This is a genomic window from Psychroserpens luteolus, from assembly GCF_021032705.1.
GTDB lineage: Bacteria > Bacteroidota > Bacteroidia > Flavobacteriales > Flavobacteriaceae > Psychroserpens > Psychroserpens luteolus.
The window spans coordinates 1-115,343 of sequence record NZ_JAHVXI010000004.1; the positions used below are offsets into that span (position 1 = coordinate 1).

Consider the following 115,343-nt stretch of genomic DNA (forward strand, 5'->3'; position numbering starts at 1 on the left):
TACCATTCCGAACAGAGAAGTTAAGCCCATTTGCGCCGATGGTACTGCAATCGTGGGAGAGTAGGTCGTCGCCTTTTTTGAAACCCCGTTCTTATTATAAGAACGGGGTTTTTGTTTTTTGTGTACTCCAGCGGCTTATTTGTCTAGATTTAGCTTACGATTAAATCCTAGTGACTATTTTTATTTTTTATCTTCGAAAATAAATATGGAATTATTAAATGATTGTAAATAAGGAATTAGATTTAGTGTGGGATTTTGTCAATTATACCGATAGAAATGTATTTCTAACAGGTAAGGCAGGAACAGGGAAAACGACTTTTCTTCATAAATTAAAAATGAAGTCTTTAAAGAGAATGGTTGTTGTTGCACCAACTGGTGTGGCAGCCATTAATGCTAAAGGAATTACAATACATTCATTTTTTCAAGTCCCATTTGGACCACTTCTTCCTGATGATGATTTAAATAACTCTTCTAACTTTAATCGAAAATTCAATAAAACGAAAATTAATATAATCAAGTCTCTAGATTTATTAATCATAGATGAGATTAGTATGGTACGTGCGGACTTACTTGATGCAATTGATAAAACATTAAGACGTTTTAGAAGTCGAAATAAAGTTTTTGGCGGTGTTCAATTATTAATGATTGGAGATGTACAACAATTGTCTCCAGTGATAAAAGACCATGAGTGGCAATTGCTTAAACCGTATTATAAAAATATTTATTTTTTTAGCAGTTTAGCTTATCAGCATTGTAATGCGATAACTATAGAGTTGAAGCATATTTATAGGCAAGATAACCCGAAGTTTATTGAAATTTTAAATGAGATAAGAAATAATAAATTATCTCAATCTTCTATTATAGAACTGAATAAGCGATTTAAACCTGATTTTGTTCCTGCAGAAGATGAAGGTTATATTTCGTTAACCACCCATAATAATAAAGCTGAACATACCAATAAATTAGAACTTGAAAAGCTAAACGGAAGGCATAAAACATATAAAGCTATTATTGAAGGAAAGTTCCCTGAATATTCTTACCCTAATAAGGAAGAATTGGTTTTAAAAGTTGGAGCTCAAGTTATGTTTGTTAAGAACGACAGTTCAATAGAAAAACGATATTTCAATGGTAAGATTGGTAAAGTTATTTTTTTAGATAAGGACGAGATTATAGTAAAATGTCCCGACGATGATTTTAATATTATTACGACTCCAGAAGTTTGGGAAAATATTAATTACACAATCAATCCTGAAACTAAGGTTATTACCGAAAATAAAGTAGGGGCTTACACTCAAATGCCTTTGCGGCTTGCTTGGTCAATAACAATTCATAAAAGTCAAGGATTAACATTTGAAAAGGCCATTATAGATGCTCAAGGTGCATTTGCTCATGGACAAACCTATGTTGCATTAAGTAGATGTAAGAGTTTAGATGGATTGGTACTTAAAAGTAAGATAAATGAAAACCACGTTATCAGCGATTCAAATATCAAGTCTTTTACTAGGGCATTAGAAGACAATGAACCCGATACTAATATCTTAGAAAAATCTAAAATTGAATTTCAATTAAATTTAATTTCTGAGTTATTCGACTACTACAAATTTTTATATCCTGTTAATCGTATTCTAGATATTTATTTTAAAAATAGAGGTAGTATAGAAGGACATGTTGAAATACCGTTGAATGCCATTAAAGTAACTATTACAGATTTATTAAAAGTGGCTAACGGATTTAGAGCTCAACTTTTAGAAATGTCAATTGAGAATCAATTGCCAGAGTTTAATGAGTTATTACAAAAGCGTTTTAAAAAAGCACTAGATTATTTTAATCATCAAACCCAGACTAATATTATAGAACCTTATAAGAGTTTTAACTTTACAACAGATAATAAAGCTTTAGACAAAGATATCACAAAGCAATTGGATACTTTTGAAGAATTAATAGCCGCCAAACTACTGTATGTAAATGAACTCACCAATGGTTTTAAAGTGTCTGCCTTTTTAGAATTGAGAGCCAAGTCTGTTTTTCTTACCAAAGAAAAACCTAAGAAACCGAGAAAAACTGCCATCGAAGGTACGACAAACCTAGAACTTTTCGAATTACTTCGCGAATTAAGAAATACAATTGCGCAACGTGAAGATCTAATACATTACCAAATATTTACTCAAAAAGCATTGTATGAAATGTGTGAAACATTGCCTACCAATAAGAAAGAGCTAAAAACTGTTAATGGTATGGGAAAAGTGCGTGTTGAGAAATATGGAAACGACATATTAGCAGTAATTAGAGGTTATTGTGATGAGAATAATATTGAAATATCTTCAGATATCGAGATTTTTGAAAAACCTAAACTTAAACGTAAGAAAGGGGATACAAAAAAAGAATCTCTGAGCTTATTTAAATCTGGAAAATCTATTGAAGATATTGCTAATGAGCGAGAATTAAATATAAATACAATTGTTGGGCACTTAGCCAGTTTTATATCTTCAGGCGAAGTGAAAATTACTGATTTGGTTTCAGAAGAACACTACAAAGAATTGAAGAACATAATCCCTAAACATACATTTGAAAACCTATCAGATTTAAAACATCAAATAGACGATAAGTATTCCTATGCTGAGCTAAGATTAGTTTTAGAGGATTTATCAAAATAAAAAAGCTTCAAAAAAATTGAAGCTTTTCATTTATCTTGTTTTAAATATTACCCTTTAATAACACCTCTTGAGATTACAATTTTTTGAATTTCCGAAGTGCCTTCATAAATTTGAGTAATCTTAGCATCACGCATTAAACGCTCAACATGGTATTCTTTTACAAACCCATTTCCTCCATGTATTTGAACCGCTTCAACAGATTGTTCCATAGCTACTTTAGAAGCATATAACTTCGCCATAGCACTAGACATATCATAGTTGTTGCCTTGATCTTTATCCCAAGCTGCTTTCATGACTAACATACGAGCTGCCTCAACTTCAGTATACATATCTGCCAATTTAAAAGCAATGGCTTGGTGGTTGCAAATTTCAGTACCAAAAGCTTTACGTTCTTTAGAATATTTCAGTGCAAGTTCATAGGCTCCAGAAGCAATTCCTAAAGCTTGAGCAGCAATACCTATACGACCACCCGATAGTGTCTTCATGGCAAACTTAAAGCCAAATCCATCTTCACCAATTCTATTTTCTTTTGGAACTTTTACATCATTAAATTGTAAGGTGTGTGTATCACTTCCTCTAATTCCTAACTTATCTTCTTTTGGTCCAATATCGAATCCTTCCATGCCTTTTTCAACAATAAAGGCATTAATTCCTCTATGACCTTTTTCTCTATCTGTTTGAGCAATGACTAAGTATACATCACTTCGACCACCATTGGTAATCCAGTTTTTGGTTCCATTAATAACGTAATGATCCCCTTTATCTATAGCAGTAGTAGCTTGCGATGTCGCATCACTACCTGCTTCTGGTTCACTTAAACAAAATGCTCCAATAAACTCTCCAGTAGCTAATTTTGTTAGGTATTTTTGCTTTTGCTCTTCTGTTCCAAAAGCTTCTAACCCATAACACACTAATGAGTTATTTACAGAAACCATAACCGAAGCAGAGGCATCAATTTTAGAAAGTTCTTCCATAATTAAGACATATGAAATCGCATCCATTCCACTTCCGCCATATTTTGGGTCAACCATAATTCCCATAAAGCCTAAATCGCCCATCTTTTTAACAAGCTCTTGAGGAAATTGCTGTTTCTCATCTCTCTCTATAACTCCAGGTAATAATTCGGTTTGTGCAAAATCACGAGCTGCGTCGCGAATCATAATATGTTCTTCGGTTAAACTAAAATCCATAGTCTTAATAAATTATTGAATTGATAAAAAGTGAGTGCAAAGATAAGTCTTTATTAGTATATTTTCAATAAGGATTACTATTTTTACTGAATATGATAAAATCTAAGTACAATGTTATTGGAGTGATGTCTGGAACATCTTTAGATGGAATTGATCTAGCTTATATTACATTTGAGTATAACTCGAACTGGATATTTCATATTCATGCTGCTGAAACAACTTCATATCCAGATTTTTGGAAACAAAAATTAGCTCATCTTGTGAACTTCAATATAGAAGGGCTTAAGGAAATTGATAAGGATTATACATTATATTTATCTCAAGTAATTAATGATTTTATTAAGAAACATCAACTAAACGATATTGATGCTATTTGTTCTCACGGTCATACAGCCTTACATCAACCAGATAAAGGATTTACGTATCAAATAGGAAACCATCCCAGATTAGCCAAACTTATAGAACAACGTCTTGTTTGTGATTTCCGAGTACAGGATGTAGCACTTGGAGGTCAAGGCGCTCCTTTAGTACCTATTGGTGATCGATTATTGTTTTCGGAGTACGATTACTGTATCAACTTAGGAGGTTTTGCAAATATTTCTTCTGAAATTGATAACAAACGAATAGCATATGATATTTGTCCTGTTAATATTGTTATGAACCGCTATGCCAAAGCTCTCGGTTATGATTATGATGATAAAGGTATGATTGCTAAAACAGGTGTGCTAAATCTGAAGTTATTAAATAATTTAAACCAAATCGATTTTTATAAAGAACAACCTCCGAAGTCATTAGGTTTAGAGTGGGTAGATAATTACATAAGCCCAATATTAGAAACAAGTACCCTCTCAGAAGCTAATATCTTGAGAACTTTTGTTGAGCATATAGCTATACAAATTGCAAATTCTATAGATATGAATGCCAGAGTTCTTTTTACAGGAGGTGGCACCTATAATGATTTTCTGCTTGAACGAATTGTTAACCATAAGCAATTTGAATTGATAAGACCTTCATACGATATTATAGAGTATAAAGAGGCTCTAATATTTGGGTTACTTGGTGTACTTAAATTAAGAGGTGAAATCAATTGTTTATCAACGGTTACAGGTGCAAATAATGATCACTCTTCAGGAGAAATATTTTATCCATAAAATTATTGTAAATTTCTAATCTAGCGATTTTTAGTTTTTTATATTTGTTATAGAATAACTAACTAATGACACAAGTGAATTCAGAACTTATTTTGATATAATTTTTGAAAACGCGAGTTGCATCTAAACCAACTGAAAACTAAGAACTCTTAGATGAAAGAACTACTCCAAAAGTACGAAGATAAAGACCCTGAAATCATTTTTAATTGGAAAGACCCAGAAACAGAAGCTGAAGGCTGGACTGTTATCAATTCCCTTCGTGGTGGTGCTGCTGGAGGCGGAACAAGAATGCGCAAAGGACTTGATATGAATGAGGTACTATCACTTGCAAAAACAATGGAAGTGAAATTTACAGTATCTGGACCTGGGATTGGAGGGGCTAAATCTGGGATAAATTTTGATCCTAAGGATCCTAGAAAAAAGGGAGTTTTAGAACGTTGGTACAAAGCTGTCGCTCCACTATTGAAAAGTTATTATGGAACAGGAGGAGATCTCAATGTTGATGAGATCCATGAAGTTATTCCAATTACCGAAGAAAGTGGTGTTTGGCATCCTCAAGAAGGTGTTTTTGAAGGACATTTCAAACCAACCCAAGCAGATAAAATTAATCGTATTGGTCAATTGCGTTATGGTGTAATCAAAGTAATAGAAAACCCTAAATACACACCTAGTGTAGCAAAAAAGTATACTGTTGCCGATATGATCACAGGTTTTGGTGTTGCAGAAGCTGCTAAGCATTTTTATGATGTTCAAGGCGATTCTATAAAAGGAAAGCGCGCAATTGTACAAGGTTTTGGTAACGTAGGAGCAGCAGCGGCTTTTTATTTGTCTCAAATGGGAGCAAAAGTTGTTGGTATTATAGATATCGTTGGAGGTTTGATAAATGAAGATGGATTCTCTTTTGAAGATATTACCGAACTATATTTGACTAAGTCTGGAAACACTTTGGTAAGCGAGAACCTCATTCCTTTTTCTGAAATGAATGAAAAGATATGGTCACTCAAGACCGAAATTTTCGCACCATGTGCAGCTTCAAGACTAATAACTCAAGATCAAATCGATCAAATGATTGATACTGGTTTAGAAGTTATTTCATGTGGCGCTAATGTTCCTTTTGCTGATAAAGAAATTTTCTTTGGAAGTATTATGGAACATACAGATAATAAAGTAAGCTTAATTCCAGATTTTATTTCCAATTGTGGTATGGCTAGAGTTTTTGCATACTTTATGGAACGTAAAGTTAAAATGACAGATGAGGCGATTTTTAATGATACTTCTGAAATCATAAAAAAAGCTATTGAAAGAGTTTATGATAAAAATCAAACTAAAACAGGTATTAGTGCTACTGCATTTGAAATAGCCTTAACTCAATTAATATAATCCAATCACTATGGAAAGCATAATTATAATCGTATTTGTATTAGGTTATTTAGCCATTACAGTAGAACACAGTATTAAAATTGATAAGCTAATCCCTGCCTTAGTTATGATGGCAATAAGCTGGGCGTTGATTTCGTTAGGCATTGATTCTTTTTCACAATGGTTTGATTCATCTAGCCATGGATTGGTAGATGGTTTTGATACTTTGGGACATGAAGACAAAATGCACTGGATGGAAGAAACATTACTTCATCATTTAGGGAAAACTGCTGAAATCTTAGTGTTCTTACTTGGAGCAATGACCATTGTGGAAATTATAGATTATTTTGATGGATTTTCAACAATAAAAGGATTTATCAAAACGAAAAGTAAAAAAAGAATCCTTTGGATTTTTGGATTTTTGGCCTTTTTTCTCTCGGCAATTATCGACAACTTAACTGCAACAATTGTTTTAATATCTATACTACAAAAACTAATTTCTGATAGAAGCGTTCGCATATGGTATGCTGGTTTAATAATTATAGCAGCCAATGCTGGAGGAGCTTGGTCACCTATTGGAGATGTTACAACTACAATGTTATGGATTGGTAAAAAAGTGACCACAGGCTATCTATTTGGATACCTGTTTATCCCTTCTCTTTTATGTATGCTTGTTCCGTTTTTAGTGGCCTCTTTTATGAAACCCTTTCAGGGACAATTAGAAAATGATATAGATGAAGACTCTAATAAACCCAAAAGTAAATTTAGCTCAACAATGCTTTATCTTGGGCTAGGAGGTATTGTATCTGTGCCAATCTTCAAGACTGTTACACATTTACCGCCTTATGTAGGAATGATGCTGGCACTTGGTGTCGTAGCAATTTTTGCCGAAATATATAGTAATTCTAAATTTAGTATCTCAAGTCATGATTCTGAAGAAAGCGATGCTCATGCTCACCATAGTCCAGTGCATCACTCTTTATCCAAAATTGAGTTACCTAGTATTCTGTTTTTTCTCGGAATTTTAATGGCTGTAGCCGCATTAGAATCATTGGGAATTTTGTTTGGATTTGCAAATTCATTACAAGAGACTATGCCGATGTTAACAACCGAAATGGATGGAACAAGAGTCTCCGATTTAGTGGTTGTATTACTTGGTGTAGGGTCTGCTGTAATTGATAATGTGCCACTAGTTGCTGCTAGTTTGGGAATGTTCTCAGAAGCTATAGACGACCAATTATGGCACTTTATAGCATATTCAGCAGGTACAGGTGGAAGTATGCTAATTATTGGTTCTGCAGCAGGTGTCGTTGCTATGGGAATGGAGAAAATAGACTTTTTCTGGTATCTTAAAAAAATCTCATGGTTAGCCCTAATTGGCTTTTTAGCTGGAGCTGTAGCATTCTTATTTACAAGAACATTATTTTAAGAATATACTTTAGCAAGAAAACAATCGTTATTACAATAGTTAAAATTAATTTTCAATTTTATTAATATGATAATTCAAGAGGGAGCAGAAGTAATTACTGATGCAGAATCAACCGAAAAAACATTATCCATCATAGAGCTCATAAGTAGTGGTGGTACAGCTGGGCAAATTATAATTGCCTTGTTATTCGTTCTATTAATTGCCGCAATTTATATTTATTTTGAACGCCTTTTTGCTATCAAATCAGCATCTAAGGTTGATTCAAATTTTATGAATCAAATCAAAGACCATGTAAGTAATGGAAAGATTGATTCGGCTCAAATGTTATGTGCTCAAGTTAATTCACCTGTTTCGAGGTTAATAAATAAAGGAATTACTAGAGTTGGAAAACCTCTCGAAGACATCAATACGGCTATTGAAAATGCAGGACGATTAGAAATTTACAGTCTTGAAAAGAACGTTAGTATTTTGGCTACAGTTTCAGGAGTAGCACCTATGATTGGATTTTTAGGAACAGTAATAGGTATGATTTTATCCATTTTTGAAATTGCTAATTCTGGAGGCCAAATAGATATCAAACAACTATCTGATGGCTTGTATACAGCTATGACAACAACCGTTGCTGGTCTTATTGTTGGTATTGTTGCATACATGGCTTATAATCATTTAGTAGTAAAGACCGATAAGGTAGTTTATCAAATGGAAGCGAATTCATTAGAATTTTTAGATCACTTAAACGAACCTATTTAATGAATTTAAGAGGAAGAAATAAAGTAACACCAGAATTCAATATGTCTTCAATGACAGATATTGTATTCTTGTTATTGATCTTTTTTATGCTAGCCTCTACTTTGGTTACTACAAACGCTATTGATATTTTATTACCAAAAGCTAGTGGTAAAACCGAAAACAAAAGATCGGTAGCTGTTAGTATAAAAAAGGATTTGACATATTATATAGACCAAAAGCGTGTTGGTGAAAGTGTTCTGGAACGAGAATTAATTTCAGCTCTATCAAGTCAGGACGAACCAACTGTGGTCTTACGTGCCGAAAAATCGGTGCCTGTTGAGAATGTTGTGAAAGTGATGGATATTGCTAATAGAAATAAATTCAAGGTAATTTTAGCGGTTAAACCAAATAATTAATGTGAAACGAAATTTAAAACCTTTCATCTATATTGGATTAGGAATCGTTTTATGCGTAACACTTTATTATTTTAAAACCATTACTGATAAAGTAGAACATCGTACTGGCATTGATATTTTGATGCCTCTATCTACAACAAATGATTCTATTCAACATAAGAATAGTGTTGTTGTAAAAATAAAGAAGGACTTAAATGTCTACATTGATGATATTCAACACAATATAATAGATATAGAAAGAGTTTTATTGGACAAGGCTGTAAATGATAGCCTGATAGTAATTTTACAAGCAGAAAAATCGGTTCCGGTTGCACATATGATTGATGTGATGGAAATTGCTAATACACATAAATTCAAAGTTATAATGGCAGTAAAACCTGTCGATGAATAGCTTAAAGCAAAAGTTTGGAACGAATGTTGTAATTTACTCCATGACTATAATTAAATAAGAAGGTTAAAATGAAATATTTTGAAACCATACACGAGAGAAATTCAGCAAAAGTCACAACGTTGATTGTGGTAATTTTGTTATTACTATTGTTTGTGGTTAAAGGATGTGCACATCCAGATCCACCTATAGAATATGGTGTAGCCGTTAATTTCGGGAATTCTCCTGTGGGAACTGGAAACATTCAACCAACAAAACCTATCAAGTCACAACCAGTAGAAAAGGTTGTTAAAGAAGAAACTCAGACAGAGGAAACTCAACCTGAAAAACCTTCGGAGGCAAATAGTAAATCTGAAGATGTACTTACCAATGATTCTGCTGAAGCAATAGCAATCAAAAAGGCTAAAGAGGCTGAAGCAAAAGCGAAAGCCGAGGCAGAGCGTCAAGAGCAAATTAGAAAAGCTAAAGAAGAACAAAAACGAAAAGAGGAGCAAGCCAAAAAAGACAAATTAGATGCACTTATTGGCGGCGTTAAAAATTCTGAAGGCTCTGAAACTGGAGGCGAAGGTCCAGGAGATGGCCCAGGAGATAAAGGTCAGTTAGATGGAGACCCATATGCTCCAAGTTATTTTGGAAGACCAGGAGATGGATCAGGAGGAACAGGTTACGGGCTCAATGGTAGAGGGAATGCAACCTATTCTAAAGTGCTTCCAGATTGTGAAGAGGAGGGTCGCGTTGTTGTGGAAATTCATGTGAATCGATCAGGTAAAGTGGTGAAAGCTATACCAGGTAAACGAGGAACTACAGGAGGTTCATGCTTATATGAAGCAGCCCGTAAAACAGCTCTTACTCATAAATGGCCTGCAGATTCTAAAGCACCAACTACACAAATTGGATGGGTTAAAATAGACTTTAGCCTAGGAAATTAAATGAACTATCTCGATACAGTCAACTGGATGTTTAAGCAGTTACCTATGTATCAAAATCAAGGTAAATCAGCGTATAAAACAGATCTATCCAATACGTTACGCCTTGCAGATCATTTAAATCACCCACAGCACAAATTTAAAAGTATTCATGTCGCTGGAACCAATGGTAAAGGCTCTACGAGTCATATGCTAGCCTCAGTATTACAAGAAGCTGGTTATAAAGTTGGTTTGTATACTTCACCGCATTTAAAAGATTTTAGAGAACGCATAAAAATTGATGGTAAACAAATTAGTAAGCAATTTGTCATTGGTTTTATTGAGCGTAACTTCTCCTTTTTTGAATCTAACAAGCTATCCTTTTTTGAAATGACTGTTGGTATGGCCTTCGACTATTTTGCTAGGAAAAAAGTAGATATTGCTGTCATAGAAGTTGGACTTGGTGGACGACTGGATTCGACCAATATAGTAACTCCAGAAATTTCCGTTATTACAAACATAGGCTTTGATCATATGCAGTTTTTAGGCGATACTTATGACGCTATTGCCAGAGAAAAAGCAGGAATTATTAAACCAAAAATTCCTGTTGTTATTGGTGAAACACAAATAGAGACAGAGAACGTATTCTTAAATATTGCTAGCCTAAATAACTCTGAAATTTATTTTGCAGATCAATGTAACTTACCATTATACAAAAGTGATCTTAAAGGAAATTATCAAAGACATAATATTAAAACAACAGTGAAGACATTGGCATTGCTCAACGAAAGTAAATTTCATGTTTCAGATCAGCATATAAAAAACGGATTGCAAAATGTAGTTAAAAATACAGGCCTTAATGGTCGTTGGCAAGTATTGCAAGATTATCCAAAAATTATTTGTGATACGGCTCATAATAAAGAAGGATTATCTTATGTCATCAGTCAACTAAAGGAAGAACACTATAATAAATTGCACATCGTTTTTGGAGTGGTAAGCGATAAAAATTTAGATACGATTATATCAATACTTCCCAAGAATGCCATCTACTATTTTTGCAAACCAAATGTAATTCGTGGTCTTGAGGCCGAAATTTTGCAATCCTATTTTGTAACAAAAGGGTATAATGGACATACATATCCAAATGTAATGGATGCTTTGGATGCTGCAAAAAGAGCAGCTTCAATGGAAGATTTGATATATGTTGGTGGTAGTACTTTTGTTGTAGCTGAAGTCGTATAAACTGCAAAAAATTGTATCTTTCAAATTCAATTCAATTTTTTAAAATGACAGAAATTATTAATCAAATATTTGCACTAGATTTAAAAATGAAAAAGGACAGTAATGAGAGTGCAAATCGATATTTGGATCGTATTTATCACGAGTTTGAGACTATGGGATTTCAAATTGTTAACCCAATTGGGAAATCTTATCGTAATGAAATGACAGATGTTGATGCGAATATAATAGGAGATTTAAATAGACACTCTAAAATTACTAAGGTGTTGAAGCCTGTAATTTATCAAGTTGAGAATAATGAAACTATACTGCTTCAAAAAGGAATCGTAATTGTAGAATAGCCTCGAATGAAAACAATAAACTTTGCTATAGATTTAGGGACAACTAACAGTCTCATTGCTAAATATGATGATGGAAACATCAAGATTTATAATAATCCTTTAGGATTAAAACAAACCTTGCCATCATGTATAGCTTTTCGCGGAAATAGAACCGTTATTGGCGATAAAGCGCTTGACTATTTAGAAAAAGATGCTGAGAATATTTGTATGCTCTTTAAACGAAAAATGGGAACACAAGATACTTATTTTGTGCCTTCAATCAACAAAGAGATGTCTCCTATAGAATTATCTTCGTTAATACTGAAAGAGCTCAAAAATTTTGTAAACGACGAAGACACCCTAAATTCTGTGGTCATCACAATTCCCGCATCATTTGATACGATACAATCCAATGCTACAAAAAAAGCAGGGTATATGGCAGGTTTTAAAGAAGTTGTCTTATTACAGGAGCCTATTGCGGCATGTCTTGCATTTGCCAATACATCAACCGTTGAAGTGACCAATAAACAAAACTGGATTGTTTATGATTTTGGAGGTGGAACATTTGATGTCGCCTTAGTTGAGGTTAATGATAGAGAACTAAAGGTTACTGATAACCTTGGAGACAACTATCTTGGAGGTGCAGATTTTGACAATCTTATAGTTGAGCATATCATTGTTCCATTTATTGAAGACAAGCTAGGGCTTACAAACCTCTGGAAAGACCTTAAATCTAAAGAAACTAATTATAAAGGTCTCTATTTTGAATTGCTTAAAATTGCTGAGGAAGCAAAAAAAGAACTGTCGCATTACGAAGAAACCGAAATTGAACTTGATATTGATATTATTGATGATAATTTCTATGAGCAGTTTGTTATAAAGCGAGAGCAATTTGAAAGCTTAATTTCTCCGAAAGTTGAACAAACAATAACATTTATTCAAGATGTTATAAAAAACAACCAATTACTTAACTCTCAAATAGAGCGCGTGATATTAATTGGTGGTAGTACATATGTGCCATTAATAAAAAAGAGAATAGCTGAAGCCATTGGCGTTGAAGTAAACTCTAGTATAGATCCAACATCAGCAGTAGTTCATGGCGCTGCCTACTATGCAGGTTCAAAACCAGCTTCAGTATCTGAAGTAGAAATTGAAAAAGAAATCATTGAAGACAACGCGCCAGAAGTAAAACTCTTTTATGAGCAAAATACGAGAGATTTAGAAGAACTTATTACCGGAAAGATCAATTCTGATGTAGCAAATAGTTTCAGAATTATGAGAAAGGATGGTGGTTACGATTCTGGTGTTAAGACATTAGAAGATGGCAGCTTTTCTGAGTTTGTTCCGTTGCTTGAAGGGAGACTAAATCAATTTAAGATTCAGTTGTTAAATGCTGCTCTTGATGTTATTAGGACACTAGATTCTGTGGCCATAAACCAAGGAAGCTATAATGTTCAGGGGCAACCTTTGCCTAATGATATCTGTATGGAAGTTGATGATTTAGATGCTTCAGCAACACGACTCGAAAAGGTGTTTGCTAAGGGTAGTATTTTACCACTCAAAAAGAGAATATATAAAACAGCATCTAAAACGATATTGCAACAATCAAAGTCGAATTTGATAATTAATATTATTGAAGGAAAGTCTAAAGGATTACCAAGTTCTGGTTTAAGTATTGGTTACATAGAAATATCAGGGAAAGATCTAGAAGAAGATTTGATTAAAGGAACAGATATTGAAATAGAGATTGAAGTGACAGAATCCCGTGATTTGAAGATTAACGTGTTTTTGCAGTCTTGTGATCAAGAATTTAAGAATGTGTTTAGTGAGTCTGAAAGAGCCATAAGTATTGGTAAGATCAATATGGAAATAAATACAGTTTTAGGTGACGTCGAAGACTTAATAAAATCTAATAATTCTGATGAAAACTTTGAGTATTCTCAGCAGTTAGAAACAATAAGAGTAGGGCTAATTGAAACACAAATAGCCGCGTCGTTAATAGATGATAATGATGTTTCTGATACTAAATTTCAGCTTGATGATAAAAAGAGAAAGCTCATTCAGGATTTTGACGATTTAACTCGTAATAAAGTTATTGCCAATGAAATTGAAGAGTATCGAGATACAAAGTCAAGCTTGGAATACCATTTAAACAAGGAAGAGAATGAGCGTTTCCAAGAAAAATATGCTCGAATTATAAAAAACGAACGAGAAGTCATCAACTCAGGAAATAAATATTTAATCCGATCAAAAATCAAAGAGTTAGACGAATTGTATGATGCCATTGTCCAATCAAGTGATGAAAACTTTATTTCGTATTTCTTAAATCTTAAATTTTGTACAGATTTTTCTAATCAGCGAAAGGCAGATCGACTATTCAAGCAAGGTGACCAAGCTATGGAAAAACAAGATTACAAATCCTTGCGCCACATCGTATATGGATTGTCTGCTTTACTACCAGATTACGAAAAGGAAAAGCAGAAAAACTTCAAGGATGATAGTAGAACAGGCCTTAGTTAGAGCGTATGGCGTCCATAAAGGCTTTGTTTCGTGCAGCGAGAAGTCCAATCTTCTTATAGAAAACATTTTTTGAATATATAGAATCCACTTTTTGTGTAATAACTTCAGTGCCTTCCAGAGTTACTTTTGTGTTCTCAGGGAAGATATCTATAAAGTGTTCTTTAGTAAACTGGATGCTGTCAATGATTAAAAGGTTACTCATATGTGCATCAGATTTAAAAAATCGCGATGACTTTGAAAAATTTACGAAGTCGTTTCCAGAATAGAATACTATAGTATCTCGTGCACTAATTTGTAATGGTGCTTGTTCTCCCTTTGGAATATAAATAGACTTGTCATTATTCTTGTATAGCATGAACATAATGAGATCTTTGTCAGTTTTATTGGTAACATAAGTATCAAATTTTGAAATATCTTCTTCAGACTTTGGAGGGTAGAACTTATGAAATTTTGGGTGATAAGGATTGTCATAGAGTTTATGATATAAAGGTACCGTAGGTTTGTCCTTACTTATTCTAGGATATACCGATAAGATATTATTTAGCTCAATAATATTATTTTTGCCTAGATCAGACATCCAACTAATACCATTACTTGAGGATGGATAACTACTAATAGTAGGACGATTACTATCTCTAGCTACCCAAAAAATAATTCTAAGCACAATCATAATAATTACAAATACACTCCAAGCGCCATATCCAGATCCAGTTTTTCGGCTTGACCTCGAAGGATATGAGTATTCTCTGGCAATACTGGCATTAGAATTTAAGGTTTCTTCTAGAAATATATTTGAAGTGTCCAGTATAGAAAAAGCTACCATGGCTTTTGCAGCGAACCTAAATTCTTTATTGTCTATGTTTCTACGTTTTGAATTGTAAACATCAATAACTTCCGAATTGAGTTCTTGTATTTCGTCATTAAAACAATCGGGATACTCATTAAGACAATTAATGAATACTTTATTTGTTATAAAACTTATTGGATATTCTTTGTCTTTTAAACGATTTTCTCTTAAATAAACGGCTGCATAATTAAGTCGTGCCTTAAAGAAATTAATTACCAATTGATTATTTTCTTCAGAAAAGAGATGGTTTTCAATGAGAACTTTCAGCATAAGCACATATTTGCCTTTACTGAGTGATTCAGATAAAAACACTTTCAAATTTTCTTTTAAGAAAGGAGCAAGGAAATACTTTAGGTCATCTAAATTGTTAATTAGAGATGTATCAACAGCAATTTCACTTTGTTTGATAGACTTATAATCTCCAGAAATAAGCTGTTTCAACCAGATGTGCTTTTCAACAAAAATATGATGTTGTCTAATAGTTTCATTTTTCAGCTTTTCAATAAGGTTAGCAACTTCACCTAAATTATTGGCATCGCCAAGCATTGCTTTTGCTTTAAGCTGTTTTTGAAGTTTAATAATTCCATTAGAATCGATATGAGATAGAGCCTCAATATCTATATCTAATTGGTCAATAAATGAGATGTATTTCAAATTGAATTTTTATAAGACTTAAAAATATCAAAATAAATTAGAACAGTATTATTAAGGCTATTTTTTTGGTATTTAATTGCTTAAAAAAATTATTTCATTTTTTTTCAAAAAAGCTTTTGGTAATTAAAAATCTAGACTATATTTGCAGTCCAATATTTAGGGCGCGTAGCTCAGTTGGTTCAGAGCACTTGGTTTACACCCAAGGGGTCAGGGGTTCGAATCCCTTCGCGCCCACATCACGCAGAAAATCCATACGAAAGTATGGATTTTTTTATTTCAACAAACTTAAATTCGAAATTTGAATGTTTGTAGAAATAAAAAAAGAAATACACTCGCATTTAGATTTTCTATTTGCAAAAGGGAAAGAATTAGGTATATGCAATCCCTTCGCGCCCACATCACGCAGAAAATCCATACTTCCATATGGACTTTTTTGTTTTATAAATTAACCATTTTGTCTGCAGCTTTAGAGTAAGTCTAAAACACGCTCCAAAGCCATGCCTCTTGAACCTTTTATTAAAAACATATTGCTTTTAAATTGAAACATTCCAAAGGCGCTTTTTAATGCTTCAAATGATTTAAAATACGAGGTGTTATTAGCTTTTGAATCTATAGCATAGAAATTTTCACCAACTAAGACGACATGTTTTAAATCGAGTTGATTTGCATAATCGGCAATAGTTTGATGCTCAATTTTGGCATCTTTACCTAATTCGAACATATCACCTAAAATAGCGACTTTGTTAACACCATCAAGTTGATTAAAATTGCTTAAAGCGGCAGTCATACTACTTGGATTTGCATTATAAGCGTCTAATATAATGTGATGACCATTTTTTTCAATGATTTGTGATCGATTATTATTTGGGATATACTGCTCAATTGCGGCTACTATATGCTCATCTGAAACTTTAAAATACTGGCCTATAGCTATAGCTGCACATACATTATTATAATTGTAAGCACCTGTGAGATATGTTTTAACAATATGGTTCTTAAATTTTAAGTTCACATAAGGCTGAGATTCCTGTAACTTGGTATCTGAACCAAATAATACTACTTTTTCATAGTCTCCAGCTTGTTTGACCTGTAAGGCGTCATCTTTATTGACAAAAATGGTTTTACGATGCGTTTTTAAATGATCGTATAATTCAGACTTCCCTTTAATCACACCTTGAATGCCTCCAAAACCTTCGAGATGAGCTTTTCCAAAGTTAGTTATAAGGCCATAGTCAGGTAGTGCAATATTTGTAAGAAATTCAATTTCTTTTTGATGATTTGCCCCCATTTCAACTATGCCTATTTCAGTTACATTAGTCATAGAGAGCAATGTTAATGGTACGCCTATATGGTTGTTCAAATTTCCAATCGTTGCTGTAGTATGGTATTTTTTTGAAAGGACACTATTTATAAGCTCTTTAGTTGTTGTTTTACCATTGCTTCCTGTAAGAGAAATAATAGGAATGTTTAAAGTTTTTCTATGTAGGGTTGCTATGTCCTGTAATGTCTTTAAAACATCATCTACTAATATATACTGATTGCCAAATTGAAATTCTTCCTCGTCAATAACTGCAAATAATGCTCCATTTTTGATAGCATTTTTAGCAAAGGTGTTACCGTTGAAATTATCACCTTTAAGAGCAAAAAACATGCAGCCTTTAGTAATTTTCCTCGTGTCTGTGCTAACAGTATTGCACTTTAAAAAATGCTGATAGATGGTGTCTATTGTCATAAAATAAATGTAATAAAAAAGTCCTAATCTTTACGACTAGGACTTTATTTTTATATCTAAAAAAATAATTAGTTTCTTTTCTTCTTTCCTTGAGATTTTGAACCAACTCTAGACATTGCACATCTAAATCCGATATAGTCGGTTGCCATATCTTGTGGGAAATATCTACGTTGAGCAGGATCAATCCAGTAAGCTCTATCTCTCCAAGAACCACCTTTGTAAACTCTAACTTCATCATTAATTAATGATGTTCTATCGTTAGATGTATCATATTCTTTAATAATAGCACCTGTAGAATCTTTTTCAACGTTGTGTCTTGGAGAATTATACATTTTTCGTGTATTATTCTCATCTGCTCCTTCGCCTTCTTCTTCGTCAAAACTATCAGCATATTGACGTGAAGATCTTACATCACCATCTCTAAAGTTTCTGTTATCACTCTTATCGAAGTTAGTTCTTAAGTATGTTTCATTTTCATCAACTGGAACCAAAGCAATTTCACCTGGAAGGTTTCTTGCAACAATTCTACCATTACTCAATGTATCGTAAACAATCTCTTCAGGAGTAATAATCTTAACAGTACCATCTTCGTTGATTGCATTCTTGTAATATACATTTCCTCTGGTATAGTTAAAGTCGTTAAATTCATCATCGACAATTGGTCGGTATACATCAGCTACCCATTCAGCAACATTTCCAGCCATATCGTATAAACCATAATCATTAGGTTGGTAAGACATTACTTGTGCTGTAATATCTGCACCATCATCAGACCATCCAGCAATTCCACCGTAATCTCCTTTTCCTTGTTTGAAATTGGCCATTTGATCACCTCTGGTTTTTCTTTTACCAGAACGTGTATATTGTCCATCCCAAGGGTATTTTTTACGACCTCGGTAAACATTATAACTTCTTAATTCACTTAAGCCTAATGCGGCATATTCCCATTCAGCCTCTGTAGGTAACCTGTAATCAGGTGAGAAAATACCAGACTCTCTACGAGCATATGTGTTAATAGTATCACCAGCAGCTGTAGTTTGTACTCTACGTCTAGATTTTTCTGGGTTAATGATTGAATCATTACCACCATATGTTTTGGTAGGAGCATTAATGTAAGTATCTACATTAAAATTACTTTCAGCAGAAGACGTTAAGTGCGAATCTCTTTCAAGATACCCAGCATTTTGTAAATCCATTTCTGCAACTCTATCTGTTCTCCAGCTAGCAAATTCAACTGCTTGAATCCAGCTAACACCTACAACTGGGTACTCTCCATAACCTGGATGACGTAAATAGTTTTCTGTCATCATTTCGGCGTAACCTAAACGGTTTCTCCATACTAGTGTATCTGGAAGTGCACCTTCGTATATAAGTCTATAGTTTTCTTCTTCTGGTGGGTAAGTTCTTTTTATCCAATCAAGGTATTCAGTATACATTTTGTTTGTTACCTCACTTTCATCCATATAAAAAGATTGAACGTGTTGTTGGTTTGGAGAATTGTTCCAATCATGCATAACATCATCTTGAACTTTTCCCATGGTAAAGGTACCACCTTCAATAAAAACTAATCCAGGACCAGTTTCTTGCTCTTCGAATTTGTCATTATATTGAAAACCACCATTTTTATCGTTGATTTTCCATCCCGTCGCTCTAGAAGTGTTCTTTGAAGTGTTTCTACTACAGCTAACAATTGTTAAGGATAGTACTAGGGCTAATAGTATCCTTAGATTTAAGACGTTTTTCATATCCATACTTTTTAAGTAAGCTAATTAAATTTTAGAGACGCAATATAGTAATTAAAGGTAAACTAACAACATTTTTTGCGAAAATCCTGCAAAAAAAGTTGCATTTCATCCTCTTTTTTGTACACAATAACGGATTTTTGGTCAGTTTATCGATGTATTTTGTCTTTAATAACGGTTGAATAAATCAATTATTGTTGTAATTTTGAATAAAAAATTGAGACTCTATAATATAGCGAGTTTATAGACGTTATTTGACTATGAAAAAATATTTACTTTTACTTTTAATATTAGCTTCATTTTTTGGTTATTCTCAACAAAAGCAATTTGATATCTCTTGGAATGAACCAATTACTTTAGAAACTGAAAATTCATCAATTGTAATTCCTAGTTTTGACAAAAAGCATTTAAGCTTTCTTAGAGATAGCGGCCTTGTGTTTTACGCTCAATGGGAAGAAACTTCTTATGTTAACAAAAATTCTGTTGAATTAAGTCAAGTTTCATATCAAAATATAAACGTTACAGAACTTAGAGATTTACCTTTATCTACAATACCAAGTAGTCCAAAGGTATCATTATATAATGCTGTAGATAGAAATAAGGTTTCGGCATATTTGGAAATAACACCAATAATTAACGATCGAGGCGTTTACAAAAAAATAACATCGTTTACTGTCACTTACCAATATGAAGCTTTAAATAGAAATGGTTTAAATAATCAAGAGATTACTAATTCTGTACTTAGCTCTGGCTCATGGCATAAGTTTTATGTTGATAAATCAGGTGTTTTTAGATTAACTAAGGGGTTTTTGAATTCGATAGGAGTTAATACAAATGTCGATCCTAGAACTATAAAGGTCTATGGAAACGGAGGAGCAATGTTACCTTTTCTAAATAGTGAGTTCTATCCTCTTGATCTAACTGAAAATGCCATAAGGTTTGTTGGTGAAGAAGATGGCGTATTTAATAACGACGATTATATTTTGTTTTATGCCGAAGGGCCCACAGAGTATAGTGAAGAAAGTGATACTAATATCAACGCATATACTGATCGATCTTATTATTTTATAAATACTGACGGTGCTTCTGGAAAACGCATTCAAGTATTAAATCAACCAGAAGATGAGCCAACTATTGAAGTCAATACGTTTCAAGACTATCAGTTTCATGAACTAGATGAAAATAGTATAGCTAAAATTGGTCGTCGCTGGTTTGGAGAGCGTTTTGATGTTGAAAATGAAAGAACGTTCAATTTTACGTTTCCAAATCTTGTAACTACCGAGCCTGCTAAAGTAAGGATTTTAACTGCTGGTGTTAGTGAAAATATACCTACTAATATGCAAATCGTATTAAATGGTAACTTAATAAGTACTCAGGGATTCAATCCTATTGATGACCCTGTACTGGCTTCTGGAAGTACTTTTGATGAAGATGTAAGTTTGACATCACAGGATGTTACTATAGACTTGATTTTTAACAATAATGGAAATCCTTCTGCAACGGCCTATTTAGATTATATTTCAATTGAAGCTACCCGAGGCCTTAACTTCGAGGGGACACAACTAATATTTAAAAATAATGAAGTGACTGTAAATCCTGGGATTGCTCAATATACATTGAGTAATGCAGGCAATGTTCAAGAAATTTGGGACATTACCGATAAATTTAATGTTCAAACTATTGTAAATTCAGATTCAAATCAAAACTTGAGCTTTAAAGATGTAGCGGGTTCAAGTAAAAAATATGTTACAGTTACGAATTTGGATTACTTTGAACCACTAAGAGATGCTAATACGTCGGTTAACAATCAAAATATTAAAGGAACTATTTTTCAGAATGCTCAAGGTGAATTTGAAGATATAGATTATATAATTGTTGCCAGAGCCAACTATCTTAATCAAGCAGAACGCTTAGCTCAAATTAATAGAGATCAATATAACTTAACTGTAAAAGTAGTTGAACTTGAAGCAATATTCACTGAGTTTAGTTCTGGAAATCAAGATATCGCTGCCATTAGAAATATGGTAAGATATGTCTACGAAAATGCAAGTAGCCCAAATAAAAGATTAAGGTATTTGTGTCTTTTTGGTGATGCATCTTATGATTACAAGGATAGAGTTTCAAATAATACTAACATTATACCTATCTGGAGTTCTTATCAAAGTTTTAATTTGACATCGTCATTTATTTCTGATGATTTCTTCGGAATGATGGATGAAGATGAAGGCGATTTGAATAGTGGTGATCGACTGGATATAGCGGTTGGGAGAATGCTTGCTGATACGCCTCAGCGTGCAAAAGAACTTGTTGATAAAGTAGAAGCCTATTATGCTGAAGAGGCTTTTGGAAGTTGGAGAAATAATTTTGTAACCATATCTGATGATGTTAATCTATCATGGGAGAAGATTTTACAGAATACTACTGATGAAATTGGAGATGAAGTAACTCAAGAAAAACCATTTATGAACGTTGTTAAAGTGCATACAGATGCATTTCAACAACAATCTACCGCTAGTGGAGAACGTTACCCTGAAGTTAATAAAACAATAAAAGATGCATTAGAAGTTGGTGCATTAGTTGTTAATTATTTTGGTCATGGTGGTGAAGACGGTTTGGCTGGAGAACGTATCTTTACTAAGGTTGACGCTCAAGACATAAAAAATGTATGCAAGTTTACTCTTTTTGTTACTGTAACCTGTGAATATACCAAATTTGACAACCCTCAAAGAGCAACTGCTGGAGAATTTACATATTGGAATAAAGAAGGAGGTGCTATCGCATTGATAACAACAACTCGACAGATTTTTGTGACAGCTGGTGTTGGTTATAATGTTGTTTTAGGTGAATATTTATTTAATTATGGTTCAAACGACTATCCAACAATGGCCGAAGCATTGCGACTTACAAAAAATGACCCAGCCTTAGCCGGGAATCCACAAAAAACTTTGGTATTCTATATTGGAGATCCCGCTATGAAATTAGCTTTTGCTAGACCTGAAGTAAGGTTAACACAAATAAATGATACACCTTTAGATCAATTTAACGAACCATTAAAGGCTTTAGATCGCGTAAAAATGTCTGGCGAGGTTTATGATACTGCTGGTAATTTTTTATCAAATTACAATGGTGTTTTAACGGCTACTGTTTTAGATAAACTAATCGACAGACAAACGTTAGGTAATGATGGTACTACTGATAATGGTCAACTCATCATATTAAATTTCAAAACCTTGGGCGAAACTATTTTTAAAGGTCAAGCAACAGTAACAGAAGGTCGATTTGATTTCGAATTTGTTGTGCCTAGAGATATTGGTATCCCTGTTGGCCCTGGGAAAGTAAGTTTTTATTCTAAACAGGATAATATTTTAGATGACAAGTCAGGATATAATTTTGACTTTGAAGTTGGAGGTATTAATGAGAATGCCGAAGAAGATAATATAGGTCCAGTAATCAATCTCTTTATGAATGATGAAAATTTTGTTTCTGGTGGAATTACTAATGAACAACCAACATTACTCGCTAAACTGCAAGATGATAACGGTATAAATACAGCTAGTGGTATTGGTCACGATATTACTGCAATAATTGATGGAGATGAAACCAATCCATTCGTGTTAAACGACTATTATCAAGCCGATGTTGATGACTATCAGCGTGGTACATTAAGTTATCCGTTTAGAGATTTAGAACCTGGATTACATACGCTCACATTAAAAGCTTGGGATGTGTATAACAATTCTTCTACAGCTGAAATAGAATTTTTAGTAAGAGATAAAGATGAAGAGCTAGTGATTAGTAACGTTTTAAATTACCCTAATCCGTTTATAGATTATACCGAATTTTGGTTCAATCACAATAGTTCAGATGTTCTAGACGTTTCAGTACAGATATTTACCGTGTCGGGAAAACTGGTAAGAACTCTAAATGGCCAAACAGCCGGAGGAAGTAAAGTAACCAGTTCTCTTTCAAAGGATATTGTATGGGACGGAAGAGACGATTTTGGTGATAAAATCGGAAAAGGTGTCTACGTATATAAACTAAAAGTGAGATCTAACCGTTTAAATAAACAAGTTGAAAAAATCGAAAAACTTGTCATACTATAATAAAGATTTATATTTGCCTAATATATTCAATGTAGAAATGCATTGATATGAACATGAAATTACAGATGAAAAAATACATTTTAGCCCTTATTACATTGTCGGTGTTTAACCTATCAAATGCCCAAGAAACGATTACATTTCCTAACCAGTCTACAGTAATTACGACTGGTGTTCCATTTATGCTCATTGCGCCAGATGCGCGTTCAGCAGGTATGGGAGATATAGGAGTCGCGACTTCGGTAGATGCATATTCACAACAATGGAATGCAGCGAAATACACATTTTCTGAAGCAAAATCAGGAATTGCAGTAAGTTATACACCTTACTTAAGTAAGTTAGTTAACGATATTTCTATCGCTTACCTTACCTATTTCAATAGAATTGATGATAGAAGCTCTTTTGGGTTCAGTTTTAAATACTTTGGTTTGGGTGAAATTGAAATTCGTCCAGACGAATTTTCTGAACCATTAATAGAAAAACCTAATGAGTTTACTGTAGACGCGTCTTACTCGTTGCGTCTAGCAGATCAGTTTGCAATGTCTGTTGCGTTACGATATTTACGATCAGATTTAAGAATTCAAGCTGTAGATGCTAATGCACAAGCTGCAGGATCATTTGGAGTAGATATCTCTGGATTCTATCAAAGTGAAGAAGAGGCTTACAATAACTTTAATGGTAGAACTCGTTTAGGTTTTGCTATTCAAAATTTAGGTCCGAAAATTAAGTATGATGATGGCGGAAGAGAAAATTTCTTACCAACCAACCTACGAATTGGAGCTGGTTTTGATTTTATCTTTGACGAGTATAATAAATTAGGAATTACTGCCGAAGTGACTAAACTTTTAGTACCAACACCACCTTTATTTGGTTTTGTAGATACTAACGGTGACGGTGAACAAACGTCGGATGATGCTTCTACTCCTGATGTTGATGAAAGCGAACCAACAATTATTACTGGAGGACAATCTAATGATGTGAGTTTCTTATCTGGAGTGTTCCAATCGTTTGGAGATGCACCAGGAGGGTTTAGTGAAGAGCTTAAAGAATTTACTTGGGCTTTAGGAGCAGAATACTTATATCAAGAGTCCTTTGCTTTTAGAGCAGGTTACTTTAATGAAAGTGACGAAAAAGGAGCGAGAAAATTCTTTGCACTAGGTGCAGGATTTAAATACACAACAATTAATATCGACTTATCTTATTTGTTCTCTGCATCGAAAGTACAGAGCCCACTAGAGAATACTCTACGTTTTTCTCTAACATTTAATTTTGGAGATGGAACATATGACGAATATTAGTCGATGATATAATTCGAATTTAAAACTATTGTTTCTCAAAAAGCAATAGTTTTTTTGTCTAATACTGTTTGTAATGAAAGAAGTAAAAATAGAGTCTACGTTGACAGTTTTTGAAAGTTTTGATGAATTGCCAAAAGATGTTGTTAGCTTAATGAACAAAGCATCAGAAGCAAGACTCAAAGCCTATGCGCCTTATTCAAAATTTTTAGTAGGCGCAGCTATTTTATTAGACAATGGAGAAGTGATTACTGGTAATAATCAAGAAAATGCGTCATATCCTTCTGGCTTATGTGCCGAACGTACTGCAATATACTATGCTGGAGCTCAATTTCCTGAAGCCAAAATTGTGAAGATGGCACTTACGGCTGGCTCGCAAATGCAGCAAACAGTATCGCCTATACCTCCCTGTGGAGCTTGTAGACAAGCTATTGCCGAATATGAGGTGAAGCAAGAAGCACCTATTGAGATCTACTTTATGGGTGAAACAGGAAAGATTGTAAAATCTACATCACTAGCTAATTTATTACCACTCGGATTCGATAGAAGTTTTCTATAACGTTTTCGTAATAAATTTACGATTTTCGGTTTTTTCATTACTAACTAAAGTGTTACTTTTGTTATTCGTTTAAATAATTAACGCCAACAATGCAAAAAATCACAAAAGAAGTTTACCTTAAATGGTATGAGGATATGTTGTTCTGGAGAAAGTTTGAAGACAAACTTGCTGCAGTTTATATTCAACAAAAAGTAAGAGGATTTCTTCACCTATATAATGGTCAGGAAGCAGTACTAGCAGGTGCGCTTCATGCAATGGATCTGACTAAAGATAAAATGATTACTGCATACAGAAATCACGTACAGCCTATTGGTATGGGAGTTGATCCCAAACGTGTTATGGCTGAGCTATACGGTAAAGCTACAGGAACATCAAATGGATTAGGTGGTTCTATGCATATTTTTTCTAAAGAACATCGATTTTATGGTGGTCATGGTATTGTTGGTGGTCAAATTCCTTTAGGAGCAGGAATTGCATTTGGGGATAAATATCACGATGTTGACGCTGTTACCATTTGTTGCTTTGGAGATGGAGCTGCAAGACAGGGATCTCTTCATGAAACATTTAATTTAGCTATGCTATGGAATTTGCCTGTTGTTTTCGTTTGTGAAAATAATGGTTATGCTATGGGAACTTCTGTTGAGCGTACTGCAAATCACACCGATATCTGGAAGTTAGGTCTTGGTTATGAAATGCCTTCTGGGCCAGTTGATGGCATGAACCCAATTAAGGTTGCTGAGGCTTTTGATGAAGCTATTACAAGAGCAAGAACAGGTGGAGGCCCAACATTTTTAGAAGTGAAAACGTATCGCTATAGAGGGCATTCAATGTCTGATGCACAACACTACAGAACGAAAGAAGAAGTCGAAGAATACAAGAAAATAGATCCAATTACTCAGGTAAAAGATATTATTCTAGATAAAAAATACGCAACAGAGGATGAGATAAAAGTTATCGATAAGCGTGTTAAAGATTTGGTGAAAGAATGTGAGACATTTGCTGAAGAATCGCCATATCCTGAAAAGAACGTCATGTATGACGCTGTCTACGAACAAGAAGATTATCCATTTATACAACACAAATTATAAGCTATGGCAGAAGTAATTAACATGCCTCGTTTGAGCGACACCATGGAAGAAGGAACTGTCGCTGCTTGGTTGAAAAAAGTAGGAGACAAGGTTGAAGAAGGTGATATTTTAGCTGAAATTGAAACCGATAAGGCAACCATGGAGTTTGAGTCATTCAATGAAGGAACGTTATTGCATATTGGAATTCAAGAAGGTGAAACCGCTAAAGTAGATACGCTTTTAGCTATTATTGGAGATGAAGGTGAAGATATCTCTGGACTGTTAAATGGAAAAACACCCGAAACTCCTGAATTGGAAGCTTCCGAAGAAACAAAAGCATTACCAGAAATTAAAGCGGAAACAAAAGAAGTTGCTTCTGAAACTCAAGACATACCTGAAGGTGTGATTGTGGTTACTATGCCTCGTTTGAGTGATACTATGGAAGAGGGGACTGTTGCAACGTGGTTGAAAAAAGTTGGAGAAGAGGTTGAAGAAGGAGATATTCTTGCTGAAATTGAAACTGATAAAGCTACTATGGAGTTTGAATCATTTCAGTCTGGTACCTTATTACATATTGGCTTAGAAGAAGGAGAGTCTGCAAAAGTAGATGCTTTATTAGCTATAATTGGACCTGCAGGAACAGACGTTTCTAGTGTAGCTAAAAACTTTAAAGTTGTAGGAGCCACTTCCGAAGCAAAACAAGAAGAAACGCCTAAAAAGGAATCCAAACCTGCGGAAGCTTTAAAATCAGAACCCCAAAAAGAAACACCTAGAACGACTACTAATAGTAGTTCACCAAATGGTAGAGTGTTTGTGTCGCCATTAGCTAAGAAAATGGCTGAAGAAAAAGGAATCAACTTATCTCAAGTTAATGGTACTGGAGAAAATGGTAGAATCATAAAACGTGATATTGAGAACTTCACACCAGCAGCGCAAGGAGCTATGGTAGGTAAATTTGTACCAACTGGTCAAGAAGATTTTGATGAGGTACCAAATTCTAATATGCGTAAAGCTATTGCTAAAAACTTAGCGAAATCTAAATTCTCTGCACCACATTACTACTTAAATGTGGAGTTTGATATGGAAAATGCTATAGCATTCCGAGCTCAGTACAATTCATTACCTGATACCAAAATATCATATAATGATATGATCGTTAAAGCTTGCGCTTTAGCTTTAAAACAGCATCCTCAAGTTAATTCACAATGGTTTGATGATAGAATGCAATTAAATAATCATGTACATATTGGTGTAGCTGTTGCAGTACCAGATGGATTAGTAGTGCCTGTAGTGCGTTTTGCAAATGAACAAAGCTTACCACAAATTGGAGCAGCTGTGAAAGATTATGCTGGTAGAGCTAGAAATAAGAAATTAACTCTAGATGAAATGGAAGGTAGTACCTTTACGATTTCTAACTTAGGAATGTTTGGTATTGAAAGTTTTACATCTATTATTAATCAACCAAATTCAGCTATTTTATCAGTAGGAGCTATAGTATCTAAACCTGTGGTTAAAAACGGACAAGTAGTTGCTGGAAATACAATGAAATTAACCATGGCTTGTGATCACAGAACTGTAGATGGCGCCACTGGAGCACAATTCTTACAAACATTAAAAGGTTATATCGAGAACCCAATAACAATGTTAGTATAATTGCATGTTTGTAATATATAATATAAAAGCCTGTTTCATTTTTTTGAATCAGGTTTTTTTTATCTTTAAACCTCACTTAAAATATATCAAATGAATAAAATTATTACATCTTTAGTCGCATGTTTGTTTTTGCTTTCGTGCAGTGCAAAATTAAAAGGTAGAGATGGTCAATCTGGAAAAGATGGACAAACACCTGAGATAATTACAATATCTAAAGATGATGTAAAAAAGAGTATGGAGTATTTAGCTTCAGATGAACTAGGTGGTAGAGCAACAGGAAGTGAAGGTAGCGAGAAAGCTGCCACTTTTATCGAAAATTTCTTCAAGAAGAATGGTATACAACCTTATTTTGAATCGTATCGTGATTCATTTCAACTTGGGAATGTTACAGGATACAATGTCGTTGGAATGATTGAAGGAAATGACCCAAATTTGAAAGATGAATTTATCATATTGGGAGGCCATTACGATCATATAGGTAAAGGTAAAGTTGTTGATGGTGATAGTATAGCTAATGGAGCTAATGATGATGCTTCAGGTACCATTGCTGCTATGGAATTTGGTCGTTATTTTTCAAAATCTAAAAGTAATAAGCGTAGCATTTTAATTACATTATATGATGCAGAAGAAATGGGTCTAAAAGGCTCGGCACACCTAGCAAAGCGTTTGAAAGAAAATGGAATGAAAGCCTATACAATGATAAATTTTGAAATGATTGGTGTTCCAAGAGAAGATGGAAAGTCTATGTCGTATATGAGCGGTTATGATCGTTCTAACTTTGCACCAACTTTAAATAAATATGCAGGTGAAGAGATTGTAGGCTTTTTTCCGAAGGCAAAAGACTTTAATTTATTTATGAGATCAGACAATTTTCCGTTTTTTAAAGAATTAAATATGCCTGCACATGCCATTTCTACATTTGATTTTACAAATTTTGATTATTATCACCACGTAGATGATGAGGCTGATAAAATGGATTACGAGCATATGGCTAACTTCATAAATAAAATGATTCCTGCTCTTGAAGGCATGATGAATGCACCAACTAAAGAAGTCCTTTTAAACGATGAGTAAAAATATAATCATTACGGGAACAAGTCGTGGTATTGGCTTTGAATTGGTCCATTTGTTTGCAAACCAAGGGCATAATGTGTTAGCATTATCTAGAAATGCACAACCCGTAAATAATCTACATTTTGATAATATTTCGTCTTTTGCTTTTGATTTATGTGAAGCAGATGATTACCAAAAAGTAGAGCAATTTATTGTCAATGAGTTTAAACATGTGGATATACTCATTAACAATGCTGGAATGTTGCTCAATAAGCCATTTGCTGAAACGACGTTTAAAGATTTTTCGAAGGTCTATGAAACAAATGTATTTGGTGTTTCTGAGCTCACGCGAATTGTATTACCCTACATGAAAACGGATGGACACATTGTTACAATCAGTAGTATGGGAGGCATTCAGGGAAGTATGAAGTTCCCAGGACTAGCAGCCTATAGTTCTAGTAAAGGAGCAGTGATTACCTTAACAGAGTTATTGGCCGAAGAATACAAAGAAACTGGTCCTCAATTTAATGTGTTGGCTTTAGGTGCTGTGCAAACCGAAATGCTAAAAGAAGCTTTCCCAGATTATCAGGCACCAACCACAGCTTTAGAAATGGCTGAGTATATTTACGACTTTGCACTCAACGGAAATAAATACTACAACGGGAAGGTGTTACAGGTGTCTAATTCGACGCCTTGATTGATTTTTCTAATTACTATTAAATTTCAAAAACGTGACCTTTTTTATTATCACAGCCTCTGCGTATTGCGTATAGTCTGACCTGCTGCTTACTCTGGTTAGAACCGAATCTTTAAAAGTTACTGTATTTGTATGAACTGTAAAGCCTAAAGTAAATAACTCTAAGCTATCTCCTTCAATTCTAGTACCTCCAATTTGATGTATATCTGAAATGGTAAATGCTCTAGGATAGTTAGATAAAGTTAAACTATCTGAAGTGAAACTTAAGAGTTGAGCATTAATCTCGCTTTCAAATTCAGGGTGTTCTTGTTTAAGTTTAATGAGTTCGACATATTCATTTAATTTCTGCGTACTTATTCTCAATAAAGATTCTGGTGCAACTTCAAGTTCAATGTCAGCGGTAGCCTCCATTTCTTTGCCTGCAAACATTTGATTATCATTTTTACATGATATAATCAAGGCCAAGAACACTATGTATATTATCTTTTTCAATCTATTATAAAATGTAATGTTATGATTTGATTTTTATCGTAATCAAAATCTTTATTCAATATTCTTATTCGGTCTAATGATGAAGTAGGTATTGTTAAAAGTCTAACAAATTCTTTCTTTGAATAAATCTCTACTCCCATATTCTTATGATAATGTCTATAAATTCTTGCATCATCATGAATGATATGTTCTATCTTTTGCTTATGACTTGACCAGTCTTTTACATTTCCACTGGTATAATACTTTAAAATTAACGCATAATTATCACTTTTAAGTTTTATCCTGTAATGCTCATTTCTGTCAATAGATCTAATGATAGTATCTGTTTTATAATATGGAGAAGATACGACAAATGTAATCTTATCTTTTTCGGTTTTGTAATTAAAACATCCAACACTATCCGTTTTAAAATATAAAGGCGATTGATTATCCTGAAGTATTTTGATATCCAATTCAGACACAATTTTTGTATTTAGATCATCTTGAAAGCAAAACGTAAATTCATTTTTCGAATTCATGGTCACTATAAATATAATCGCTATTGGAATGAAAATAGCTGGCCATGGAAATATTCGCTTCTTTTTATTTTTTTCTTCGGAACTATGAGCAGATTTAAACGCGTTCCAATTGTCATAACCAACATAACTACTCAGTAAATTGAGCATGTCAATTCGTGGCAATTTTGATGCTTCATTTTTAAAATAAGTGTAAAACCATTTTTCACTCACTTTAGCTTTTACTTCTGAAAACAAATCCTCCTGAAACAATCCAATATCATCACCATTCCATTGCTTAACATCTGAAGATGCACTATGACGTTCTAAAAATTTAGAGATTACTGCCGATTTCAGCTTATTGAATTGATATGTGTCTTTAGAATTCAAATAGATGTAGTTGTCTTATTTTTAAGTGTTTGTAAATTGTAAATTAATTTACAAATGGTTTACAAGAGCTTTACAAGCTTCAAGTGTTCTCGCACACTAGATTTGTTTCATAATCATTAAAAATATAAAATTATGAATGTAATCTTAGTGAAATCAAAAATTAAATTTCTTATTCTTTTTGTGCTACTGTTTTTTTGTGTGGCTTGCTCTATGGATAGCCAATATAAAGAGAGTGTACCAGTAACTACAGCTGATATTGATGAAGATTATGAAGCCGTTTATGACGACAATGACAAGGCGCTAAAATCTGAAGTTGGAATGAATCAGGTGCCAGCCGATCTAAAAATCATCAAATCGGCAAATGCACGATATAAAGTAGAGGATGTTAAAATAACAACAAGAAAAATAAAGCGCATCGCTCAAAAATATGGTGCTTATATTTCCGATTTGCGGTTTGAGAATAATCTGTATCAAAAAGAAAATAGGTTCACCATTAAAATTCCACAACAACATTTTGATGCTATGATGGATTCTATCGGTTTTATGGTAGAATTTGTAGAGTACGAAAACATCACTACAAAAGATGTAACCGAAGAATATATAGATATTCAAACGCGATTAGAAACCAAAAAAGAGGTGAAATCACGCTATGAATCAATTTTGAGAGAAAGTGCCATTACTGTTGAAGATATTCTAGCCACAGAAGATAAACTGCGTATCATTCAAGAAGAAATCGAATCGGCTCAAGGACGCTTAAAGTATTTAACAAATAAGGTATCCTATAGTACGATTCAAATTGATTTGTATGAAACCGTCGAATATACTGAAGAACCAGAAAGCTACTCTAAAACCTTTTTTGCTAAAGGAAAAGAAGGTTTGAGCAATGGTTGGACTATTATAGAAAGTTTTATTCTTGGATTAATCTATGTATGGCCATTGGTAATTATTGGTGTGATTGTGTATTTTGTAGTTAAGAAGAAAATTAAAAATAGAAAAGCTTAATATATTTAATTACTCACAAATATTGGTTTTCTCAACCCAAGGGTTAACAAATAAACGTTCTTGACCTAAGATGGTCGTTTTATATGGTTCTGGAAAAACTAAATAAAACTGGCCATCTTTTTGAGTATATCTAAATTTTAATTGTGTACAATATGTCCCTTTTCCGTGATTTATAAGCATCGTAATACTATCATCTTTTATGGTAATATTCTTAGCAGATTGAACCAAAAAGAAATTAATTTCAATATCTGAAGAAATAGGCCTGTCACTATACTTGTCTAAATCATTTAATTCTACCATGTCGTTTACAACGGCCTTAATCCAGTTGTCTAAATTTTGTTCTTGCTTGACTTGAAAACTTGAGATGGTAATAAGACATAAAGTGATGAGGTGTTTCATTGGCTTAGGCTTTAAAATTAGTTGTCAATTGTTACTGATATTAATGACTTATATCAAGTGTTAAACGAAGGTCGTCTATTTTTTTAATAAATCCAATACTGAGATTAAGTATATCTTGTTCATAGTCAGTGATTTTGACTGTTAATAATTAAACCCTATAACTATACAACAATAACTATTTAAATTTTGTAAATTTGCCTGCGTTTAACAACGCAACATGACAACTACTACGAAATACATCTTTGTAACTGGAGGCGTTACCTCTTCACTAGGTAAAGGTATTATTGCTGCATCCTTGGCAAAACTACTCCAAGCACAAGGTTATCGAACCACGATTCAAAAACTAGACCCTTACATTAACGTAGATCCCGGAACTTTAAATCCTTATGAGCATGGTGAATGTTATGTCACAGACGATGGTGCCGAAACGGACCTTGATCTTGGACATTATGAGCGTTTTTTAAATGTACCAACAAGTCAGTCTAATAATGTCACAACTGGTCGTATCTATCAAAGTGTGATCGAAAAGGAACGTCGTGGAGAATTTCTTGGAAAAACAGTTCAGGTGATTCCGCATATCACTGATGAAATTAAACATCGTGTACAAATTTTAGGAAAATCTGGCGATTATGATATCGTTATTACCGAAATAGGTGGAACTGTTGGTGATATTGAGTCACTACCTTATGTAGAAGCTGTACGTCAATTAAAGTGGGAGCTAGGTGAGAATAACGCGATTGTGATTCATTTAACTTTAGTGCCTTATTTGTCTGCTGCAGGTGAATTAAAAACAAAGCCAACACAACACAGTGTAAAAACCTTAATGGAAAGTGGAGTGATGGCCGATGTCTTGGTATGTCGAACAGAACACGAACTACCAACAGATTTGCGTCACAAACTTGCTAAATTTTGCAACGTACGTCCAGAAGCGGTGATTCAATCTATAGATGCTTCAACTATTTACGACGTGCCTAATTTGATGCTAGACGAAGGTTTGGATAAAGTAGTGCTTAAAAAACTAGCATTAGATAGTTCACTACCAGACCTTACGCAATGGAATCAGTTTTTAATTCGTCACAAAAACCCAATAGGAGAAGTCACTATCGGACTTATAGGAAAGTATGTAGAACTCCAAGATTCGTATAAATCTATATTGGAAGCCTTTATTCATGCAGGTGCTGAAAATGAGGTGAAAGTAAAAATAGAATCGATACACTCTGAACATTTAACAGCAGACAATGCTGCCGATAAACTTAAACACCTTCATGGTGTACTTGTTGCTCCTGGTTTTGGAGAGCGAGGAATCGAAGGGAAAATAGATGCCGTAAAATATGTGAGAGAACATAATATTCCGTTTTTAGGAATTTGTTTAGGTATGCAAATGGCAGTTATTGAATATTCTAGAAATGTACTCGGATTAGACGATGCAAATTCTACTGAAATGAATGAAGACACATCTAATCCAGTCATTGATTTGATGGAATCACAAAAAACAATCACAGACAAAGGTGGAACCATGCGTTTAGGTGCATGGGATTGTGAGTTGTTGGATGGTAGTATTTCAAAAGACATATACCAAACCAATGCAATTAAAGAACGCCACAGACATCGTTACGAATTTAATAACGATTATAAAGCGCAAATTGAAGCTGCAGGAATGAAAGCAACAGGACTAAATCCTGAAACGGGATTAGTTGAGATTGTTGAAATTCCATCACATAACTGGTTTGTTGGTGTACAATACCATCCAGAATATAAAAGTACAGTTGCTAATCCGCACCCACTGTTTGTGGCTTTTGTAAAAGCAGCTTTAAATTTCAAAACAAATAATAATAGTGTCAGTATGGCACAAAACTAATACTTGGATAGCTTTTTGATATTGAGGAAGCATCCTCTCCCTAACCAATCGGAGAAACTAAATTATACTCATGGAAGAAAAAAAATTTGATCTCAACTCCATTATAGGATTCGTTCTTATCTTCGGAATTTTACTCTATATGATGTGGCAACAAAAGCCCACTCCTGAAGAATTAGAAGAACAAGAGAAACAAGCACAAATTGAAGCTGATAAAAAAGAGGACGTTGAAACAGCTAAAGATTCAACTAAAGTAACTACTGCTGAAGATTTTTCAGCTGTACAACCAGGAGACTCTACACGACTAGCCGATTTAAAAAATAAATTAGGCGCTTTTGCTTATTCATCAACTTTACCATCAGCAACAGATGCGTATACAACGGTTCAAACTGATGTGCTGGATTTAAAGTTTAGTAACAAAGGAGGATTTCTTTCCGAAGTTGTATTAAAAGAGTTTGTAGATTATGACTCTATTCCAATCGCGTTAATTCAAGACGGAAATACATCCTTCAATATCAATTTCCAAACATCTGATAATAGAATCTTAAATACTGAAGATAAATATTTTCAACCTACAGTAACCAAGAATGGTGAAAATACAGTAGTCTCTATGAGATTTAAAGCGTCTGAATCTCAATTTCTAGAGTATCGCTATGAGTTAAAGCCTGATAACTATATGATCGATTTTTCAATTCGTTCTGAAGGATTGAGTAATGTGATTAATAGTTCTCAAGAGATTAATTTAGATTGGTCTTTAAAGGCGTTTCGTCATGACCAGAGTATTACGTATGAAAATCGTTACACGCGATTAACATATATGCATGAAGAGGATAAAATTGATAAATTAGCCCAAATGAGTGATGATGAAGAACTCATTACAGATGCACGTTGGTTATCGTATAGACAGCACTTCTTTAGTTCTATTCTTGTTACTGATAAACCTTTTAAAAATGCAACTATTGCGACTAAAGATCTTGTGCAAGATGAAGAAGTTGATACTGTATTTACAAAGGAGTTTTCATCCAAACTGCCATTAACATTTACAAATGGTGATGCAAATAACAACTTTCAATTATACTTTGGACCTACAGATAGTAAGGTGTTAAAACAATATGATTATGATCTGGAAGAAAGTATACCATTTGGTTGGGGAATTTTTGGATGGATCAATAAAGCATTGTTCATTCCATTATTTGCATTCTTAAGTGGTTTCTTACCTTATGGTATAGCTATTATTGTTATGACTGTTCTCATTAAATTAATGATGTCATTTGTACAGTACAAGCAATTCTTATCACAAGCTAAAATGAAGGTATTAAAACCCGAATTGGATGCGATTAGAGCAAAGTATAAGGATAACAAAATGAAGGCGCAACAAGAGACAATGGCACTTCAAAACAAGGCAGGTGCAAGTCCGTTAGCTGGATGTTTACCAGGTTTGATTCAATTACCAGTGTTTTATGCCTTATTCATGTTTTTCCCAACAGCGTTTGATTTACGTCAAAAAAGCTTCCTTTGGGCAGATGATTTATCATCTTATGATGCGATAGCTGAACTACCTTTTAATATACCATTCTATGGAGATCATGTGAGTTTGTTTCCAATTTTAGCAGCAATCGCCATTTTCTTTTATATGAAGATGACTACTGGTCAGCAAATGGCATCTCAACCTACGCAAGAAGGTATGCCAGATATGAGTAAGATGATGAAGTATATGATTTATTTTTCACCAATATTAATGTTGGTGTTCTTTAACCAGTATGCTTCTGGATTAAGTTTGTATTATTTTATTTCTAACTTAATTAGTATCGGAATTATGCTAGTGATCAAAAACTACATTTTAGATGAGGATAAGATCCATGCACAAATTCAAGTGAATAAAGCGAAACCTAAAAAGCAGAATAAATTTCAGAAGCGAATGGCAGATATGATGGAACAGGCAGAGCAGCAAAAGCAGGCGCAACAGAAAAGGAAGAAAAAGTAATTAATTAGACACTATATTTTATAAATAAAAAGAGCCTTTAGATTATTCTAAAGGCTCTTTTCGCTAAGTTCATATAAATTACATTATGCTATTAATCAATTCCCAATGAACTTATCTTTTATGTGAATTATTCATCTGCAGGTAACATTACTTTATTTAGTACATGAATGACACCATTTCCGGCTTGAACATCAACGGCTACAATTCCAATATCAGAATTTCCAGCACCATCGGTAACATCTGCAATATTATCTCCCGTTCCTGGCAAGTTTATCGTAATGGCTTGACCATTTAACATTGATGGAGAAATACCATCAGTTAAATCACCCGACTGTACATTAGCATCTCCTAATACGTGGTGTAGTAATACTTGCGTTAATACATCTTCTGCTGGAATAGCAGCTAAGGCATCGAAAGCATCGTTAGTTGGTGCAAATACTGTAAAAGGCGCAGGGCTTGTTCCATTTGCCGTAGATAAGGTAGCTACAAAATCTGTTGCAGGTGTTAATGTTGTTAATGCAGTCACTAATGTTGAAAAATTCGGATCTGCAGTTGCTAAAGTCACTATCGAAGGAATATCAATTACAGCATCTACAGCGTGAATGATTCCATTTGTTCCAATAACATCTGCTTGAGCAACAGAAGACACACCATTAAATCTTACACCATCACTAGTATTGTAGTATAAACTTAAGTTATTATCATTTGGCCCTGTTGCGTTTGTATTTGCATAACCTGCTCCACCAGCTATTAATGTGCTTGAAGCTACATTTCCTGTAACCACATGGTTTAATAATATATTAGCTAAAGCATCGGTTGGTACATCTCCAAGAGGTGTTCCGTCTAAAAACGTAGCAAATGCTGCGTCATCTGGAGCCAATACAGTAAAAGGTCCAGCGCCACTTAAAACATCAACTAGGTTCCCATCTGCAGCTCCTAAAGCAGCAACTAGATTGCTAAACCCTGGATTAGCTAAGGCGTGATCTACAATACTTGGTAAGCCTATTACAGCATCTACAATGTGAATTGTTCCATTTGAAGCATCAATATCTGCACCATCTGCAGTTACTGAAGAAACTCCATTAAATTCTACACCACTAGAGGTGTTAAAATAGATACTCATATTTCGTCCATCTGCGCCTAGAGCATTCGTACTTGTATATCCAGCGCCTAATCCAACAAGGTCAGAAGCAGTTAAATCCGCAGAAATTACATGATTCAATAAAATTTGAGATAATACGTCTGTTGGTACATCACTTAATTGAGAAAACCCGTTAGCGCTCAAAAAAGTTGCAAAAGCGTCATTTGTAGGAGCTAAAACTGTAAATGGACCACTACCACTTAATACGTTTACTAAATCTCCATCTGCCACTTGTAAAGCTGCTACTAAACTTGTTAAGTCAGAATTTCCAAGGGCAATTTCCACAATGTTCATCGGTTGTGGCGTCATTATTGTATTGTCATCGTCATCACTGCATGATGTGAATACCAAAGCCAATAAAAATAAAGGTAAAATTTTGAATGTTTTTGAAATAATTTTCATTTTTTTGAGTTTTTGTTGTTCAACATTACTGATAATAAATAATTTTGTTCAACAAATTTATGAAATGATTAAACAAAATAATAAAATGCGACATTTTTTTATATATATTTTAACAGTTGTTTGTTTAAGTTCTTATGCTCAAGATTCTGTAAATCAATTTGATAGCAACGGAAAAAGGCATGGTGTTTGGAAAAAGTACTTTGATAAGACTAAACAATTGCGTTATGAAGGTCAGTTTAATCATGGTAAGGAAGTTGGTACGTTTAAGTTCTATACACTTAATAAAGGTAAAAGCGTTTTGAGCGCTACAAAAGAGTTTAATGACGCTGATAATAAGGCTGTTGTGAAGTTTATGTCGTCAAAGGGAAAGCTCATTAGCGAAGGACAAATGAATGGTAAGCTTTACATCGGTAAATGGATGTATTATCATAATAAAACCGATGGAATTCTATCTACTGAGTTTTATAATAATAGAGGAGAACTTGAAGGCGAAAAAATGGTGTATTATCCAAATGGAAAATTAGCCGAGCACTCCTACTACTCTAATGGTAAACTTGAAGGTACATCAACTTGGTATGCGGAAAACGGAAAACCTTTAAAAATATTTGAGTATCAAAATGATGAACTCAATGGTGTGTCAAAGTATTATGATGCTGATGGAAATATCAAAGCAGAAGGAACCTACAGGAACGGACTTAAGCATGGGGTTTGGAATTATTATGAAAAAGGAAAACTCGTAAATAGTAAAGACCATACAAAACGAAGTAAAAACCCTAAAAAACAATAGTCAAAGTCAATACATTATATAGTTAATTATAATAGCAACAGATATCATGTTGCTATTATAATTTATTAATTTTGCAGTATGAAAAGAGTAATAGTCGGACTTTCAGGAGGTGTTGATTCAAGCGTTGCAGCTTATATATTAAAAGAGCAAGGTTATGAAGTAATTGGCTTATTTATGAAAAATTGGCATGATGATTCTGTTACGATTTCAGATGAATGTCCATGGTTAGACGATAGTAACGATGCGATGTTAGTCGCTGATAAGCTAGGTATTCCCTTTCAAACTGTAGACTTAAGTGAACAATATAAAGAGCGTATTGTTGATTATATGTTTGATGAATATCAAAAAGGACGAACGCCTAATCCTGATGTTCTTTGTAATAGAGAAATCAAGTTTGATGTTTTTATGAAAATTGCTTTAGAACTTGGTGCAGATTATGTTGCTACAGGTCATTATTGTAGAAAAGGAACGATAGAAAAAGACGGAAAACAAATCTATCAACTACTTGCAGGTGTTGATACTAATAAAGATCAATCATATTTTTTATGCCAATTATCGCAAGAGCAATTATCAAAAGCCTTGTTTCCTATTGGAGAATTGACTAAACCTCAAGTACGCGATATTGCAGCTAAATTAGATTTGGTGACTGCAGATAAAAAGGACTCTCAAGGACTGTGTTTTATAGGGAAAGTGAGATTGCCAGAATTTCTTCAGCAAAAATTAAAGCCTAAAGAAGGGGTTATTGTTGAGATACCTAAGGAAAAAGAGCTCTATAGTTTAGATATGCCAGTATTTGATTCTAAAGAAAAAGAACTTCAATATCTAACAAAAAAGATTGATTATGCTATTGCAGATGGCACTATTGTAGGGAAGCATCAAGGCGCGCATTACTTTACCAAAGGGCAACGAAAAGGCTTAGCTGTTGGTGGGACCGTAGAACCATTGTTTGTTATAGAGACTGATGTTGATGAAAATGTAATTTATACTGGTCAAGGGAAACAACACCCTGGATTATTGAAAAGAGCATTGTTTGTTAGTAATGATGAACTCCATTGGATTCGTGAGGATTTAGCCTTAGATATGGATGAGACCATGCTGGTAAATGCGAGAATCAGATATCGACAACCCTTAGAAAAAGCTACATTGTATAAAGTTGATAATGGTCTTTTTGTAGAATTTGAAAATGCGCAATCTGCCATTACAGAAGGGCAGTTTGTGGCTTGGTACCTTGATGACGAATTAGTAGGTTCGGGAGTAATTTCTTAAATTGCAAGAAAGAAATCTTAATCATTGCCTTTAAAAACGACAGTGTTTTTAAATGAAATATTAATTACTATGAAAAAAGTCCTACTCCTTTGTATTGTGCTATGCCAGTACAATGTCTTTGCACAACAAGATGCCTGGGTATTTTTTAATGCCAAAGAAAATGTTCAAGCGTCGTTAGATAATCCAATTTCAATTTTAACACAACAAGCTATTGATCGCAAAAATGCACATGGTATTGCGATTGATGAACGCGATGTTCCTGTGAATGAATCTTACATTTCTATGTTGAAAGCACCAGAAACAGGAGTTACTGTTTTTGCAAAGTCTAAATGGTTTAATGCGGTTTATGTTCGTGGTAGCGAAGTCAATATTAATGCTTTAGTTGATGATTTTGACTTTGTGGACTATGTTGATTTTGCTGATAACAGTTTAGATGCGTCTACAAGATTTGCTGCGGTTAACGATAAATTTTTAGTAGAAAATAATACGGTTACTTTTAATTATGGTGATGCTCAAAATCAGGTTGAAATGATTAATGCACATACGTTGCATCTCGATGATTTTACGGGAGAAGGTATTATTATAGCAGTTTTAGATTCAGGATTCTCCAATGTAGATACTATGGGAGCTTTTCAACGATTAAGAGATAATGGCGATTTGCTTGGAGGATATGATTTTGTGGATAGAAATGATAACGTCTACGAATTTACAACAAGTGATCACGGAACAAGAGTACTGAGCGATATGGCAGGATTTGTGCAGGATCAATTTGTTGGCACAGCACCTGATGCATCATATTATTTATTTAGAACCGAAGACGTTGGTAGTGAAACACCAGTAGAGGAAGCCTATTGGGTAGAAGCAGCTGAACGTTCTGATAGTCTTGGTGTACATATGATTAATAGTTCATTGGGCTACAAAACCTATCAAAATGCCAACTACAGTTATGCAAATGAAGATTTAGATGGCCTTACTGCATTTGTAACTAGAGGCGCTAATATTGCTAATGAAAAAGGAATTTTAGTAGTGACATCTGCTGGGAATTCTGGTGCTAGTGGAGTAGGAGCACCTGCAGATGCTGCCGGTGTTTTAAGTATTGGAGCTGTGGATGATAATGGAAATTATGCCATCTTTAGTTCTCAGGGAAGTGGTATACAACCTACACAAAAACCCGATGTTGTTGCACAAGGAAGCGGAAGTTTTGTTGTTGCAGATACTAATACAATAATAAGCAATAATGGAACCTCTTTTAGCTCACCAATCATGGCAGGTGGTATTGCATCGCTTTGGCAAGCCCTACCAAATGCATCCCATGAAGAGATTAAACAATATGTGAGATTATCGGCTTCTCAATATACCACACCAGATTATTTTTTAGGTTACGGGATACCAGATCTTCAATTAGCATTAGATATTGGTCTGTCTGTACAGGAAGAAGAATTATTTGAATTCAAGGTGTTTCCTAATCCGGCTATAGATGTATTGAACATTCAAGTACCTTCAGCAAATGATGTCACAACACTTCGAATTTATGATATTCTTGGAAAAACAGTTTTAGAACAACAAATCATACAATCAAGACATCAATTAGATGTGTCTTCAATGTCTGCAGGAGTTTACATCATGTCATTTCAATCAGGAGACGCCTCAAAAACAATCAAACTCATAAAATCTTAAATGGCAAATAAAATTACCGAACTCTTCAATATAAAATATCCAATTATTCAAGCTGGAATGATTTGGAATAGCGGTTGGAGATTAGCCTCTGCAGCCAGTAATGCAGGTGCTTTAGGTTTAATTGGAGCAGGCTCTATGTATCCTGATGTCCTTCGCGAACATATTCAGAAATGTAAGAAAGCAACACATAAACCATTTGGTGTTAATGTGCCAATGCTATATCCCAACATTGAAGACATTATGAATATCATTGTTGAAGAAGGTGTCAAAATTGTATTTACGTCTGCAGGAAACCCAAAAACTTGGACCAATTGGCTCAAAGAAAAGGGAATAACAGTTGTACATGTTGTGAGCAGTGTGAAATTTGCATTAAAAGCACAAGAAGCTGGAGTAGATGCTGTAGTCGCCGAAGGCTTTGAAGCTGGTGGGCACAATGGAAGAGAGGAAACAACAACCTTAACATTAATACCTATGGTGAAAGAGCAATTAGATATTCCTCTAATTGCGGCTGGAGGAATTGCCAATGGACAAATAATGTTAGCTGTCATGATACTAGGCGCAGATGCAGTTCAAGTTGGAAGTCGTTTTGTTGCTAGTGAAGAATCTTCAGCACATCAAGCTTTTAAAGAGGTTGTAGTCAATGCAAAAGAAGGAGATACACAATTAACATTAAAAGAATTAGCACCAGTTAGATTGATAAAAAATAAGTTCTATAATGAAGTGCAAGCACTCTATAAATCTGGACCTACAGTTGAAGAATTAAAAGAACTTTTAGGAAGGGCCAGAGCTAAAAGAGGAATGTTTGAAGGTGATTTAGAAGATGGTGAATTAGAAATAGGCCAGATTGCTGGATTAATACATGATATCAAACCTGCTGCTCAGATTGTTGACGATATGATTACCGAGTTTAAAGAAGCTCAAAAGATGACTCAGAAGATTAAACTTTAAAAAAATAGTATATTTAGTGCTATTAATAATGACCCTTATTAATTAATGAGTTCTAAATTGAACGTTCTAATTCCAGACGGCAATAGTACTTGGGCGCTGTCTGTTATACAGTGCTTATCTCATATAGACAATTACAAACTGTTTGTTTTATCTAACGAGAAAAGAACAGCTACAAAATTTTCAAAATATACAGTCTACTATACATTTTTTAAGCGACCAAATGATGAGTCTTGGTTAAGAATTATCAATTCTGAAATAGAAAAAAATGCGATTGATGTTATACTTCCTGTTGCCGAAGTCGAGACTTTGTTTTTTATTAATTATAAGGATAGAATATCTCAGCAAGCAAAGGTAATTCCTTTACCCAATCTGAAAGATTTTGAAATAGCAACGAATAAACATAAGCTTAGTGATTTTTCAAATAGTCATACTATTGCGCATCCAAAGTCTTTTTTTGTGTCTTCAGAAAAAGAAAAGCAAGAACTATTGGCCGATATTCGGTTTCCAATTTTAATAAAGCCTTTGAGTCAGAAGGGTGGTGACGGTATACTAAAAGTAAGTTCAAAGTCTAATTTCCCTATGCATTTAGACGTTAAGAATTCACCTTTATTTATTCAAGAGTTTATTGAAGGTTATGATATAGATTGCAGTGTGCTGTGCCTTAACGGTAAAGTTTTAGCATATACCATTCAAAAGGGGAATTTAAAAGGGCATAATGACTTTGCGCCACAGCTAGGTTTTGATTTTTTAAAGAACGAAGCAGTGCTAACCGTTGCTAAAAATACTATGGCTTTACTCAATTGGTCTGGTGTTGCACACTTAGATCTCAGATTTGACAATGCCACTCATACATTTAAACTTATAGAAATTAATGCGCGTTTTTGGGGAAGCGTAGATGCCTCGCGTGTTGCAGGAATAAACTTTCCGCATTTATCAATTCAGCTAGCTTTAAATAAAGCCATTAGTACCAATACATTTGATGAAATTAATTATATGCGTCTAAAAGGTGTTCTTAAATCCATTAAGCGACGCCCTTGGTTTATTTTCAAAAGAAAATTTATTTTAAATAATACTGAAGTTAAGATGTTTTTAAAAGATCCACTTCCTACTGCATACAAGTTTAAAGAATGGTTAGATAGGCAATTTTAAAAAGGTCTATAAACGGCAAAAAGAGGACGAATCCTCTTTTTGCGTGAAACGTTTTTTAACAAAAAAATTTTTAAATCCCTCTAAAATAATAGCTAAAAAAGTTTCTACCCCAAATACCTAACCTACTACAATAAGATATTTGTCGGGAATAAAAATAAGTGTTTAAGCCAATTATCTCATTAATTTCCTAGTCAACTTATTAACAATTTAAGTTTATAACTTTATAGAAATCAAACAATTGAATTTTATATTACTAAAATTACCAGAGCTTAGACTATAGCCAATTCAAATGCATTAACTTTGGCACTTTAAAAATAATCACTTGGTTTTATCACAGTACACAAAAGAATTCAACTATAATTTTAAGTTAGCAGCTCCTGTTATTCTTGGAATGCTTGGTCATACTTTTGTTAGCTTTATTGATAACATCATGGTAGGGCAATTGGGAACTGCCGAGTTGGCAGCAGTTTCTTTAGGAAACAGCTTTATGTTTATAGCAATGTCTATAGGTATTGGTTTTTCTACAGCAATCACACCTTTAGTAGCCGAAGCTGATGCAGCAGACCATTTTTCAGAAGGAAAATCTTCATTTAAGCATGGATTATTTCTATGTACTGTTCTAGGCGTTGTATTGTTTCTATCTGTATTTGTTGCAAAGCCATTACTGTACTTTATGAAGCAACCTGTTGAAGTGGTTGAGTTAGCGTTACCGTATTTAAATTTAGTTGCTTTTTCGCTTATCCCACTTATTGTATTTCAGGCATTTAAACAGTTTAGTGATGGATTATCGATGACGCGATATCCTATGTATGCAACTATTATAGCAAATATTGTCAATGTTATTTTAAATTATGTGTTGATATTTGGAAAATTTGGTTTTCCAGAGCTTGGTATTGTTGGAGCTGCTTATGGTACTTTAGCTTCAAGGTTTATTATGGTGATATACCTTTGGTGGTTATTGACAAAAAAAGAAAAATCAAAAGCCTTTGTGACCAATATTAAGTTTTTTGTTTTAGAGAAATTAATGCTTCGGAAAATTATCAATTTAGGTTTACCTAGTGCGATGCAGATGTTTTTTGAGGTAGCCATTTTCACAGCTGCTATTTGGTTAAGTGGTTTACTGGGAAAAAACCCTCAAGCTGCTAATCAAATAGCACTTAACTTATCTTCAATGACCTTTATGGTGGCAATGGGGTTGAGTGTTGCATCTATGATTAGAGTTGGAAACCAAAAAGGATTGCATAAGTATTTTGAACTGAGACGAATTGCATTTTCTATTTTCTTATTAGCCACACTATTAGCTGTGTGTTTTGGGGCTGTTTTCTTCTTATTTCATGACGAACTCCCAAAATTATATGTAGATTTTGACGATAGTGAGAATTTATTAGATAATACAGAAGTAGTCTCAATAGCTGCAAAATTGATGATCGCTGCTGCTATATTTCAGATAAGTGATGGTATTCAGGTGGTGGTTTTAGGTGCGTTAAGAGGCTTGCAAGATGTAAAGATACCTACCATTATCACGTTTATTTCTTATTGGCTAGTTGGGTTTCCTATTAGTTATTTCCTCGGAAAAGAAGAGGCGTATGGAAGCTTTGGGATTTGGTTAGGTTTATTGGCAGGTTTAACAACTGCTGCAATATTATTATTTATTAGATTCAATTATCTCACGAAAAAGTTAATTTTGTCAAATACTAACGACTCAGAATAACATGGAACTACCAAAATTCATATTAGGCGATAATACAGACCATCCGAATGCAATCTATGTCATTCATACCGAATTTCCTAGATTTATCATAAACCTCGAAGATGATGATGTGGAATGGTTTGAGGAGTTTGACGAACAGGATCAAAGGGAAATTGAAAGTGAGGCCGAAAATTTAATTCAGGCAGCAACAGATTTCTATGACAGAGAAGTAGCACGATACGACGAGTAATGATAGAAGAATTAGCAAGACTAGATACCGAATTATTCATCTACCTTAATAACCTTGGGACAGAAGCGTGGGACGGATTTTGGATGTTTTATACGACCAAATTCAATTGGATTCCATTTTATGCCGTCTTGGCGTATTTAATGTATAAACGCCTTAATACCAAGATGTTTTTACTCACTTTATTGGTCATTGCATTAATGATTACATTCACAGATCAAATGACTAATCTGTTTAAAAAAGTGCTGGTAATGAGATTAAGGCCTTGTCATAATGAAGATATTGATGGGCTCTTCAGGCTCGTGAAAAGTTATTGTGGTGGTCAATATGGCTATTTTTCTGGTCATGCCTCTAACTCTATGGCTGTAGCAGTATTTACTAGCTTTATGCTAAAATCTAAATATAGGTTTTTGCCATACATTATGATAATCTGGGCAATAGCAATGGGGTATAGTCGTATTTATATTGGCGTACATTATCCATTAGATGTACTTAGTGGAATGTTATTTGGCGTGTTCTCAGGATTCCTGTTTTATAAGTTGGATAAATATTTACAAACGAAATATCAGCTGAAATAACTTTAAAAGCTTTTCTTTTTAATCGTATAATCTATAGTTTTTCTTTTCATCCAAAGATAGGCAAAGCAATCAGTCAAAGGAGATAGTAATCGTTTGCGTAAGCCAAATTTGGAAGTACCTGCTAGTCTGGGAAAATGGTTAACAGGGACTTGTTTTACTGTACCTTTTTGAAGTAAAATCATAGCAGGTAAAAAACGATGTAAACCCTTAAACATTGGAATTCGTTTGGCATAATCTGTTCTAATCACCTTTAGTGGACAGCCTGTATCTTGCATGCCATCATTTGTAAATACTCTTCGAATGCGGTTGGCTATTTTTGAGGATAGTTTTTTTATCAAACGATCTTGTCTATCTACTCTAACTCCTGTGACAAGGTCATAATCTTCGATATGTTCAAGCAGTAAATTAAAATCGTCTGGCGATGTTTGTAAATCGGCATCAATATACCCAATTAAAGGTGTATCAATATGATCAAAACCAGCTTTTAGTGCAGCACTTAAGCCTTTGTTTTCAGAAAACAGAATATAATCAAAAGCAACGTTTGTATTGCAAATAGATTCTATCATGGACTGGCTGTTATCGGTAGAGCAATCATTTACAAAAAGCACCTTGGTCTTTAACGAAGCATTGTTTAGATAGGATAGCAGCTCTTTTTCTAAACGAATAAGATTGGCTTCCTCATTAAACACAGGAACAATTATGGTAAATGTATAATCCATTACTAAAAGTTAGTCTTACAAAAATATTCTTTTTAATCTGCTTGCTGTTGATTTGGTTTGATATAAAAATTGTTATTTTGTGACTTCAATTCGTATCAATGAAAATACTCGTTACTGGAGCAGTTGGTTTTATAGGTTCTCATACAGCAGAACGTTTGCAAAGTCTTGGACATGATGTTATTGGTTTAGACAATTTTAGTAACTATTACAGTTTAGAACTAAAGCAGCTCAATGCCGAAGCCTTGACCCAAAAAGGAATTACGATCTTAAAGAAAGATTTACGTGACGATGATTTAGCTAGTGTTTTACCAAAAGACATTGACTATATTTTTCATTTTGCGGCACAACCAGGGATTTCACAATCCTCTACTTTTGAAGATTATTTTAGCAATAATATTATTGCAACAAAACATTTGATCGATTTTGCAGAACGATGTAAAGACCTGAAATTATTTGTCAATATAGGGACCTCTTCCATTTATGGACTTGAGGCGACGTTTCCCGAAGACTATGTGCCTAAACCAGCATCGCATTATGGTGTCACTAAATTAGCAGCCGAGCAATTAGTACTTCAAAAAAGCCGAGAGAAAAAGTTACCAGCGTGCTCATTGCGTTTATATTCGGTAATAGGTCCTCGTGAACGCCCAGAAAAAATGTATACAAAATTAATTGCCTTAGGTTTAAAAGATGAGGCCTTTCCTCTATTTGAAGGTAGCGACAAACATCTACGAAGTTTTACCTATGTAGACGATATTGTTGATGGTGTGGTAAGTGTGATCGATAATGAAATAAAAGTTGAGGGTGAGATCATTAATTTAGGGACTGAAGTAGAGCATACCACTAAAGAAGGCATCGAAACTGTAGAAACTGTTTTAGGAAAGCCTATAGCAATTAATGTCATTCCTAAACGTCCAGGTGATCAATCACGTACAAAGGCTAATATTGATAAAGCAAAGCGATTATTAGATTACAATCCGCAAACAACATTGTTAGAAGCTGTAAAGAAGCAAGTAGAATGGTATAAGGCTAACTTTTAAGAGAGAATAAATAGTCTGCAGCAACAAACGGGGTTGTTTTTCCCTCTTCAATTAATTGTAATTGAGCCTTGAGTTCTTTTTTTATGGTTGACTGATTGAAAAAATCAGATTTTAAACGCTCCTCAATAGTTTGAAGCAACCAAAACTTATTTTGCTCTGTTCTGTTGTGTTCAAAAAAACCATTAGACTTTGTATGTGTTATATATTCTGAAATCAACGTCCATAAGTCATCAATACCTTCACGTTGTAAAGCACTACAAAGCGTTACCTTAGGTTGCCATTCAGACTCTTTTTGCGGATAGAGATGCAAAGCCCTGTTAAATTCAACTTTGGCAAGTTTAGCTGCCTTTAAATTTTCACCATCTGCTTTGTTGATAGCAATAGCATCTGCCATTTCAATAATACCGCGTTTGATACCTTGAAGCTCATCTCCCGCACCAGCAATTTTGAGCAATAAAAAGAAATCAACCATACTATGAACAGCGGTTTCGCTTTGTCCAACACCAACTGTTTCTATAATAATCGTATCAAAACCTGCAGCTTCACAAAGAATAATAGTCTCACGCGTTTTACGAGCCACACCACCAAGCGATGTGCCAGAAGGTGAAGGTCTAATAAAGGCGTTGTCATTTTTTACAAGATCTTCCATACGTGTTTTGTCACCCAAAATACTGCCTTTGCTCAAACTACTACTTGGGTCAACGGCCAATACAGCCACTTTTTTACCAATAGCTGTAAGATGCATACCTAAGGCTTCAATAAATGTGCTTTTTCCAACACCTGGAACACCAGTGATTCCAATACGAACCGATGTGTTGGCATATGGTAAACAGTGCGTTATAATATCATGTGCCTTTTCTAAATGCTTTGGGTTAGCACTTTCAACTAAAGTAATCGCTCTACTAAGCGAAGTGATATTTCCGTTTAAAATTTCAGAAACTAAATCTTGAGTGCTAGGTTGAAGGCGTCTTTTCTTCTGAATTGTTTTTATAGAAGAAGCATTGGTGATATCAGATTGCGAAACACCATCCTTTTCATGTAAAGCAGACGATTTAGATTTTTTTGACAAACTTCGTTTATTTTTTGTCTTTTAATACACTTAAAGGTACTGCTATTTTTGTATTATCCCAAGCCATAGTAAGTTTGAGATTATCTGTTGAGTTGTCAAAGGCGATAGTAAACTGTTCAACTGTGGTGTCTAATTTTTCTACAGGAACGTCAATTTCTAAAATGTCATAGTTAGGGTCCCACATCACTTGCATTTCTTCATCAACTCCCCACGGATACTGTTTTTTATTAAAAATGACATTCCAAACAGAATCCTTAGGAACCGTCCATAAGGTATACTTTCCTTTAGGTAAATAGATGCCTTGTATCATCAAGTCTTTATTCGTTTCAAAAGTGGTGGCTTCATTTGCTCCAGTTCGCCAAACTTTGTTGTATGGCACTAGAGCACCAAAAATTTCACGACCTTTTTTAGAGGGTCTATTATAGAATACTTCTAGTTTTAAATCGTTATTGAGTTTAAACTCGACAGTGTCTTTCGGACTCAAACGATTAGAAAAAATATCCTCAACAAAATAAGAATATAAAAAGAGACCAACGGCGACTATAGATAATGTAACAAGTAGGCGTTTTAAAAAGGTATTCATAGCAAAAACAAGATTGAAACTAAAATAAGTATCAAAGATAAATTAAATTGAAATCTTAAGTAACTACTTAACGCGAAATTGTATAAATTTCTTATTATTTTTAAAAAAATCACGCAAATTTTGCAACACTCACTTTTTTGTGTCGTCTTTAAAGTGAACTCAACCAAACCAAAAGAGATTTGAATACATTTCAAGTTGACATCATTGAGCAATGCAAGCAGAATAATCGAACTGCGCAATTAAAACTATACAATCAATATTGTGATGGTATGTACACAGTTGCCATGCGATTTGTAAAGGATTCTATGGAAGCTGAAGATATCGTACAAGAAGCCTTTATTAAAGCATTTGCAAAATTGAATCAGTATAAAGCTGAAGTGACTTTTGGAGCTTGGTTAAAACGTATCGTAGTTAATAAGAGTATCGACTGTTTGAAATCCAAGAAACAGCATTTGCAAGAATTGGATGAGGTGCACCTAAAAGTAGTCGACTCGAGTTATGAAAACGAATGGTTAGTAGATGATACAATGACTTTAGATGAGATTAAAGAGGCTATTCAAAAGTTACCAGACAAATATCGCTATGTAGTGACATTATATCTGGTCGAAGGATACGATCATCAAGAGATTTCTGAAATTTTAAACATCACAGAAATTGCATCTCGTACACAACTATCTAGGGGAAAATCGAAATTAAAAGAACTGTTAATACCTATTAAAAATGGCACAAGATCTTAGAAATTTATTTAAAGAAGAGCAGAAGCAGTCGCGATTAAAAATGAGCGAAGGTCATGAAGCACGCTTTCTTAAAAAATTAGATGAGGCATTACCGCAAAAACAAACGATCAAAAAACGTTTCAGTATGCTACAAATTGCTGCGAGTATTGTCATTCTAATTGGATTAGCGTTTGGAGCTTATAAGTTTTTTAATCAACCACAGTCTATTGAAAATACGGTTGTAAGCAATGACGATCCTGCAAAAGAGGAGCAGCTTAAATCTTTAGGTGATATTTCACCCGATTTAAAAAAGGTGGAAGATTACTATTTAGCTAACATTAATTTAGAGTTATCTAAAGTGAAACAAACACCTGAGAACAAAGAATTGTTTGATGGTTATGTTGTAAGACTTGCCGAGTTAAATCAGGAGTACAAACGTTTATCGGTTGAATTGACCAATAACGGTCCTAATGAATTAACAGTAAGCGCATTGATAGATAATTTAAAGTTACGTCTTAATTTATTGTATCGCTTAAAAGAACAATTACATGATTTAAATACTTCGGAAGGAGTTATAAAAACCTAATACTCTGAACTGTTAATCACAAGGTGTCAAAAGCATCCTATTTCAGAATTAAAAATAATACAATGAAACATCTAACAGATAAGTTTGTTCTAAAAATGATAAATAGAAAAGCTTAGATGTAGCATGTGACAAATTAAAAAAATATAATAATCTCATGAAAACAAAATTTAAACTACTATTACTAATGTTTTTCTGTTTCACGATAAGTGTTTCAGCACAACAGAAGTTAACGAAAGTGTCGAAGAAAATTGATGTTACCAAAGATGTAACCATTGACTTAAACACCAGCTATGTACAAATAGAGATTGATACATGGAATAAGAACACACTAGAAATTGAAGCCTATATTGAAGGAGAGAAATTATCTAAAGAAGAACTACAAGAAGCACTTGAAGACTGGAATTTAAAGGTAGAAGGTTCTGGAAGTAATGTGAAGATTACATCTCACGGATCACATGGATCATGGGACCGTTTAGGAGATTTGCGTATTAATTTAGAAGAACTTGAGGCACTGGAGGTTTTAGGTGACCTAAACTTAGGAGACTTGCCAGAAATGCCAGAAATGCCTGAATTACCAGAAATGCCAGAATTGGCAAATATTGAAATTCCTGAAATGCCTGAGCTACCAGAATTGCCAGAGTTACCAGAAGGGGTTAACAATATCAGTTTTGATACCGAAGCTTATAAAAAAGATGGTGAAGCTTATTTAGAAAAATGGAGTCAAGAGTATCCAGCTCAAGATCGTGAGAAAATGAAAGCGTGGGGAAGAAAAATGGCGAAAGTTGATTTTTCTTCTTATGAAAAACGTATGGAAGAATGGGGAGAGAAGTTTGGAAAAAAGTTTGGTAAGGACTACGCCAAGAAAATGGAAGCTTGGGGCGAAGAATTTGAAAAGAAATTTGATAAAGAATGGTCTAAGAAAATGGAAGTATGGGGAGAGAAGTATGGAAAAGAAATGGAAATGAGAAGTAAGGAGATTGAAAAACGTATGGCCAAACGTGAAAAGGAGATGGAGAAGCGTAGAGAAAAACTAGCGAAACGTCATGAGGAGCGTCACGAGGCACGTCAAGAAGCCCATGAAGCACGCAGAGAAGCGCATGAAGCACGTCGTGAGAGCTTAGCAAGACGATTAGAAATGAGAAGCGATAAGGTAAAAAGAACGATCAAAATCAAAATGCCTAAAGATGCTAAATTGGATTTAAATGTAAGACATGGAGAGTTAAAAATGTCTTCGGTAATACACAACCTAAAAGCAGATATATCACACGCTACACTAGTAGCAAATCACATTGATGGAAGCGAGACTTCCATCAGTGTGTCTTATTCTCCAGTCGACGTAGTGACTTGGAGTAATGGAGAACTCAACTTAAAATATGTTGAAGATGCACATTTAAATACAGTTGGTATTTTGAGACTCAATAGCAACTCATCAGATTTACATATTAATGATCTTACTGGTAATGCTATTATTGATGGAAGTTTCGGAGACCTGTCTATTTCTAATATTACAGACTCGTTTAGTAACCTTAATGTGGTTTTAGAGAATAGTGAGGCCGTCATCAAATTACCAAGAACAGATTATAGCGTGTATTTTAAAGGCAATCGTTCGCGATTAAATAATGAAATGGCTACTCAAAGAACCATTGAAACTGGTAATGGGTCTAAAGCCATCGTACTCAACGCTAAATTTAGTGATGTGGTATTGAAGCAATAAATATATAGATACGTTTCCCGATGTGAGGCGGAAATTAAAAATAGCCTTTCAAATCGTCTTCATTTCATGTATTTTTGAGAAAAATAATACGCATGTCTTCTAAAGCGTTTTCTCAAATCTTATCTCAATTAGGTCAACAAGCTCATTACGTTTTAGATCCTTCTATTTCAAAATCGGACTATGTGGCTTTAGATTTATCAATTACTAACGAAGCATTAAAAACCGTCGATGTCTCTTCTTCGGAAACTTTAGGTGCTTATATCAATACTCATATTAAAGAACATAAGGGCCAAGTGGCTTATGGTGGTTATTTGGAAACCCGAAATATCTATAGTCGTAGCACGTTTTTTAATGCTGACAATCTTGATACCGAACGCAATATTCACCTAGGACTCGATTTATGGATTGCTGCAGACACGCCAATCTATGCGCCTCTGGAAGCCGAAGTACATAGCTTTCAAAACAATACCAATTTTGGCGATTATGGTCCTACAATACTATTAAAGCATAACGTGAGAGATGTAGAGTTTTACACGCTTTACGGACATTTAAGTTTGGCCTCTATCCAAAACCTAAAAGTCGGACAACAATTCAAACAAGGCGAACAACTAGCAACGCTAGGCGATGCTAATGTGAATGGTGATTATCCGCCGCATTTACACTTTCAGATTATTAAAGATTTACAAGGACACAAAGGGGATTATCCTGGTGTGTGCTCTAGGCAGGATTTGGAGTTTTATAAAGAGAATTGTTCAGATCCTGGGTTGGTTTTGGGATTGTAATAGGTTTTAATCGATGCTATTAGTTAATAAAATGTTAAATAATAACCGAACGTTTGGTAAAATACTAAATAGTTCTACATTTGCACTATGAGACCACAAAAAGTACAAGATGCACAAATGTTAAACGGACTAATGTCTGTTATGAGATCTAAAGGTTATGATGGTGCTAGTCTTAAAGAGTTATCTGAAGCGACAGGATTAAAAAAGGCAAGTCTTTATCACAGGTTTGAAGGAGGAAAAAAGGATATGGCCTCTGCAGTACTCGCGCACTTAGAAGGCATGGTAGAACGAAGTATTTATAAAGTACTTGTGGATGAGAATATATCACATAGCGAACGACTTGATACAGTGCTTTCTAGTATAAATGATATGTATAATGGAGGTCTTGAAACTTGTATGTATCGATCACTTTCCCTTGATTCTGGAATTTCTTTGTTTGGAGATCAAATAAAACAAGGGATAGATCTTTGGATCAATGGTTTTATAAGGTTTGGTGTGGACAAAGGCATGAATAAAAAAGAAGCCACACAAAAAGCAAATCAAACGTTTATTGATATTCAAGGTAGTCTTGTACTGTCTAAATCGATTGGATCAACAGAGCCTTTTATGAATATCCTGGATAACATAAGAAACAGGTATCATTAAAAAAATTTAAATATAAATTTTACCGAATGTTCGGTAATTAAATATAATCACAATTACTAAAAACAATGAAAACAATGAAAACTTATGCAATGATTTTTATTTTGACCCTAAGTACAATCTTAGTTCAAGGTCAATCAAACAAAGAGAACAACTCTAAGACAACCTATCCTACCAGCTTTAATACTGTGAAAGTTGATGGCTTGGATATTTTTTATCGAGAAGCTGGCCCTAAAAATGCACCTACTTTAGTCTTATTACATGGCTATCCAACATCATCTCACATGTTCCGTAATTTAATGAAGGATCTGTCATCAGAGTATCATTTAATTGCACCAGATTACCCTGGATATGGGAGAAGTTCGCAACCTGCTATGAAAGATTTTGACTATACTTTTGAAAATATGTCTATCATCATAGAAAAATTTTTAGGGAAACTTAACGTTGACACTTACAGTTTGTATTTAATGGATTATGGAGCACCTATAGGATACCGAATTTTTGAAAGACATCCTGAACGCGTCGAAGCTTTTATAGTGCAAAATGGGAATGCTTATAAAGAAGGATTAACAGAGTTTTGGAATCCTTTAAGAGCTTATTGGAACGATTATACTGTAGCTAATGGAAAGGCACTTGAAGGGTTTCATTCATTAGAAGGTTTAAAATGGCAGTATACTCATGGCGTGCAAGATATCTCTAAAGTGAGTCCTGACAATTGGCATATCGATTTGCAACACCTCAGTAGACCTGAGAATAATGAAATTCAATTAGCCATGTTTTATGACTATCGTACTAATGTAAGCTTATACCCAAAGTGGCAAAAACTATTTAGAAAGTACCAACCACCAACATTAATTGTTTGGGGAAAGAATGATATTATTTTTCCGTCTGAAGGTGCTTATCCTTATAAGAGAGACTTGAAAAATGTAGAGTTTCATTTATTAGATACTGGGCATTTTGCTTTAGAGGAAAAAGGTGACGAAATTGCTAATTATATTTCTAAATTCTTACAGAAGAATTTAAAATAGAACCAATTAAAAAAACCTGATAGATTACTATCAGGTTTTTTTAGTTTATAATTACCGAAAGGACATAGTGTTCTAGGGTGTTTTCGGATTATTTAATTTTTCCCTTCCCATTAAAACCCATCTGGCATTGGAATGTTTTGCCAATGATTCATGCTATCCAAAATTCCACCCATTAGTGCCAAGGTAATCATCCAATAGAGAATATTAATAAGCATATGTTTCCATTTTCTGCGTCCGAAAAAACCTTGGACTACAATAACAGGAGCAACTGTTGTCACAGCAATGAATGTCCCATGCCAAGCACCATGCGCAAAGGTGTCAAAATCACCTTCCTGATTAATCCCAGAGTTATTAAAATTCAAAAGAAAAAACGACAGAAAGAAAGACAATAGAATAGCAACGATAAGTGTCACTATGTTATTTGGTTTTTTTGTTTGATTCTCTCTGGTACTTATAGTATCTAACCATACATTACCAAACACATTTTTGTGGTAATAGAGAAATCCGATTAGTATTGGCATTAGCGTTGCTAAAACCATTGAAAGCCAGCTGATGTCATCCATGATTAAAGATCTATTTTGATTAACCTTATGAAGATACTATTATTTATCCAAAGCCACCAAATGTGCTTTCCATTCACTTGGAATATCGGTTAGTGCATACACTTTTAATCCGTCCATTTCAATGCCAGCTGTAGATTGTGTTAAGGTGGCGTTTATAAATTCTGTATCCAATTTGTACATGGCTCCAGATGCTGGATCGATTATGAGCATTCCTAACAATCCACCAATAAGAATGTTCCCAAAATACCATCCGTCTAGTTTGAACTCAACAGGAACAATTTTAACATCATAGCCTTCTTTTTCAAATTTTACCTCATATCTGGCCTTAGAAAAATAACCGTTTCCCGCTTTTAGTTTTAATGTTGCTGGTGTATTACCAGTATAAACGTCATTACCTTTTTTGTCAGTAATCGTAATTTTTGCTCCAGAAGGAGAACTGTCAATGGAAATAGGATACTTTGATTTACTAACAATACTAGCGCAACTGGTTGATAATAAAATGATGCTTGCTAAAAAAAGGGCTGTGATTTTTCGTGTCATGTACTAATGAATTTTGATTGGTTTGTAATTTGATTTTTTATTTTATTATGTGTTGGATAAGACCATGATTAATAGTCTCGGTATTTAACTTGATATAATTATAGGAGCTAACTTCTGCATCTTTAAGCGTTAGAATCAAAACCTTATTTTTGTGCGCATACACCATGTGGTTATCTACCATAAGATATGCCTTACCAAATTCCGATTCGAGTTCCGCTTTTGAGCGTCCGACAAGATTCGCTTGTTTGAGATTATCATCGCTATTAAAGATTCGCAGTTCAATTAAGATTTCAGTGTCATCATCATAAGTATGTTTCTTCTTGCCATGTTTAAAGACGATGATTTGGTCAATGCGCTTAACATCGGTAAAGTTCTCGGTAGGATAATTATACAAATAGAAAATGGAGTCTTTAATGTTCGGCTGAAAATAATAAGACTTACCATTAGTAACACCTGTCGTGGTATAATTAATGTCTTTTGAGTTTTTAAAATCGTGTAAGTCGATAGGATGTTCAAGAAACTCAGCTAGTTTTAAGTTTGGTGTTGTTTGTGGTTTGACTTCTACCACCAATTCTGAAGTTTCATTAAAAGGTTTATTATAGCTACGCTGAACGTCATACAAGGTATAAAACACAAAGCCAATCGTAAAAATGACGAAAAAGGCAAATACGAAAATTAGTATGTCTTTGGTTGTTTGTCTCAAATGGTTTAAGCGTTATTCTATCTTGTGTTTAATTGGTTAGAACTAAAATAGCAAATAAAAGCATAATGTAGGAAAATGCGTAAGGTTTTTAATTTCCAAACGGACTTTTAGCAGTCGCGAACGGACTTTCAAATGGTTTCCACGCTGTTGTTGTTAGCGATTTTCCATCTATGTTCATTGGTGTAAATCTCACTTTATACTTGCCTTTTCCATTAAACCGAAACGCTCCCGAGCACATGCCGTGTCCGATATACAATTGGTCCTCTCTTCCTATTAAGTAAAACGTCGTACTTGTATTAGTGCTAATTTCTATGACTTCTGTTTTAAACCAAACTTCAGATTCTGGCATGTTCTTAATTTTAAAGATCGCGTATGCTGATGGTCCACAGCCATAGTAAGCCACTTCAGAGGTTTTAAATTCAAGTGTTAGGTTAGAATGGAGCGGCGTACTTGATGTATTACCAGTCGTCGTCCAATAGACTTTTTCTCTTTTCTTTTTTTTACGATTGTATTTCATCATTTCTGCGCCTTCACTGTTGGTTTGGTCTGTGTATTTAAGGACGTAGGTTGTATTGGGTTTTAATTCGGAAACAGGGCAAAAAATAGCTTGTGTTAATTGCATTTGTCCTTTTAAAATATCTTGAAGGTGTAGTTCAATTAATTCACCATGCTCACTTTCCAGATAAATAGTGCGCTCTTTAAAACCGTTTATTGTTTTTTGACTAAAGGCATAACCTTGAATAATAAACATTGAATTTAAGCTAATCTCTCTGGTATCGGGAAAGAAATACATGCCTTTGGATGTGCAATCTGCAGTGACCGAGTTGAAGCTCAAGCTCAAGAGTAGAAGAATGATAAATTTTTTCATGATGTGAGTTTCCTAAGTCGCATCAAATATCATTCCGTTGCTAGTTGGGTTGGTGTGTTTATTACTAATGAACACATAAGATGGAGCAATTAGTTGTATCTTGTAGTTATTCTATTAAGTTGAAAATTAAATTAAAGATCAATGATGTGGAAATACCTACTCGCTTGGATTCCTATGGTGTTTATCGCTATTTTAAACGGATTGTTTCGTGAGAAAGTTTTAGCAAATCGTTTTAAAGAATTGAGTGCACATCAATTATCTACAGTGACGCTCATTGTTTTGTTTGGATTATACATTTGGATCCTCCTGCGCTTTTTAAAACTTGAATCTGCTAAAGACGCCTTACAATTAGGTGTGTTTTGGTTAGGTTGTACCGTTGTTTTTGAGTTTCTATTTGGACACTATATTGCAGGTCATTCTTGGAGCAAATTATTTAACGATTATAATATTCTCGAAGGACGCGTATGGATATTTGTTCTTATTTGGACAATGATAGGGCCTTATGTGGTTTATAGGATGCAGGGTTGGTAGTTGGTTATACGATTTGTGATAAACGTTATTTTAAGTCTATAGGAGGAAGTGGAGGAGGCGGAGGAACAAAGTCAAATTTTTCATAAACTTTTTTAGTTTCTGAGAGATAGTCCTTGCATTGGGACAACCACCAAGTGTTTATGTCTTCTGAAGTTGTATAAACTTTTGAATCATAAAAACTCACCACTGTACTTTCAGGATTTATGTTTACCGTTGATTTAATCACAAAATAATAGTTACCTCGATTAAAGTCTTCATTCTCTTTTTTTATAATTTCAAAACAGATGATAACCATTTTAAAGGTATTCGAACGTTCGGTTAAGTAGAAATGAGGTAGCGTATATATAGATGTATTTGGTATTGCATTTTTAATTTGCGCTTTCAATGTTTCACTTTCTGAGTCGCTTAGTTTTAAATCATCAACATTGGATTTTTCAATATGCTTAATTATAGAAAACGTAGCTCCTGTTACAGTCTTGAAATCTTCCTTCGTTATAGTTTGACCATAGCTATGGATTGTTGTCAATAGGCATACTATTAAAGTGCTCGTTTTTATAAGTTTTATCAAGGTGATCATGTATGGCTTGTGACGAAGTTAGTGAAAGGAAATGAATCGGAGGAAAATTTGTAGGGTTTTGCTAACGCCAGCTCGCTTTGCTCGTATCCGAGCACACAAAGTAAACAATGGGTTATACACGTTGTTAGGTGTAGTTTAAGAACTAACGAATACTTTTAAATGATACATCATTGAGCCAATCTTTTAAAAAACCGTTAAAAATCTTCTCTTTTAATAATACTAAAAAAATATCCTTCCAAGCCTCAATCGAATTAGTATCAAATGGAATTCTTGAGCCATCAGGTTGGGTAGTAACTCTTGATTGAAATTCTAACGTAACATCTATGGTAGACCAATTTTGATTAGATGGAGCCATAATATCTAACCATGTTAGCCATATGATATTAGATATGTTCTGTTTTCCAGATACTTTTATGTCCGTCCTGCCTCTTGAATCGAAGCCAACTTTACTTATTGGGCTAGATTTACTTCCAATTGCTGGAATAATTCTTTCCATAAGTTCATAATTTGGAATTTGCTTTCTTTGTGTTTTATTTGTTGGTTTAAAATTTTCTAATTGAAACTGAAAATTATAATGACAACTATAAGGAATAAAAATAATATTACTTGCTAATCCTTCAATATAAGTAGAGACTTGTCTATATAAATTGACAAAAAAATCAAAAAATTTATCAACAGTCTTAAGAAAATTATTCAAATTTGAACCAGACCTCTGAAATCCATAATAATTTTTACCAATTTCTAATTGAAATCCAAAAATATCATCTGAATAATTAATTTTAATATTATTCTCTAAATCAACTTTAACATCATCAAAATTAAAGAGTTTCTCCTCCTTGAGTTTGGTAATTATCTCCGATATACATAAATCTGCAATTGTACTTTTCACAGATTGTTCAGATAACGATGATATCTCTGTAAAACGTATATAGTAACTAAATGAAGAAATATCAGTTATATCATCAATCATTAAGTTACCTTCATTAAACTTTTCAAAAACGTTTACTTTATTTTCCATTTATATTTCCTTTAAATGATTAGTTAATACATCAGTTAGTTCTTTTATCTCTTCTGCTAAACTATCAATTTTTTTTTGATCTTCAATTCCCTTACTTCTATCAAGTACCTTTAACTGATTTTGTTTATTTTCGACAATTGATGTCAACATTTGTATTTTTAAACTAAGAATAGAATTTGTTAGTTGTGAATTAGAATTTATGATAGATTTTTGATTTTGTTTATTTGCCTTATTTTGAATTAATAAAGTAATGAACATAGCCAAAAACATTAAAAAATTGACTATTAATAAACCTATATTAATTTTTTCTGCAGTTGTCATATTATACTATTTAAATTATTTTCTTTTCAACAATTACACCTAACTAGTTATATGAAGACAAATGTTCCTGTTTTTGGGAAGTATATTACCAAAAACAGGAATTAAGTTCCATTTTATAGCTTATAAAGCTATAACAATATCCAATACCATGTATACGTAGTTCTACGTATTTTTTGGATAAAAAGAAGTTTATTGGTTAGAGTTTACACTGCTAAATTATCAACTTGGGTATTCATCTCATTACGGAAAGCCGTATCCAAGACGAGATTTTTGATTTTAGCTTGGGTAAGAATAAAAAAACAAATACATCATGTTTGTGGTTTTTGGATGTGTTAAAAGAATGTCATTATGTATAACAAATTACACGTGTTTGAACCTACTGTTAAACTTCAAGGTCTCATCTTAGCCTTCGTAAATATTTCCTTATTATTGTAGGACTTAACTTATAAACGTGATATGAAGCACCTCTACTTATTTTTAATTACATTTTTTTTACTGTCTACAGCACAAGCCCAAATTATTTCTTTTCCCGATGTCAATTTCGAGAATGCCTTGATGAATACTAACTGTATAGATATTGACGACGATGGGTTGGGAGATATAGATGCAGATGCTAATGACGATGGGTATATTACAGTAAGTGAAATAGCAATGGTTACCAATTTATACATCAATAATCAAAATATTTCGAATCTAAGCGGAATTGAAAATTTCAGTAGTCTGGAAATCTTAAAATGTGCTTTTAATGACATACCCAATGCAGATTTGAGTGCATTAACCAATTTAAAAACCTTGGATATGGCACTTAATGATCTTACAGCTATTGATGTAAATAGCCTCGCTAATATTGAGATTTTACGACTTGATAATAATGATCTAACAAACCTAGATATAAGCTTAAATCCTAATTTGATTAACCTGTCTGTTGGAAACAATGCATTGACCACATTAAATACTAGTAATAATTTTAATTTAATGGAGTTGGCCTGTAATGGTAATGGCATAGCGACGCTAGATATTAGTAATAATAGTAATCTAACCCGTTTGATTTGTTCGGGAAACCAATTACAAGTGCTTGATCTAATGTCTAATCCTAATTTAGAGTATATATCATGTCGATCTAATGATTTATCAAGTTTAGATATTAGCTTAAATCCAAGTATCACTGTTTTAGATTGTGTTAATAATAATATTAGTAGCTTGAACTTAGGAACAAATACTTCATTTATAAATCTCTCCATTGGAGAAAATCCATTGCCTGTCATAGATCTAAGTTGGTTTCTTGATTTGGAAACTATTGATATTTTTGATCTTCATTATCCAGATACTGATTTTTCCATCTTTCCAAACCTTAGAAATCTTTATGCAAGTGGAAGCGATTTTACAACGCTTGATTTAAGTCAGAATCAAAATCTGTCTCAAATGTTTGTGAGTAATAGTCTCTTGCTGGAAACGATAAACATTAAAAACGGGACAGCTTTAGATGGGATCTCAGCATTTAATGTGCCAAGCCTTAATTATGTTTGTATTGATAATATTTCTAGCGAGCTATGGGTTCAAAATGTATTTGCGAATTCGAGTGTTCAAGTCAATTCATACTGTGATTTTGATTATGGAGGCTCATTTTTTGAATTAAATGGTACAATCACTTTTGATGCTGATAATAATGGTTGTGATGCTCAGGATATTAATACTGTAAATTTAAAATTACAGGTTATTAATGATACCTACACTGAAACGGCAATAACATCAAGCTCTGAGAATTATACCTTACAACTGTTAGAGGGAAACAGTACGATAACAGCTAGTTTAGAAAACCCAAACTATTTTATAGTTCAACCCTCCAGTGTTAGTCTGCAATTCCCTCAAGATGTTAGTCCGTTTTCTCAGGATTTTTGCATCGTACCAAATGGGATTCAAAACGATCTGGAAATAATAATAACGCCTACCAGTATTACTCAAGCTGGATTTAATGCAAGTTACAGACTATTTTATAGAAACAAAGGGAACACACAAGCCTCAGGAAATTTAAGCTTTGTCTTTGATGACAATATCATGGATTTTCAGTCATCTTCGTTGGCACCAACTGTTACAGCAGGAAACCTTTCATGGACATTCAATAATCTGTTGCCTTTTGAAACGCGGTTTATTGATTTAGAATTTTCGCTAAACGCAACTACTGATCCAGATTTTCCACTATCAAATGGAGATATTGTGAACACAGAAGCAATGATAACGACAACACCTGCTGATGTTTTGCCTTCGGATAATACGTTTATGCTTGATCAGACTATCGTTAATTCATTTGATCCAAACGACAAAACCTGTCTGGAAGGTGAGACCATAAGAGAAGCTATGGTAGGAGAGTATCTTCACTATTTAATTCGCTTTGAAAATATAGGTACTGCAAACGCTATAAACGTTGTTATAAAAGACAATATTGATATTAGTAAATTTGATATCAATTCTCTAATTCCGTTGCATGCAAGTCATGATTTTATAACTAGAATTCGAAATACAAATGAAGTCGAATTTATATTTGAAAATATCAACTTGCCATTTGATGATGCTAATAACGATGGTTTTGTAGTGTTTAAAATAAAAACCTTAGAGACGTTGATGGTAGGTGATACGTTTAGTAATGATGCCGAAATTTTCTTCGATTTTAACTTTCCTATTGTAACCAATGATTATCAAACTACGGTCGAAGACAATTTGTCTGTTAATGAGTTTGAATTGGGTTCGACCATACAAGTGTATCCTAATCCGGTTCAAGATCAATTATACATCACTTCTGAAGTGGTACTTAACAAGACTACTATATATGATGTGAATGGTCGCGTATTACAACACATCATTTTTATTGGAAATGAGTTAGAACGTACTATAGATGTTGCGGATTTATCAAAAGGTATTTATTTTGTAAAGCTTTCTTCGGAAAATGGAAGTACAACGCAAAAGATTATAAAGCAATAAAAAATCCCGAGCATTACGCTCAGGATTTTTAGTTTTATGTTGGACTCCACATCACATGCGGAATGCTATGTTTTGTACTATGAGATCCTAAACCAAGTTCAGGGTGACGAGTTACTCTTCATTTGATATGCCTCCTGTTGTCACTTAGCGTTTGAGTGAGACACCAAATAGTACTTAGTGCTCGACTAAGACCCATTCGCCTTTAGCTATTAAAGGGATGGCTTGTTTATACTTGACCGTTTTATTTTCACCACTCATCACATGCTTAATCGTAACTTTATCATTACGTCCAATTTTTGGTTGCTCTCTAACAATAGTTTCAACCACTTGTTGTTGTTGACGTGATGCACCTGCACCAGCAGCTCTGCTTTGTGCTGCACGTTCATCCATATTTGGAATTTCATCCTTTTGCGTTTCTAGCTTCTCTTGCTTACGTGCTTTGGCTTCCTGGATATTATTTTGTGTTTCCGAAGGTAATTCGCCTTTAAATAAGAACGAGATCACATCTTTATTCACCTGGTCGATCATTTCCTTGAACAACTCAAAAGCTTCAAACTTATAGATCAATAGTGGATCTTTTTGCTCGTGAACTGCTAATTGCACCGACTGCTTTAACTCATCCATTTTACGTAAATGCGTTTTCCAAGCATCATCAACAATCGCCAAGGTAATGTTCTTTTCAAAATCGTTGATCAACTGCGTTCCTTTGGTTTCATACGCCTTTTCAAGGTCTGTTACCACTTGTAAGTTCTTTACACCATCGGTAAACGGCACCACGATACGCTTGTATTTATCACGTTGGTTCAAGTACACATTCTCAATCACTGGGAATGCCAACTCGGCGTTGCGTTGCATTTTCTCTCTGTAGTGCTCAAAAGCCGATTTATAGACTTTTCCAGCAATATCTTGTACTGATAACTTTTTGAAATCAGCTTCGGAAATTGGTGAGCTCATCGAGAAGTATCTGATCAATTCAAACTCGAAGTTCTTGAAGTCTTCAGCGGCTTTATTGTTTTCTGCAATGCCTTCAGAAGTATCGTAGATCATATTGGCTAAGTCGACACGAAGACGTTCACCATGTAAGGCATGACGACGACGTTTGTAAACCACTTCACGCTGCGCATTCATCACATCGTCATATTCTAAAAGACGCTTACGAACACCAAATTGGTTTTCTTCTACTTTTTTCTGTGCACGCTCAATAGATTTTGAAATCATAGAATGCTGAATCACTTCACCTTCCTTTAATCCCATTTTATCCATCATTTTGGCAATACGCTCACTACCAAATAAACGCATGAGGTTATCTTCTAAAGACACATAAAACTGTGAACTTCCTGGATCTCCTTGACGTCCTGCACGACCACGTAACTGGCGATCGACACGACGCGAATCGTGACGCTCTGTACCAACGATGGCCAAACCACCTGCTTCTTTTACAGCATCTGATAATTTAATATCGGTACCACGACCTGCCATGTTGGTTGCGATAGTTACCTGTCCTGGTTGTCCAGCTTCGGCAACAATATCGGCTTCCTTTTTATGGAGTTTCGCGTTAAGTACATTATGCGGTACTTTTCTAATCGATAACATCTTTCCTAAAAGCTCGGAAATTTCAACGTTTGTTGTACCAATTAATACTGGTCGTCCTGCTTGGGATAAGTTGGTAACCTCATCGATAACAGCATTGTATTTTTCACGTTTTGTTTTATAAACTAAATCCTGACGGTCATCACGTGCAATTGGTCGGTTGGTTGGAATTTCCACCACATCCAATTTATAGATTTCCCAGAATTCACCTGCTTCTGTAACCGCTGTACCTGTCATACCAGATAGTTTGCGGTACATTCTAAAGTAGTTTTGTAAAGTTACTGTAGCAAAGGTTTGTGTGGCATCTTCGATCTTTACATTTTCTTTGGCTTCAATCGCTTGGTGGAGTCCGTCACTATAACGACGACCATCCATAATACGACCCGTTTGCTCATCAACGATCATCACCTTATTGTCCATCACCACATATTGGATGTCCTTTTCAAATAAGGCGTATGCTTTTAATAATTGGTTGAGTGTATGGATACGTTCCGATTTAATTCCGAAGTCTCTAAACAACTCTTCCTTTTCGGCAGCTTCGTCTTCTTTAGATAAGCCTTTGCTTTCAATCTTTGAAATCTCCATACCAATTTCTGGCATCACGAAGAAATCTGGATTCTCTATACCAGATAAGAATTCAACACCTTTATCGGTTAATTCTACCTGATTATTTTTTTCTTCGATAACGTAGTAGAGTTCTGCATCAACTTTAGGCATCTCTCTGTTGTTATCTTGCATGTAGAAATTCTCCGTTTTTTGGAGTAGGGCCTTAATACCTTCTTCACTTAAGAATTTGATCAAGGCTTTATTTTTAGGAATACCTCTGTAGGCTCTTAATAATAAGAAACCACCTTCTTTGGTATCACCTTCTGCAATTAATTTTTTAGCTTCGGCTAAAACACCAACAAGCTCTTTTCGTTGTACACTAACAATCGTATCTACTTTAGGTTTTAGCTCTGTAAATTCATGACGATCTCCTTGCGGAATAGGTCCAGAAATAATTAATGGTGTACGTGCATCATCGACCAATACAGAATCGACCTCATCAACAATCGCATAGTGATGCGGACGTTGCACTAGATCTCCTGGCGAATGCGCCATATTATCTCTTAGGTAATCGAAACCAAATTCGTTGTTGGTTCCGTAGGTAATATCTGCTTTATAGGCTTTACGTCTTGCTTCAGAGTTAGGTTGGTGGTAATCGATACAATCGACGCTCAATCCATGGAACTCAAAAATAGGAGCCATCCACGCGCTATCACGTTTGGCTAAGTAATCGTTAACCGTTACTAAATGCACACCTTTTCCAGCTAAGGCATTTAAGTATACAGGAAGGGTTGCTACTAAGGTTTTACCTTCACCAGTTTGCATCTCTGCAATTTTTCCTTGGTGCATTGCTGCTCCACCAATAAGCTGTACATCGTAATGAATCATGTCCCAAGTAATTGGCTTACCAGCGGCATCCCAAGAATTGGCCCAAATGGCTTGATCGCCTTGAAGCGTTACATAATCTTTATCACCAGACACTAAGCGGTCAAACTCATTAGCTTGGACCGAAATTTCGGTGTTGTGAACAAAACGCTTTGCTGTTTCTTTTACGACAGCAAAGGCTTCTGGCATAATATCATTAAGAACGACTTCAGAGACCTCGTAGATATCATCTTTGATCTTATCTATTTCAAGGTAGATGTCTTCTCTTTTATCAATATCATCAGTGGCTTCAGCATCTTTTAATAATTGATCTATATTGTCTTGAAGCGGTTTGCGTGCTTCGGCTATTTTGTCTTTGAACTCCGCAGTTTTGGCTCTCAATTGGTCATGAGATAATTGCTCAAGTGCACTTTCAAAAGATTTCACTTGATCTACAATAGGAGTAAGCGCCTTCACATCCTGTTTGGCTTTGTCTCCTACAAATACTTTAAGTACTGAATTTAAAAAACTCATTTGTGTTTATTTATGTTATTAGAAACGTTGCGAACAACGTTTTATCTTTAAAAATTCTGGAATTTCAAAGATATGATTTGTGTTAGTTATACTGAAAATTTCGGGCACAAAAAAAGCCTCAATGAGAGACTTTTTAACTTTTTTATATCATTAGAGGTAATTTTTGTTTCAATTACCTTTAATACTCATCTTCATTCCAGAGATAATCTTCATCTGTCGGATAATCTGACCAGATTTCTTCGATGGAATCGTAAGAGTCGCCTTCGTCTTCTATCGCTTGTAGATTTTCAACAACTTCCAATGGAGCTCCTGTTCTAATAGCGTAGTCTATTAATTCGTCTTTTGTTGCTGGCCAAGGCGCATCACTTAAATACGATGCTAATTCTAATGTCCAATACATTTCTTAATGTGTTTATTTTTTTGCAAAAATAAAATTATAGTTCAAAAAGTCAAGAAAAAAACGAATTAATTAAATAATAATTTTAAAGAACTTATATTTTTTATGCTTTAAGCCTAGTAGAACTAGTAATTTATTCTGCAAAGTGGTATTCTAGGATTCTTTCTTTGGAATCCATTTTACTTCTTCGGCTTGCAAATCATGTGACAACTTTCGTGCCAATACAAATAGGTAGTCAGAAAGTCGGTTGAGGTACTTTAAACTTTCGGGTTGGAAAGGTTCCAGATCATTAAGCGCACTTGCTAAACGTTCGGCTCTACGGCACACACAGCGAGCGATGTGACAGAATGACACCGTTTGATGTCCACCAGGTAATACAAAGTGCGTCATTGGTGGTAATGATTCGTTCATGGTATCCATTTCTTGTTCGAGTTGCGCAATATCGGTTTCGGAAATTTTAGGGATGTTTAACCGTTCTTTTCCGTTTTTGAGTGTGGCCTTTTCAGGGTCGGTTGCTAAAATAGCACCAACGGTAAATAATCTATCCTGAATATCTATGAGCACATCTTTATAATGGTTATTGATGTCTTGGTCTCTTATCAGTCCTAAATGTGAATTGAGTTCATCTACTGTTCCGTAGCTATCAATACGAATATGATGTTTTGGAACACGTGTACCACCAAACAATGCCGTTGTTCCTTTGTCTCCCGTTTTTGTATATATTTTCATAGATGCAAGTTAAAAGTTTTAATCGAGATACGTTTTGAATTATATCTTAAAATTAAACGATAATTGCCCATAAGTTCCAACTCATGTGGAATAAGATTGAAGGTACAAATGATTTTGATTTATGATAAAGCAAAGCAGAAATTAAACCACCAAAGAAGGTAATGTATGTTAAATGAATATCAAGATTTAGATAGTCTGCATTAGGGAAGAATATAGCAAAAGTTTGTAGGTGGATGAGGCTAAACAATACAGAGGAAATTAAGATGGCAAATACGGGTTTCATGTATTTATTTAAGCCTTGTTGGATGTAGCCTCTAAAAAACAGCTCTTCTGCCAAAGGAATAAAAAGTACTGTAGCTAGCGATTCTCTTTGGCTGGTTTTGGTCATAACAAAATCGTATATAATATTGTGATCTGTATTAAAAATGGCGTTATAAATTATATTTAGAGGTGTTTGAATAAAAACAAAAGCAGCACCTAATGATATAGCAATAAATGACAACCTGTAGGGAACTTTAAAAAAATAAAGGAGTTTCTTTTTATAGATGAGGAATAATAAATAAAATATAGCAGCGGCTTCTACTATGGTTGTAGCAAGTAAAGCATATTTATAGGCTCTATGAAACATGTCTTCAATCACATAATAGAATAGCATGCCTACAACAGCAGCATTAAGTTCAAGAAAAACAATAAATAGTAATGTTGCTAAAAGATATTTGAGAGGTCTCATGTATTGTTGATTGTCAATTTATCACGTTAGAATGACTCCAATACTGATGAGTATTATTACAGCAATAAAAGGTAATATCGCAGTTAATTAATTTCTAGTATCGCTTTCCACCATGCCATCACGCAATCTAATCACACGTTTCGCATGTGCTGCGATATCTTCTTCATGCGTGACCATGATTACCGTGTTTCCTGCTTGATGGATTTCATCAAACAAGGTCATGATTTCGTGACCTGTCTTAGAATCTAGGTTTCCTGTAGGCTCATCGGCCAAAATAATAGAAGGTTTATTAACAAGTGCACGACCAACAGCCACACGTTGGCGTTGACCACCAGATAATTGATTAGGTTTGTGATCCATACGATCGGCAAGACCTACATCAGTAAGCACTTCTTCAGCTCTTTTTGTACGTTGTGATTTTGAAGCACCTGCATATACCATTGGTAAAGCGACATTATCCAAAGCAGTAGTTCGTGGTAATAGGTTGAACGTTTGAAACACGAAGCCAATTTCAGTATTTCTAATTTCGGCTAATTCATCATCGCTCATCTGACTCACATCTTTACCATTAAGAACATATGAGCCAGCCGTTGGTGTATCTAGGCAACCCAATAGGTTCATAAGTGTTGATTTTCCCGAACCTGAAGGTCCCATAATGGCAACATAGTCTCCTAATTCGATGTCTAAATCGATGCCCTTTAACACATGAACGGTCTCTTGACCGAGTTGAAAATCACGAATGATGTCTCTAATTTCAATAACGTTTCCCATACTGGAATATACTTTTAATTGATGTGTCTGCAAGATACAGATTTCACTTCATATGACGCAACACATTAAATGTTGTTACAATCTAATGACGAAATTTTCTTTCACCTGTTCTTTTCTGAAGCATACAAATCCCCAAAAAAAGGTGTCAATGGTCACAGTGACTTTAGGATGTGCTTTAATCCTTTCCCAAGCGTCCACCATATCTCTCGACCAATGGATGTCATCAAAAATAAAAATAGAATCGTTATGTGCCGATGCAATCAACGTATTAAAATACTGAAGTGTTGCCTCTTTATTATGATTACCATCAAAAAAAACAAGATCGTAGGTATTGTCTTTTAACTTCGGAAGGCTAGTTTCAAATTCACTATTCTCAAGCGAGACATTGTTAATATTGAAATCGTCAAGTTGCTGTTTTGTAAATGCAGCTGTATTTGGGCAACCTTCTACCGAAGTAATTTTACTTTTCGAATTGGCAAGCGCCATAGCATGAGTGGCAATACCTAATGAAGTGCCAAGTTCTAAGATGTGTTTAGGCTTAAAATAGCGAACTAACCTGTAAAGTAATTGTGATCTTTTTACGGAAGTTCCAGACGTTTTTGCCATGGCACTGATCGCTCTGGAATTTGATTTGAACACTCTTGAGCCTGAACCAAAATCGGTGATGTCTATCGATTGCTTGTTTTTTAATAAGGTGTTTCTATATGATGAAAGTTTTGCATAATCATCGTACTTCGTTTTATCATAAAAGCATTTGGTGACCAAATCATAGACAAAAGGGGAGTGGACACCATGTTGGTTGGTGGACTTGAATAAAAATTTGATGTATTCAATACTTTGAAACATGATTAGGATTCAAATTTCTCTGATAGTTCGAACCAACGCAATTCTTTAGCTTCAATATCGTCAATAATACCCTGAAGTTGCTGCGACAATTCGTTAATCTTCTCCTGACTTAATGAAGCGTCGTTAAACTGCTCTTCGAGTGCTTTTTTATCTAATTCGAGCGCACGTATTTTGCTTTCAAGATTTTTATACTCTTTCTGTTCGTTGTATGATAATTTCTGACTTTTATTCTGGTCTTCTTTTTGATCTGAACTAGAGTTATCGACAGGTGCTGTTTTTGTTTCCGAAGGATATAGAGCATCATACTCGCGATAATCGGAATAATTACCAGGAAAATCTTGTATTTTTCCGTTGCCTTTAAACACAAAAAGGTGATCTACGATTTTATCCATAAAGTATCTGTCGTGGGATACCACAAGCAAACAACCAGGGAAATCGAGAAGGAAATCTTCAAGAATATTTAAAGTGACAATATCTAAATCGTTAGTCGGTTCATCAAGGATCAAGAAATTGGGATTCTGAATTAAAACAGTACACAAATACAAACGTTTTTGCTCACCACCACTTAATTTTTCTACATAGTCATGTTGCTTTTTTCCGTCGAAAAGAAAACGTTCTAATAACTGTTTGGCACTAATTTGTCGGCCTTTAGTGAGTGGGATAAATTCGCCAAATTCTTTGATGACGTCAATCACTTTTTGTTGCGGTTTGATGTCAATGCCACCTTGAGTGTAATAGCCAAATTTTACGGTATCTCCAATGATGATCTTTCCTGTATCTGGACTAAGGCTGTGCGTGAGCATGTTGAGGAAGGTCGATTTTCCAGTCCCGTTTTTTCCAATAATACCAATGCGCTCACCACGTTTAAAGACGTATTCAAATCCGTCAAGAATAGCCTTGTCATCAAAGGCTTTAGAAACGTTATGGAATTCTACAATCTTACTGCCCAATCGTTCCATATTGATCTCCAGTTGGATCTTATGATCTTTTCTGCGTTGATGCGCACGTTTCTTAATGTCTGAGAAATCATCAATTCGCGATTTTGATTTCGTTGTTCGTGCTTTGGGCTGACGTCGCATCCATTCTAACTCTTTTTTAAAGAGTTGCTTGGCCTTTCCAGTTTCGACTTGCTCTTGAGTAATTCGGGCTTCTTTGTTTTCTAAGTAATACGAATAGTTGCCTTTGTAGGTGTATAGTTTTCCATGATCGAGCTCTATAATTTCGTTGCACACGCGTTCTAAGAAATAACGGTCGTGCGTCACCATGAACAAGGTAAACTGTGATTTGGCAAAATACTGTTCTAACCATTCAATCATTTCCAAATCTAAGTGGTTGGTAGGTTCATCAAGAACGAGTAAATCAGGATTACTAATCAAGGCTTGAGCCAGTGCCAAGCGTTTTATTTGTCCGCCCGACATTGTACTAATCTTTTGATTGAGATCGTCAAGTTTTAGCTGTGATAAGATTTGCTTGAACTGCAGTTCAAATTCCCATGCATTATGCATATCCATTTGCTCGAAAGCTTTTTGATAGGCTTCTGTGTTTTCAGGATTTTGGAGTGCTTTCTCATAATTTTCGATAATCTTCAACTGAGGCGAATCAGAATTAAAAATAGTATCATTTATGGTTAAGCTGTTATCAAATTGTGGTGATTGCGATAAAAAAGAAATTCTTAAACCATTTCGCATTACAATTTGACCAGAGTCTGGTGTATCTGCTCCTGACAGGATATTAAGAATTGAGGTCTTGCCGCTTCCGTTTTTAGCAACAAATGCAATTTTATCATCCTTATGAATGCTGAAAGAGAGATTAGAGAACAACTCTAATTCACCATAAGATTTCGAAATATTTTCTACAGTTAGATAGTTCAAACTAAATTTTTTACAAAGAAAGTGATATTACTCAAAAAAACGACGAATTGTTTTGTTATTAATAGTGATAAACTATATTTGTGAAGCAACAAGCAACTTTACAATGAATAGATTATTATTGCTTACAGGATTATTACTGTGTATCCTATCTACATCTTGTATTCCACATAAGGATATTGTTTATCTCCAAAATAAAAATACTGCTATTGATTCCACACAAGCATTGGTTGAGCAACCTAAGTTATATCGTGTTCAAATTAATGATATTTTAAATATCAGAATCAAAGTATTAGACCAAGAAAATGTCACTATTTTTAATCCAGTAGGTGAAGGAAGCTTGAATGCGTCAGGAGAAGAACGTGCTTACTTTGATGGATTTACAGTTGATATCCACGGAAATATTAGAATACCAGATCTAGGTAAATTTAATGTTCTTGGCTATACCTGTGAAGATATTGAGACGCTTATCAAAGACAGACTTTTAGAAGATCAATTTAAATCAACTGCAAACATTTTTATAACTGTTAAACTTTCAGGGTTGCGATATACGGCAAGTGGAGAAGTTGGTAGTCCCGGAACTCAAGTGGTCTATCAAGAGCGTGTTAATATATTTGAAGCTATTGCTAATGCAGGAGAAATACCCTTAACAGGTGATAAGAAAGATGTACAAATTATTAGGCAATACCCTCAAGGACAGCAAATACATCACTTAGATCTAACAGATGCCAATGTGATGCAATCGCCTTATTACTATATTCAGCCCAATGATATCATTTATGTAAAACCATTAAAACAAAAAATCTGGGGAACAGGAACTACAGGAGTTCAAACCTTAACAACGTTATTTTCTGTGGTGTCTTTTTTAACAACGATCATCCTGGTGATAAATAGATAATTTATGTCGAACAGCGAGTTTCAAGATATTGACAATGCAGACCAGAGTAATGTGTCTTTTGATTTTAGAGGGTTTTTATTTAAGGCTCTAAATTTATGGAAGCTCGTATTTCTATGCATTGGTATTGCACTCATTGTGGCTTATTTTGTGAATGTTAGAAAGCAAAGTGTGTATAGGCTAGATTCTCTTATATCTGTTGAGAATGATCAAAATCCGTTTTTTACCGCTAATACAAGTATCTCTTTTAATTGGGGAGGTGTTTCTGGCAAAGTAGGTAAAATAATGACTGCGATAAATACGAGAAGTCATAATGAAAAAGTAGTCGATTCTTTGCAGTATTATATGGTTTACCTTGAGCAAGGTAAATACCGAAAAGTTGATGTGTATAAGAAAACGCCATTTACTGTTAAAATCGACAAATCTAAAGGGCAAATGCTCGGCCAACCTATAGGGATACGAATGGTCAGTACTGATGAGTTCGAGATTTTTACTGAGTTTGGTGGTAATAGAAAGAATGTACAACGTTACTTAGATAAGAAGAAATATTTGGTCAATGTGCCTACTGGCCCTTATAAGAGCACACACAAATTTGGAGAACCGATAAACCTCTCTTTCTTTAGTGGAACAGTTTCAAAAGTTAAAGGTGCTTTAATAACACCAAATCATGAATACTTTTTACAATTTTTAAATTTTGATAACGTCGTTAATCACTATAAAGGTAATACGGTTATTGCACCTTCAGCGAAATCGTCATCAGTACTTAAATTGTCCTTAGCTGGAAATAACAAAGCTAAAATAGCCGATTATCTAAATGCGACCATTGCTATTTTAAGTGCTACAGAATTAGAGCGAAAAAACCTTTATGCAACTAATACTATAAAATTTATTGATAGTAGTCTTGCAGCTGTAGATGATGATTTGAAGATTGTGACTTCTGAGATGAACGATTTCAGAAAGAAAAATCAAGTCTTCAATATTGATGATGAAATGACTGAGACTGCTGAAAAATTAAAAGAACTTGATTTTAAGAAAGAAGAAGGTAGGTCTAAAATTAATTATTTAAATACGCTGGAAAGGTACTTGCAATCTAAAAATGATTATACGAAAATTGCTGCACCAACTTCAGTTGGTATTAATGAGAGTAATATTTTAAGTATTGTTAGTGAGTTGAGTGCACTTGCCGCAGAACGCCAAAAATTAGAATACACCACTAAAGAAGGATCTACGGTATTTAAGGATATAGATAGACGTATAGATGCTAAAAAGAATGTATTGCTAGAGACCATAGATGCGTCAAAGCGTACAATAAATATACAGTTAGGTACTATAAACAACAATATCGCAAGACTAGAAGCGCAATTGGGAGATCTGCCAGAAGATCAACAGGAATATTTAAAAATTCAGAGAAAGCTTAATCTAAGCCAAGAGGCATATGATGTGTATCTGGCGAAGCGAGGAGAAGCTGCAATTGTAAAGGCTGCCAATGTATCTGATATTGCTGTTATTGATGAGGCAAAAGATATTGGAAATAGACCTATCGGACCAAATAAGACCTTAAATTATATGATGGCGCTTATGGTAGGTTTCTTTGCACCAATGTTTCTCATTTTTATCATCTTTCTATTAGATAATACAATTCATGGTTCTGATGAGATAGAACGCTTGTCTAAGATTCCAATTTTAGGTGTTGTAGGGAAATACAATTACAAAAATAATTTAGTTGTTTTTGAAAAACCAAAATCTGCTGTTGCCGAATCATTCAGATCTATACGATCGAGTTTACAATTTATTTTTAAGAAATTAGGTAAGGAAGAAGGCGGATTAGGGAAAACGTTAATGATTACCTCTTCGGTGAGTGGTGAAGGTAAAACGTTTTGCTCTATTAATATCTCAACAGTGTATGCGCTTTCAGGGAAAAAAACGATTTTATTGGGATTGGATTTAAGGAAACCTAAGATTTTTGGAGATTTCAATATCACCAATGATAAAGGCGTTGTAAACTTCTTAATTGGCGAGAGTGATTTAGAAAATGTGAAATATAGCACACATATTGAAAATCTGGATGTGATACCATCAGGACCAGTACCTCCAAATCCTTCCGAATTATTGATGGGTGATCGAATGAAAGAACTCATAACAACCTTACGTCAAGAATATGACATGATCATTCTTGATACACCTCCTTTAGGTTTAGTTACTGATGCTCTTGAATTGACGCAATATGCAGATGCTTCAATTTTTATGGTAAGATTAGATTATACAAAAAAAGGAATGCTGTCTCTTATTAACGCCAAGTATAAGATTGGTGAGGTCAAAAACATTAGCTTTATATTAAACTTCTATAAGCATAAATCTAATCATAATTATGGTTATGGATACGGTTATGGCTATGGTTATGGATACGGTTATGGCGTATATGGTAATGCGTACCATGAAAGAGAAGATGAGTCTACGTGGAAACGTATCAAACGTTTTTTAAAGCGTATTTAAAGCCTAAAAATGATAGGAAGAAAGCAACTCTTAGCGAAGCGTATTTTTGATCTTATATTATCTATCTTCCTGTTCCCTATCTTAATTATCCCTATTATTCTTTTGGTTCTAATGTCGACTTTAGATACTAGGCAATATGGTATTTTTTCGCAATGGCGTGTTGGTCAACATGGTCGCCTTTTTAAGATTTATAAGCTGCGAACTTTAAAACAGGAAAAGCATGAATTGGGACATCTCGATAAGAGTGCAACACGTTTAGGTAAAATCTTAAGGCACACGAAACTTGACGAGCTACCACAGTTATTTAATGTTCTTAAAGGTGATATGAGTTTTGTTGGTCCGCGACCTGATATTCAGGGCTTTGCAGATGAATTAACAGGCGATGACAGAATTATTTTAATGGTCAAGCCAGGCATAACTGGACCAGCAACTCTAAAATACAAAGATGAAGAAGATATTTTGTCTCAACAACTTGACCCTGAAACTTACAATAGAACGATTATTTGGGTAGATAAGGTTGAAATCAATAAAAAATACGTGCAAAATTGGAGTTTTTATTTAGATTTGACCTTTATAATAAAATCTATACTTAACTGAAAATGAATTCCAATAAGAAAATAACCATCCTAGGACTAGGCTATGTAGGTTTACCACTCGCTGTTGAGTTTGCCAAAAAATACATGGTGATTGGATTTGATATCAATGAAAAACGAATCAAAGAACTTAGGGACGGTGTTGACAATACACTGGAAGTTGAAGATGATCATTTACAATCAGTTTTAACCTCAAATCCAAATTCTGAAACAGGACTATTTATATCAAGCGATACTAACGATACAAAAGATTCTAATATCTATATTGTCACTGTTCCAACACCTACAGACGAACTTAAAAGACCTGTATTTACACCATTAATTAAAGCTAGTGAAAGTGTAGGAGCAGTATTGAAAAAAGAAGATATTGTTATTTATGAATCTACGGTCTATCCAGGTGTAACAGAAGATATTTGTGTACCTATATTAGAAAAACAATCTGGTCTAAAATTCAACGAAGATTTTTTTGCAGGATATTCTCCAGAGCGTATTAATCCGGGTGATAAGAAACACACGGTTACAAAGATTCTCAAAGTAACCTCTGGTTCTACACCAGAAATAGCTAAAGAAGTTGATGACTTATATAAATCTATAATTGTAGCTGGAACACATTCGGCACCATCAATTAAGGTAGCAGAAGCTGCCAAGGTTATTGAAAATTCTCAGCGTGATATCAATATTGCATTTGTGAATGAGTTGTCAAAAATATTTAGGTTACTAGATATAGATACTAAAGCAGTTCTTGAAGCTGCCGGAACCAAATGGAATTTTATAAAGTTTACACCAGGTTTGGTTGGTGGTCACTGTATAGGTGTTGATCCATATTATCTCGCTCAAAAAGCTATTGAGTCTGGTTATAACCCTGAGATTATTCTTGCTGGTCGTAAAATGAATGACAGTATGGGTGGCTACGTTGCTCAAGAAACTGTGAAGATGATGATTAAAAAAGGTGCAAGAATAAAAGATTCTAATGTGCTCGTTTTAGGAATTACCTTTAAAGAAAACTGTCCAGATATAAGAAACTCTAGAGTTATAGATATTATAGAAGAGTTTGAAACTTACAATGTTAATGTTGATGTCTATGACCCTTGGGCATCTAAAGCTGAGGTAACTCATGAATATGGTTTCGAATTATTAGATAATGAGTCCCAATTAAAAAGTGACTATGATGCGATTGTTCTTGCAGTATCTCATAACGAATTTTTAGAATTGGACTTACAAAAATTAAAATCGGATATAGGAGTTATTTTTGATGTGAAATCCTTACTTCCTAAACATACTGTAGACGCCAGATTATAATGTACGAACATAAATATCATAACCAAGACTTAAGTCAGTTGTCGTTTCTAGTTACTGGAGGCGGAGGCTTTATAGGTTCTAACCTTGTTGAGTATCTTTTAAAATATAATGCAAAACGCGTTCGGGTTTTAGATGATTTTTCAAACGGACACCGAAAGAACCTAATAGAGTTTCATGATCATCCAGCGTTTGAACTTGTAGAAGGTGATATTAGAGATTTACAAACATGTAAAGATGCTATGGTAGATATCGATTATGTATCACATCAAGCAGCTTTGGGTTCGGTGCCACGTTCTATCAATGATCCCGCAACAACAAATGCCGTAAATATCTCAGGCTTTTTAAATATGATGATCGCTCTAAAGGAGTCGTCTACTGTAAAACGAATGGTTTATGCAGCTTCGAGTTCAACTTATGGTGATAGTCAGTCATTACCTAAAATTGAAGATCATATTGGAAATCCACTGTCACCATATGCTGTGACTAAATACGTCAATGAATTGTATGCTGATGTATTCGGAAAAACGTATGACACCGATGTTGTTGGTTTAAGGTATTTCAATGTCTTTGGACCAAAACAGAGTCCGGATGGTGCTTATGCTGCAGTAATTCCGTTGTTCATGCAAGCGTTAAAGGAAGAGAAATCTCCTAAAATTAATGGTGATGGCGAACAAACTAGAGATTTTACATTTGTTGATAATGCAGTACAAGCTAATGTTCGCGGTTTTTTTGCTTCGGAAAATGCCAAAAATCAAGTGTTTAATGTGGCCTGTGGTGAGCGTATAAGTGTCAATTACCTCTGGGACTCACTTAAAATTGCCGCTAACTCTCAAGTAGAAGCGATTTACGGACCTCCAAGACAAGGTGATGTAAGAGACTCATTAGCAGATATTTCTAAAGCTAAAAGTTTGTTGGGTTATGATCCTAATTACACAGTTCGAGAAGGCTTAAAATTAACTTGGGACAGTTTTAGTTCATAACGCTTTAGTAATTTATTTTATTTATATAAATTGAAGAATTAAATCTTTAATTATATGATCGAACAACCTGAAATTTCAGTAGTAAGCCCAGTTTATAAAGCTGAGGGCATCATTACAGAACTCGTTCAGGAAATTGACCAAGCGCTTAGTCCGCTTAATATTCCATATGAAATTGTATTAGTAGATGATAGTAGTCCAGATAATTCGTGGACAGTCATGAAATCACTTGCTTTGCGTCGAGACAACCTTAAAGTATTTAAGCTAAGTCGTAACTTTGGACAACATCCAACAATTATGGCTGGTTTATCTAAGGCAGAAGGTCGCTGGACTGTGGTTATGGACTGTGATTTACAGGATAAACCAAGTGAAATTCCTAAACTCTATGAAAAGGCTCAAGAAGGATTTGATTCTGTTTTAGCAAAACGGTCACAGCGAAAAGATGGGTTTTTCAAAAAAATAATGTCGAAATGGTTTTATAAATGCTTCGCTTTTTTCACCAATATTGAGGTTGATAAAGAAGTTGCAAATTTTGGTATTTACAATCAAAAAGTGATTAAAAGTATCCTATCCATAGGAGATGCTTTAGTGTTTTTTCCGTTGTTTGTGAAATGGGTAGGTTTTAAACAAACGTCAATAGAAGTTGAACATTCAAAACGAAGTGAAGGCAAATCTAGTTACAGTTTTTTTATGTTGCTGAAACTAGCTTTTAATACAATTATATCCTTCTCTGATAAGCCATTGCGTCTATTTCTTAATATAGGATTAATCACGTCATTTCTGTCATTTATTGGTGCTATTAGAATACTCATTAAAGCACTAAACGGCGAAATTGAAATATTAGGTTATAGTTCTATTTTTATAAGTATATGTTTTTTCTCTGGAATTATTATTAGCGTATTAGGTGTCATAGGAATTTACTTAGGTAAAACCTTTAATCAATCTAAAAGTAGGCCTTTATATATTATAGATGATGAGCCAGTTGAATAGACTTTCTTGGGATTCAGATTTCTTTGCACTTGAGATAGCTGAATATCTTCATAATGGTTTGGATACATTACCTAATGACCAAAACAATGCATTTGATTTAATAGTTCTTAAGACTGAAGACGAACAGCCTATAACTATTGAAGGGTTTTATCCTAACTTTTCAGAATCCAAAATCACATATTCTAAGTCTATTGATATCACAAATATAAAAGGTGTAGATTCGACCGTGTTTGACCATGATATACATCCAATTTCTGAAAATGAACTATTCGATTTGGCTTTTGAGAGTGGTAAGTATAGTAGATTTAAATTAGATTCAAACTTTTCAAAAGATCAATTTGAAAGCCTTTATAAGGCGTGGATCATCAATAGTTTGAATAAAAAGATGGCTACAAAAACCTTTTACACGAAGTACAACGATACAATTACAGGTTTTGTGACACTCAAAAAAAATGAACCATCTGCTCAAATAGGATTAATTGGTGTTAGAAATGAATTTCAAGGTCAAAAAATTGGCACAAGACTCATGAATGCTGTGATTAGTTATTGTGCAGAACATAACGTAAAACAACTCTATGTGGCGACTCAAAAGTCTAATTCTCAAGCCTGTGTATTTTATGAAAAGAACGGTTTTAATGTGCATGACGTACTGCATATTTCCCATTTTTGGAAAGTGAATTAAAAAGCTATTTTAACTAATCTAAATGATAGGAAAGAAGAAGATATTTTTTAACGGACTTAACGAATTAAGAGCGATCGCAGCGTTTGGTGTGATTGTGCATCATTTAGAACAGTTTAAAAAGTTAGATGGAATCAAAATCTTTGATACACCTTTTCATTATTTAGTGCATAGCCTTGGTAAATCTAGCGTGCATTTATTTTTTGTGTTAAGTGGTTTTCTAATCACCTATTTACTGTTTCAGGAAAAACAAAACAATGGTAAAATTCATATCAAGAAATTTTATTTAAGACGTATCTATCGCATATGGCCCTTGTATTACCTTATCATGTTTATAGGGTTTATTGTTATACCATATATTTCTAATTTTGATATTTTTGAAAACGTTGCTAACCTATGTCGAGTTATCGAAAATGCTGATAATTATTCAGCAACCAATATAGCATTGTACTTAGGTTTTTTGCCACAATTTGCTAAACCAGTGCTTGGTGTGGCTCAGTCTTGGTCTATTGGAATAGAAGAACAATTCTATTTATTTATACCACTGGCATTGCATTTACTTACTAAGAAGTGGTTCTTAAGACTTTTAATAGTGACATTAATTTGTTATTCGGTAGCGACGTTTTTTGTACATGACTATCTCAGCTATAAAACCATCGTTTACAAGATTTTTAAATTCTTTAAAATTCAGTATCTTACTATTGGTGCTATTGGCGGTTATCTTTACTTTTTTCATTCGGAAATGATTAAAAAATGGACAAGCTCTAAATACATCTACACCATTTTAATTGTGCTTATATGTTATTTGATGGCTGTGCCAGTTGTTGGTTTGAAAATTCAAGAATTTATATTAGCAATAGGGTATATGATACTTATTTTGATGACCATAAACAGCGCTAATACTTTGGCATTACGAAACAAGTCATTGGCATATCTTGGTAAGATTTCCTATGGGATTTATATGTATCATCCTTTTATGATTTTTCTAGTTATGCCAGTTGTAAATAAATATGTTGAAAATCATGTTGAAGGTGGTGTGTTTTATAACCTAATGCTCTATATATTTACCTACATGCTTACAATTATAGTTAGTATATTGTCCTATAGATTTATTGAGTCTAAATTCATAATGATAAAGGATACTAAATTCAAAACAATTTGATCCCATTTAATAAACCTTTTTTAACAGGAAACGAAACAAAATACATTGAGCAAGCAGTAGCTTCTGGAAAAATTTCTGGAAATGGGATGTTCACAAAAAAGTGTCAGCATTTTTTCGAATCTAAGTTTGGAATTAAAAAGGCTTTACTCACCACGTCTTGCACTGACGCCCTTGAGATGTGTGCCTTGCTTTTAGATGTTACTTCAGAAGATGAAATCATTATTCCGTCGTATACATTTGTATCAACAGCCAATGCTTTTGCGCTTAGAGGCGCTAAAATTGTTTTTGCAGACGCCTCAAAACATCATCCCAATATTGACGCTTCAAAAATTGAAGCTTTAATTACAAAGCAAACTAAAGCTATAGTCGTAGTACATTATGCTGGCGTATCTTGTGATATGGATGCCATCATGAGCATTGCAAAAAAACATGATATTTATGTTGTTGAGGATGCTGCTCAGGCCATAGATAGTTATTATAAAGGAAGACCTTTAGGAAGTATTGGTCATCTGGCAACCTTTTCTTTTCATGAAACAAAAAACATTATTTCAGGTGAAGGTGGATTATTAGCTATAAATGATGAACGGTTTATTGAGCGGTCTGAAATTATCTGGGAAAAAGGAACTAATCGATCTGCTTTTTTTAGAGGTGAAATTGATAAGTATGGTTGGGTAGACTTAGGATCTTCATTTTTGCCATCTGAAGTTATCGCAGCTTTTTTATGGGCACAATTAGAAAATTTGGATAGCATTCAAAACAAAAGAAAACAACTTTGGAATGCTTACAACAAAGCTTTAAAAGTGTTAGCTCAAGCTGGCCATTTTAAGCTTCCGCAGATAGAAGAACATGCTTCTAACAATGCGCATTTGTTTTATATTATTTGCAAAACTAATCAAGAACGTCAGGCACTTATTGAGTTTTTAAAGTCTAAAGATATTAAAGCCGTATTTCATTATTTAAGCTTACATAAAAGTAGTTACTATACAGATAAACATGATGGTAGAGCATTAGAGATGACAGATTATTATGCCGATCACTTGTTAAGGCTTCCTTTGTTTTATGAACTAGAATTAAATGATATAGATTATATCGTATCTCAAATCCAATCGTTTTATGAAAATTAAAAGGGTCTATCTGTACTACCTATTTCTATTTGTAATCGTTGGTCTATTGACGCTTAATTTTAACTATATTGAAGGCGATGATGCAAGAACAATACTATACCATGTCTTTGGAAGAGATGCTAGCTTTCAGCCGCCATACTCTCCGTATCACTCTATGATAGATACTTTGTTGGCTGCTATTCAAACTACCAATGAAAACACACTCCGAATTTTTAGTATCTCACTAACATTTGTATCCAGTTTTTTTGTGCTTGTTTTTATGACCAAAATTTTTGAACGCGTCTTTAAAACTGATATGAAAGGCTTGGTTTTGTTTTTAATAGTACTGCCTTTTATAATTCCAGAAACACTTTTAAGTGGTTTGTTTATTAACCCAACAAATATCTCGTTCGCACTTATCTTGGCGTCACATGTACTGCTTATAAAATATGAAGAAAACCAAAGTATAATTACATTAATTTTTTCTGTTTTACTTTTTGGATTGGGTGTTAGTTTTAGATGGAGTAATGGATTTTACTTATTTGTGTTGTATGGCTATTATGTATTGTATAATGTAGAGCACATTAAAGATATGTTTAGGTTGAAAAGCTTAAAAACGAGTTTTATCATATTTCCTTTTTATATACTTTCGGTTGTGATTTGGATTCAAATCTCGGGTTATTCTGTAAAAGATATTATCGACGTATATCTTTATGGATCTAGTTATATAGAAGATAAAGAGTTTTCTTTACTTTCCTCATTAGCTTCAATGATCTCATTTTCAACACCTGCATTTTTAGTTTTATTGATTTTTGGTATATATCATTGTTTCAAACAAAAGATATACATACCACTGCTATTATTGGTGTTTTCTGGTTTGCCATATATTTTTTTAGGAATGGTACCTATGTATAAATACTTGATCACACTTGTTGTTCCATTGGTAGTGATTTTAATTTATGGTTATAAGATTATTACGAATAGAAATTTGAAAATAGTTGTAATGGCTATCGTTTTTTTACCGTGGGTATTTGGCCTTCAAGTAAAGAATAATACAGCTTGGGGACCAGGTTTTGAAGTGCGAGCTATTGAAAATAATGCCATAGACACCAATAATTTTAATCCGGATATGTCAACTTCAATATCAGATGTAAGTGTTGTTTTTGGTTCGGGGATGGCTATGCCAACTTCGGAAGGACCTCGACCACTTTTTGGATTTGGAGGTGTAATGTTATCCGGCTGGGACCAATTTGTGACAGACAATAATAACGAAAGAGAATCTGCTGTTAATTATGCTATTGAAAATAATTGTAATATTTTGCAGGACGTTAATCATTCGTTTATTGCATCCAAACTCTGTGAGTTAGGTTTTACTACTAAAGACAGGTTAAATGCATCAAACGAATTGGGAGTGCACAGAACATTTAGCAATGCAGATACTAGGATTAGTATTGACGTGTTAGAAAACAAAAAAGCACTGTTTAATACTGAATTAATGAACTCATATTTATCAAAAAACCAGAAGGTTGTTGTCTATTCTTCATATACTAATATCATCACTAAGTTGAAATCTAAATATGGAGATCAATTTAAGCAACAAGGAGCGTTTTGGGGTATTTTAATATTGAATAATTAAATGAAAGAAAATCCGTGGTTATATACTATTTCTTCTAAACAAAAATTGTTACATCTCAATTTAAAAGAGATTTGGCAATACAGAGATTTATTGGTTTTATTTGTTAAAAGAGATGTGGTTACAGTATATAAACAAACTATTTTAGGACCCTTATGGTATTTGATCCAACCCTTATTTACGGCACTTACATTTACATTAATTTTTAACAAGGTTGCAAATATTGAAACAGGAAGTGTTCCTCCGTTTTTGTTTAATCTTGCAGGTATTTCTATTTGGAATTATTTCAAGAACTGCCTTACTGCTACCTCAGATACGTTTAAGGTTAATGCCAATATTTTTAGCAAAGTCTATTTCCCCAGAGTCATACTGCCAATGTCTATTGTGATATCTAATTTGGTGAAGTTTGGTATTTCACTTCTTATCTTTTTTGGGTTTTATGTTTATTATTATACAACAGGAGCCAGTATATCTATAAACCGATGGTTAATTTTATTTCCAGTACTAGTTATGGTTATGGGGCTATTGGGATTAGGAATGGGAATGATCATTTCATCTTTAGTTACTAAATATCGAGATCTTAAATTCTTAGTACAGTTTGGAGTTCAATTATTGATGTATGTATCTGCTGTGATGTATCCATTGGCTTTAATGCGTGATAAGTTGCCTAGATTTGCTTGGTTAGTAGAATATAATCCGTTGGCCTATGTTATTGAAGCAGCTAGGTATATGTTGCTTTCAGATGGTACATTGTCCATTAACGGACTCATATATACATTAGTTGTGACATTAGTGATTTTGTTTTTCGGACTCATTATTTTTAATAAAACAGAGCGAACTTTTGTAGATACAGTATAATAAGTGTTCAAAAATCTTAGAATAAGCTAAACTATGAGTGTTATTTTAAAGGCATCAAATATTTCAAAACAATACCGACTTGGTCTTATAGGTACTGGGACTTTGAGCCATGATCTTAATCGTTGGTGGCATAAATTAAGAGGCAAAGAAGATCCATACCTAAGAGTAGGTGATAGTAACGATAGAAGTACAAAAGCCGAAAGTGATTATGTTTGGGCCTTACGTGATGTTGATTTTGAAGTGGAAAAAGGAGAAGTACTTGGAATTATTGGAAAAAATGGAGCTGGCAAATCAACACTGTTAAAAATATTATCTCGAGTAACAACGCCAACCATTGGTGAGATCAAAACTAGAGGTCGAATTGCTTCATTGCTTGAAGTAGGAACAGGTTTTCATCCCGAATTAACAGGGAGAGAAAATATCTTTTTAAATGGTGCTATTCTAGGAATGAATAAATCTGAAATTTCTAACAAATTAGATGAAATCGTTGAGTTTTCAGGATGTCAACGTTATGTAGATACACCAGTAAAGCGTTATAGCTCTGGTATGAGAGTGCGACTAGCCTTTGCTGTAGCTGCATTTTTAGAACCAGATATTTTGGTAATCGATGAGGTTTTAGCGGTTGGAGATGCTGAGTTTCAAAAGAAGGCTGTAGGTAAAATGCAAGATATTTCTCAAGGAGACGGTCGAACGGTTCTTTTTGTAAGTCACAATATGGCTGCAGTAAAACGTCTGTGCTCTCGAACAATTGTATTAGAACATGGAAAAATTGTTTATAATGGCGACACAGATGAGGCCATTAATACATATCTTTCTATAGGTGAAGAAGATCATGATGTTATGCATTATGTAAGCAAAGATGAAAATACTCATGTAAAAGACATTGAAGTTTTAAGCGAGAACAAAACTTTTTTAACTGGAAGCACACTAAGCTTCAAGATAAATATGAACTCTAAACCTAAAGGAGATTTTAATGTGCTCATTGGGATTTACAATAAAAAAGATGAAAAGGTGATGCATTTATCCAGTAAAGACTTTATGAATAGTCTTGAAATGAATGCTAAAGGTGAAATTGTTTGCCACTTGGATAAGAATCCATTAATACAAGGAAATTACTACACAAACATAGTCTTACAATACAATAAAGATGAACATGAAAAGCATAATGAATGTTTAAGATTTTCAGTGGTTAATGGAGATTTCTTCAACACGAATAAGTTACCTAGACTAGAAAAGATAAATGTATTTGTAGACCATTCTTGGTCGTCTAACTAATAGTGTAAAATGCAAAAAAAGAAAATAGTCGTTATAAATTCTGTTCCTGTTAATGGAGGCGATGAGGCTTTATTATATGCAACATTACAAGGATTAAATGCTATTTTCGATACACCGCAAATAAAAGTCTTAAGTGATAATCCAGAGCTAGCTAGGCACTATATAGATTATACTCAATTTGATTATGATTGGGAGTATGCATTACTTAAAGCAGATGCCGATGAAAACCAATTCTTTCATAAAGTTAAAAAGAAAGTAAGACAATTTTTTAATACTACTTTCGCTCTACCTTATACTAGCTTTTGGTCCAGATTGCTGGCATCAAATCGAGAAAAAAGAGTGTATGCTATTTTAAAAGAATCTGACGCTGTAATTTTAAGCGCAGGAGGTTATATTCACGATCATTATGGTTTTGATAAGCGATTAGAAACTGTAAAGTTTATTAATGAAAAATTGAATAAACCTTATGCCGTTTTTTTTCAGTCTGTTGGGCCATTCTGGAATGCCCAAAATTACTCTAAACTAATTCATTTTTTTAAGAATGCCCATAAAGTGATTCTTAGAGAACAGTATTCATTGTCTCATTTAAAATCTATCGGTTATGATGATGACAATGTTATTGTGAGTACAGATTTGGCGTTCTATTTAAATTCTGAGTTTTCTGAGAAAAAGAAAACAAATTCTGGAATACATAAAATTGCTTTGAATTTTAGAGAGTGGCCTTATGAAAACGAAGGTGAACACATTAAAGACAAAGCTCTATTATTATGTAAATATCTTATTAAAGAAGGCTATAATTTACATTTCATATCCACCTGTCAAGGCGTTAAAGATTATAAAGATGATTCTATTTTTGCAAAACAAATCATTACTTTATTAGATACTGAAGAACAGAAGAAATGTGTTTTAAATGATCAGAAATTTGAGTTAAATGAGCTTGTGTGCCAATTTGGTTCTTATGATGCATATATTGGTATGCGATTACATGGTGCTATTCTTTCTCTTTTGTCAAATACTCCAGCTTTAAATATAGCATATGAAGATAAAACTTTAGGCATTTATGATACGATGAATCTTGCTGATTTTTGCTTTTCTTTTAAAGAAGAATTTCCGGTTTGGATGGAAAAAGTTGACAACTTTTTTTTGAATCATGCATCGTATTTAAATAATATTTCAGACATTAAGAAGGCTCAAGAAAAGATTGTTAAACAGCACCTTCTTGAGTTAAAAACTATAGTTTAATTTGAGTAACGAATTCAAAAAATGAGTAAGATTGCCATCATTGCACCAGCTAAGGATTTATATTCGGAGACATTTATTAAAGCTCAAAAAGATAGATTAGATGGCGATGTGTTTTTTTATTATGGAGGTAAATTACCAAAACACTTTGAATATAAAGGAGAGGTCACTTCTATTAATTCTACCGTTTTTGATCGTATTTCTAATAAAATAAGTGCTTCCAATTTTAGTTTACAAGAAAAAAAGATCATAAGTTCACTAAAACAAAATCAAGTGCAACTAGTACTCGCACAGTATGGACCTACGGCAACTAGAGTCGCTAAGCTATGTGAGTATTTGAAAATTCCTTTAATCACACATTTTCATGGTTACGATGCTAGTATGAAAAGCGTTATTGCCTCAAATGATTTTTATAAGACCGTTTTTCAAGTATCTCATTATGTTATTGCTGTGTCAAATGATATGAAACAGAATCTCATAGCTATGGGATGCCCTGAGCACAAAGTTATTTATAATCCTTGTGCTCCAGACGACAGCTTTTACAATATAGATCCATTGTTTACCAAACAACAGTTTTTAGCCGTTGGACGATTTACAGATAAAAAAGCACCTTATTATTCTATTTTGGCATTTAAATCGGTTGTAGCTCAATACCAGAAAACGACTTTGCTTTTAGCAGGTAGTGGACCATTATTAGAAACTTGTAAAAATTTAGTGAAAGCTTTTAACTTAGAGAATAGTGTAAAATTTTTAGGCGTAATTTCACCGGAAGAGTTTAAAAGCTTATTGACAGAGTCGCTGGCCTTTGTCCAACATTCCATAACTGCCGAAAATGGAGATCAAGAGGGAACACCAGTATCAGTATTAGAGGCAAGTATTGCAGGTTTGCCTGTAGTGTCAACGCGACATACAGGTATAAAAGATGTCATTATTCACAATGAAACAGGTTTGTTATGTGAAGAACATGATGTTCAGGCAATGGCAAATCATATGATAGCATTGATTGAAAATAAAGCTCGGGCTCATGAACTTGGACGTTCAGGAAAGCAAAGAATCTATCAAAGTTTTAGTATGGAAAAACATATTTCAGTGTTAAATAACTGCATTGATAAAGCTATTAGATCCTAATGATTAAGAAAAACAGGTTGTTTAAATCGTTTCGTTTTGTAATGATTTCTACTATTTTAAAGTTGAAATCTTTCCGAACTAAAAAGGCAATGCTCATATGTAGTTATCCTAGGAGTGGAAGTACTTGGATCATGGAACAAATAAATACCTATCCTAATACCATTGTAAATTGGGAACCGCTTCATGTTCAAAAAGGCGTCGTGCCAGTGTCATTCTTTTTGGGTGAAAAACCTTTAATACCTGTAGACTCTAAAAGTTCTTCATACAAAAGGTTTTTTGATTGTGTTTTTCGATTTAAAAATAGTAACCAATGGAATACTTGGTACTGTGGCTTCAAACAAGCTATTACAGCAAAATATGTTATCACGAAATTTGTAAGAGCTAATAATCTATTGCCTTGGTTTGTTAATACATTCGATTTTGAGTATAAGCCTATTTACTTGTTACGACATCCAATACCAACGGCTTTGTCTGTTATTAAATCTTTTTCTAATAATGCTTCGGAATTAATGAATTTCACAATGCCGAAAACACTCAATAACGATAGGTATCATCTACATGTAGATTATATAAACGGTTTGCAGACACGATTAGAACAACACGTCGCCATTTGGTGTATTGATAATATTGAAATTATTAATCACAATGATAGTAACCAATGGCTTTCTGTTTATTATGAAAACTTCATTTTAGATCCTAAAACATCTCTAAGTCATATTTTTGAAACTTGGAATTTGAATTATGATATGACCAAATTAGAAACCATAGATTTTAAAAAGCCTAGCCGAACTGTGTATGACAAAAATGATTTAAAATCTGATGCCAATTTGCATATTGAATCATTTTTAGAAAAATTCGATCAAGATGAATTACAACGAATTCAAGATATTTTGGATCATTTTGGTGTTAAAAATTATACAGCTTTTGATGCTTATCCTAAATGTTGATATAAGCTGTAATTTGAAATTGCAGAATGCGGTTTAAACCTGTCTCAATTTATTATATTGCATACATATTTAATACATTAGTATATGACGCCAACCGTCTCCATTATAATTCCCACATATAACAGAGTTCATATTATTGATAAGGCTTTGAATTCTATTATAGATCAAACGTATAGCAATTGGGAATGTATAGTGGTAGATGATGGTTCTACAGATGACTCTTTAAACTTGTTAGAGCAATTTCACAAAAAAGATCAACGTATTAGTTATTACAAAAGAGAAAGAACTCCAAAGGGTGCTCCCACATGCCGAAATATTGGTCTTGAACATGCGCATGGTGATTATGTGATCTTTTTAGATTCTGATGATTATTTAATGCCGTTTTGTTTACAACAGCGTGTAGACCAAATACAAAATCATCAAGATCACGATTTTTTAGTCTTCCCTATGGGTATGAAAGGTTATGGTAAAGTGACCAAAAAAGAGATAGAACCTAGCGACTCATACCTAATCGATTTTTTATCCTTTAAATTGGCATGGTCAATTATGTGTCCTATTTGGAAACGGTCATTTCTTAAAACGCTTAAGGGTTATACCGAAGGTTACCCAAGATTTAACGATCCAGAGTTAATGATTAGAGCTCTAATACAAGATGAGGTTAAATTTAAAGTGTGTCATGACCTAGATTATGATACGGTTTATGTGCCTGCAGAAATGGATAAGAAAATATACAAAGACAAAGTCTATAAAAGCTTGCAGTTATTTATTCCAGATATTTGTAAAACTCTGGATGATCACGAAAAATCTGATCATAAAAAGCACTTATTGAATTACCTTTTGCTTTGGTTTAAAAGTTTCTATTTGCCGTTAAAAACGAGTCGGTTAAAAGAATCTTTAGATCTTATAAAATTGTTTAGAAAACAGGAGATTTTATCGTTTTCAAAGTCTTTGAAACTCAAATATAATTTACTCGGCTATTCATTTTATAATTATTTTTTTCAACGATTTAGGAATAGGTTAAGGCGAAAAACGTTTTATAACTAAATTTTATACCAATCAAAAAAGTTATACTACTCATACGATTATTAAACTTTTTTCTGTTTGAATCTAAAAAGATAAAACAGGCTAAAGTCGTATTCTTTTTTCCGTATTATCATATTGGAGGTGCCGAAAATGTACACTTACAAATTGTAAAGTCCATAAAAGAGACTAAGAGCTACATGCTATTTACAAAGCAATCAAAAAGCGCCACGCTCTTAAACAAATTTAATCAAGTATCGCGTTGTGCAGATGTTTTTCAATTTGTTCGTCACGATGGATATATCAAGACTTTATTCATTAAAAAATTAAAACGCTTACTCAATGAGAGCTCGCAATTAATATCGGTTTTTGGTTGTAATACGGAGTTTTATTATCAATTCTTGCCTCATGTAAATACAAACGTAAAAAGAATAGATCTTACGCATGCGTTTTCAACACCAGATTACGGGCTAGAGCAATTCAGCATACCTTTTGTTGATTACTTGGATTATAGAATCGTTATTAATGCCAAAACAAAGAAAGATTTTGAACAGCAATATGTAGAACATAATATGCCTAAAGACCGACGAGATCATATCCTATGTATTCCTAATGGAATAGATATTGAAACGAATGGTATGAATAGGAATAAGACTTCTGATTTAACTGTTGGTTTCTTCGGAAGGTGGTCAAAAGAAAAAAGACCACAATTGTTTTTAGATGTGGCCAAGCTCCTTAATGATGAACATAGAACTATCAATTTTAAAATGGCAGGAACGGCTCTCGAACCTCATAAAGCTCAAATAGAAAATTCTAATGTGGAGTATTTGGGAGAACTTTCTGAAACAAGCGCAATTTCAGATTTTTATAAAAGCATTGACATTTTAGTGATCACGTCTTATAGAGAAGGTTTTCCATTGGTTATCATGGAAGCTATGAGCTATGGTGTTATTGTAATGGCAACTAATGTTGGAAGTATTAGTGAGCACATTAAAACCAATGAAAATGGGATGTTAATAACTGAAACAGATCCAGACCAAATAGTAAGGACAATAGCAGAAAAAATAGTAGTTTTATCAAACGATTCTGAGCTTAAAAAAGAATTGCATTCCAATGCCTTAGATTATGCAACATCAAACTTTGGAATTCGTCAATTTAATAAAGCTTACAGAGCGTTGTTAACCAATGAGTAGTAATCAAAACATATTAGTTTCTGTAGTCGTGCCATGTTATAATCAGGCGCAATATTTAGATGATGCCTTGCAGTCAGTTTTAGATCAAAGCTATACAAATTGGGAATGTATTATTATTAATGATGACTCTCCAGACCATACTGAAGAGGTCGCTAAGGTTTGGGTTGAAAAAGACCAGCGATTTTTCTATTTAAAACAAGACAACAAAGGACTTTCTGGTGCTAGAAATTTTGGGATAAGCCACGCGAAAGGCGAGTATATCTTGCCTTTGGATGCCGATGATAAAATTGGTGGTGACTACCTAGACCTGGCGATTAAGGCCTTTAAAAAAGATCAAGCATTAAAGGTTGTTTACAGTAATGCAGAGAAGTTTGGTCTAGAAAATAAAACATGGAATTTAAGACCTTTTTCTCTTTTTAATTTAGCAAAAAGCAATGTTATATTTTGTTCGGCAGTATTCAAAAAGGAAGATTGGGAGCATGTTGGTGGTTATGACGAACATATGAAAGGAGGTTTAGAAGACTGGGAGTTTTGGATACATATTTTAAAGTTTGGTGGTGAAGTCTTTAAGATCGATAAGGTGTGTTTTTTCTATAGAATTAAAGAAAACTCAATGATCAAAGACATCGCTGTTGATGATAAAATGGAACTCTACAGATATGTGAGTATTAAACATGCCGATTTCTTTGTGAATCAGTTGGGATCATTTAAAGAATTTATGTCTCAAGGCTTGAAAGAAAATGATGAACTTAGAGTACTTGTAAATAGCAAAAAAAATGCATTACACGTTTTACTGAAACCAATCACACGCTTTTTTAAATTTTAAATTGGAACACAAAGAGCCATACATAAGTATTATTTTACCTGTCTATAATGGTGAAAACACATTAAAGGCAACTCTGGATAGCCTGCTCAATCAAACCTTTACTAATTTTGAAGTCCTAATCGGTATTGATGGTACAAAAGACGGTTCTAAAACTATTGCAGAAAGCTTTGGTGACAAACGTATCAAAATTTTTGAAAACCCTAAGAACCTTGGACTAGGACCAAATCTAAATGCTATTATCAAGCATGCTCATCCAAGTTCAAAATATTTTGCAATGGCAGAGCAGGACGACTATTATGTGCCAGAACGTTTGCAGTGGCAAATTGTTGTTTTGGATGAAAAAGAAGACGTTGGCTTAGTATCTGGTATTGTTGAGTATAAAAGTAAGGATGGGAGCTTTTTCTTTCCTGGAATACTCATCGATAAAAAGCAATTTCCTAAAGGGGAAGAGTTGTTCTTACTCTTGTATAAGTATCAGCTTAAAGTCGTCAATACTTGTATGATGTGGCGAAAATCTGTTCATGAGGAACACAATTTAAAATTTACCGATAAGTATCCTAATATGAACATTGATTGGGATTTTATCATGAGGTTTTCGCTGGTTTCTAATATTTATGGTATTCATGAGGTTTTAGTCGTCATGAGTAGAGATGCTAATAATGATTCTGTAACAAGAAACAAAAGCCTTCAGCATGAAACTACTAGGCGACTGTTGATGGATTTTCGAGACGAATTTCCAAATATTGTTAAGGATAGCGATTATAAAAGGGCTTTAAAAGTACATCGTAAAGTAGAACTTGGTCACCATACTAAACTTAATATCTTTTTCTATGGCATATATTATTTTATCTTATATCAAGATTTTTATTTTATAAAGTATATTTTCATGAGAATTAAACGCTTTATGAAGTTTTAAATAGTAATGAAGACATTTGTAAATAAACTAATATTATTCTTACTGATTGCGGTGGTAACTATCGTTGGTACTATAGCGCTCATTAATAATTTAGTTAATAAAAATGCGAGTTTTAAAATTGATAAAGTCAGTAGTTCAATTGTGTTAGGCCATTCGCATGCAGAGTGTGCGTATAATGATGATTACATAAAGAATACATCAAATTATGCGCAATCAGGAGAGTCTTATCTCTATACATTTATCAAAGCAAGACAATTAATTAAAGATAATCCAACTATAGAACATATTTATGTGGAGTTTACAAACGATCAAATCAAGTTAAATAAGAACGATTGGATTTGGGGTGATAATTACTTATCAGATAAATACCCTAAATATGCTCCTTTTATGACGCTGAAAGAGCAACGTTTATTATTAACTCATAATTTTCGTGGTTATATGAATGTGGTTTCCGTAGCAACCAATAAAAACCTACTCAAATTAATCAATAACAAAAATGATCATACCAAGATCATTGGAGGATACAAAGCTCTTGATCACCAATTAGATTTAGATAAAATTACTGAGAGCGAAATAGAATTAGCGATCACGACTTCAAAGGATTCTATTTCAGTTCATAATGTTTTATATTTAAAGAAGCTAATCGATTATTGTAAGGAAAAAGAGAAAAAGATCACTTTGATTAGGAGTCCGCTTCATCGCAAGAACAATGATCGCAAAAATGAAGACACCTTTCAACGCATACGATTAGAGTATTTTAAGGATGTAGAATTTTTAGATTTTATAGATTTTCCTTTAGAAGATACAGATTTTGCAGATTTAGAGCATTTAAATAGTCAAGGCGCTATAAAATTCTCAGCATATATTGATAATCAGTTCAATCCATAATTTAAAATTTTTGAAGACAGTAGATGATAGACCACAAGCATAAAATCATTTTTATTCACATTCCAAAATGCGCTGGAACTAGCGTCTATAAATTTTTTAATCCAGATGTGAAATTTGATTTCAGAACACCAAATTATGATATCCACTATGGTTGGTGTCCTGATAGAAAAATTCATATGCAGCATGCTACGTCGAAACAGCTGGTTGAATTAAATTTGATTACGCCAGAGCAATGGAACACGTATTTTAAATTTACCTTTATTAGAAATCCGTGGGATCGTGTGTATTCAGATTATTTATGGATAAGAAAAACAGCGAAGATCAATGATACATTTATAAACTACCTCAATAAATCTGGAAGCTTTTCGAGTATTTTAAGTGATGATACCAACTTTGATTACAGAGGTGATCATTTAAGACCACAAACAGATTTTTTTAATGATGATCAGTATAAAATGGATTTCATTGGTAATTTTGAAACGTTTTCTGCAGACATGGAAAAAATACTAAAGCTTATAAAAGCTGGTGAGGTATTTGATTTTCATGAGAATATTAAAACAAAAGATAAGTTACATTATTCCTACTTTTTTAGCGCAAAACGGAAGCAATTATTTGAAGATTTATACCAGCAAGATATTCTTAAACTTGAGTATACATTTCAGAATAAAAAGAAAGAGGATGGAAAAGCTTGGGTACCGTTTACTTATTACGATATCATCAATACTAATAAACTTCTAAGAAAATAGATGAAAGTCTCTGTAATCTTACCCAACTACAACCATGCAGATTATTTAGAAGAGAGGCTAGATAGTATCGTTAATCAAACATATCAGAACATTGAGCTTATTATTCTAGATGATGCCTCAACAGATAACAGCCTTGAGGTGTTAAATCGCTATGCGTCACATGAAAAAGTATCTCATTTTATTATCAATGAAAACAATTCAGGATCTCCTTTTTTACAATGGAAAAAAGGGCTTCATCTAGCTACAGGTGATTATATATGGATTGCCGAAAGTGATGATTCTTGTGAGTTGGATTTTATAGAAACACATGTGAAGCATCTTCAAAAATTCGATGTTTCAGTTGCAAAAACATTAATCATATCAAAAGAAGGTAAAACAAATAAGGCTTTAGAGCATCCAATAGTGGTTAATGATTCACAACTCACAATTACAGCAGAGCACTTTGTAAATTGTCCAATTTCGAATGTAAGTACAGCCATGTTTAAAACTATTGATAAGGCAAAACTCGAAGCATCTACATTTTCCGAGTATAATTTGATTGGTGATTTAGTGTTCTATTTTGAATTTTTTAATACGCTTAATATCACCGAAAATATCGATACTACAAGCTATTTTAGGCAGTTTGGTTTGTCAAATCTAACAACTAAGAGCATGAGGTATTTTCATAAGTACTTGGTTGAGCATATTCGATTTATAAAATACGTGAATACAATTGAAAATGGAACGATTAAACACTTAGTAAAACCTTATATTAAAAGACGATTTTATAAAATTATGCATCGTAAAACGCTTAATGAAAAATTATCACTTCGCTTTTTTATTATTTTTCTGAAATACAAATATGAAATGCTCATTAATTAGTATCATTGTAAATGTCTAAAATTTATATCATCTCTAAAGATTGGGCCAGATCTGGAAAGTACTCTGGGTATCAAAAAATCATTAACTTTTTGAGTGTTGATTTTAGTTTAGTACGACATAATAACTTGCCTTATAGAATTAGACGCTACTTTGTAAAGAAGACTAATCTGGTTAATTATAAAGGTGAAAATATAACGAAAGAGTTTAAAATACTCTTGAAGGCATTTACGACAAGAAGAGTGCATATTATCTATGGCGAAATGGATTATTATTATCTTAAATTGTTGAAGAAATTTCCATTTGGTTCTAAAAAAAATATACTCTCAGCAACATTTCACCATCCACCATATGAACTTGAAAACAGGTTGCAATACAATCGAAAAGAAGTACTTGGAGCTTTGGATAAAATTATTGTCATGGGATCTAATCAAATTCCGTTTTTGAAACAATATACCAATGCCGAAATAAAGTTCATTCCACATGGTATTGATACTAGCTATTTTAGACCACCAGCTCGAGAAGGTGAGCGAAAAGACCAGATTTTTATCTTTGGTATATCACATCGTGATCACGATAGAAATTTAAAAATAATCAATAGGGTCAATGAGGTTTTAGACCTAAGGTTTATTATTGTGATGTTTGAAGAACATGCCAAATTGTATGAGCATATCGAAAACGCCGAAATCATAACACGTAATATTAACGATGTTGAACTGCTCGATTTTTATCAAACATCTAAGGCGGTACTGATGTCGTTTAAAGAGTGTACAGCCTCTAATGTGATCTTAGAAGCTTTGGCTACAGGTTGTCCTTTAGTAATGAATAATGTTGGAGCAGTGAAAGAATACATAACTGAAGAGAGTGGGATACAGCTTTTTGAGACGAACGATATAGAAGCTTCAGTACATTATATTTCGAGATTATTTACCGATGATAATTTTTTAAACGACGTTTCAAAAAAACATATAGAATTGGCACAATCCTATACTTGGGAAAAAGTGTCTAAAATGACTGAAGATTTCTTATTTTAAACCATTAAATGGTTATGATGAATCTCATTTAAACTATGGATGATAAACTCACAACACAAGCATATTGGGAAGCATATTACAAACGTAATAATGTATCGAAACAACAAATTATAAATGTTTGCTCTCAATACGATACCTATTGGGATTTGCTTTTTGGTGATAAACCTGAAGGTAAAGACTTAATAGAGATTGGAGGCTTTCCTGGACGTTATCTAGCCTATTTAGCATCAAAATACAATGTGAAACCTACGTGCTTAGACTATAATTCTGATGCAAAACAAATAGAGGCTAGTTTTAATGTATTGGATGTTAATGATTATGATATTCTTCAAAAAGATTTTACAACATATGAGACACTAAAAACGTATGATTATGTAATTTCCAATGGCTTTATTGAGCATTTTGAAGATTTCAACAGTATACTTGATAATCATGTAAGCTATCTTAATAATCATGGGAAGATGCTCATCATGATACCTAATATGAAAGGCTATATTAAGCTATATAAACAACTTGTAGATCCTAAAAATCTAGCGATTCATAATTTAAAATGTATGTCCTTAGACGTTTTTAAAGATTTTGCTGCTAGGCATAATCTAAAAATTAAAGAGCTCACTTATTTTGGGGGATTTCCACATGCAGTCCATCAAGAATTGAATATCGTACAAAAGGTTATCTATAAATTACATCGCTTATTCTTTAAAAAAATAGCAAATAAATGGGTGAATAAATACCCATCAAAACAGTTCTCTTCGACTATATTGGCTATTTTTGAAAAAAAATAAAACTCTATGTGTGGCTTTCTAGCAGAATTTACTTTTGGAACAACATCGGTATCTGAAGCTGCACATTTTCAACAGCTGTTAAGCCTATCTAAACACAGAGGTCCTGATGCAACTCAAATTGAAAAAGGCTCTAATTATCAATTAGGGTTTAACAGACTCGCTATATTAGATTTATCTCCTAACGGAAATCAGCCTAAGCAGAGTCCGTCAAATCGTTATCATGTTGTCTTTAATGGAGAACTATATAACTACAAAGATTTAGAAATTAGATATGAGCTTTCCAACTTAAGATCTACATCAGATTCTGAAGTATTGGTACATCTATTAGACAAAATAGGTGTAGAACAAACCATAACAGAACTTAATGGTATGTTTGCTATTGCTATAAAAGATTTGCAAACAGGAAGCATTTATTTAATAAGAGATTTCGCCGGAATTAAGCCTTTATTCTATGGTGTGTCCAGCAAAGGCATAGTTGCCGCATCCCAATTTGATCAAGTGTTTAAGCACATGTGGTTTAAAGATCACTTACAATTGCGTCCAGAATTAGTTAAGGAGTATTTTGGATTTGGTTATATGCAATCACCTAATACAATCTATGACACTATATTTCAAGTTAATCCTGGAGCGTATATTCAGATCAATTCAGATCAATCAATAGAAGAGAAGCAATACAGTGTGTTTAATGGCATAAAGCCAGCTTCAAGGCAGTCTGATACTATTGTCGACGATTTAAAAACTAAAATTAATAAAGCGGTAAAAAGGCAATTAATGAGCGATGTGCCTTTGGCTACTTTTTTAAGTGGAGGTGTTGATAGTCCGTTAATTACGGCTATCGCCAAACAAGAACATCCAAATATAGAAGCCTTTACAGTTTCAGTAGAAGATGAGCAACTTGACGAAAGTGACGATGCAATGGCCTATGCCAAACATATAAACGTTAATCACAAGGTCGAGCATGTTAAAACTGAAGAGTTAGTCAACTTAATTGATGAACACTTTAGCAAATTTCCTGAGCCTTTTGGTGATTATTCCAGTATTCCAACGTATTTAATTTCAAAAAAGGCCAGAGAAACACATACAGTTATGTTATCTGGTGATGGAGGAGATGAATTGTTTTTTGGTTACCCAAGAATGTTAGATGTCATGCATAAAGCGCATTGGTTTAAAATACCATTTGCACTACGTAGACCTCTAATACGTTTAACCAATCGATTGAAGATTACTAATTCTTGGGCGCCATACCATTTTAAAACTATAGATGAATGGGTTAAAGAAAAGCATACTTACATTTTTAAAGATAAACTGAATGGGTTTTTTAAAGACCAAAAATTGTCTAAGGAAATGCATAAACTGTATACTGTTTCAAATCATTCAAACACATTAAGTTGGTTACGATATAACGAGTTTTATGCACATATGCAGCGCGTATTGATAAAAGTAGATAGAATGAGTATGGCAAATAGTTTAGAGGTTAGAGTTCCTTTTTTAGATAAAGAGGTTATAGATACAGCCATACATTATCTTCCTGAAAATTTTGAGAATGAAGAGGATTTAAAGCGACCATTAAAATTGGTAATGGAATCTCATTATCCAAAATCGCTTATTAATAAACAAAAGAAAGGGTTCTCTGTGCCAATTAATTCATGGCTGCGACATGAGTTAAAGAAAGATGTTGAAAAAGTGATCTTTGAAACACCTTTTTATGGAGCAGAAATTGTTAATTTACAGGCAGTGAAAAAATATATTGAAGATTTCTACAATAACAAACATGAGTCTGCCTGGGGAGTTTGGCATATCTACGCTTGGCAGAAATGGGCAATTAGTCAACAACTAGTATGAGAATAGCTGTTTTTTCGGGAGTCATTCCCAGTACAACTTTTATTGAGCATTTAATTGAAGGTATTGCCAATTCTCATGACGTGTTATTATTTGGAACACTTCAAAAACCTAAAACATACCATTCCAATCGTATAAAAACCTATTCTAACTCCAAGAGTAAATTTAAAAGTTTTGTGGTATCATGTTATCGGTTTTTGATACTGATGTTTCGTTATCCAAAACGTCTTAGTGTTCTGTTTTCTGAAGTAAAAAAACAAAAAGGTACTTATAATAAACGTAGAACTTTGGTGAGAGTTTTACCTGTTATACTTTACAAACCTGATGTTTTTCATATACAATGGGCTAAAGATTTAGAACATTGGGTATTTCTAAAAGAAACATTGAATGTTAAACTAGTACTTAGTTTACGTGGTGCTCATATCAATTATTCACCAATTGCAAATGAGACACTGGCAAAGAGCTATCAGATTAATTTTCCTAAAGTAGATGCCTTTCATGCTGTTTCAGAGGCGATTTCGATTGAGGCACAACGTTATAATGCCGAAGCGACTAAAATTAAAGTCGTGCATTCGCCTATTCCTGCATCTACGTTTGAGCATTTTTCAACATATAAAATACCAGAATCAGCTGTTTTTAACATATGTGTTGTAGGACGATTTCATTGGAAAAAAGGTTATAAATATGCCTTAGATGCATGCAAAATCCTAAAAGATAAAGGTTTTGATTTTCATTTGACATTTATTGCTTCAAACCCAGTATCTGAGGCTGTGCTTTTTCAAATACATCAGCTAGAATTAATAAACCACGTGACCATTTTAAAAGGTTTACCACAGGCCGATTTATTTAAGCTCATGAAGACCTTTAATGTTCAATTACTATCTAGTTTAGAAGAGGGTATTGCTAATGTTGTTTTGGAGGCTATGGCTATTGGGTTACCTGTGATAGCAACACATTGTGGCGGAATGGCTGAGGTAGTAAAACCAAATACCAATGGTTGGCTTATCCCAGTTCGAGATGCTGAAGCAATTGCAAATTCAATTATTGAAGTCTCACAATCTTCGGAAGGCCAACTAAAAGAAATCACTCAAAATGCGCACGATTTTGTAAAGCATCATTTTCAAGCGTTAGATAGTATCCAAAAATTTGAAGAATTGTATCAATCTGTACTAAAATGATTTATATTGTTGCAACCTAACTAATGGAGTTAAAAACGACCATCATACCAAAATCACAAACCTTTGCTAAGGTTAATAAACCTCGTGAATTAAATCTTGAGGCTATTTGTGTTTTTGCGGCTATAGGTTTTTTTTTAGATGAGGATACATATTGGAAAAATGAACTTGTATTAGGCCCAGCCTCCATACATTCTATAAACGATAAAGGGAACCGTGTTAATTCTAAACCATGGTTTGAATGGCATTATTCACCTCGCGATATGTCTTTTAAGCAGGCAGAGCAAGAGTTTGCTGCGTTACTAGAGTTGATCATTCTAGAGCAAACTAAAGGTGAACGCGTTATTTTACCACTTTCAGGAGGCTTAGATAGTAGAACACAGGCTGTAGCTCTCAAGCAAATTGGAGCAGATGTAATGTCTTACAGTTATAAATTTCAGAATGGCTACAACGAAACAGCGATAGCCAAAAAGATAGCTAAGGCATCTCAATTCAAGTATCGCGACTTCGACATATCAAGAGGTTATTTATGGAATTCTATAGATCAACTTTTTGAACTCAATAAAGGGTATTCAGATTTTACAACACCGCGTCAGATGGGTATTTTTAATGCGTATTCCGATATGGGAACTGTATTTTCCTTAGGGCATTGGGGCGATGTGTTATTTGATTCTATGAATTTACCTCAGTTGTCTAATGATGAAGAAATCGATGTGATATCTAAAAAGTTAATCAAACGTGGCGGATTAAAATTTGCAGAAACACTATGGAACTTGTGGGCATTAGAAGGCGATTTCAAAACGTATTTTAAAACAAGAATAGAAACGCTTTTAAATGGGATTAATATTGATGATACTAATGCTAAGTTGAGAGCATTTAAATCTTTGTATTGGGCACCAAGATGGACATCTATTAATTTAAGTGTTTTTGAGGCACATCATCCAATTACATTGCCTTATTTTGATGATAGGATGTGTCAATTTATTTGTACAGTGCCCGAAGCGTTTTTAAAAGATAGACAGTTGCAAATTGCCTATATTAAAAATACATCGCCAGAATTAGCTAAGATTGAATGGCAAGACCAAAGACCATTTAATTTGTATAATTACCATAAGAATAAAATGCCTTATAATTTGCCCTATAAATTGATCAATAAATCTGAACGAGTGCTGCAAAGTATCTTTGGAAATGATTATGTTCAACGCAATTGGGAATTACAATTTTTAGGAGATGCTAATAAAGAGATGCTATCGAGTTATATGTTAAATGATGCATTCAACCAATTAGTGTCTAAATCGGTTAGTGAAGCATATTTAAATGGTTTTTACAACGGAAACTCGTTAGAAAATGCACACCCATTAAATATATTACTAGTGCTTTCAAAGTTTAAACAGACCTATTAAAATGAATAAAAAAGTCAAATTATTACTTACAATACCAAATTTTGATACGGCGGGAAGCGGTAAATCTGTATATGATATTGTAAACCGAATAGATCGTTCAATATTTGAACCTCATGTGTGCTGTTTTCATGACAGAGGTGAATTATTTGAAGCACTGAAAGCATTAGATGTCAAAATTCATCTGTTTAATTTTACTGAAAATTATAGGCCATTCCTTACATTTCCGTTTCGAGTTTTTAAAATTGTGAAGTTTTTTAAGACCCATAAATTTGATTTAATCTATTCATGGCATTGGAGTTCAGATTTTTCAGAGCCTCTAGCGGCAAAACTTGCTAAAATACCTTATATCTATTCTAAAAAAGCAATGGGTTGGGGAAATAAAGCATGGACTTGGCGCTCTAAATTAAGCACCAAAGTAGTGGTGGTCAACGAAGAGATGAAATCTGCTTTTTTTACTGGTATGGAAGACAAGGTTGTTCAAATTCCTCTTGCAGTAGATATTAATCGTTTTACACCTCTAAATAAAACATACACTGTACCTACAGGACAGCAGTTTAATGAAGACGATTTTATTATTGTGTCTGTTGCAAACTTAGTTCCGGTTAAAGGGATCGAAATTTTGTTGGACGCCGTGAATCAACTCGATGATTCGTCGGTTAAAGTTTTAATAGTTGGTGATGCCAATAACGATTATGGAGCTCAGCTAATTTCAGATTATAAGGATCATGATCATATATTTTTCCTCGGAAAACATCTCGACGTTAGACCCTTTTTGGCTGTGGCCAATCTTTTTGTGATACCAACAAAAGACGAGGGAAGACGTGAGGGCTTACCAATTGCACCTATGGAAGCCATGGCTAGCGGTAGAATTGTTTTAGGATCTGATATAACAGGTGTGAGAGAAGTGCTGAAAGCATTCCCAAATTGTCAGTTTGAACCAAGTAATGTCGATGATCTATCGCATAAAATTAAAACCTTTAGAGACATGTCTCAAAGCAATAGAGATCAACTGGCCAAAGATATGCGCAGTTATGTAGAGCAAAATCTATCGGTAAAGATTTTTATGGATATGCATGAAGACTTATTTAAAGCTATTTTAAAAATTGATTAGATGTTATTTAATTCTATAGATTTTGCTGTATTTCTACCAATAGTATTTGTGCTCTATTGGTTTGTTACTCAGAAAAATCTAAAGTATCAAAATGTATTGATTGTTGTTGCCAGCTATGTGTTTTATGGATGCTGGGATTATCGATTTTTAGCCTTAATTGTTTTTAGCACTTTAGTTGATTTTTCTATAGGGAAACTATTAAAAACCCAAACACAACCTTCTAAAAGAAAGTGGCTACTCTGGATCAGTATTGCTGTAAATATTGGCTTCTTAGGTTTCTTTAAATACTACAATTTCTTTATAGATAATTTCACTAGTGTTTTTGCTTTTTTCGGACAAGAAATTAAGTCCAATTCACTTAATATTATTTTACCTGTTGGTATTAGTTTTTATACATTTCAAACATTGAGTTATACAATCGATGTTTATAAGAAGAAATTAGAACCAACCAATGATATTGTCGCTTTTGCAGCTTTTGTGAGCTTTTTTCCACAGTTGGTTGCAGGTCCTATAGAGCGTGCTACAAATTTATTGCCACAGTTCTTTAAACAACGACAGTTTGAGTATAACAAAGCTGTTGATGGATTGCGGCAAATTCTTTGGGGATTAACGAAAAAAGTGGTCATTGCAGATAATTGTGCAACCTATGCTAATATGATCTTTGATAATCATACTAGCTACTCTGGAAGTACACTATTTGTTGGAGCCGTATTTTTCGCCTTTCAAATCTATGGTGATTTTTCTGGGTATTCAGATATTGCCATTGGTACCTCAAGGTTATTTGGGTTCAATTTGAAACAAAACTTCGCATTCCCTTATTTTTCAAGGGATATTGCAGAGTTCTGGAGACGTTGGCACATTTCACTATCAACATGGTTTAGAGATTATCTCTATATTCCTTTAGGTGGATCAAGAGGTTCTAAAATATTGCAAATACGAAATGTATTTATAATTTTTGTTATTAGTGGTTTTTGGCATGGTGCGAATTGGACTTTTATAGTATGGGGACTTTTAAATGCCTTATATTTTCTTCCTGTTTTTTTACTCAAAAGAAATAGAGTGCATACAGATATTGTAGCACAAAACCGATTATTACCAAGCTTTAAAGAGTTTGTTTTAATGCTCACGACTTTTATTTTAACTGTTCTGGCTTGGGTGTTTTTTAGAGCAAAAAATATAACGGAGGCATTTGATTATTTGAATTTGATGGCTAATAAATCACTCTTTACGCTTCCTGAAGTTAGACCTTTATATCTAATAATTTTTATTGGTTTTTTCTTGGTTATAGAATGGTCAGGGCGACGACAACTCTATGCAATAGAGCGATTATGGTTGAACTATCCTCGAGTATTAAGATGGATCACATATTTGATAATAGTAGTTCTCATTTTCTTATATGGTGGTAAAGAACAAGAGTTTATCTATTTTCAGTTTTAGCAAATCTATATTTCTAATTAAAACAATTTTTTATAAGCTTTCGGGTGTGTATATTTGATGTATTGTGGTGTTATTAATGCCATTAACTTATAATTCATTCTACTTTTAAATAGTATTTGATAGATGACCATTGGAATTGTCTTGTCTAAACCGCCTAAGTATTCTGAAACCTTTTTTAATTCTAAAATTAAGGGGTTGCAACAATCGGGATACAAGGTTGTTTTATTTGTTCAAGAAAACCCTGATGCTTATAATTTATGTAAAGTAATTTGTGCTCCTAAAGTTTCAAAAAATAGAGCTTTACAAGTGGTTTTATATGGTTATGTACTACTAAAACTGTTGCCTTTTTTTAATCGTGTATCTACATTTATTTCCTTAGAAAAAAAACGAAATCGATCGACTATACAATGGCTAAAGAATTTGTATACCAATGCGCACATCATTACATCACATGTGGATTGGCTGCATTTTGGTTTTGCTACGATGGCTATACAAAGTGAAAGTGTCGCTAAGACAATTAACGCAAAATCTGCTGTAAGTGTAAGAGGTTTTGATGTTGATGTATTTCCTATAAAGCATCCCAATTGTTATAAAGTATTATGGGAATCTACAGATAAATTACATGCTATATCAAACTACACTTATAGAAAGGCTATAGCATCAGGACTTTCAAAAGCCGTGCCTTTTCAAATTATTACACCAGCTATAGATCACTCAAAGTTCGAGGTAACAAGTGATGTTATAAGAGATGATTTTAAGTTTGTAACGATTGCTAGATTGCACTGGATAAAAGGTTTAGACTATACCTTAGAGGCATTGTCGTTATTAAAAAAGGAAGGTGTTGATTTTCAATATACTATTATTGGCGAAGGACAGGAATTAGAACAACTAAAGTTTGCGGTTTATCAACTTCAACTTGAAGACCGGGTTCGATTTGTTGGACAGAAAACACCCGAAGATGTTATTACGTATTTGTCTGAGGCAAGTGTGTATATACAATACAGTGATTCTGAAGGGTTTTGTAATGCTGTGTTAGAAGCACAAGCAATGGGACTATTATGTGTTGTTTCAGATGCTGACGGTTTGAAAGAAAACGTCATACATGAAAAAACAGGTATTGTTGTTCCAAAACGTCAACCACAATTGTTAGCTAAAGCAATTAAAAATCTCTTACTTTTACCTAATGAAATGAAGCAACACATGCGAACTAATGCTCAAAAGCGTGTTGCAGAACAATTCAATCTAGAAAAGCAACAGACAGAATTTTTGGAATTCTATGAATAAAATTATTATTCTTCTTGGACAACGGGTTAGGAGTGGGACGAATTTTGTCGGTTCCACTATTGCTCAGCATCCTCATGTGTCAACACTTCCAAAAGATATATCATTGGGAGAATTTAATCTATTTTATACCGATACGGTTACAAGAGAAGTCTATGATAAGATTGCTAGAGATAGTTTTGGAATGGAATTTACTAGCGAAGATAAATCCAGATTTATAGAAAATTATGGTCAGGCCTGGGTATCACTACTTATTGATAAATACAAAATTGAAAGTGATAAGACTATTTTTATAAAATCACCTAGTGTAGTACATATCGACTTATGGAAATTAGCATTTCCTGATTCAAAAATAGCTGTAATTTGTAGAGATGGGAGAGATAATGTGATTTCTTCAGTACGAGCTTCAAATGATAAACGAGACTGGCATAACCTAAGTATAAAACTGAAAAAGCGAATTAATTTCTTCTTAGGAAGATCATTTATAAATCATGCAAAACAATGGGTTAAAACAGCTAGGCAAATTGCCTCTATTACTGAAGATAGTCAGGTTAAAGTGTTTAAGTATGAAATGCTTAATGATTCAAAAACAGAAATATCTAACTTGCTCTCTCATTATGATCTAGATGTGAATGAAGATATTTTAGACAACTGCCTAAAAGCGCCTGTGGTTGGGAGTTCATTTGGAGTGTCATCTAAAAAAATGGTAAAGCCTAATTGGAAACCAGATTCAGATAAATCAAAATTTAAATTTTCTAATAAATGGGAAAAGTGGAATCTTATAAAAAAGATGACTTTTAAAGCTATTGCAGGCAAAGAATTGATTAATTTAGGCTTTGAAAAAAATTCTAAATGGTAGTTTAGAAATTTAAACGACCCTTAACATATAAGTTAGCCTAGGATAATGAGTTTTATCATAACCATTAAGCCCATTCAAAATACAGAATTTGATATTTTTTCTAATTCATTTTCAGAAAAGCGTATCGGTGATTTTTATTGCTATTATAATTCTGAAAGAGCAGTGCATGAAACAGATAACTTTCTTGCATTTGTTAGTGGTTATTTATGCCATACAGGTATTGAAAAGAGCGATACAAATCTTCAGTATGCAAAGTCTATAGGTCATATATTAGAGCATTGGCCAATTTCTGATGATTCTGTTTCTGGAAGCTTTTCATTGGCGGCGTTTAATAAATTAAATCGTGAACTTATATTTTGTACAGATCCTATTGGTGTCTATCCGATGTTTTATTCATCCAACAAGAATAACTTTTTTGTCACCTCCAATTTTATGTTGGCAGCCATAGCTTCTAAATCTGATTTAGATGAAGTTGGAATAGTACAAAAAGCGGTTGGTAAAGAGTTTTTAAACTTAGGAGATCGTACCATTCTTAAAGAAGTGAAACGACTACTGCCTGGAGAATATATAAAGCTTAATCCTCAAAACAAAACACTAGATAAGGTCTATGATAATACACTTTTTAATATCACCGACACTAGGCGACCTAAGAAGAAAGACTATGTAAATTACTGGAAAGATTTTAAAAAGGAGATTGAGTATGCTCTGGCGCAATTCAAAAAGAATTATTTGGCTTTGAGCGGTGGAATGGATAGCAGGATTTTATTAGGTGCATTACCTAATGATTTGCCTATAAAATGTTTGACTTTTGGTCATGAAGATAATTACGAAGTAAAACTGGCAAAACGGCTAGCAAAGCTCAAGGGTTATGATTTTGAAAGCTTTTATGATATTGATTTGTACTTTCCAGATAGAACTCTCTTAAAAGATTACGTTGTAAATTCTGAATCTGTTAATATCGCAAGTTGGTTGGAAATACTAGAACATATTGAAGAAGATAAAACGGCTTCGATCATGCTAGGTGAACCCTGTGAAATTTTGCCTGCTAGAAATATTTCGACTTTATCGACCAGGAAATCTAGAATTTCTAAGTTTATCAATACGATTGTCTTAAATAAAGATTTTCAGTTGCAGCCTACTACAGATGAATCGTTTGAATCCTGGAAGAAAAGCCGATTAAAAATGTACTTAAGGCGTTACACAAAGGCAACTATAGATAAGCTCGATATCGATATGGATTATGATCATCTTATTAAAGAAGTCGTCTCCGATTATGAGTTGATTTTTAAAAGAATTGAGAGCCATCAATTGCCTTATTTTGAATTATACGATGAGCTTTTTGCTTGGTATACTCATGGCCGTTTTCCAATTGGTAAGCAAACACTGATCTGTAATCAAAAATTCAACGGAATAAATCCATCATTATCACTAAATATATTAAGGAAATCGAGTGCTATACATCCTAATAATAGATTGAATTATAGATTCATGAATGGATTATTCAAGCATATAAAGGAATTGCGTCCCTTAAATAGGGTGCCGACTAGCCAAACACCTTTTATTCCGCATAGTGCTCCAAATTTCTTAATTTTCTTGGTTTGGGGAATTCGTTCGAGACTTGATCAATATTTTATTAGACGATTACTCAAAACTAAAAACCCAAAAGGGAGGTATCGACTTCTAAAAAGTATCAATTGGGTTAAAGCGTATCAACACGAAAATTTGGAAGCACGTTTAGATGCTTATTTTAGTCCAGGTCATTTGGGAGATCAATATATTGTACAACAAAAGAAAGGGATTGTTGATAGAAGGGATCTAAAACGTTGGCCACTTACTAATTCAAATATATTGTCGTTAAGTTCATTAAATATCGAAATCGATATCATTAAATCATTAATAAAATAATAGTTATACTGAAAACAATATGTTGTTTCCTTTTTTGAAATACTTGCAACCAACAAATTACTTTTCAGTATTAAGGAAAAATGACAGATCAATATTTCCTGTTGCTAGTCAGTTGGATAGTCACATATTGGAGCAACTGGAAGCCGAATCAACGTATCAAACGGAACATGCCAAACAATACGATTTGTCTTGGCAAGCCATTCAGAAAGGCTATATAGGTGATGCCGAAACTATTGATGAGGTAGAACCTACAAGCTTAATAGACAATTATACATTTATAAGGCGTTACTTTAATAAGGCCTGGGTGAGCTATGTTTTATTGCTCCGCTTATTTAGTTTCAAAAACCCTTTTAAAGAACTTAAGGCTTGGTATGTAACTAAAGCAGTAAAAAGAAGTTCGTATTTAAATCAACCTCTTGACGTCAACAACTGGAACGATTTTAAATCGAATTTAATAGAGGAACAACCTATGGTTACGGTTGTCATTCCTACGTTAAACAGATATGAATATCTAAAGGACGTTCTAGAAGATTTAGAAAAACAAGATTATGAGACTTTTGAAGTCATAGTTGTGGATCAATCGGAACCATTTGATGCAGATTTTTATTCAAATTTCAATTTGGACTTACATTTGATTCATCAAAAAGAGAAAGCCTTATGGTTAGCGAGAAATACAGCTGTTAAATGTTCTAAAGGCAGTTATTTGTTACTGTTTGATGACGATAGTAGAGTAGATGTCAATTGGATATCTGAGCATCTAAAATGTTTAGATTTTTTTAAAGCTCAAGCTTCATCAGGAGTTTCTATTTCTAAGGTTGGTGCTAAAGTACCGCTTAACTATTCGTTTTTTAAAGTAAGTGATCAATTAGATACAGGTAATGTGCTCATAAAAAAAGAAGTATTCAAAGACTTGGGATTGTTTGATAGGCAATTTGAAAAGCAACGTATGGGAGATGGTGAATATGGTATGCGAATGTACTTGAATAACTACCTAAATATTTCTAATCCGTATGCCAAACGCTTGCACTTAAAAGTAGGTACAGGCGGATTAAGACAAATGGGAAGTTGGGATGCATTTAGAACTAAAAATTTATTTGACCCAAGACCCATACCAAGTGTGCTATATTTTTATAGATCCTATTTTGGCAGCTCCAGGTCTAAATTAGCTTTACTACGAACTGTACCAATATCTATAATGCCATATAAATTCAAGAAAAATAAAGCAATGCTAGTACTAGGAGGTTTAGTGTCTTTAGTCGTGTTGCCTTTAGTCCTTTTTCAAGTACGAAAATCTTGGAAATTATCACGCATAAAATTAGATGAAGGACCTAAAGTTGAAACACTAAGTAATGAGTAAACAGGATAAGGTATTAATAGTGACTTCCGAATTTCCTCCGCAGCCTGGTGGAATAGGAAATCACGCTTTTAATCTGGCTAATGCTTTACAAAAACACAACTTTAATGTTGAATTAATATCTGATCAACGCTCAAAGGAAAATAAAGAAGAACTAGATTTTGATCGCCAATTACAGTTTAAAGTATATCGAATCAAATTACAAACAATACGCTGGTTAATGTACTTTAAAAGATTATTTCTTGGATTTCGACGCGCAAAGAAAAATAAAACGATTATTGCTTCTGGTAAGTTTTCATTATGGATTGTAGCATTTTACAGCTTATTCTTAAACCGTAATTTTATTGCCATCGTTCATGGCAGCGAAGTGAATTTCGAAAATAAACTGTTAAAGCGAACAGTTGACTTTGCTTTGAGGCGTTTTGATAAAATTATTGCCGTATCTAACTATACAAAACAATTAATCGATGACTTAGAGCTAAGTACTGTTACTGTTATTCCTAATGGGATTGATAGTACGCAATTAAAAAAACAGGTAAGCAAGATTGGTTTATCTGGTTCTCCAAAATTGATTACTGTCGGAAATGTAACCGATCGAAAAGGCCAGTTAAATGTGATTAAACATATACCTAAGATTATTAAGATATTTCCAGACATTCACTATCATATTGTTGGGCTACCAACACAAGCCGATGCGTTTCTAGAGATAGCAAAACAACTCAATGTTGAGAACTATATAACGTTTCATGGGAGAGTATCAAATAAAGAGTTAGCGCAGTTCTTGAGTTCATCTGATATTTTTGTGATGTTGAGTAGCGAAACAAAAGAAGGTGATATAGAAGGCTTTGGTATTGCTATTATTGAAGCTAATTATTTCGGTTTACCTGCTATAGGTGCTTTAAATTGCGGAATAGAAGACGCTATTGATGATAATAAATCTGGCCGATTAATAAATCATGATGATAGCGATGCTTTTATTGCTTCGATTCAAGCCATAATGAACAACCATAAATCATATCATGAGAGTGCCAAGCAATGGGCAGATCATCATGACTGGAATACCATTATTGAACAATATATTAAAGTGATTAAATAATGAAACTAGCAATTATATCGCATACAGAACATTATTTAATGGACGATGGTACCATAGTGGGTTGGGGACCAACAATTACTGAAATTAATCATTTACTGAAGATATTTGATGAGATTTATCATATCGCAATGCTTTATGACGATATACCACCTCCAAGTGCTTTGCCCTATAATTCTGATAAGGTGAAATTTGTGCCGATGCCATCAGTTGGAGGGCAGACAATCATGGCTAAGTTTAATATTATCTTTAAGGCACCAGGAGTTTTAAAAACTGTAAATTCTGTTCTAAAAAAAGTAGATTGCTTTCAGTTAAGAACCCCTACAGGGATAGGTGTATTTTTAATTCCGTATTTAACATTACTATCCAAAAAGAAAGGCTGGTTTAAATATGCAGGAAATTGGAATCAGAAAAAAGCACCAATAGGATATGCTATGCAACGCTGGATGCTTAAGCGCCAATCTAGACCTGTTACGATAAATGGCATGTGGCAACAACAGCCCAAACATTGTTTGTCTTTTGAAAATCCATGTTTAACTGTAAAAGATGTAGAAGTAGGTAAGAGAATTTTGAAATCTTTGAATGGAAAAATATCGTTTTGTTATGTTGGGCGATTGGAAAGAGAAAAAGGTGTAGAACGTATTATTAAAGCCTTTCTGTTATTGTCACCTCAAGAACAATCACGTGTAGATCAAGTTCATCTCGTAGGAAACGGTGTTGAGGTTGATTATTTCAAATCGTTGGCTCAAAACTCTGATATTAGTTTTCAATTTCACGGATTTTTACCTCGAAAGCAAGTACATGATATTTACAAATCATCTCATGTATTTTTGATGCCTACTACAGCGTCTGAAGGATTTCCTAAAGTTATTGCTGAAGCTATAAACTTTAAATGCCTTCCTATCGTATCCAATATATCGTCAATTGGCCACTACATCAAGACTGGTGACAACGGAATAGTATTATCAGAAATAACATCTAAAACAGTTGCCCAAGCTATAAGAGAATTGTTTTCTTTTGATGATGCTGATTATGAAAGAATGAATAAAAATAATATAGAAATAGCAGAGCGTTTTACGTTTTTGCATTACAACAACCGAATAAAAAGTTTGGTTGAAGATAAAGTTTGATTTTGAACACCTCATTGGATTCAACTAATTGAATAACATTATGTTGATTATTCTTAATAGAAATTAAATTTTACTTACATTTAACATGTTAATTAATTACTTATTGAATTGGGATTAAAGAAAAAAATAAAATGGTTTATTAAAAGACACCCTTTGTTATACTATACTAGATTTAAATTATTGTCTAAGAATTCATCAGAATCTCAAACCGAAATAGACAATTATAATCGTATCAACAAAAAACAAGATATTCCTGAAATTTATCACAAGGTGAATGAAGAAATATTTAAAAACGGAAAACCAAATGCTGATTTAGATGTTGCTATTCAAATTTCAGTATGGTTGTTAGAGAACATTAAAGGAGGACGAGGGTTGAGCTTGTCATCTGATGAGGTGCTTAAATCAATGTTGGCTGGAGATGGTGGTGTGTGTAGTGATATGGCGCAGGTGTTTAATAATTTTTGTGTCATAAATGATATCAAGGTAAAGGAATGGGGAGTAACCACTATTCCTTTCAATAGAAAATATGGCGGGCATTCAGTTAATGAAATTTTCTCCAAAGATTATAATAAATGGGTGCTTATAGATGTGTCAAAAGGAATTACGATACATGAAGAAGGAAATGATATTCCGCTTTCTGTTGTAGAACTTTATCAGATTAATAAAACTGAAAAGAGAATCATTTATAACTCTTTTATAGACACTGTAAAGGTTAATATGAGTAAAGTAGATAATTATTACCTCAATCGTTCTTCTGTTCCTTTTCTGGTAACTAATTACTCGAATAAAACGTATGATTTGTTTTTAAATAGACTTCGTCCGTTTACTCCAGTATTCTTAATCCATTTTTTACTATTTGTGTTGAATAAAAGTTATAAATACAAATTCCCTCTTAACAATTACAAAGAAATGTTTACGTCTTAAGTAGTTGTTCATTGGAGTATATAAATTGTAATAACAGAATGGAAAGTGAGTAAAAATGATACGTACATAGGGTTGGTTCTACTCCATATAGCGCTCGCTTTTGTAATTTTTACTTTTAATGCTACAGCAAAATTCTTCTTTGTTGGTCTTATCTTCTATTTTTTAATTAAGATAGTTTTTGGCCCAAGTAAGGACAAAGTTATTAATGTCTTATTAGCATGTGCCTACTTTGTGGGTATTGAGGTGTTTTTTAGAATGACTAAAAGTAGTTTGGCTTATGAATCTGCTAAATATTTAATCATTCTATTTATGATTATTGGAATGTTTTATAAAGGTATTTCAGGAAGAGGATATCCTTACTTTTTGTATCTCATTTTACTCGTTCCGGCAATTCTTGTGGCTTCTGTAACCTTGAGTTATAATGCTAACTTTAGAACCAGTGTAGCTTTTGTATTGAGTGGTCCCGTTTGTTTGGGTGTGGCAGCATTGTTTTGCTACGATAAAAAAGTATCTAGTAAAGATCTGATACGAATAATTAAGTATATTTCCCTCCCTCTAATTACGACAACAACTTATCTGTTTTTATACAATCCTAGTATTAAAGAAACATTGTCTGGAACAGCATCTAATGCTGCAACCTCTGGTGGATTTGGTCCCAATCAAGTAGCGACGGTTTTAGGTATGGGCATGTTTGTGATGGTGGTTCGCTTCTTTTTAAAATCTCCTTCGCTAATTCTTAAAATCCTTAATGTTACTATTCTTGCAGCGATGACATTTAGAGCTATTATTACATTTAGCCGAGGAGGTGTAGTTGCAGCAATTATTGTTATTCTCGCTTTTTTATGGAGTTTGTTCTTTAAATCTACTTTAAAGCAGAAAAACCAAATTATTACATCTTTTGCACTATTTGTCGTTGCCGTTATTGTCACATGGATTATAAGTAGTAACCTAACCTTTGGTCTTATTGATAAACGCTATGCAAATCAAGATGCTCTTGGTAGAGAAAAACAAGATATTACCTCAGGTAGAATTACCTTATTTATAGAAGAATTAGAAGGGTTTCAGGATAGTCCGTTTTTAGGTGTTGGCGTTAATAAAACGAAAGATTTACGAGCTGAAAGAGATGGTACAGGATTACCATCACATAATGAGGTTGGTCGATTAATGTCTGAGCATGGTATTCTAGGAATACTCATTTTACTAATCTTGGTCTTTACGCCATTAGCTTATCGTGGAAAAAATAGAAAGAACCTTCTGTTCTACGCTTTTTTAAGCTTTTGGTTTGCAACTATCAATCACTCAGGAATGCGAATTGCAGCACCGTCATTTATGTACGCACTCGCACTTTTAAACATCACAAATGGAAAGAATCCTATACATAGGAAACAAATTAAACAAGACCAATAGCAATGTGTCTTACATAAGTATTCTAGGAAACTTACTTACTAAAGAAGGTTTCAAGGTGTTTTATGCTTCTGGATATAATAATAAAGTAATGAGGTTGCTGCACATGATTTATAAAGTTGTCTTTTATAGTAGAAAAGTGGAGAAAGTACTAATCGATACGTACAGTACACAAAACTATTATTATGCATTTATTGTGAGCCAAATATGCCGACTTCTAAAATTAGATTATATACCTATTTTACATGGAGGAAACCTTCCGTCTCGGTTAACATCTCATCCTAGGATGAGCCAAAAAATCTTTAAAAATGCTGTATATAATATAGCGCCATCAGCTTATCTTAAAAACGCATTTGAACAGCATGGTTTTAAGCGTGTTATTCATATTCCTAATACCTTAGAGATAAAAGAGTATAACTTTTCCATTAAAAAATTTGATACACCTCGATTACTATGGGTACGCTCTTTTTCAAAATTATATAATCCTCAATTAGCCATCAAGGTTTTTAAGTCTTTAAAGCATAAGTATCCAAATGCCAAATTATGTATGGTAGGGCCTGATAGTGATGGTACTATGGGAGCAGTTAAAGATATGGCTAAGCAAGAAAACTTAGAGGTGAGGTTTACAGGAAAGTTAAAAAAGAAAGAATGGATAGAACTCTCAAAAGACTATAATATATTTTTAAATACAACCAATTTTGATAATATGCCTCTTAGCGTTATTGAGGCTATGGCTCTAGGACTGGTAGTTGTATCTACCAATGTTGGTGGAATGCCCTATTTGATTAAAAATAATCATGAGGGTTATTTGGTAAAACCTAATGATGTTGCTGAAATGGTAAA

General features: G+C 33.8%; 101 protein-coding genes, 1 tRNA gene and 1 rRNA gene (1 of these 103 running past the window's edge). 78 read left to right on the forward strand and 25 right to left on the reverse strand.

Annotated elements, in window-relative coordinates:
- Together rrf and KWG70_RS10945 are read left to right on the forward strand one after the other, a co-directional pair.
- Positions 1 to 77: ribosomal RNA gene (gene rrf / locus KWG70_RS18025) — 5S ribosomal RNA — on the forward strand; the annotation flags it as partial.
- Between the two features lie 141 nt (positions 78 to 218).
- Positions 219 to 2,654, forward strand: coding sequence for a helix-turn-helix domain-containing protein (locus KWG70_RS10945; RefSeq protein WP_230936070.1), 2,436 nt, complete (start codon positions 219 to 221; stop codon positions 2,652 to 2,654).
- A gap of 47 nt (positions 2,655 to 2,701) precedes the next feature.
- On the opposite strand, the gene KWG70_RS10950 is transcribed toward KWG70_RS10945, so the two are convergent.
- The gene (locus KWG70_RS10950; RefSeq protein ID WP_230936071.1) at positions 2,702 to 3,844 is read right to left on the reverse strand and encodes an acyl-CoA dehydrogenase; all 1,143 of its coding nucleotides are present in this window, start codon (positions 3,842 to 3,844) and stop codon (positions 2,702 to 2,704) included.
- 92 nt (positions 3,845 to 3,936) lie between these two features.
- On the opposite strand from KWG70_RS10950, the gene KWG70_RS10955 reads away from it, so the two are divergent.
- The 10 genes from KWG70_RS10955 (at position 3,937) to KWG70_RS11000 (ending at position 14,300) form a co-directional block, all read left to right on the forward strand.
- A complete protein-coding gene (locus KWG70_RS10955; protein ID WP_230936072.1) occupies positions 3,937 to 4,995 on the forward strand; it encodes an anhydro-N-acetylmuramic acid kinase in 1,059 nt (352 codons plus the stop codon).
- A gap of 153 nt (positions 4,996 to 5,148) precedes the next feature.
- Positions 5,149 to 6,375, forward strand: a complete 1,227-nt coding sequence (locus KWG70_RS10960) for a Glu/Leu/Phe/Val dehydrogenase dimerization domain-containing protein (protein ID WP_230936073.1) — start codon at positions 5,149 to 5,151, stop codon at positions 6,373 to 6,375.
- Positions 6,376 to 6,385: 10 nt separating this feature from the next.
- Complete coding sequence (nhaD, locus tag KWG70_RS10965; protein WP_230936074.1) at positions 6,386 to 7,783, forward strand: sodium:proton antiporter NhaD; 1,398 nt, start codon at positions 6,386 to 6,388, stop codon at positions 7,781 to 7,783.
- A 66-nt stretch (positions 7,784 to 7,849) separates the two neighbouring features.
- Positions 7,850 to 8,533 (forward strand): MotA/TolQ/ExbB proton channel family protein, encoded by a 684-nt coding sequence (locus KWG70_RS10970; protein ID WP_230936075.1) that lies wholly within the window; start codon positions 7,850 to 7,852, stop codon positions 8,531 to 8,533.
- The gene (locus KWG70_RS10975; protein ID WP_230936076.1) at positions 8,533 to 8,928 is read left to right on the forward strand and encodes an ExbD/TolR family protein; all 396 of its coding nucleotides are present in this window, start codon (positions 8,533 to 8,535) and stop codon (positions 8,926 to 8,928) included. Before KWG70_RS10970 ends, KWG70_RS10975 begins: the two co-directional genes overlap by 1 nt.
- Before the next feature lies 1 nt (position 8,929).
- Complete coding sequence (locus tag KWG70_RS10980; RefSeq protein WP_230936077.1) at positions 8,930 to 9,319, forward strand: ExbD/TolR family protein; 390 nt, start codon at positions 8,930 to 8,932, stop codon at positions 9,317 to 9,319.
- A gap of 68 nt (positions 9,320 to 9,387) precedes the next feature.
- Complete coding sequence (locus tag KWG70_RS10985; RefSeq protein ID WP_230936078.1) at positions 9,388 to 10,245, forward strand: energy transducer TonB; 858 nt, start codon at positions 9,388 to 9,390, stop codon at positions 10,243 to 10,245.
- Positions 10,246 to 11,463, forward strand: coding sequence for a bifunctional folylpolyglutamate synthase/dihydrofolate synthase (locus tag KWG70_RS10990; protein ID WP_230936079.1), 1,218 nt, complete (start codon positions 10,246 to 10,248; stop codon positions 11,461 to 11,463). It begins immediately after the preceding gene.
- Positions 11,464 to 11,507: 44 nt separating this feature from the next.
- Complete coding sequence (locus KWG70_RS10995; RefSeq protein WP_230936080.1) at positions 11,508 to 11,801, forward strand: hypothetical protein; 294 nt, start codon at positions 11,508 to 11,510, stop codon at positions 11,799 to 11,801.
- 6 nt (positions 11,802 to 11,807) lie between these two features.
- The gene (locus KWG70_RS11000) at positions 11,808 to 14,300 is read left to right on the forward strand and encodes an Hsp70 family protein (RefSeq protein WP_230936081.1); all 2,493 of its coding nucleotides are present in this window, start codon (positions 11,808 to 11,810) and stop codon (positions 14,298 to 14,300) included.
- Here KWG70_RS11000 and KWG70_RS11005 read toward each other — a convergent pair.
- On the reverse strand, positions 14,293 to 15,801 hold the full coding sequence (locus KWG70_RS11005; RefSeq protein ID WP_230936082.1) for a hypothetical protein: 1,509 nt from the start codon (positions 15,799 to 15,801) through the stop codon (positions 14,293 to 14,295). The two genes, KWG70_RS11000 and KWG70_RS11005, sit on opposite strands and share 8 nt — an antisense overlap.
- A 159-nt stretch (positions 15,802 to 15,960) precedes the next feature.
- On the opposite strand from KWG70_RS11005, the gene KWG70_RS11010 reads away from it, so the two are divergent.
- Positions 15,961 to 16,035: transfer RNA gene (locus KWG70_RS11010), tRNA-Val, on the forward strand.
- Positions 16,036 to 16,267: 232 nt separating this feature from the next.
- Here the strand turns inward: KWG70_RS11010 and KWG70_RS11015 are convergent.
- Together KWG70_RS11015 and gldJ are read right to left on the reverse strand one after the other, a co-directional pair.
- Positions 16,268 to 17,533: a UDP-N-acetylmuramoyl-tripeptide--D-alanyl-D-alanine ligase gene (locus KWG70_RS11015; protein WP_230936083.1), complete on the reverse strand. Its 1,266-nt coding sequence runs from the start codon at positions 17,531 to 17,533 to the stop codon at positions 16,268 to 16,270.
- A gap of 68 nt (positions 17,534 to 17,601) precedes the next feature.
- Positions 17,602 to 19,284 carry a gliding motility lipoprotein GldJ gene (gldJ, locus tag KWG70_RS11020; protein ID WP_230936084.1) on the reverse strand — a complete coding sequence of 561 codons (1,683 nt, stop codon included), beginning with the start codon at positions 19,282 to 19,284 and terminating at the stop codon, positions 17,602 to 17,604.
- 251 nt (positions 19,285 to 19,535) lie between these two features.
- On the opposite strand from gldJ, the gene porU reads away from it, so the two are divergent.
- From porU to KWG70_RS11055, 7 genes are all read left to right on the forward strand, one after another.
- Positions 19,536 to 23,378, forward strand: coding sequence for a type IX secretion system sortase PorU (porU, locus tag KWG70_RS11025; RefSeq protein WP_230936085.1), 3,843 nt, complete (start codon positions 19,536 to 19,538; stop codon positions 23,376 to 23,378).
- A gap of 65 nt (positions 23,379 to 23,443) precedes the next feature.
- Entirely contained in the window at positions 23,444 to 24,673 is a 1,230-nt protein-coding gene (gene porV, locus KWG70_RS11030; RefSeq protein WP_230936086.1) for a type IX secretion system outer membrane channel protein PorV, read from the forward strand.
- 73 nt (positions 24,674 to 24,746) lie between these two features.
- Entirely contained in the window at positions 24,747 to 25,229 is a 483-nt protein-coding gene (cdd, locus tag KWG70_RS11035) for a cytidine deaminase (RefSeq protein WP_230936087.1), read from the forward strand.
- 89 nt (positions 25,230 to 25,318) lie between these two features.
- Positions 25,319 to 26,317, forward strand: coding sequence for a pyruvate dehydrogenase (acetyl-transferring) E1 component subunit alpha (pdhA, locus tag KWG70_RS11040; RefSeq protein ID WP_230936088.1), 999 nt, complete (start codon positions 25,319 to 25,321; stop codon positions 26,315 to 26,317).
- Positions 26,318 to 26,320: 3 nt separating this feature from the next.
- Positions 26,321 to 27,949: a pyruvate dehydrogenase complex dihydrolipoamide acetyltransferase gene (locus tag KWG70_RS11045; protein WP_230936089.1), complete on the forward strand. Its 1,629-nt coding sequence runs from the start codon at positions 26,321 to 26,323 to the stop codon at positions 27,947 to 27,949.
- A gap of 90 nt (positions 27,950 to 28,039) precedes the next feature.
- Positions 28,040 to 29,023, forward strand: coding sequence for a M28 family peptidase (locus tag KWG70_RS11050; protein WP_230936090.1), 984 nt, complete (start codon positions 28,040 to 28,042; stop codon positions 29,021 to 29,023).
- Positions 29,016 to 29,699, forward strand: a complete 684-nt coding sequence (locus KWG70_RS11055; protein ID WP_230936091.1) for an SDR family NAD(P)-dependent oxidoreductase — start codon at positions 29,016 to 29,018, stop codon at positions 29,697 to 29,699. The genes KWG70_RS11050 and KWG70_RS11055 overlap by 8 nt, the downstream gene beginning before the upstream one ends.
- Before the next feature lie 9 nt (positions 29,700 to 29,708).
- Here KWG70_RS11055 and KWG70_RS11060 read toward each other — a convergent pair whose 3' ends face one another.
- Both KWG70_RS11060 and KWG70_RS11065 read right to left on the reverse strand, forming a co-directional pair.
- The gene (locus tag KWG70_RS11060; protein WP_230936092.1) at positions 29,709 to 30,128 is read right to left on the reverse strand and encodes a hypothetical protein; all 420 of its coding nucleotides are present in this window, start codon (positions 30,126 to 30,128) and stop codon (positions 29,709 to 29,711) included.
- 59 nt (positions 30,129 to 30,187) lie between these two features.
- Positions 30,188 to 31,075 carry a hypothetical protein gene (locus KWG70_RS11065; RefSeq protein ID WP_230936093.1) on the reverse strand — a complete coding sequence of 296 codons (888 nt, stop codon included), beginning with the start codon at positions 31,073 to 31,075 and terminating at the stop codon, positions 30,188 to 30,190.
- A 132-nt stretch (positions 31,076 to 31,207) separates the two neighbouring features.
- On the opposite strand from KWG70_RS11065, the gene KWG70_RS11070 reads away from it, so the two are divergent.
- Positions 31,208 to 32,077 (forward strand): DUF4349 domain-containing protein, encoded by an 870-nt coding sequence (locus tag KWG70_RS11070; protein ID WP_230936094.1) that lies wholly within the window; start codon positions 31,208 to 31,210, stop codon positions 32,075 to 32,077.
- A gap of 9 nt (positions 32,078 to 32,086) precedes the next feature.
- Here the strand turns inward: KWG70_RS11070 and KWG70_RS11075 are convergent, their stop codons facing one another.
- Positions 32,087 to 32,476 carry a hypothetical protein gene (locus tag KWG70_RS11075; protein WP_230936095.1) on the reverse strand — a complete coding sequence of 130 codons (390 nt, stop codon included), beginning with the start codon at positions 32,474 to 32,476 and terminating at the stop codon, positions 32,087 to 32,089.
- Between the two features lie 217 nt (positions 32,477 to 32,693).
- Here KWG70_RS11075 and KWG70_RS11080 point away from each other — a divergent pair, with 217 nt between their 5' ends.
- Complete coding sequence (locus KWG70_RS11080) at positions 32,694 to 34,334, forward strand: CTP synthase (protein ID WP_230936096.1); 1,641 nt, start codon at positions 32,694 to 32,696, stop codon at positions 34,332 to 34,334.
- 70 nt (positions 34,335 to 34,404) lie between these two features.
- Positions 34,405 to 36,315 (forward strand): membrane protein insertase YidC, encoded by a 1,911-nt coding sequence (gene yidC / locus KWG70_RS11085; protein WP_230936097.1) that lies wholly within the window; start codon positions 34,405 to 34,407, stop codon positions 36,313 to 36,315.
- Between the two features lie 127 nt (positions 36,316 to 36,442).
- On the opposite strand, the gene KWG70_RS11090 is transcribed toward yidC, so the two are convergent.
- On the reverse strand, positions 36,443 to 37,858 hold the full coding sequence (locus KWG70_RS11090; RefSeq protein ID WP_230936098.1) for a fasciclin domain-containing protein: 1,416 nt from the start codon (positions 37,856 to 37,858) through the stop codon (positions 36,443 to 36,445).
- Between the two features lie 85 nt (positions 37,859 to 37,943).
- Between KWG70_RS11090 and KWG70_RS11095 the strand changes: the two genes are divergently transcribed.
- From KWG70_RS11095 to KWG70_RS11130, 8 genes are all read left to right on the forward strand, one after another.
- Complete coding sequence (locus KWG70_RS11095) at positions 37,944 to 38,645, forward strand: toxin-antitoxin system YwqK family antitoxin (protein ID WP_230936099.1); 702 nt, start codon at positions 37,944 to 37,946, stop codon at positions 38,643 to 38,645.
- Between the two features lie 78 nt (positions 38,646 to 38,723).
- A complete protein-coding gene (gene mnmA / locus KWG70_RS11100) occupies positions 38,724 to 39,911 on the forward strand; it encodes a tRNA 2-thiouridine(34) synthase MnmA (RefSeq protein ID WP_230936100.1) in 1,188 nt (395 codons plus the stop codon).
- A 69-nt stretch (positions 39,912 to 39,980) separates the two neighbouring features.
- The gene (locus KWG70_RS11105) at positions 39,981 to 41,588 is read left to right on the forward strand and encodes a S8 family serine peptidase (RefSeq protein WP_230936101.1); all 1,608 of its coding nucleotides are present in this window, start codon (positions 39,981 to 39,983) and stop codon (positions 41,586 to 41,588) included.
- Complete coding sequence (locus KWG70_RS11110) at positions 41,589 to 42,536, forward strand: NAD(P)H-dependent flavin oxidoreductase (protein ID WP_230936102.1); 948 nt, start codon at positions 41,589 to 41,591, stop codon at positions 42,534 to 42,536. It abuts the gene before it with no gap.
- Positions 42,537 to 42,581: 45 nt separating this feature from the next.
- Positions 42,582 to 43,685 (forward strand): ATP-grasp domain-containing protein, encoded by a 1,104-nt coding sequence (locus KWG70_RS11115; protein ID WP_230936103.1) that lies wholly within the window; start codon positions 42,582 to 42,584, stop codon positions 43,683 to 43,685.
- Positions 43,686 to 44,007: 322 nt separating this feature from the next.
- Positions 44,008 to 45,396, forward strand: coding sequence for an MATE family efflux transporter (locus KWG70_RS11120; RefSeq protein ID WP_230936104.1), 1,389 nt, complete (start codon positions 44,008 to 44,010; stop codon positions 45,394 to 45,396).
- 1 nt (position 45,397) lies between these two features.
- On the forward strand, positions 45,398 to 45,625 hold the full coding sequence (locus KWG70_RS11125) for a hypothetical protein (RefSeq protein ID WP_230936105.1): 228 nt from the start codon (positions 45,398 to 45,400) through the stop codon (positions 45,623 to 45,625).
- Positions 45,625 to 46,200, forward strand: coding sequence for a phosphatase PAP2 family protein (locus tag KWG70_RS11130; protein WP_230936106.1), 576 nt, complete (start codon positions 45,625 to 45,627; stop codon positions 46,198 to 46,200). Before KWG70_RS11125 ends, KWG70_RS11130 begins: the two co-directional genes overlap by 1 nt.
- A 2-nt stretch (positions 46,201 to 46,202) precedes the next feature.
- Here the strand turns inward: KWG70_RS11130 and KWG70_RS11135 are convergent, their stop codons facing one another.
- Positions 46,203 to 46,919: a glycosyltransferase family 2 protein gene (locus tag KWG70_RS11135; protein WP_230936107.1), complete on the reverse strand. Its 717-nt coding sequence runs from the start codon at positions 46,917 to 46,919 to the stop codon at positions 46,203 to 46,205.
- A gap of 98 nt (positions 46,920 to 47,017) precedes the next feature.
- On the opposite strand from KWG70_RS11135, the gene KWG70_RS11140 reads away from it, so the two are divergent.
- Positions 47,018 to 47,956: an NAD-dependent epimerase/dehydratase family protein gene (locus tag KWG70_RS11140; protein ID WP_230936108.1), complete on the forward strand. Its 939-nt coding sequence runs from the start codon at positions 47,018 to 47,020 to the stop codon at positions 47,954 to 47,956.
- On the opposite strand, the gene meaB is transcribed toward KWG70_RS11140, so the two are convergent.
- Positions 47,946 to 49,025, reverse strand: coding sequence for a methylmalonyl Co-A mutase-associated GTPase MeaB (gene meaB / locus KWG70_RS11145; RefSeq protein ID WP_230936109.1), 1,080 nt, complete (start codon positions 49,023 to 49,025; stop codon positions 47,946 to 47,948). The two genes, KWG70_RS11140 and meaB, sit on opposite strands and share 11 nt — an antisense overlap.
- Before the next feature lie 7 nt (positions 49,026 to 49,032).
- Complete coding sequence (locus KWG70_RS11150) at positions 49,033 to 49,608, reverse strand: DUF2911 domain-containing protein (protein WP_230936110.1); 576 nt, start codon at positions 49,606 to 49,608, stop codon at positions 49,033 to 49,035.
- 179 nt (positions 49,609 to 49,787) lie between these two features.
- Here KWG70_RS11150 and KWG70_RS11155 point away from each other — a divergent pair, with 179 nt between their 5' ends.
- The 6 genes from KWG70_RS11155 to KWG70_RS11180 all read left to right on the forward strand — a co-directional run bounded on the left by KWG70_RS11155 (position 49,788) and on the right by KWG70_RS11180 (position 55,076).
- Positions 49,788 to 50,345, forward strand: a complete 558-nt coding sequence (locus KWG70_RS11155) for an RNA polymerase sigma factor (RefSeq protein ID WP_230936111.1) — start codon at positions 49,788 to 49,790, stop codon at positions 50,343 to 50,345.
- Positions 50,329 to 50,910, forward strand: coding sequence for a hypothetical protein (locus KWG70_RS11160; RefSeq protein ID WP_230936112.1), 582 nt, complete (start codon positions 50,329 to 50,331; stop codon positions 50,908 to 50,910). Before KWG70_RS11155 ends, KWG70_RS11160 begins: the two co-directional genes overlap by 17 nt.
- A 154-nt stretch (positions 50,911 to 51,064) precedes the next feature.
- Complete coding sequence (locus KWG70_RS11165; RefSeq protein WP_230936113.1) at positions 51,065 to 52,624, forward strand: hypothetical protein; 1,560 nt, start codon at positions 51,065 to 51,067, stop codon at positions 52,622 to 52,624.
- A 92-nt stretch (positions 52,625 to 52,716) separates the two neighbouring features.
- Positions 52,717 to 53,406 carry a peptidoglycan DD-metalloendopeptidase family protein gene (locus KWG70_RS11170; protein ID WP_230936114.1) on the forward strand — a complete coding sequence of 230 codons (690 nt, stop codon included), beginning with the start codon at positions 52,717 to 52,719 and terminating at the stop codon, positions 53,404 to 53,406.
- Between the two features lie 87 nt (positions 53,407 to 53,493).
- On the forward strand, positions 53,494 to 54,051 hold the full coding sequence (locus KWG70_RS11175) for a TetR/AcrR family transcriptional regulator (RefSeq protein WP_230936115.1): 558 nt from the start codon (positions 53,494 to 53,496) through the stop codon (positions 54,049 to 54,051).
- A 65-nt stretch (positions 54,052 to 54,116) separates the two neighbouring features.
- Positions 54,117 to 55,076, forward strand: a complete 960-nt coding sequence (locus KWG70_RS11180) for an alpha/beta fold hydrolase (protein WP_230936116.1) — start codon at positions 54,117 to 54,119, stop codon at positions 55,074 to 55,076.
- Between the two features lie 110 nt (positions 55,077 to 55,186).
- Here KWG70_RS11180 and KWG70_RS11185 read toward each other — a convergent pair whose 3' ends face one another.
- The 4 genes from KWG70_RS11185 to KWG70_RS11200 all read right to left on the reverse strand — a co-directional run bounded on the left by KWG70_RS11185 (position 55,187) and on the right by KWG70_RS11200 (position 57,750).
- Positions 55,187 to 55,639, reverse strand: coding sequence for a DUF1761 domain-containing protein (locus tag KWG70_RS11185; RefSeq protein ID WP_230936117.1), 453 nt, complete (start codon positions 55,637 to 55,639; stop codon positions 55,187 to 55,189).
- Positions 55,640 to 55,678: 39 nt separating this feature from the next.
- Positions 55,679 to 56,179, reverse strand: a complete 501-nt coding sequence (locus tag KWG70_RS11190) for a PEGA domain-containing protein (protein WP_230936118.1) — start codon at positions 56,177 to 56,179, stop codon at positions 55,679 to 55,681.
- 37 nt (positions 56,180 to 56,216) lie between these two features.
- Positions 56,217 to 56,882, reverse strand: coding sequence for a hypothetical protein (locus tag KWG70_RS11195; protein WP_230936119.1), 666 nt, complete (start codon positions 56,880 to 56,882; stop codon positions 56,217 to 56,219).
- 88 nt (positions 56,883 to 56,970) lie between these two features.
- The gene (locus KWG70_RS11200) at positions 56,971 to 57,750 is read right to left on the reverse strand and encodes a hypothetical protein (protein ID WP_230936120.1); all 780 of its coding nucleotides are present in this window, start codon (positions 57,748 to 57,750) and stop codon (positions 56,971 to 56,973) included.
- A 141-nt stretch (positions 57,751 to 57,891) separates the two neighbouring features.
- On the opposite strand from KWG70_RS11200, the gene KWG70_RS11205 reads away from it, so the two are divergent.
- Positions 57,892 to 58,281 (forward strand): hypothetical protein, encoded by a 390-nt coding sequence (locus tag KWG70_RS11205; protein ID WP_230936121.1) that lies wholly within the window; start codon positions 57,892 to 57,894, stop codon positions 58,279 to 58,281.
- A gap of 25 nt (positions 58,282 to 58,306) precedes the next feature.
- On the opposite strand, the gene KWG70_RS11210 is transcribed toward KWG70_RS11205, so the two are convergent.
- The 3 genes from KWG70_RS11210 to KWG70_RS11220 all read right to left on the reverse strand — a co-directional run bounded on the left by KWG70_RS11210 (position 58,307) and on the right by KWG70_RS11220 (position 60,197).
- On the reverse strand, positions 58,307 to 58,807 hold the full coding sequence (locus KWG70_RS11210; protein WP_230936122.1) for a hypothetical protein: 501 nt from the start codon (positions 58,805 to 58,807) through the stop codon (positions 58,307 to 58,309).
- A 193-nt stretch (positions 58,808 to 59,000) separates the two neighbouring features.
- The gene (locus KWG70_RS11215; RefSeq protein ID WP_230936123.1) at positions 59,001 to 59,876 is read right to left on the reverse strand and encodes a hypothetical protein; all 876 of its coding nucleotides are present in this window, start codon (positions 59,874 to 59,876) and stop codon (positions 59,001 to 59,003) included.
- Entirely contained in the window at positions 59,877 to 60,197 is a 321-nt protein-coding gene (locus tag KWG70_RS11220) for a hypothetical protein (RefSeq protein WP_230936124.1), read from the reverse strand. It lies immediately after the preceding gene.
- Between the two features lie 456 nt (positions 60,198 to 60,653).
- Here KWG70_RS11220 and KWG70_RS11225 point away from each other — a divergent pair, with 456 nt between their 5' ends.
- Positions 60,654 to 63,173, forward strand: coding sequence for a T9SS type A sorting domain-containing protein (locus tag KWG70_RS11225; protein ID WP_230936125.1), 2,520 nt, complete (start codon positions 60,654 to 60,656; stop codon positions 63,171 to 63,173).
- A 174-nt stretch (positions 63,174 to 63,347) separates the two neighbouring features.
- On the opposite strand, the gene secA is transcribed toward KWG70_RS11225, so the two are convergent.
- From secA to KWG70_RS11260, 7 genes are all read right to left on the reverse strand, one after another.
- Entirely contained in the window at positions 63,348 to 66,707 is a 3,360-nt protein-coding gene (gene secA / locus KWG70_RS11230) for a preprotein translocase subunit SecA (protein ID WP_230936126.1), read from the reverse strand.
- 178 nt (positions 66,708 to 66,885) lie between these two features.
- Positions 66,886 to 67,107: a DUF2795 domain-containing protein gene (locus tag KWG70_RS11235; RefSeq protein ID WP_010177336.1), complete on the reverse strand. Its 222-nt coding sequence runs from the start codon at positions 67,105 to 67,107 to the stop codon at positions 66,886 to 66,888.
- Positions 67,108 to 67,257: 150 nt separating this feature from the next.
- Positions 67,258 to 67,833, reverse strand: coding sequence for a cob(I)yrinic acid a,c-diamide adenosyltransferase (locus tag KWG70_RS11240; protein ID WP_230936127.1), 576 nt, complete (start codon positions 67,831 to 67,833; stop codon positions 67,258 to 67,260).
- Positions 67,834 to 67,885: 52 nt separating this feature from the next.
- Complete coding sequence (locus KWG70_RS11245) at positions 67,886 to 68,563, reverse strand: CPBP family intramembrane glutamic endopeptidase (protein ID WP_230936128.1); 678 nt, start codon at positions 68,561 to 68,563, stop codon at positions 67,886 to 67,888.
- Between the two features lie 87 nt (positions 68,564 to 68,650).
- Positions 68,651 to 69,334 (reverse strand): ABC transporter ATP-binding protein, encoded by a 684-nt coding sequence (locus KWG70_RS11250; protein ID WP_230936129.1) that lies wholly within the window; start codon positions 69,332 to 69,334, stop codon positions 68,651 to 68,653.
- Between the two features lie 75 nt (positions 69,335 to 69,409).
- Positions 69,410 to 70,180 carry an O-methyltransferase gene (locus KWG70_RS11255; protein ID WP_230936130.1) on the reverse strand — a complete coding sequence of 257 codons (771 nt, stop codon included), beginning with the start codon at positions 70,178 to 70,180 and terminating at the stop codon, positions 69,410 to 69,412.
- Positions 70,181 to 70,182: 2 nt separating this feature from the next.
- Complete coding sequence (locus KWG70_RS11260; RefSeq protein ID WP_230936131.1) at positions 70,183 to 72,051, reverse strand: ABC-F family ATP-binding cassette domain-containing protein; 1,869 nt, start codon at positions 72,049 to 72,051, stop codon at positions 70,183 to 70,185.
- 103 nt (positions 72,052 to 72,154) lie between these two features.
- On the opposite strand from KWG70_RS11260, the gene KWG70_RS11265 reads away from it, so the two are divergent.
- From KWG70_RS11265 to KWG70_RS11450, 38 genes are all read left to right on the forward strand, one after another.
- Entirely contained in the window at positions 72,155 to 72,946 is a 792-nt protein-coding gene (locus tag KWG70_RS11265) for a polysaccharide biosynthesis/export family protein (protein ID WP_230936132.1), read from the forward strand.
- A gap of 3 nt (positions 72,947 to 72,949) precedes the next feature.
- On the forward strand, positions 72,950 to 75,436 hold the full coding sequence (locus tag KWG70_RS11270) for a GumC family protein (RefSeq protein WP_230936133.1): 2,487 nt from the start codon (positions 72,950 to 72,952) through the stop codon (positions 75,434 to 75,436).
- A gap of 9 nt (positions 75,437 to 75,445) precedes the next feature.
- A complete protein-coding gene (locus KWG70_RS11275) occupies positions 75,446 to 76,033 on the forward strand; it encodes a sugar transferase (protein WP_230936134.1) in 588 nt (195 codons plus the stop codon).
- Positions 76,034 to 76,035: 2 nt separating this feature from the next.
- Positions 76,036 to 77,328, forward strand: coding sequence for a nucleotide sugar dehydrogenase (locus KWG70_RS11280; RefSeq protein ID WP_230936135.1), 1,293 nt, complete (start codon positions 76,036 to 76,038; stop codon positions 77,326 to 77,328).
- Complete coding sequence (locus tag KWG70_RS11285; protein WP_230936136.1) at positions 77,328 to 78,308, forward strand: SDR family oxidoreductase; 981 nt, start codon at positions 77,328 to 77,330, stop codon at positions 78,306 to 78,308. Before KWG70_RS11280 ends, KWG70_RS11285 begins: the two co-directional genes overlap by 1 nt.
- A 54-nt stretch (positions 78,309 to 78,362) precedes the next feature.
- Positions 78,363 to 79,295: a glycosyltransferase family 2 protein gene (locus KWG70_RS11290; RefSeq protein ID WP_230936137.1), complete on the forward strand. Its 933-nt coding sequence runs from the start codon at positions 78,363 to 78,365 to the stop codon at positions 79,293 to 79,295.
- Positions 79,288 to 79,977, forward strand: a complete 690-nt coding sequence (locus KWG70_RS11295; protein ID WP_230936138.1) for a GNAT family N-acetyltransferase — start codon at positions 79,288 to 79,290, stop codon at positions 79,975 to 79,977. Before KWG70_RS11290 ends, KWG70_RS11295 begins: the two co-directional genes overlap by 8 nt.
- A 22-nt stretch (positions 79,978 to 79,999) precedes the next feature.
- Positions 80,000 to 81,136, forward strand: coding sequence for an acyltransferase family protein (locus tag KWG70_RS11300; protein WP_230936139.1), 1,137 nt, complete (start codon positions 80,000 to 80,002; stop codon positions 81,134 to 81,136).
- Positions 81,133 to 82,260 (forward strand): dTDP-4-amino-4,6-dideoxygalactose transaminase, encoded by a 1,128-nt coding sequence (gene rffA, locus KWG70_RS11305; RefSeq protein ID WP_230936140.1) that lies wholly within the window; start codon positions 81,133 to 81,135, stop codon positions 82,258 to 82,260. The genes KWG70_RS11300 and rffA overlap by 4 nt, the downstream gene beginning before the upstream one ends.
- Positions 82,250 to 83,875 (forward strand): hypothetical protein, encoded by a 1,626-nt coding sequence (locus tag KWG70_RS11310; RefSeq protein ID WP_230936141.1) that lies wholly within the window; start codon positions 82,250 to 82,252, stop codon positions 83,873 to 83,875. Before rffA ends, KWG70_RS11310 begins: the two co-directional genes overlap by 11 nt.
- Positions 83,876 to 84,730 carry an ABC transporter permease gene (locus tag KWG70_RS11315; RefSeq protein ID WP_230936142.1) on the forward strand — a complete coding sequence of 285 codons (855 nt, stop codon included), beginning with the start codon at positions 83,876 to 83,878 and terminating at the stop codon, positions 84,728 to 84,730. It abuts the gene before it with no gap.
- Positions 84,731 to 84,763: 33 nt separating this feature from the next.
- A complete protein-coding gene (locus tag KWG70_RS11320) occupies positions 84,764 to 86,005 on the forward strand; it encodes an ABC transporter ATP-binding protein (protein ID WP_230936143.1) in 1,242 nt (413 codons plus the stop codon).
- 9 nt (positions 86,006 to 86,014) lie between these two features.
- Entirely contained in the window at positions 86,015 to 87,247 is a 1,233-nt protein-coding gene (locus tag KWG70_RS11325) for a polysaccharide pyruvyl transferase family protein (RefSeq protein ID WP_230936144.1), read from the forward strand.
- 21 nt (positions 87,248 to 87,268) lie between these two features.
- Positions 87,269 to 88,372, forward strand: a complete 1,104-nt coding sequence (locus KWG70_RS11330) for a glycosyltransferase (RefSeq protein WP_230936145.1) — start codon at positions 87,269 to 87,271, stop codon at positions 88,370 to 88,372.
- A 41-nt stretch (positions 88,373 to 88,413) separates the two neighbouring features.
- Positions 88,414 to 89,319, forward strand: coding sequence for a sulfotransferase domain-containing protein (locus tag KWG70_RS11335; protein ID WP_230936146.1), 906 nt, complete (start codon positions 88,414 to 88,416; stop codon positions 89,317 to 89,319).
- 84 nt (positions 89,320 to 89,403) lie between these two features.
- A complete protein-coding gene (locus KWG70_RS11340; RefSeq protein WP_230936147.1) occupies positions 89,404 to 90,363 on the forward strand; it encodes a glycosyltransferase family 2 protein in 960 nt (319 codons plus the stop codon).
- 176 nt (positions 90,364 to 90,539) lie between these two features.
- A complete protein-coding gene (locus tag KWG70_RS11345) occupies positions 90,540 to 91,532 on the forward strand; it encodes a glycosyltransferase family 4 protein (RefSeq protein WP_230936148.1) in 993 nt (330 codons plus the stop codon).
- Positions 91,525 to 92,358 carry a glycosyltransferase family 2 protein gene (locus KWG70_RS11350; protein WP_230936149.1) on the forward strand — a complete coding sequence of 278 codons (834 nt, stop codon included), beginning with the start codon at positions 91,525 to 91,527 and terminating at the stop codon, positions 92,356 to 92,358. The genes KWG70_RS11345 and KWG70_RS11350 overlap by 8 nt, the downstream gene beginning before the upstream one ends.
- Before the next feature lies 1 nt (position 92,359).
- The gene (locus KWG70_RS11355; RefSeq protein ID WP_230936150.1) at positions 92,360 to 93,274 is read left to right on the forward strand and encodes a glycosyltransferase family 2 protein; all 915 of its coding nucleotides are present in this window, start codon (positions 92,360 to 92,362) and stop codon (positions 93,272 to 93,274) included.
- A gap of 6 nt (positions 93,275 to 93,280) precedes the next feature.
- Positions 93,281 to 94,162, forward strand: a complete 882-nt coding sequence (locus KWG70_RS11360; protein ID WP_230936151.1) for a hypothetical protein — start codon at positions 93,281 to 93,283, stop codon at positions 94,160 to 94,162.
- 23 nt (positions 94,163 to 94,185) lie between these two features.
- Positions 94,186 to 94,908: a sulfotransferase family protein gene (locus KWG70_RS11365; protein ID WP_230936152.1), complete on the forward strand. Its 723-nt coding sequence runs from the start codon at positions 94,186 to 94,188 to the stop codon at positions 94,906 to 94,908.
- The gene (locus KWG70_RS11370) at positions 94,909 to 95,769 is read left to right on the forward strand and encodes a glycosyltransferase family 2 protein (RefSeq protein ID WP_230936153.1); all 861 of its coding nucleotides are present in this window, start codon (positions 94,909 to 94,911) and stop codon (positions 95,767 to 95,769) included.
- An 11-nt stretch (positions 95,770 to 95,780) separates the two neighbouring features.
- Positions 95,781 to 96,800, forward strand: coding sequence for a glycosyltransferase family 4 protein (locus KWG70_RS11375; protein WP_230936154.1), 1,020 nt, complete (start codon positions 95,781 to 95,783; stop codon positions 96,798 to 96,800).
- A gap of 35 nt (positions 96,801 to 96,835) precedes the next feature.
- Entirely contained in the window at positions 96,836 to 97,585 is a 750-nt protein-coding gene (locus KWG70_RS11380; RefSeq protein WP_230936155.1) for a class I SAM-dependent methyltransferase, read from the forward strand.
- Between the two features lie 6 nt (positions 97,586 to 97,591).
- Positions 97,592 to 99,427, forward strand: a complete 1,836-nt coding sequence (gene asnB / locus KWG70_RS11385) for an asparagine synthase (glutamine-hydrolyzing) (RefSeq protein WP_230936156.1) — start codon at positions 97,592 to 97,594, stop codon at positions 99,425 to 99,427.
- A complete protein-coding gene (locus KWG70_RS11390; protein ID WP_230936157.1) occupies positions 99,424 to 100,602 on the forward strand; it encodes a glycosyltransferase family 4 protein in 1,179 nt (392 codons plus the stop codon). The genes asnB and KWG70_RS11390 overlap by 4 nt, the downstream gene beginning before the upstream one ends.
- Positions 100,603 to 100,625: 23 nt before the next feature.
- Positions 100,626 to 102,002 carry an asparagine synthase-related protein gene (locus KWG70_RS11395; protein WP_230936158.1) on the forward strand — a complete coding sequence of 459 codons (1,377 nt, stop codon included), beginning with the start codon at positions 100,626 to 100,628 and terminating at the stop codon, positions 102,000 to 102,002.
- A 1-nt stretch (position 102,003) separates the two neighbouring features.
- Positions 102,004 to 103,113 (forward strand): glycosyltransferase family 4 protein, encoded by a 1,110-nt coding sequence (locus KWG70_RS11400; RefSeq protein WP_230936159.1) that lies wholly within the window; start codon positions 102,004 to 102,006, stop codon positions 103,111 to 103,113.
- Complete coding sequence (locus KWG70_RS11405; RefSeq protein WP_230936160.1) at positions 103,114 to 104,550, forward strand: MBOAT family O-acyltransferase; 1,437 nt, start codon at positions 103,114 to 103,116, stop codon at positions 104,548 to 104,550.
- A gap of 123 nt (positions 104,551 to 104,673) precedes the next feature.
- Positions 104,674 to 105,834 (forward strand): glycosyltransferase family 4 protein, encoded by a 1,161-nt coding sequence (locus tag KWG70_RS11410; protein ID WP_230936161.1) that lies wholly within the window; start codon positions 104,674 to 104,676, stop codon positions 105,832 to 105,834.
- A complete protein-coding gene (locus KWG70_RS11415; protein WP_230936162.1) occupies positions 105,827 to 106,690 on the forward strand; it encodes a sulfotransferase in 864 nt (287 codons plus the stop codon). The genes KWG70_RS11410 and KWG70_RS11415 overlap by 8 nt, the downstream gene beginning before the upstream one ends.
- Before the next feature lie 45 nt (positions 106,691 to 106,735).
- Entirely contained in the window at positions 106,736 to 108,595 is a 1,860-nt protein-coding gene (locus KWG70_RS11420) for an asparagine synthase-related protein (protein ID WP_230936163.1), read from the forward strand.
- Between the two features lie 19 nt (positions 108,596 to 108,614).
- Entirely contained in the window at positions 108,615 to 109,952 is a 1,338-nt protein-coding gene (locus KWG70_RS11425; RefSeq protein ID WP_230936164.1) for a glycosyltransferase family 2 protein, read from the forward strand.
- Positions 109,945 to 111,045: a glycosyltransferase family 4 protein gene (locus KWG70_RS11430; RefSeq protein ID WP_230936165.1), complete on the forward strand. Its 1,101-nt coding sequence runs from the start codon at positions 109,945 to 109,947 to the stop codon at positions 111,043 to 111,045. Before KWG70_RS11425 ends, KWG70_RS11430 begins: the two co-directional genes overlap by 8 nt.
- A complete protein-coding gene (locus tag KWG70_RS11435; protein WP_230936166.1) occupies positions 111,045 to 112,172 on the forward strand; it encodes a glycosyltransferase in 1,128 nt (375 codons plus the stop codon). Before KWG70_RS11430 ends, KWG70_RS11435 begins: the two co-directional genes overlap by 1 nt.
- 180 nt (positions 112,173 to 112,352) lie before the next feature.
- Positions 112,353 to 113,096, forward strand: a complete 744-nt coding sequence (locus KWG70_RS11440; protein ID WP_230936167.1) for a hypothetical protein — start codon at positions 112,353 to 112,355, stop codon at positions 113,094 to 113,096.
- 45 nt (positions 113,097 to 113,141) lie between these two features.
- Positions 113,142 to 114,503, forward strand: a complete 1,362-nt coding sequence (locus KWG70_RS11445) for an O-antigen ligase family protein (protein WP_230936168.1) — start codon at positions 113,142 to 113,144, stop codon at positions 114,501 to 114,503.
- A protein-coding gene (locus tag KWG70_RS11450) for a glycosyltransferase family 4 protein (RefSeq protein ID WP_230936169.1) crosses the window boundary here: on the forward strand, positions 114,457 to 115,343 show its 5' portion. The gene runs 124 nt beyond the window's last position; the window shows 887 of its 1,011 coding nt (coding positions 1–887); it begins with the start codon at positions 114,457 to 114,459; its stop codon lies off the right edge, out of view. Before KWG70_RS11445 ends, KWG70_RS11450 begins: the two co-directional genes overlap by 47 nt.

Coding starts and splice junctions, on each gene's coding strand:
- KWG70_RS10945 (WP_230936070.1), top strand. CDS start 219: ATGATTGTAAATAAGGAATTAGATTTAGTGTGGGATTTTGTCAATTAT.
- KWG70_RS10950 (WP_230936071.1), bottom strand. CDS start 3,844: ATGGATTTTAGTTTAACCGAAGAACATATTATGATTCGCGACGCAGCT.
- KWG70_RS10955 (WP_230936072.1), top strand. CDS start 3,937: ATGATAAAATCTAAGTACAATGTTATTGGAGTGATGTCTGGAACATCT.
- KWG70_RS10960 (WP_230936073.1), top strand. CDS start 5,149: ATGAAAGAACTACTCCAAAAGTACGAAGATAAAGACCCTGAAATCATT.
- nhaD (WP_230936074.1), top strand. CDS start 6,386: ATGGAAAGCATAATTATAATCGTATTTGTATTAGGTTATTTAGCCATT.
- KWG70_RS10970 (WP_230936075.1), top strand. CDS start 7,850: ATGATAATTCAAGAGGGAGCAGAAGTAATTACTGATGCAGAATCAACC.
- KWG70_RS10975 (WP_230936076.1), top strand. CDS start 8,533: ATGAATTTAAGAGGAAGAAATAAAGTAACACCAGAATTCAATATGTCT.
- KWG70_RS10985 (WP_230936078.1), top strand. CDS start 9,388: ATGAAATATTTTGAAACCATACACGAGAGAAATTCAGCAAAAGTCACA.
- KWG70_RS10990 (WP_230936079.1), top strand. CDS start 10,246: ATGAACTATCTCGATACAGTCAACTGGATGTTTAAGCAGTTACCTATG.
- KWG70_RS10995 (WP_230936080.1), top strand. CDS start 11,508: ATGACAGAAATTATTAATCAAATATTTGCACTAGATTTAAAAATGAAA.
- KWG70_RS11000 (WP_230936081.1), top strand. CDS start 11,808: ATGAAAACAATAAACTTTGCTATAGATTTAGGGACAACTAACAGTCTC.
- KWG70_RS11015 (WP_230936083.1), bottom strand. CDS start 17,533: ATGACAATAGACACCATCTATCAGCATTTTTTAAAGTGCAATACTGTT.
- gldJ (WP_230936084.1), bottom strand. CDS start 19,284: ATGGATATGAAAAACGTCTTAAATCTAAGGATACTATTAGCCCTAGTA.
- porU (WP_230936085.1), top strand. CDS start 19,536: ATGAAAAAATATTTACTTTTACTTTTAATATTAGCTTCATTTTTTGGT.
- porV (WP_230936086.1), top strand. CDS start 23,444: ATGAAAAAATACATTTTAGCCCTTATTACATTGTCGGTGTTTAACCTA.
- cdd (WP_230936087.1), top strand. CDS start 24,747: ATGAAAGAAGTAAAAATAGAGTCTACGTTGACAGTTTTTGAAAGTTTT.
- pdhA (WP_230936088.1), top strand. CDS start 25,319: ATGCAAAAAATCACAAAAGAAGTTTACCTTAAATGGTATGAGGATATG.
- KWG70_RS11045 (WP_230936089.1), top strand. CDS start 26,321: ATGGCAGAAGTAATTAACATGCCTCGTTTGAGCGACACCATGGAAGAA.
- KWG70_RS11050 (WP_230936090.1), top strand. CDS start 28,040: ATGAATAAAATTATTACATCTTTAGTCGCATGTTTGTTTTTGCTTTCG.
- KWG70_RS11055 (WP_230936091.1), top strand. CDS start 29,016: ATGAGTAAAAATATAATCATTACGGGAACAAGTCGTGGTATTGGCTTT.
- KWG70_RS11060 (WP_230936092.1), bottom strand. CDS start 30,128: ATGTTTGCAGGCAAAGAAATGGAGGCTACCGCTGACATTGAACTTGAA.
- KWG70_RS11070 (WP_230936094.1), top strand. CDS start 31,208: ATGAATGTAATCTTAGTGAAATCAAAAATTAAATTTCTTATTCTTTTT.
- KWG70_RS11075 (WP_230936095.1), bottom strand. CDS start 32,476: ATGAAACACCTCATCACTTTATGTCTTATTACCATCTCAAGTTTTCAA.
- KWG70_RS11080 (WP_230936096.1), top strand. CDS start 32,694: ATGACAACTACTACGAAATACATCTTTGTAACTGGAGGCGTTACCTCT.
- yidC (WP_230936097.1), top strand. CDS start 34,405: ATGGAAGAAAAAAAATTTGATCTCAACTCCATTATAGGATTCGTTCTT.
- KWG70_RS11090 (WP_230936098.1), bottom strand. CDS start 37,858: ATGAAAATTATTTCAAAAACATTCAAAATTTTACCTTTATTTTTATTG.
- KWG70_RS11095 (WP_230936099.1), top strand. CDS start 37,944: ATGCGACATTTTTTTATATATATTTTAACAGTTGTTTGTTTAAGTTCT.
- mnmA (WP_230936100.1), top strand. CDS start 38,724: ATGAAAAGAGTAATAGTCGGACTTTCAGGAGGTGTTGATTCAAGCGTT.
- KWG70_RS11105 (WP_230936101.1), top strand. CDS start 39,981: ATGAAAAAAGTCCTACTCCTTTGTATTGTGCTATGCCAGTACAATGTC.
- KWG70_RS11110 (WP_230936102.1), top strand. CDS start 41,589: ATGGCAAATAAAATTACCGAACTCTTCAATATAAAATATCCAATTATT.
- KWG70_RS11115 (WP_230936103.1), top strand. CDS start 42,582: ATGAGTTCTAAATTGAACGTTCTAATTCCAGACGGCAATAGTACTTGG.
- KWG70_RS11125 (WP_230936105.1), top strand. CDS start 45,398: ATGGAACTACCAAAATTCATATTAGGCGATAATACAGACCATCCGAAT.
- KWG70_RS11130 (WP_230936106.1), top strand. CDS start 45,625: ATGATAGAAGAATTAGCAAGACTAGATACCGAATTATTCATCTACCTT.
- KWG70_RS11135 (WP_230936107.1), bottom strand. CDS start 46,919: ATGGATTATACATTTACCATAATTGTTCCTGTGTTTAATGAGGAAGCC.
- KWG70_RS11140 (WP_230936108.1), top strand. CDS start 47,018: ATGAAAATACTCGTTACTGGAGCAGTTGGTTTTATAGGTTCTCATACA.
- KWG70_RS11150 (WP_230936110.1), bottom strand. CDS start 49,608: ATGAATACCTTTTTAAAACGCCTACTTGTTACATTATCTATAGTCGCC.
- KWG70_RS11160 (WP_230936112.1), top strand. CDS start 50,329: ATGGCACAAGATCTTAGAAATTTATTTAAAGAAGAGCAGAAGCAGTCG.
- KWG70_RS11165 (WP_230936113.1), top strand. CDS start 51,065: ATGAAAACAAAATTTAAACTACTATTACTAATGTTTTTCTGTTTCACG.
- KWG70_RS11170 (WP_230936114.1), top strand. CDS start 52,717: ATGTCTTCTAAAGCGTTTTCTCAAATCTTATCTCAATTAGGTCAACAA.
- KWG70_RS11175 (WP_230936115.1), top strand. CDS start 53,494: ATGAGACCACAAAAAGTACAAGATGCACAAATGTTAAACGGACTAATG.
- KWG70_RS11180 (WP_230936116.1), top strand. CDS start 54,117: ATGAAAACAATGAAAACTTATGCAATGATTTTTATTTTGACCCTAAGT.
- KWG70_RS11185 (WP_230936117.1), bottom strand. CDS start 55,639: ATGGATGACATCAGCTGGCTTTCAATGGTTTTAGCAACGCTAATGCCA.
- KWG70_RS11190 (WP_230936118.1), bottom strand. CDS start 56,179: ATGACACGAAAAATCACAGCCCTTTTTTTAGCAAGCATCATTTTATTA.
- KWG70_RS11200 (WP_230936120.1), bottom strand. CDS start 57,750: ATGAAAAAATTTATCATTCTTCTACTCTTGAGCTTGAGCTTCAACTCG.
- KWG70_RS11205 (WP_230936121.1), top strand. CDS start 57,892: ATGATGTGGAAATACCTACTCGCTTGGATTCCTATGGTGTTTATCGCT.
- KWG70_RS11215 (WP_230936123.1), bottom strand. CDS start 59,876: ATGGAAAATAAAGTAAACGTTTTTGAAAAGTTTAATGAAGGTAACTTA.
- KWG70_RS11220 (WP_230936124.1), bottom strand. CDS start 60,197: ATGACAACTGCAGAAAAAATTAATATAGGTTTATTAATAGTCAATTTT.
- KWG70_RS11225 (WP_230936125.1), top strand. CDS start 60,654: ATGAAGCACCTCTACTTATTTTTAATTACATTTTTTTTACTGTCTACA.
- secA (WP_230936126.1), bottom strand. CDS start 66,707: ATGAGTTTTTTAAATTCAGTACTTAAAGTATTTGTAGGAGACAAAGCC.
- KWG70_RS11235 (WP_010177336.1), bottom strand. CDS start 67,107: ATGTATTGGACATTAGAATTAGCATCGTATTTAAGTGATGCGCCTTGG.
- KWG70_RS11240 (WP_230936127.1), bottom strand. CDS start 67,833: ATGAAAATATATACAAAAACGGGAGACAAAGGAACAACGGCATTGTTT.
- KWG70_RS11245 (WP_230936128.1), bottom strand. CDS start 68,563: ATGAGACCTCTCAAATATCTTTTAGCAACATTACTATTTATTGTTTTT.
- KWG70_RS11250 (WP_230936129.1), bottom strand. CDS start 69,334: ATGGGAAACGTTATTGAAATTAGAGACATCATTCGTGATTTTCAACTC.
- KWG70_RS11255 (WP_230936130.1), bottom strand. CDS start 70,180: ATGTTTCAAAGTATTGAATACATCAAATTTTTATTCAAGTCCACCAAC.
- KWG70_RS11265 (WP_230936132.1), top strand. CDS start 72,155: ATGAATAGATTATTATTGCTTACAGGATTATTACTGTGTATCCTATCT.
- KWG70_RS11270 (WP_230936133.1), top strand. CDS start 72,950: ATGTCGAACAGCGAGTTTCAAGATATTGACAATGCAGACCAGAGTAAT.
- KWG70_RS11275 (WP_230936134.1), top strand. CDS start 75,446: ATGATAGGAAGAAAGCAACTCTTAGCGAAGCGTATTTTTGATCTTATA.
- KWG70_RS11280 (WP_230936135.1), top strand. CDS start 76,036: ATGAATTCCAATAAGAAAATAACCATCCTAGGACTAGGCTATGTAGGT.
- KWG70_RS11285 (WP_230936136.1), top strand. CDS start 77,328: ATGTACGAACATAAATATCATAACCAAGACTTAAGTCAGTTGTCGTTT.
- KWG70_RS11290 (WP_230936137.1), top strand. CDS start 78,363: ATGATCGAACAACCTGAAATTTCAGTAGTAAGCCCAGTTTATAAAGCT.
- KWG70_RS11300 (WP_230936139.1), top strand. CDS start 80,000: ATGATAGGAAAGAAGAAGATATTTTTTAACGGACTTAACGAATTAAGA.
- KWG70_RS11310 (WP_230936141.1), top strand. CDS start 82,250: ATGAAAATTAAAAGGGTCTATCTGTACTACCTATTTCTATTTGTAATC.
- KWG70_RS11315 (WP_230936142.1), top strand. CDS start 83,876: ATGAAAGAAAATCCGTGGTTATATACTATTTCTTCTAAACAAAAATTG.
- KWG70_RS11320 (WP_230936143.1), top strand. CDS start 84,764: ATGAGTGTTATTTTAAAGGCATCAAATATTTCAAAACAATACCGACTT.
- KWG70_RS11325 (WP_230936144.1), top strand. CDS start 86,015: ATGCAAAAAAAGAAAATAGTCGTTATAAATTCTGTTCCTGTTAATGGA.
- KWG70_RS11330 (WP_230936145.1), top strand. CDS start 87,269: ATGAGTAAGATTGCCATCATTGCACCAGCTAAGGATTTATATTCGGAG.
- KWG70_RS11335 (WP_230936146.1), top strand. CDS start 88,414: ATGATTTCTACTATTTTAAAGTTGAAATCTTTCCGAACTAAAAAGGCA.
- KWG70_RS11340 (WP_230936147.1), top strand. CDS start 89,404: ATGACGCCAACCGTCTCCATTATAATTCCCACATATAACAGAGTTCAT.
- KWG70_RS11345 (WP_230936148.1), top strand. CDS start 90,540: ATGCTATTTACAAAGCAATCAAAAAGCGCCACGCTCTTAAACAAATTT.
- KWG70_RS11350 (WP_230936149.1), top strand. CDS start 91,525: ATGAGTAGTAATCAAAACATATTAGTTTCTGTAGTCGTGCCATGTTAT.
- KWG70_RS11360 (WP_230936151.1), top strand. CDS start 93,281: ATGAAGACATTTGTAAATAAACTAATATTATTCTTACTGATTGCGGTG.
- KWG70_RS11365 (WP_230936152.1), top strand. CDS start 94,186: ATGATAGACCACAAGCATAAAATCATTTTTATTCACATTCCAAAATGC.
- KWG70_RS11370 (WP_230936153.1), top strand. CDS start 94,909: ATGAAAGTCTCTGTAATCTTACCCAACTACAACCATGCAGATTATTTA.
- KWG70_RS11375 (WP_230936154.1), top strand. CDS start 95,781: ATGTCTAAAATTTATATCATCTCTAAAGATTGGGCCAGATCTGGAAAG.
- KWG70_RS11380 (WP_230936155.1), top strand. CDS start 96,836: ATGGATGATAAACTCACAACACAAGCATATTGGGAAGCATATTACAAA.
- asnB (WP_230936156.1), top strand. CDS start 97,592: ATGTGTGGCTTTCTAGCAGAATTTACTTTTGGAACAACATCGGTATCT.
- KWG70_RS11390 (WP_230936157.1), top strand. CDS start 99,424: ATGAGAATAGCTGTTTTTTCGGGAGTCATTCCCAGTACAACTTTTATT.
- KWG70_RS11395 (WP_230936158.1), top strand. CDS start 100,626: ATGGAGTTAAAAACGACCATCATACCAAAATCACAAACCTTTGCTAAG.
- KWG70_RS11400 (WP_230936159.1), top strand. CDS start 102,004: ATGAATAAAAAAGTCAAATTATTACTTACAATACCAAATTTTGATACG.
- KWG70_RS11405 (WP_230936160.1), top strand. CDS start 103,114: ATGTTATTTAATTCTATAGATTTTGCTGTATTTCTACCAATAGTATTT.
- KWG70_RS11410 (WP_230936161.1), top strand. CDS start 104,674: ATGACCATTGGAATTGTCTTGTCTAAACCGCCTAAGTATTCTGAAACC.
- KWG70_RS11415 (WP_230936162.1), top strand. CDS start 105,827: ATGAATAAAATTATTATTCTTCTTGGACAACGGGTTAGGAGTGGGACG.
- KWG70_RS11420 (WP_230936163.1), top strand. CDS start 106,736: ATGAGTTTTATCATAACCATTAAGCCCATTCAAAATACAGAATTTGAT.
- KWG70_RS11425 (WP_230936164.1), top strand. CDS start 108,615: ATGTTGTTTCCTTTTTTGAAATACTTGCAACCAACAAATTACTTTTCA.
- KWG70_RS11430 (WP_230936165.1), top strand. CDS start 109,945: ATGAGTAAACAGGATAAGGTATTAATAGTGACTTCCGAATTTCCTCCG.
- KWG70_RS11435 (WP_230936166.1), top strand. CDS start 111,045: ATGAAACTAGCAATTATATCGCATACAGAACATTATTTAATGGACGAT.